Source organism: Streptomyces sp. NPDC056128, assembly GCF_042263835.1.
In the GTDB taxonomy this organism is placed as follows: Bacteria; Actinomycetota; Actinomycetes; order Streptomycetales; family Streptomycetaceae; genus Streptomyces.
Genome location: NZ_JBHJVQ010000005.1, coordinates 168,830 through 281,053, shown reverse-complemented (window position 1 = coordinate 281,053; position 112,224 = coordinate 168,830). Strand labels below are relative to the sequence as shown.

The following is a 112,224-nucleotide window of genomic DNA, read 5'->3' as shown; positions in this document are numbered from 1 at the left end:
TTCCTGGCGTACGCCGCGCTGGTCACCGGTGCCGCGGGCGCCGGCTCCACCTTCCTGTTCTCCAAGACGGACGAGGCGCTGATGGCGCCGCCCGCCTACGGGGCGATCCTGCTGTCGGTCGGTCTGGCGCTGCTGTCGCCCGGGCTGCTGCGGGGCGTGCTGAACCGGCTGCCGCTGAGCGGCCCGAGCGGCTGGCTGGCCGTGCGCAACCTGCGCGAGCGGTCCGAGCACCTCGCCGGGATCCTGGTGTCGCTGATCCTGTTCACGGCGGTGTCGACGGCGACGCTCACCATGCAGGCGGTGGAGAGCGACGCGGTGGCGGCCTCGGGGCTGGTCAAGTCGGTCGACGCGAAGAACCTGGAGACGCTGAACCTGACGGTGGTCGGCATCATCGCGGTGTTCGTCTGCGTGATGCTGGTGAACTCGCTGTACGCGGCGACGACGTACCGCTCCCGTGAGTTCGGGCAGCAGCGGCTGGCGGGCGCGACTCCCGGGCAGGTGCTGCGCGTGGTGGCCACCGAGGGCGTGATCCTGACGCTCACCGGGGTGTTCTTCGGCACGGTGGCCGCGCTGGCCGGCGTGGTGCCGTTCACGGTGGTCCGCACCGACGCGGTGCTGCCGGACCAGTTCGTCGGCGTCTGGCTGGCGATGGTGTCGGTGTCCGCGGCGGTGACGCTGGGGACGAGCGTGGGGACGGCCCGGCGGGTGCTGCGTACTCCGGCGGTGGGGGCGGTGACGCTCGCCGCGTGAGCCGAAGCGGGACGGGAGGGACGACCTGCGGTCGCCCCTCCCTTCGGCCTTCCCGTGACAGCGGCGGTGAACAAGCGCTTAGATAGGGGCTTGTACGCACCGCACCCGAGCTGGAGGCCCCCGGTGTTCACTTCCGTCGACGACGTCTCCGCACGCCTTGCCGAGACCGGCTATCTGGCGTCGCCCGCGGTCGCCACGACCGTCTTCCTCGCCGCCCGGCTCGGCAAGCCGCTGCTGGTGGAGGGCCCCGCGGGGGTCGGCAAGACCGAACTGGCCAAGGCTGTGGCCCAGGTGACCGACGCCCGGCTGGTACGGCTCCAGTGCTACGAGGGTGTCGACGAGTCCCGGGCCCTGTACGAGTGGAACCACGCCAAGCAGTTGCTGCGCATCAGCGCGGGGCGCGACGAGAGTTGGGACGAGGCGCGGACCGACATCTTCGGCGAGGAGTTCCTGCTCACCCGGCCGCTGCTGACCGCGATCCGCGGGGACGACGCCAAGGTGCTGCTGATCGACGAGACCGACAAGGCGGACGTCGAGGTCGAGGGCCTGCTCCTGGAGGTGCTGAGCGACTTCCAGGTGACCGTGCCGGAGCTGGGCACCATCACCGCGACCCGCCGCCCCTTCGTCGTCCTCACCTCGAACGCGAGCCGCGAGCTGTCCGAGGCGCTGCGCCGGCGCTGCCTGTTCCTGCACATCGGCTTCCCGGAGGAGGAGCTGGAGCGGCGGATCGTGCGGCTGAAGGTGCCGGGGCTGGACGAGGCACTGGCCGGCTCACTGGTGCGGGTCGTGGGTGCGCTGCGCGCCATGGACCTGCGCAAGGTGCCGTCGGTCGCCGAGACCATCGACTGGGCCCGCACCCTGCTCGCGCTCGGCGCGGACACCCTGGACGAGACCGTCGTACGGGACACCCTCGGCGTCGTCCTCAAGCACCAGGACGACGTCCTGCGGGCAGCCGCCAAGCTCGACCTGGACGCGCTGTGACCACGGGCGTGGCCGAGCGGCTGACGTCGCTGGTGGCGGCGTTGCGGGCGCACGGTGTGCGGGTGGGCACCGGGGAGAGCGTGGACGCGGCGCGGGCGGTGGAGTCACTCGGCCTGGCGGACCGGGAGCTGCTGCGCGAGGGTCTGGCGGCGACGCTGCTGCACACCGCGGACCAGCGGCGGGTGTTCGACCCGGTCTTCGACGTGTACTTCCCGCGCGGCGTCGGCGGTCCGGGGACCGGCCCCGCCGACCGGGACGCACTGCGCGACCGGCTCGCCGCCGCGCTCGCCGACGACGACCGGGCGCTGCTGGCCCGGTTGGCCGGGGAGGCGGTGGACGGCTTCGGCGCCTACGGTTCCTCCGGTGCGGGCGGCGGCCCGGGCACCCCGGGCTCCTCCCCCGGTTCGGACGGCTGGTCCTCGCACCAGACGCTCGACCGGCTCCGCCCGCAGACGCTGCTCGCTCGAGTGAGGGACGAGGTGCGGGCGCGGGGCGGTGCCTCGGGGTTCACCGACCGGCTGCTTGAGGACGAGATCCGGCGCCGTATCGAGGCCTTCCGGCGGCTGGTGGCCGCGGAGGCGCGGCGCCGGGTCGCGGAGCGGCGCGGACGCGACGAGATCGCCCGGCGGGCGGTGGCCCCCACGCCGGACCGCGTCGACTTCCTGCTCGCCGGGCAGGCCCAACTGGCCGACCTGCGGCGGACGGTGCGGCCGCTGGCCCGCAAGCTCGCCACCCGGCTGACGGCCCGTCGGCGCCGCGCCTCCCGCGGCAGCATCGACCTGCGGCGCACGCTGCGCGGGTCGCTGTCCACGGGCGGCGTGCCGATGAAGCCGGTGCTGCGCCGACGCCGTCCGGTGCGGCCCGAACTGGTCCTGCTCTGCGACGTGTCGGGGTCGGTGGCGGGGTTCTCGGACTTCACCATGCTGCTGGTGCAGGCGCTGCACGACCAGTTCGCCAAGGTGCGGGTGTTCGCCTTCGTCAACCGGATCGACGAGGTGACCGGGCTGCTCGCGCACGGCACCGCCGACCCGGAGGGGCTGGGCGCCCGGATCGGTGCGGAGGCGCGGCTCACCGGCTGGCACGGCAGCAGCGACTACGGCGTGGCGCTGGGCGAGTTCGCGGAGCGGTACGCGGACGCGGTCGGCCCGCGCACGACCGTCTTCGTCCTCGGCGACGCCCGCACGAACATGAGCGACCCGAACCTGCCCGCCCTGCGGCGGATCACCGAGGGCTCGCGGCGCAGCTACTGGCTCAACCCCGAACAGCGCTCCCGCTGGGGCACCGGCGACTCGGCGGCCCCGGCGTACGCCGAGCTGATCGAGATGCACGAGTGCCGCAACGTCCGTCAACTCGGCGCGCTGGTGACCCGGTTGCTGCCGGTGTGAGGCCCAGGAGCTGTCGGGCGATCACGCCGGGACGAAGCGGACCTTGAACATCCGCGGCCAGAGCTTGCCGGTGATCAGGAACTGGTCGGTGCCGGGTACGGCGGCGATGCCGTTGAGTACCTGGGCAGTGCGCCGTTCGGCCGGCGTCAGCAGGCCGCCCGCGTCGATCCGGGCGGTGACGGCACCGGTGCGCGGGTCGATCCGCACGATCGTGTCCGTCGGGTGGACGTTGGCGTAGACGGAGCCGTCGGGGCCGCACTCCAATTCGTTGAGCCCCGTCACCGGCCGGCCGCCCCGGCGCACGGGGATGCTGCCCGTCGCCTCGAACGTGCCGGGGTCGCGGAAGGTGAGCCGGTCGGTGCCGTCGCTCATCACCAGCTGTCCTTGGCCGCCGCCGTCCAGGTGGCACAGCCCCCACCCCTCGCCCCGGTAGGTGACACGGCGGAGCTCCACCAGGGTGGCCGGGTCGCGTTCAACGGCGATACCGGCGCGCCAGGTCAGCTGCCAGAGCCTGGCGCCCGCCAGGGTGATGCCCTCGCCGAAGAGGGGCGGCGCCAGTTCGGCGCGGACGACGGGCGGTCCGCCCGGCGGTCCGGCACGCACCGAGGACTTGCCGACCAGGCCAGTGCTCTCGTAGAGGGTGCCGCCCCGGAACTCGAGACCTTGGGTGAATGCGCCCGGATCGTGCGGAAGGACCTCCCGCACCTCGACTCGCAGCAGCCGCACGCCGTCGGCCCGGCCCTGGTCCGGCCGGTCCTGACCTGCGGGAAGCAGCGCTCCCGCCAGGAGCGCCACCAGGATGGTCTTCACGCGGCCGCGGGTGGCCCGGGCGGAGTGTGATGTCAGTTGATGCTCGCCGTGCCACCGGCCGCGAACGGCAGCTCATACCTGGTCAGGACCACGCCGCCGGGAAACGTCCGGGTCTCCACCAGGTTCAGGTCCGCCCAGCTGTCCAGCGCGGTGAAGAACGGTGTGCCGCTGCCCACCAGGACCGGATGGGTGACGATCGTGTACTCGTCGATCAGCCCGGCCCGCATCGCCGCCCCGGCGAGCGTGGCGCCACCGACCCTCATCGGCCCACCGTCCTCGGCCTTGAGCCGGGCGATCTCCGCGACCGCGTCGCCGGTGACCACGCGAGTGTTCCAGTCGACCTTGCCGACCGTCGACGAGAACACCACCTTCGGTGTGTCCCGCCAGTTCCGCGCGAACTCGATCTGCGCCGGGGTGGCGCCCGGCTGCTGGTCGCCGGTCGGCCAGTAGGCGCTCATGGTCTCCCACAGCTTGCGCCCGTACAGCAACAGGCTGATCGCCCGCTCCTCGTCGAGCCACCACTGGAACAGCTCGTCGCTCGGCTCGCTCCAGCTGATGTCGTCGCCGGGCGCGGCGACATAGCCGTCCAGGGACAGGTTCATGCCGTAGTGCAGTCTCCGCACAGCGCCGGCCTTCCGTCAGTCGGTCCCGGAAGTCTAGACGGGCCTCGACCCCGGCGGGTGTTCTCGAAGGCGAACGGTGATCGTTGTCCGGACGAGTCCTAGTCCGCCTTGGCGTACTCCTTCGCCATGGCGCCGGCGAAGTCGTACACGACGCACTGTCCGTCGCCGACGACCCAGGCGTCGTGGCCCGGTGAGCAGACGAACACGTCGCCCGGGCCCACCTCGCTGTCGGTGCCGTCGTCCATGTGGATGTGCATGCGTCCCTCCACCACGTAGCAGTTGTGATGGATCATGCAGCTGTCGGTGCCCGCGATCGGCGCCACCGACTCCGACCAGCGCCACCCCGGCTCGAAGGTGGCGACGGCGAAGTCGAGTCCCTCCATGTGCACGGCCTCGATGTGGCCGCGCGGGAAATCGCGGCGCTCGTCGGGCTTGTCGAGCGTCTTTGCCTGCAACATGACGCTCCTCCTTTTCCTGGCCTTCCCTGGGCCCACCACTCCATCGTCCGCCTGTCAAGTCGACGGCGCCATCCGGGGGACGGGTGTGGTCAGCGGGGTGCGCCGCAGAGTTCGGCGAAGCGGGCTGCGTCCACGTTGCCGCCGGAGAGGATCACGCCGACCCGGCGGGGCAGGCCGTCGACCCGGCCGCTCAGGAGGGCGGCCAGCGGGGTGGCGCCGCTCGGTTCGAGGACGGTCTTCAGCCGCTCGAAGGCGAACCGCATCGCGTCCCGGATCTCGTCGTCGGAGACCAGCACGACCCCGTCGAGCAGCCGACGGTTGACGGAGAACGTCAGTTCGCCCGGGGTGGGCAGGGCCTGGCCGTCGGCGATGGTGCGCGGGACCGGCACGGTGACCCGTCGGCCGGCCGCCAGGGAGCGCCGGGTGTCGTCGCCGGCCTCCGGCTCGACGCCGATCACCCGGGTGGCGGGGTGCAGGCCCTTGACGGCGGTGGCGCTCCCGGCGATGAGTCCGCCGCCGCCGACGGGTGCGATCAGGGCGTCCAGGTCGCCGGTCTCCTCGACGAGTTCGAGGGCGGCGGTGCCCTGTCCGGCGATGACGTCCGGGTGTTCGTAGGGCGGGATCAGGGTGAGGCCCCGGTCGGCGGCCAGGGCCTCGGCGATGGCCACGCGGTCTCCGGTGTAGCGGTCGTAGGTGACGATCTCCGCGCCGTAGCCCGCGGTGGCCGCGCGCTTGGAGGGCGGCGCGTCCTCGGGCATGACGATCACCGCGGTGGTGCCCAGCTCGCGGGCGGCGAGGGCGACGGCCTGGGCGTGGTTCCCGGAGGAGTAGGCGGCGATGCCCCGGGACAGCTGCTCCGGCGTGAGGCGGGAGGCCGCGTGATAGGCGCCGCGGAACTTGAAGGCGCCGACCCGCTGATGGTTCTCGCACTTGAGGAAGACCTCGGCGCCGACGAGGGCGTCCAGGGTGCGGGAGCGCAGCACCGGGGTGCGGTGCGCGACGCCCTCGATGCGGGCGGCGGCGGCCCGTACGTCGTCGAGGGTGACCGGCGGGGTGGTGGTCGTCACGGGTGTCCTCCGGCGGGGTCGGCGGCCGGGCCGGTGACGGCGCGGGCCTGGGAGAGGTAGTGGTAGGCGGAGGCCCGGGAGATGCCGAGCCGGGCGGCGACGTGCTCGACCGAGCGGCGTACGGCGAACACGCCGCGCCCGTCCAGGTCGCGGAAGAGCTCGAGGCGCTGGGCGCGGTCCAGCGCCGCCCAGCTGGTGCCCCGGCGCAGCGGGTGGGCGTCCACAATGGCCTCGACCACCGCGTCGATGTCGTCGCCGAAGGTGGTGGCCGGCGGATCGGCGGGGATGCCGGCGGTCCCGGCCAGGGCACCGAGCAGGGCGTGTGCCCGGTCGACGGCGGTGACGTCCAGGTTGACGCACAGGGCGCCGAACACGGCGCCCGTGGAGTCGCGCAGCACCATCGTGGAGGACTTCAGCAGGGTGCCGCCGTCGGTGCGCGTGACGTAGTTCAGCTCGTCCCGGGCCTCGTCGCCGCGGGCCAGGACGCGCATGCCGATCTCGCTCATCGCGCCGCCGACCGTCCGTCCGGTCACCGAGCCGGCGACCGCGACCACCGACCGCTCGGGGTCCCGGTAGTCGTGCAGGACCGCCTCGCAGACCGGCCCGAACGTGGCGGCGATCCCGGCGACGACCGGGCGCAGGGTGGCGAGGACCGCGTCGCGCTCGGCGTCCAGCGCCGTTTCGCTCATCAGGGGCTCCTTGCTCGGACTCCAACGAGTTCAGACTACACGTCCAACCTCTGGACTGACAGTCCAACCTCGACCCGCGTCACGGCGGTCCTGTCATTGCGCCGCCGGCTCTGGCACCCTTCCCGGCACCTCGCACTGTCCGAGTCCCTCGTACGGAGGTCGTATCCGCCATGCCCAAGGACGCCAGGTCCCCGAAGAAACTGCGCAGCAACCGCGCGGCGCTCACGCACAAAGTCGGGTACGCGCTGCGCCACCCCGAGCGGGTCGGCCCCTACGTCCGCCGGGCCGGGCGGGACGCGTGGCTGCGGCTCCGGCACCCCGACCACGTCGGCTACTACCGGGCCGTGATGGCCTCCGACACCCGCCGCGACCCCGAGGCCGCGGTCGGCAGCCGGACCCACGACCGCTGGCTGGCGCTCGGGCAGATGCAGTTCGACTACCTCGTCGAGCACGGACTCCGCCCGGAGCACCGCATGCTCGACATCGGCTGCGGCAACCTGCGCGGCGGCTGGCGCTTCATCGACCACCTCGACGCCGGCCACTACTACGGCATCGACATCTCGCCGGACATCCTGATCGCCGCCAAGAAGACGCTGACCGAGCGCGGGCTCCAGGCCAAGCTGCCGCACCTGACCCTCACCGGGGACCTCCGGCTGGAGTTCCTGCCCGACGGCCACTTCGACGTCGTCCACGCGCACAGCGTCTTCTCGCACTCCCCGCCGGGCGTCATCGACGAGTGCCTGCGCAACGTGGGCCGCGTCCTGACCGACACCGGGTTCTTCGACTTCACCTTCGACCGCACGGAGGGCACCGAGCACCAGGTGCTGCGCGAGGACTTCTACTACCGCACGGACACCCTGCTCACGCTGGCCGCCCAGCACAACCTGCACGCACGGTTCATGGAGGACTGGGAGAAGCGGCCGCACGGCCAGTCGAAGATCAGGGTGAGCCGCTCACCGCTGCCGTTCTAGGGCCTGTCTGACCATTCCCGTCGTCGCCCGGAGGGCGGCCTCGCGGCGTCAGGTGCGTGCTCTCGCCGTGCCGGGCGCAGAGCCTCGTACTGGACGTACTTGGCTCTGTGCCCGGTGCGGCGAGAGTGCGTGCATGGCGTCGCGAGGCAGACGGGAATGGTCAGACAGGCCCAGGCCCGCCGCGTCGCCGCCGGAGCCGGACACCGTGGGTCCGGCTCCGGCGTCCGCGCGTACCTCCTCCTGTGTGATCACTCCGCAAGCCCTGCCAGTTTCAGGTGTTTTGTCTGCTTAGCATGCGGGGTCCGTCACGCCCCGTACGAGAGGACACCAGATGGCGCCCACGGGCCGTCACAGCGCACTGGCCGAGCACGCGTTCTCCCCGCACGACGCGGTGCTGCGTGCCGCCGCCCGGCACCTCGGCCGCAGGCGCTTCCTCACCGTGACCGCGGCCGCCGCGGCACTCGCGTTCGCCACCAACCGGCCGGCCCGCGGCGCGGTCGCCGCCCCCGAGCGCGAGGCCGCCCGGATCACCAAGGACCCCTTCACCCTCGGTGTCGCCTCCGGCGACCCGACGCCGGACTCGGTGCTGCTGTGGACCCGGCTGGCGCCCGAGCCGTTCCTGGAGGACGGCGGGATGGGCACGGAACGGGTCACGGTCGAGTGGGAGGTGGCCTTCGACGAGTACTTCGCGGCGGTCCTGCTGCGGGGCACCGCCGAGGCGCACGCCGAGTACGCCCACAGCGTGCACGTCGACGTCAAGGGCCTGACCCCCGGCACCGTCTACTACTACCGCTTCCGCGCCGGCGCCTGGCTCAGCCCGGCCGGCCGCACCCGCACGGCGCCGCCGGCGAGCAGCGCCACGTCGGGTCTGAGGATCGCGACCGTCGCCTGTCAGGCGTACCAGGACGGCTACTACACGGTGCACCGGCACGTCGCCCAGGACGACGTCGACGTGGTCTTCCACCTCGGCGACTACCTGTACGAGTACGCGGTGAACTCGGCGGGCGGGGAGCGCAACTACACCGACGTCACGCTGCCCGACGTGTTCAACCGCGAGACGATGACCCTCGCGGACTACCGGATGCGGTACGCGCTCTACAAGAGCGACGAAGACCTCCAGGCCGCGCACGCCGCGCACCCGTTCGTCGTGACCTGGGACGACCACGAGACCGAGAACAACTACGCCGGAAGCGTTCCCGAGAACGACATCCCGCCGGAGGAGTTCCTGCTGCGGCGGGCCGCCGCCTACCGCGCGTACTGGGAGAACCAGCCGCTGCGCGCCGAGCAGCTGCCGCAGGGGCCCGACGCCCGGCTGTACCGCCGGCTGCACTGGGGCACGCTCGCCCAGTTCGACTTCCTCGACACCCGCCAGTACCGCTCCGACCAGGCCTACGACGACCGGCCGCACGCCCCCGGGCCCGAGTCCGACGACCCGGCGCGCACCATGACGGGCGCCGCGCAGGAGCAGTGGCTGCTGGACGGCTGGCAGGGCTCGACCGCGCTGTGGAACGTGATGCCCCAGCAGGTCTGCTTCTCCCAGCGCAAGTTCGACGACACCGCCGACGCCGCGCTCTCGATGGACGCCTGGGACGGCTACCGCGCCTCGCGCGACCGGGTCGTCGCCGGGGCGAAGGCCGCCGGGGTCGACAACTGGCTGATCCTCACCGGCGACGTGCACGTGGGCTACGCCCTGGACGTCAAGGAGGACTTCGACGACCCGGCGTCCGCCACCGTCGGCACCGAGATCACCTGCACCTCGGTGGCCAGCGGCCGGGACGGCGTGGAGCAGCCCGCCAACTGGGACCTGTACCTGCGGGCCAACCCGCACATGAAGTTCTACAACGGCAAGCGCGGCTACGTCCGGGTGGAACTGGACCGTCAGGCCGCCCACCTGGACTTCCGGACCGTGTCCGCCGTCACCACACCCGGCGCCGCGATCACCACGGCCGCGTCCTTCGTCACGGAGGCGGGCGCACCGGGTCTGAAACCCGCCTGAGCCCCGGGACCGGCGGACGGGCGGGTGCCGCGCGTACTGCACTTGGCACCCACCGCGTCCCCCATAGCGCGAAAGACGGCCGGGGCCGGTATCGCCGCCGGTCTTTCCGGCAAGACCTGTGACTTCGTCGCAGTCGCACCGTGACCCACGGTCGCGCACCGAACACCGCTGTCTCGCACAGCCCTCGAAGGAGGCACATCGCATGGTCGGCAGACACGCCGCGCGCAGCCGCCGCGCAGCCCTGACCGCGCTCGGCGCCCTGGTCCTGACCGCACTCCCCTCGGCCGCGTCGGCCGCGCCGCCGCCCGCTCCCGATGCGCAGCCCGCCGCCGTCCGGACGCCCGCCCCGGCGGCACCGTCGGCGCGGATGCTCCGCGCGATGGAACGCGACCTCAGGCTGTCGCCCGGACAGGCGGCGGCACGGCTGGCCAACGAGCAGGAGGCGGGTACGCGGGCGGGCATGCTGCGCAACACGCTGGGCGACCGCTTCGCGGGGGCCTGGGTGAGCGGCGCGACCTCCGCCGAGCTGACCGTCGCCACCACGGACGCGGCGGACACCTCCGCCATCGAGGCGGGCGGCGCCAAGGCGGCGGTCGTCGAGCGGGGCCTGGCCGAACTCCGCTCGGTCAAGGAGAAGCTGGACGCCTCCGCCGTCCGGGTGCGGACCCGGCAGACGCCGGTCTGGTACGTCGACGTGAGGACCAACCGGGTCGTGGTCCAGGCCACCAGCCGGTCCGCGGCGGACACCTTCGTCGAGAACGCCGGTCTGGCGGGCCAGGACGTGGGCGTCCGGATCTCCCCGAACCAGCCGCGGCTGCTGACGGACCTGGTCGGCGGCGACGCCTACTACATCAACGACCAGGCCCGCTGCTCCATCGGGTTCGGCGTCACCAAGGACGACCAGCAGGGCTTCGCGACGGCCGGGCACTGCGGCGACCCGGGCGCCACCACCACCGGGTTCAACGAGGCCGCCCAGGGCACCTTCCAGGCCTCGACCTTCCCCGGCAAGGACATGGCCTGGGTCGGCGTCAACTCGGACTGGACGGCGACCCCGGACGTGAAGGGCCAGGACGGCGAGAAGGTGCAGATCGCCGGCTCGGTGGAGGCGCTCGTGGGCGCCTCGGTGTGCCGCTCGGGCTCCACCACGGGGTGGCACTGCGGCACCGTCCAGCAGCACGACACGAGCGTCACGTACCCGGAGGGCACCGTGAACGGGCTCACCGAGACGACGGTGTGCGCCGAACCCGGCGACTCGGGCGGCCCCTTCGTCTCGGGCACCCAGGGCCAGGGCACCACGTCCGGCGGCTCCGGTGACTGCACGAACGGCGGGACCACCTTCTACCAGCCGATCAACCCGCTGCTGAGCGACTTCGGCCTCACCCTGAAGACCACCTCGGCCGCGGCCGGGACCCCCGCGCCGCCGCAGGACAACGCGGCGGCGGACGCGTGGACCGCGGGCCGCGTCTACGAGGCGGGCGCCACGGTGTCCTACGCGGGCGCGCGCTACCGGTGCCTGCAGGGCCACCAGGCGCAGGGCGTGGGCTCGCCGGAGAGCACCCCGGCCCTGTGGCAGCGGGTCTGACGAACGGACGGCCGCCGCGAGGCGGCCCTGGGCGCGGGGCCGCCGCTGAACGCGGCCCCGCGCCTACCGCTGCGTCTGCTGTGTCTGCTATGCCTGCTGTGTCTGCGCGAGGAAGGCGTAGGCGCCCGCGATGAAGGGGTCCGCGGCGCGGAAGCGTCTGCCGCACACCGCGGCCAGGGCCGTGCCCGTGTCGGGGCGGAAGCCCAGGAACGCCTGCTGGCCCAGGGTGGCCCCGCTGTGGAAGTACATCGGCCCGCCGTCGGTGGGGTGCCGGAACCACCCCACCGTGTGCACGTGCCGGTGCCCCAGGCCCCGCCGCAGCACGGGTACGCGCACGGCGCCCAGCGCGCCGGCGGCCGGTGAGCCGGCCGGGTCGAGATGGGCTTCGAGGAAGGTGAGCAGGTCGTGCGGGGTGGACCGGACGGCCCCGGCCGCCTGGAAGCCGCCCGCGTCGAACGGCGGGACGGGGGTGCGGCCGTCCTTGCGGTGTCCCACGGCGTCGGTGCCGGGGCCCTCGGCGCGCAGGGCGGTGCCGCCGAGGCCCAGCGGGTCCAGGACCTGACGGGTGAGCAGGTCTTCCCAGGGCGTCCCCAGGACCGCGGCGACCGCGTGTCCGAGCACGGAGACGCCGTAGTTGGAGTAGTGCCAGCGGGTTCCGGGGCGGTGCCTGGGCCGGTGCCGCAGGAATGTGTCCGTCAGCCGCTCGGCCGGGTAGCGCGCGTAGGGGTTGGTGCGCCAGGCGGGCAGTCCGGAGCGCAGGAAGCCGGCCGGGAGGGCGGGCAGTCCCGCCGTGTGGGTGAGCAGGTGGGCCAGCGTCACGGGGTGCGGGCCGGCCGGGCGGCCGGGGTCCAGGCAGGTGACGGCCGCCTCGCCGCCGGTGAGCGCGCCGCGCCGCACGAGCCGGGTCAGCAGCAGTCCGGTGAACGTCTTGGAGGCCGACCCGATCTCGTAGCGCAGGTCCTCGCGGGGAACGTCGGGGGGCGGGGCGGTGCCGCCGCTGTGCAGGGTGCGCCGGCCGTGCCGGGAGACCGCGAAGACGACGTCGGGCGCGTCGCAGGCGGCGACGGCCTCGGCCAGCCGCTCACGCAGGGCGGCGTCGTCGACGGGTGCGGGGGGTGCCTGCGGGCCCGTCGGGAAGTCGCCCGCGTCGTCGGGGCCGCCCGGCCAGGGCGTGGGACGGCCCGTCACGACGCCGTGTGCGCCAGCTCGCTGAGCGCGCGGGAGGTGGCGAGCAGGGAGGCGAAGGCGGCGACCAGGGTCGGGTGGTAGACCAGGTCGAACAGCGAGTCGGGGTCGCCCTCGGGCATGGTGCGTACGGCGGGCATGGCGCCGTCGGGCTGCTGCGCGGCGGCGAAGCCCCGCCAGGCCGCCTCGTCGAGGGTGGGCCGGGGCAGGCAGGCGTCGACCACGAGGAGTTCGCCGAGCAGGTCCCAGCGTTCGAGGTCCAGCCAGTCGTCGATCCACACCGGCAGCCAGGTGGCGAGGTACTCGGCGACGGAGGGCGGCAGCCCGCCGGGGTTCTCGCCCCAGTCGGTCAGGTGGAAGACGGTGTGCGTGATGTCGTACGCGGTGTGGCCCTCGACCGTCCACGGCTCGGGGGTCCCGGCCAGCCAGGTGGTGGCGACCAGGTCGGCCTCGGGCGGCCGGGCGGCCAGGCCGAAGCGGCGCTGGAACCCGGACAGGCCCAGGCGCCGGGTCGGCGTCACCGGGAACCGCGCCCAGCTGTCCAGCCGGTGGTTGAGGACCGTGGCCTCCTCCACCTCGGGCTGGCTGTAGCCCAGCTCCTTGAACGGCAGGTACACCTCGAAGGGGACGGGCGAGAAGGGCTCGACGCGCTGGCCGCGCACCAGCATCCGGCCGCCGTCCAGGGTCTCGCGCCAGGTGTGGTCGAGCAGTTGGCGCGCGAGCTGGGCCTGCCGGGAGCCGGCGACGCCCTCGCGGAAGAGCACCTTGCAGATCAGGGCGAGTTCGCCGATCGGCTTGAAGCGCTCCAGGAAGCCGGTCTCGGGGTCCACGTCCTGCTCCAGGCGGAAGCCGTCGCGGTGGGCCCAGAGCCACTCCAGCGCGCCGGCGCCGACGCCGTGGATCAGGCGGGTGTCCGTCATCCCGGCACTCCTTGTCCGGCGTGGTCCGTGTCCCGCAGCCGTGCGGTGGTGAGGGCGGCCGCGAACACGGCCATCAGGGTGGAGTGGTAACAGTCCGTGAAGTCATAGGGGTCGGTTCCCGCGTGCTCCCCGGCGGCGTCCTGCAGGGCGCCCTCCTCGGGGATCGCGCCGGACGTGTCCTGGGCGGCCGCGACGCGCGGCCAGGCGTCCTCCAGGACGGCGGGCTCCGGCGGGTGCGGCAGGCTGGCGGCGACCGCCAGCAGTTCGCAGCTCAGGTCCCACATCCGGGCCTCCAGGCAGGTGTCGAGCCAGGGCGGCAGCCAGTGCGCCAGGTAGTCCGCGAGATCGGGTGGCACGCCCTGGGCGCCGCGTCCCCAGTCGGTGAGGTGGAAGACGACGTGGGTGAGCGCGTATCCGGCCGCGCGTTCGAAGGTCCACGGCTCGGGCAGGCCGCCCAGCCAGGTGCGGCCCAGCGCCTGCGGGAGCCGCCCGTGCGGGTGGATGCCGCTGTGCCGCTCGGCCTCCAGCACGCCGAGCCGCCGGGTGGGGTACTGCTCGGTCAGCCGCCAGCCGCGGGTACGGGCCACCACCGCGGCGGACGCCTCGTAGCCCGGGTGGCGGAATCCGGCCGAGGCGAAGGCGGCGTACACCTCCAACGGGTAGGTGGCGAACGGCTCCAGCGACTGCATCAGCGGGAACAGCTCGCCCCGGTGGGTCTGCTGCCAGGCGAAGTCCAGCAGGTCGGACACCCGGCCGTGCAGCGGGTCCGGCGGTGGGGTGCACAGGGACACGGAGGCGCAGACCCGGGTCAGCTCGCCCAGCGGTTTCCAGGTCCGGTTGACCTGGCCCTCCGCCGTGAGCGCGTCCTCGCCGAGCGCGAAGCGGTCGCGGTGGTCCCACACCCAGTCCAGGGCCGCCTCCTCGACGCCCCGGACGCTCACAGGAGGACTCCGGCGGGCATCAGCCGCGCCGCCTCCAGTTGGAGCGCCACCCTGGGGTCCGAGCCGCCCATCAGGCGTACGAAGTCGAGTCCCGCTTCGAGGCCCAGGCTCTCCGGCACCCCGTCCAGGAGGGTGAGCCAGCGTCCGGCTCCCGCCGCCTGCTGCCAGTCCCGGCGGCGCACCGCCCGGACGAAACCGCGGGCCACGTCCACCGGGCGGCGCCGGGCGGCGCTGGTCACCGCGCACTCCTCGCCGGGCAGCGCGAGCGGCGCGAGGACCGCGAGCTGATGGGTCAGCACCTGCCAGCCGGCCTCGTCGAGCCAGCCGGTGCCGGGTTCGGCGTCCGGCTCGCCGGCGGGCGGACCGGCCGGCGGCTGGTCGAGCCGGCGCAGGGCACGGGCCATGGCCCAGTGGCTCCATACGACGGTGGGGGCCGCGTCGGGGCGCGGCGGGTGGGCCGTGACGGCGTCCTTGAACATCGCGAGTTGCCCGGGGTCGGGCGGAACGCGCAGGAGGACGGCGGGCAACAGCGTGTCGGCGCCCAGAACGCGTACCGCCGCACGCGCGACGCCCTCACCGGCGCCGCCGGTCGTCAGGGTGCTGCCCGCTCGCACGTGGTCTCCGCTCCGAAGAGCGGAGACCACGTCGGAAGCGAGATCCAGCACCGCGCCCTGCAGGAGGGCCGACGTGCTCGACTGCTCCATTTCACTGCTCCCGTCGGTCCGTCAACCCTTCTTCGGGCGCGGGGTCGGCGGCGAAAGCAGCAGGTTGCCGCCTCCGGACTGGAGGGCGAGCGCGGCGCACTCGCGGCTGTCACGGAAGACTCCGTCAGGCTCGGCGGGGTCGAGTACCGCGTCGATCTCGATGTTCTCGGTGCGGGTGACTTCCTCGAGCACCTTGTCCTTGGAAGGCATTTCACCATCTCCCTCTGGTAGCCAAATGGCCTTCACACCCCAGGGTGTCCGGTGAGTCCCAAAACATGCCTCTCTTCTCAAAATTCTCAGAAGATAACTTCTTCAACAAATGCGACATACGGGGCGCCGTGGGGTTCTCACGCCCGTCGCAGGCGCCACACGTTGTCCTCGCGGAAGCCCTCGGCACCCTCCGGCGAGACGCTCGGACGGCGGACGGTCTCCGCGGTCTCGACGGTCCACTCGCCGTCCGGCAGGGCGAGTTCGGCGAGGACCCCGTCCAGGGTGGGGAAGACGGCGTCGAAGGGCGGCTCGGTCTGCCAGGAGGGCCAGCCCGCGTGCATCACGACCAGCAGCGTGCCGCCGCGTGCCACGGCCCGCGCCGCGGCGTCCAGTACCGCCCGCTGATCGAAGGCGACCGGGGACTGCAGGTACTGCGCGTTGACCAGGTCGAAGGCGCCCTCGGGGAAGGAGAGTCCCAGCTCGTGGCGTTCCCAGGCGACCCGGTCGCCCACCCCGGCGTCGGCCGCGTGCCCGGCGGCGCGTTCGAGGGCGGTGCCGGAGATGTCCACGCCGGTGACCCGCCAGCCACGGGCGGCCAGCCACACGGCGTCCGCGCCTTCACCGCAGCCGAGGTCCAGCGCGGTCCCGGGCGTGAGGTCGCTCGCCTCGCGGACCAGCAGGCCGTTGGGGCGGCCGCTCCAGACGCGGTCGGTGTCGCGGTAGCGGGCCTCCCAGAACTCCGCGGCGGGGGCGGGGAGGGGCAGGTCGGTCATGGTGTCTCCTGGGCGGCGGTCGAACACGTCTGCGGTACGGGACGCGCGCCATGTGCACGCGCCCGTACGCAGGCTGCACCGGCCGCACCGGCGACGCCAAAGGCGTTTGCCGGACCGGCAAATCCCGCCCCTCGCGTGTCAGCGGGTGAGCGCGTCCGCCTCGGCGTCCGCCGGGTCGGTGCGCAGCCAGACGGTCCGCCGCGGGAAGGGAATCTCGATGCCCGCATCGTCCAGCGCGTCCTTGACCCGGCGGCGCAGCTCGCGGGTGACGCCCCACTGCTGGAGCGGCACGGTCTTGACCGCGAGGCGCACCAGCACGCCCTCGGCGTCCAGGGACTGCACGCCCCACACGGCGGGGTCCTCCAGCAGGACGTCCGCGAACTCCGGTTCGTCGCGCAGCGCGCGGCCGGTGTCCTCCAGCACGCGGTAGACCGTGTCGAGGTTCGCGTCGTGAGCGACGGCGACGTCCAGGACGGCCCGCGCCCACTCCTGGCTGTCGTTGCGGACCCGCAGGATCTCGCCGTTGCGGATGTGCCACAGGCCGCCGTTGAGGTCGCGTACGTGGGTCAGCCGCAGGCCGACGTGCTCCACCTCGCCGATGGCCTCCCCGAGGTCGACGGAGTCGCCGACGCCGTACTGGTCCTCGACCATGATGAGCAGGCCGGACAGGTAGTCGGCGACGAGGCTCTGCGCGCCGAAACCGATGGCCAGGCCGACCACTCCGGCGCTGGCGAGCAGCGGACCGAGCGCGATGCCGACCTGGTCGAGCACCATGGCCACGCCGACCATGAACAGCACGATGGTCACGACGCTGCTGAGCACCGAGCCGATGGTGCGGGCCCGCTGTTCGCGGCGCTGCCGCGCCCGGGACCGGTCGCGGTGCAGGACGGCGGCACCTCGGCCGGACCTGCGGGGCCTGCTCCGCTCGGCCTCGCCCGCCGGCGGTTCCAGGACCCGCTGGACGACCCGGGTGATGGCCCGCTTGGCCACCGCGCGCAGCACCAGCAGGATCACGACGATGAGCGCGATGCGCAGGGGTATCCCGATGAGCGCCTCGGTGTGGTCGCCGAACCAGTCCGACCACGAGGCCGCCAACTGCGGGTTCGTGACCTGGTGGGTGGGTGGGAAGGGGTGCGACATCGGCTCGGCTGCTCCGTTCTTCGGGGATGACGTGTCTGCCGTCGGGGCCGCCTACCCACCCGCGGCGCGAACATGACGCCCGGTGAGCCGCGACACAGGCACCCTCCTTCCCCGTCCCGTTACTTGACCCTTATGTCCGACAGTTGCGTCATCTTCACTCCGTACCGGCCCATCACCGGCGTCCGCCGGGGCACCCGAATGGAGTCGTCCACAGCGGAGGGGGACCCGCGCCGTGGTTTACGTTGCCGTCCTGCTGCTGCCCGGAGTCGGGTTGCTGCTGTTCACCATGACGTATCTGGAGGACCGGCTGTTCGCCGATCCGGTACCGGCCCGGCACGCCCGGCGCCGCCATCTGAGACTCCTCCTGGGCGGCCGCGGCCAGGACTCCCCGGCCCGCCGCCCCGAGGCGGCCGCGCCGCCCTCCGCGGAACGGGACGCCGCCGCCTGATCCCGGTGCGCGCACCCCGCCGAGCGGCACCGCGGCGCCTCGGGCGATGCTGTTCCCGACGGGACACACGCGGCTCGGACGAGGAGATCGGATGGACACCGGGGAACGGCACGACGCGGACGAGGAGTTCGTCGGGTTCTGGCGGGAGCGCCGGGTGTGCTTCCTGTCGACGCCGCGCGCGGACGGGAGCCCGCACCTGGTCCCGGTCGGAGTGACGTACGACCACACCACGCGCACGGCGCGGGTCATCACCGGCCGGGGCACCGCCAAGGCCCGCAACGTGCTGCGGGCCGGGTCCGCCGTCGTCGCCGTGGGGCAGGTGGACGGCAGACGCTGGTCCACGCTGGAGGGCGTCGCGACCGTGCGGGAGGACGCCGGGTCGGTCCGCGACGCGGAGGTCCGGTACGCGGCCCGCTACCGGCAGCCCCGGGAGAACCCGGAGCGGGTCGTCATCGAGATCGAGGTGCGGCGCTTCCTCGGCACGGTGCGGCCCGCCGCGGGGACTCCCGGCGCGTGACGTCCCGCCCGGGTCACTCCGTCCCGGGCGGTGTGCGGTGGCCGAGCCGGCTCGGCCACCAGGCGATGCGGCCGATGTCGCGGGCGAGCGCGGGCACCAGCAGGGAGCGCACCACGAGGGTGTCCAGCAGGACGCCGAAGGCGACGATGAAGGCGATCTGCACCAGGAAGGCCAGCGGGATCACCCCGAGCGCGGCGAAGGTGGCGGCGAGGACGACACCGGCCGAGGTGATCACGCCGCCGGTGGCGGTCAGGCCCCGCAGGATGCCCTCCCGCACCCCGTGCTGCAGCGACTCCTGGCGCACCCGGGACATCAGGAAGATGTTGTAGTCCACGCCCAGGGCGACCAGGAACACGAACCCGTACAGCGGGACGGAGGCGTCCGTGCCGCTGAAACCGAACACGTGGGTGAAGACGAGGGCCGAGATGCCCAGGGTGGCCAGGAAGTTCAGCGCCACCGTCGCCACCAGCAGCACCGGCATCAGCAGGGAGCGCAGCAGGGCGATCAGGATGACCAGGATGATGGCGAGGACCACGGGCACGATGAGCGTGCGGTCGTGTTCGGCGGTGCGCTGGGTGTCGTACTGCTGGGCGGTGTAGCCGCCGACCAGGGCGTCCGCCCCGGGCACCTCGTGGACGGCGGACCTGAGCCGGGACACCGCGCTCTTGGCGGCGTCGCTGTCGGCCGGCGCCTGGAGCGTCGCGTCGATCCGCACCCGCCCGTCGACGACTCTCGGCTCCCCGCCGCCCGGGCGGCCGGACTCGGTGACCGGGGCGGCGGAGGCGACGCCGCGGGTGTCGCGGGCGGCCGTGAGGACCGGATCCAGCCGGTCGGCGTCGGCGATGATCACGGCGGGGTTGCCGGAGCCGCCCGGGAAGTGCCGGGCCAGCGTCTGCTGGGCGGAGACCGAGGGCGCGTCGTTGACGAAGATCTCGTCCAGCGGGACGCCCCGGGAGATCAGGGTCGGCGCGAAGGCGGCGCAGGCGATCAGCGCGGCGAGCGAGATCGCCCAGATGCGGCGCGGTGCCCGGTCCACCAGTTCGGCGATGCGGTGCCACAGGCGGTGCCCGGCCTCGGGGTCGCCGGTCCGGACGGGCTTGGCCGGCCAGTAGGCGGCGCGGCCGAGCAGCACCAGCACGGCGGGCAGGAAGGTGAGGGTGCTCAGCACCGCGCAGACGATGCCGATGGCGCCGACGGGTCCGAGCGCGCGGTTGTTGGTCAGGTCGCTGAGCAGCAGCGCCAGCAGGCCCAGGGCGACGGTCGCCGCACTGGCGACGACGGCGCCCCAGGAGGCCCGCAGCGCGGCGAGCACGGCGCCGAACCGGTCGGGGTGGCGGGCGAGTTCCTCGCGGAAGCGGGCGGTGAGCAGCAGCGCGTAGTCGGTGGCGGCGCCGATGACCAGGATGGAGAGGATGCCCTGGACCTGCCCGTCCACGCGTACGACGCCGCGGTCGGCGAGGGCGTACACGATCGCGCAGGCCAGGCCGAGGGCGAAGACCGCGCCGAGGATGATGACCAGGGGCAGCAGGACGCTGCGGTAGACGAGCAGCAGGATCACCAGCACGGTGATCAGGGCGACGCCGAGCAGCAGTCCGTCGATGCCGGAGAAGGCGTCGGAGAGGTCGGCCTGGGAGGCGGCCGGTCCCGCGAGCTGCGCCTCGGTGCCGGGCACCTTCCCGACGGCGTCCTGGACGCGTTCCAGGGCGTCGGGCAGTGCCTCGCCGAGGTCGGGCCTCAGCTGGACGACGGCCTGGAGCGCCTCGCCGTCCTCGGAGGGCAGGGCGGGTGACGGGGACCCCACGACGCCGGGCCCGCCCTCGACGGAGGCGACCGACCGGGTGGCCGCCGCGCGGTGCTCGGTGACGGAGCCGCCGTCGTCCGCGGTCCACACGACGATCACCGGGAGCGTCTCGTCCTGCTGGAACGCCTTCTGGGCGTCGACGACCTGGGTGGACTCCGCGCTGCGCGGCAGGAAGGCTGCCTGGTCGTTGGTGGCGACCTCGCCAAGCTTCCCGGCGTACGGGCCGAGCACTCCGCCGATGCCGAGCCAGGCCAGGAGCAGGACGACGGGGACGAGCCAGCGGGCGCGTCGGGTGGGGATGGACATCGGTCTTCAGGTCTCCTGGTCTCCGGCGGCGAGGAAAGTAGCTCGATCATAAACAATCTCAATGATTGAACTACTGGGGGCCCTCGTGACACACCGACTTCTGCCCCGCCGGGTCCTCCGGATGCGGCGGACGGCGGTGAATCAGCCGTCCTCGGAGCGCACCAGGCCCAGTTCCTGGTTCATCGCCGCCAGGAAGCGCACCACGACCGCCAGTTCGTCCTCGTCGAAGCGCGCGCGTGCGGACGCGGCGGCCTCGGCCAGCGGGCGGAAGTACGTCCGGGCCGCCGCCCGCGCGTCGGGCACGTAGTGCAGGTGGACGACCCTGCGGTCGGCGCTCTCCCGGACCCGGCGCACGTGCCCCGCGCGCTCCAGCCGGTCCACGCACGCGGTGACCGCGCCCGAGGTGAGCCCCAGGTGCTCGCGCAGCCGGCCCGGTGTCATGGGGTCGGGCGAGTCCAGGATCGCGGCGAGCGCCTGCACGTCGGTGGCGTGCAGGCCGTGGGTTCCGGCGAAACCGTGCACGAGGCGGTTGATCTCGCCGTTCATCCGCCTCAGGTGCGAGGCGAGGACGTGCAGGTCACTCGCCTCGGGACCGGCCCCGGTCCCCCGTTCGTGCGCGTGCTGCCCGCGCTGGTTCGCTGTCGCCACGCGATCAGCGTATAGAAGGGTCAACCTGGGCCACCGCGCATCCATCGCCGTACACGCGCGGGAAGTGATCACGTGACGACTGTCCCGTGAGAGACGGAGCCCCATGAGCCCAGAACACGACCGCGCGAACGGCGCAGGCCCGAGCGAGGGCGGCGGGACCGGGCTGCGCTGCCTCGTCACCGGCGCCACCGGGTACGTCGGCGGCCGCCTCGTGCCGGAACTGCTCGGCGCCGGGCACCGGGTGCGGTGCCTGGCCCGCTCCCCGCACAAGCTGCGCGACCATCCGTGGGCCGGGGAGGCCGAGGTGGTGCGCGGAGACGTCCTGGACGCCGACTCGGTGGCGCGGGCGATGGAGGGCGTCGACGTCGCCTACTACCTGGTGCACGCGCTGGGCAGCGGCGAGGACTTCGAGGAGACGGACCGGCGGGCGGCGCGCACCTTCGCCGACCGGGCCGAGGCGGCCGGCGTGCGGCGCATCGTCTACCTCGGCGGCCTGACCCCGTCGGACGTGCCGGAACGGGAACTCTCCCCGCACCTGCGCTCCCGCGCCGAGGTCGGCCGCATCCTGCTGGCCTCCGGGGTGCCCACGACCGTGCTGCGCGCCGCGATCGTCATCGGTTCCGGGTCGGCCTCCTTCGAGATGCTGCGCTACCTCACCGAACGGCTGCCGGTGATGGTCACGCCCAGCTGGGTCCACACCCGCATCCAGCCGATCGCCGTCCGCGACGTGCTGCGCGCGCTAGTCGGCAGCGCAGGCATGCCGGCCGAGGTGTCGCGCGCCTTCGACGTCGGCGGGCCGGACATCCTCACCTACCGCGAGATGATGGTCCGTTACGCCGAGGTCGCACAGCTGCCCCGGCGGCTGATCGTCTCCGTGCCGATGCTCTCGCCGGGCCTGTCCAGCCACTGGGTCGGCCTGATCACGCCGGTCCCCGCCTCGATCGCGCGCCCGCTCACCGAGTCGCTGCGGCACGAGGTGGTGTGCCGGGAGCACGACATCCTGCGGTACGTGCCCGCCCCGCCGGGCTACCCGCTCGGCTTCGACGGCGCGCTGCGGCTGGCCCTGCAACGCGTGCGGGACGCCCAGGTCACCACCCGCTGGTCGTCCGCGTCGGTGCCCGGGGCGCCCAGCGATCCGCTGCCCACCGACCCCGACTGGGCGGGCGGCAGCCTCTACACCGACCACCGCACGCTCACCGTCGACGCGCCGCCCGCCGCGCTGTGGCGGGTCATCGAGGGGATCGGCGGCGACAACGGCTGGTACTCCTTCCCGCTGGCCTGGGCGGTACGGGGCTGGCTCGACCGGCTGGTCGGTGGGGTCGGCCTGCGCCGCGGCCGCCGGGACGCCGCGCGGCTGCGGGCCGGCGACTCGCTCGACTTCTGGCGGGTGGAGGAGATCGTCCCCGGCCGGCTGCTGCGGCTGCGCGCCGAGATGCGGCTGCCGGGCCTGGCCTGGCTGGAGATGCACGCCGACACCGACGGCGCCGGCCGGACGCGGTACCGCCAGCGGGCGCTGTTCCATCCGCACGGGCTGGCCGGGCACGCCTACTGGTGGAGCGTGTGGCCCTTCCACGCCGCGGTGTTCGGCGGCCCGGGCGCCCGATCCCCCTCCGAGGAGCGTCATGACCACGTCGGTCGTCCTGTTCACCCGCGACCTGCGGCTGCACGACCATCCGCCGCTGCGCGCCGCTCTCGACGGGTCCGCGACCGTCGTGCCGCTGTTCGTCCGCGACCGGGCCGTCGACGCCGCCGGCTTCGCCGCGCCCAACCGGCTCGCCTTCCTCGCCGACTGCCTGCGCGACCTGGACGCGGGGCTGCGGGAGCGGGGCGGCCGGCTGATCGTCCGCTCCGGCGACCTGGTCGAGGAGGTGTGCACGGTGGTCGGCGAGGCGGGGGCCGACGAGGTGCACATGGCGGCCGACGTCAGCGGGCACGCCCACCGGCGCGAGGAACTGCTCCGGGACGCCCTCGATGCGCGGGGCTGCCGACTGCACGTCCACGACGCCGTGACGACCGTACTGGCGCCGGGGGCGGTCACCCCGGCTTCCTCCGACCACTTCGCCGTCTTCACGCCGTACTTCCGGCGCTGGAGCGAGTGCTCCGTCCGCGACGCGCTGGCCGCGCCCCGCAAGGTCGGCGTCCCGGACGGCCTCGGCACGGAGCCGCTGCCGCGCCGCCAGGACGTGCCGGGGCTGTCCCCGGGGCTGCCGGCCGGCGGCGAGCGGGAGGCCAGGAAGCGGCTGACGGCCTGGCTGCGCGACGGCATCACCGGCTACGCGGACGGCCACGACGACCTGGCCGGCGACGCCACCTCCCGGCTCTCCCCCCATCTGCACTTCGGTGCCCTCTCCCCCGTCGAGCTGGTCCACCGCGCCCGCGGCAAGGGCGGAGCCGGCGCGGAGGCGTTCGTGCGGCAGGTCGCCTGGCGGGACTTCCACCACCAGGTGCTGTCCGCGCGGCCGCGCTCCTCGGCGCACGACTACCGCACCCGGCACGACCACTGGCGCACCGGTGCCGAGGCCGACGAGGACATCGCCGCGTGGAAGGACGGGCGCACGGGCTATCCGGTCGTCGACGCGGCCATGCGCCAGTTGCGGCACGAGGGCTGGATGCACAACCGGGCCCGGCTGCTGACCGCCAGCTTCCTCACCAAGACGCTCTACATCGACTGGCGGGTGGGCGCCCGGCACTTCCTGGACCTGCTCGTGGACGGCGACGTGGCCAACAACCAGCTCAACTGGCAGTGGGCCGCCGGCACCGGCACGGACACCCGCCCGCACCGCGTCCTCAACCCCACGACCCAGGCACGGCGCTTCGACCCGGACGGGACGTACGTCCGGCGCTGGGTGCCCGAACTGGCGGGCCTGGAGGGGCGGTCCGTGCACGAGCCGTGGCGGCTGACGGGCCGGGAGCGCGCGCGGTACGACGCCTACCCGGACCCGATCGTCGACCTCGCCGAGGGCCTGGACCGCTTCAAGCGGGCCCGCGGACGCGACTGAACGGCCGCGCCGGGCACGCCGCCGGCGGACGTCAGGTGGCAGGGCCGTCGGGGCCGGCCGTGTGGTCCGGGTGGTTCCGGGTGCGGCGCGCCTCCTTCAGCTCCGCCTCGTACAGGTGGTCGCGGCCCTCGGCGAGCCGGTCCACGGCCTCGCGCTCCAGGTCCCTGAACGGCTCGTAATAGGTCCGGTCGTACGCCTCGACGACCTGGAACGTCCAGTGGCCGGGGATGACGTTGCGGCCCAGGATCTCCGTGCGGACCCGTTCCGCCCACTCCGGATGGCCGGCGGCGCGCAGCAGTTCGACGGCGCGGTCCAGCTCGAAGTCCGCCGAGCCGGTCAGCTGGTGGAAGGCGAACAGGTGCCCGCGGGCGCACTCGGTCGTCTCCAGGGCCTTGGACAGGGAGCCCAGGGCCGCCACGGTCTCGTCGCTGACGCCCTCGGGGCGCCGGTGCGGGTCTCCCATCAGGTGCGTCTCCTTCCGGCGGGCGCGGTGGCGGTGTCACGCGAGCGGGTCGTGGCCCCAGTTCATGAGCGAGTAACGCCACCTGGAGTCCTCGACGTCGCCCGACGGGCGCTGGGCCAGGTGCCGGCGGACGTAGCCGACGACCTTGCGCATGTGCTCGTAGTCGTCGTCCGAGAGGTCTTCCCTGTTCGTCCGCTGGATCCGCACGATCCGGCGGCCGGACGCGTGTCCGGTGGACTCGCCCCCGTCCTGGTGGTGACCGGCGTCCAGGGACTCCTCGGTCTCCAGCCACGCCTCCAGGTCGGCCGGTGCCATGTTCACCAGCTCGCGGAAGCCGTCCCAGATCTCCTGCAACTCGTCGCCGTTCATGTCGCCTCACTCCTCGTCGCGCCGCTCCTCCGCGTGCGGGCCCACGCCGCTGGCCCACTGGGTTCCCAGCCGGGGACGGGCCACTCGGGAGATGACCCGTTCGGCGGCGGAACTATCCTGGTCGCGGCCCGGGCACCGCCGCCCGGGGCCCCTCTCGTCGCCGCCGTCGTCCCAGGAGCAGCCCGTTGAACACCAGCACCGCGACCCCGGACAGCTACTACGAGCGGATCGACGAGCACCGCTACAAGCCCACCCGGCACGCCGGCGGGGCGTGGAGCGCGGACGAGCAGCACTTCAGTCCGCTCGGCGGCCTGATCGTGCACGCCGTCGACCGCCACCTGGCCGGGCGGGAGGGTGCGGCCATGTCGGTGAGCCGGATCAGCTTCGACATCCTCGGCCGCCCGGCGCTGGACGAGTGCGAGATCCGGGTGGAGACCGTGCGCCCCGGCCGCACGATAGAACTGGTCGAGGCGACCGTGCTCATCGCCGGCCGGTCCGTGACCCGGGCCAGGGCCTGGCTGCTGGCCGACGTGGACACCGGCGCCGTGGCGGGCGGCGGCGCGGACCGGCTCGCCGCGCCGGAGACCCTCGCCCCCTGGCCCATGGACACCGCGTGGCCCGGCGGATACATCGCCTCCCTGGACGTGCGCCCGGTCGCACCGCCCCTCCCCGGCCGCACCACCGCCTGGGTCTCCACCGGCCTCGACCTGGTCGCCGGGGAGACCGCGAGCCCGCTGGCCTCCTACGTCACCCTGGTGGACACCGCCAACGGCATCGCCGTACGGCAGTCGCCGACGGAGTGGATGTTCCCGAACGTCGACCTGACCCTGCACCTGCACCGCGCGCCCCGCGGGCCCTGGACCGGCCTGGACACCACCGTCGTCTTCGGCCCCACCGGCCAGGGCGTCACCAGCACCGTGCTGCACGACGTCGACGGCCCCGTGGGCCACGCGCAGCAGATGCTGACCGTCCGCCCACTGGGGTGATCCGCGGGGCGGCGGAGCGCGCCGGGGACGGTCACGAGGGTGTGAGGACCAGCCGCCCCCGCACCTCCCCGGCCTCCAGCCGGCGGTGGGCCTCCGCCGTCATCGACAACGGCAGCCGGTCGGCGATATGCGGCCGCCACGGCGTCTCGGTGAGTACGCCCACGACGCCCTCGGCCGCCTCGGCGAGGTCGGCGGTCGTGGCGTTGCTGATGGCGAAGCCCACGATGCTCGCGTCCCTGGTGTAGAGCCGGCTCACCGGCAGCGGGGAGGGCCCGCCGCCCAGCCCCACCATCGCGATCAGCCGTCCGCCCATGGCCAGTGACTCCACGGCGTCGGCGAGCACTCCGTGCCCCGACGTGTCGAGGTGGACGTCGTAACCGTCGGGCGCGGCCCGGCGCACGCGCTCGGCGAGGTCGGGCGACCGGTGGTCGAGGACCTCGGCGGCGCCCAGCTCGCGGACCGCCGCCGCGTCCTCGGACCGCGCCGTGCCCACCACCCGGGCCCCGGCGCGGGCGGCCAGCGCCACCGCCGCGCCGCCGACGTTCCCGGCGCCGCCGCCGACGTACACGGTCTCGCCCGCCCGCAGCCGTCCGTGCCGGAACAGCGCCAGCCAGGCGGAGGCCGCCGGGTGGGCGGCGGCCACGAGGTGTTCGGCGGCGATGCCGGGCGGCGTCTCGTAGAGGCGTTCGGCGGCGACCGCCGCGTACTCGGCGAAGGAGCCCTGCCGGCCCGCGTGGCCCAGGCTGTTGCACCACACCCGCTGCCCGGGGGTGAAGCCCGCCGCGCCGGACCCGGTCAGGGCGACCTCGCCCACCAGGTCGCGGCCGACGACGAAGGGCAGCGGCAGCGGTGTGGCGTAGGCGCCGGACCGTACGAAGGTGTCGACGGGGTCGACCGCCACGGCCGACACCCGCACGAGCACGTCGGTGGGTCCCACCGGCGGCACCGGGAGGGGGCCGTGGCGGATGGCGTCGGCCGGACCGACGGCGTCGATGTACGCCGCCCGCATCACGTCGGGGACTGTGCCGTTCATGACGTCATGCTACGAACCGTCCGCTCTCGTCGCAGCCCGCCGGGGGCTACAGCGGCACGTCCCCGCACAGGTGCACGTCGAGGCCGAGTTCGGCGAAGAGCGCCGCCTTGGCGCGCAGCGCCTTGTCGGCCGTCGCCGCGTCGGGCGCGTAGGCGACGTTGAGGTGGTTGGCGCGGTGGCGGGCCATGAACTGGTCGCGGGTGACGCCGTGCAGCACCGCGTGCATGATCGGCCACTGGGGGTTGGTGGCGTCCAGGCGGCGCCGGGTCTCCTCCTCGGGCAGCTCGACGGCGCTCGCCCGGCCGAGGTCGACGTGGAGGCGGCCGTCCATGAGGAAGACGCGCGACCAGACGATCTCGCCCGGCTTGGAGACCCCGCTGAGGGTGCCGCCGCCGAGCGGGAAGAACATCGGCGGCTGGCGCATGCTGTACGACTTGTCGTAGCCGCCGTGGTGGGAGGCGGGGACGGAGCCGGAGATCTCGAAGACCCAGACGAACCGGCCGTCGTACTCCTCGCCCCAGCGGATGTCGTGCAGCGTGGTGGCCGGGTCGAGGCCCATCGCGGTCCAGATGCGGTTGGTGACCAGGGAGTCGACGGCGACGCCCTCGTCTACCTCGTTGAAGTGCGGCAGCGGCGCCCCCGCGTACAGCTCACGGGCGCCGTCCCGGCTGAGTACGGGCGGGCGCTGGACGTTGTTGAGCAGCCCCTCGGCGAGGTCGCTGGCCGGGACGGTGTCCTTCAGGCCCTGCTGGTACTGGATGCCGACCGCGTCGAGTCCGAAGTCGTCGGAGATCCGCAGCGCGGCTATGTACATCTTGAACTGGCTCAGCAGCTGGGCGTCGGTGAGTTCGGTGGCCTCGTCGGTGCCGGTGTGGAAGGTCATGCCGGCGTCGTCGAGCCAGGTGCGCACGGCCTGCGCCTCCGCGTCGGAGACCTTGTTCATCTCGGCGACCAGGGCGCTCTGCGAGAGGCGTTCCTTGTAGATGCCGAGGGCGTTGAGGAACTCGTCGTCGATGATGGCGTTGTACATGCCCATGCAGCCCTCGTCGAAGACGCCGATGACGGCCTTCTCCTGACGCAGCTGCCGGGCGAGGGCGGTACCGAGTTCGGTCTCGGCGTCCCGGGGCAGCGGGGGCAGCGGCCGGACATGGCCGGTGTCGTGGGTGAGCGCGCCGGTCTCCAGCCAGGTGCGCAGGCCCTCGCGGGCCCAGTCGTCGGTGAAGTCGGGGCTCCACAGGACGGAGTAGTCGATCCCGGCCTTGGTGAGGCTGCCGGCCAGACCCAGCAGGCCGACCAGGCCCGGGAACTCGCCGCTCCAGTTGGCCACGACCAGGATCGGCCCCCGGTGGTCGCGCAGGCCGGCCAGGACGTGGTGGCTGTACTGCCACACGGCCTCCACGACGATCAGCGGGGCGTCCACGGGCAGGTTCCTGAAGACCTCGATACCGGCCCGCTGGCTGTCGATGAACCCGTGGCCCTTGGCCTCGTCGACCGGGTGGCCGCGGCGCACCTTCCGGCCGAGGGCGGTGACGGCCGCCGCGAGGTCGCTCTCCAGCTTCTCCTGGGTGGGCCAGCAGGTGGTGTTGGCGGCGGGTCGCAGGTCGCCGCTGGTGACGGTGTAGACGGTGTCCGGCTCGGCGGCCGGCGGCTGGTGGGGGGTCGGCAGGGCGTACGCGGTCATGCGGTCTCCGTAGGTTGTGCGTGCGGCTCGTGGGGGCCGGCGGGTCGAGCGGGGTGGGACGGCGGGTCCGCGAGGGACCGGGTGGGGCGGGGCCGGGCGGGCGCGCGGGTCAGCGGTCCTGGAGGGTCGCCAGGGTGTGCACGACGTCCGAGGTGGCCGGGTAGAGCCGCCGGTAGAGGGCGTACAGCTCCTCGTAGCGCCCGGTGTCGGCGGGTTGCGGGGTCACCGTGGTGCGCACCGGGTTCCAGGCGTCGACGGAGACGTCCTCGACGAGTCCGGCGGCGAGCAGCGCGCCGCCGTAGCTCGCGCCGATGGTGATGGTGCGCACCTCCTGCGGGCGGCCGGTGATGTCGGAGACGATCTGCGTCCACAGGGCGCCCTGGGTGCCGCCGCCGACGGCGACCACGCGGCGGATGTCGCCGCCGGCCGCCTCGATGACCTCGATGTTGTGGCGGACGCCGAAGCCGGTGGCCTCCAGGGCGGCCCGGTAGAGGTCGCCGCGGGTGTGGGACAGGGTCAGTCCGGCGATGACGCCGCGCGCGTCCGGGTCCATCACCGGGGTGCGCTCGCCGGAGAAGTAGGGCAGCATCAGCAGGCCGTTGGCGCCGGGGCCCGACTCGGCGGCCCGGCGGGTGAGCCCGGCGTGGTCCGCGTCGGCGAACAGGTCGCGCAGCCAGTTGGTGACCGCGCCGGACGTCGCCATGCCGCCGGCCAGGTTGCGGGTGCCGGGCAGCGCGCCGACCGTGCCCCACAGGGACGGGCTGGTCAGCGGCTCGGGCACGGTGTGGACGAGGAACATGGTGGTGCCGTACATCAGCATCAGGTCGCCGGTGTTCTGGGCGCCCACGCTCAGCGCCTCGGCCCAGGCGTCGACGGTGCCGGTGGTGACGGGAACGCCGGAGGGCAGACCGGTCTCGCGGGCGGCCTCGGCGGTGAGGGTGCCGGCCGGCTCCGTGGACCAGCGCAGGGGCGGGAGTTCGATGCCGGGGGCGACCTCGGCGGCCCAGGGGGCGTACCACTCGCGGGCGTGTGTGTCGTACAGGGGTGTGCACTGGCTGGCCGAGTGGTGGTCCAGGACGTAGGCACCGGTGAGCTTGCGGACCAGCCAGGAACTCGGCATGTAGAGGCGGCGGGCGCGGGCGTAGTGGTCGGGCTCCTCGTCCGCGATCCAGGCGATCTTGGGTCCGGCGGCCTGGGTGGTGAGGGCGGACCCGCCACGCCGGATGATCTCCTCGGCGCCGAGCCGGCCCTCGATCCGCTCGATCTGGCGGACCGAACGGGTGTCCACGCCGTAGAGGATCGCGGGGCGCACGGGCGTGTCGTGCTCGTCGGTGAGCAGCACGCACGGGCCCATGCCGCTGACCCCGACGGCGGTCACGGTGGTGTCACCGGCGGCGGTCAACTCCCGGGCCAGCTCGGTGAACTCGCGCCACCACACCTGCGCGTCCATTTCGAAGCGTCCGGGGCCCGGCCTGGCGGGGGTGTGCTCCCGTACGGCCGAGCGGATCAGGGTGCCGTCGAGTCCGACGAGTACGCCCTTGCTGCTGGACGTGCCGATGTCCACACCGATGACTGCGTTGCGAGGCATGGCGAGCACGGTTGCAGAAATCGATTTCAGCGTCAAGGGAGCGCGCACTGCGGCACGGTTTCCCAGAGAATGCCCGGTCAGACAGGGGGCGCACGGCATGAAAACACACCTCCATCTCACCTCTTGACACCCCTTGGAGGCCGCTCTACGTTTCGGTGAAATGGATTTCAGAGATGTTGAGGGCAAGACACGATGACGAACTTTGGACTCGACGGCATCTCCCGCAGGACGCGCGCCGTGAGCCGTTCCATCAGCGCCGAGAACGTCACCGGCGCCAAGTCCGGCGGCGGCCGGGCCACTCAGGGCACCGGAGCGGTCGCGGCGAGCAGGCTGGGACCGGGCTGGAAGATCTCCCCCAGCATCGACATCCCCGCCGGCGAGACCGCGGTGCTCGCCGACATCGAGGGCCCCGGCACCATCCGTCACCTGTGGTGCACCACCGACCCGCACCGGGCCTGGCGCGGCACGCTGCTGCGGATGTACTGGGAGGGCGAGGAGACCCCGGCCGTCGAGGTGCCGCTCGGCGACTTCTTCTGCAACGGCTGGAACGTGTTCAGCCAGGTCTCCTCGGTGCCCGTCGCAGCCAACCCCAACGGCGGCTTCAACGCCTACTGGCCGATGCCGTTCCGCCGCGCGGCGCGCATCACCCTGGAGAACCTGACCGCCGAGAAGATGACGCTCTACTACCAGGTGGACTACGAGCTGGACGAGGTCGGCGACGACGCTTCGTACTTCCACGCCCAGTGGCGGCGCAGCCACCCCGTTCCGCTCGGCGAGGTGCACACCCTGCTCGACGGCGTCACCGGCGCCGGCAGCTATGTCGGCACCTACCTGGCGTGGGGCGTCAACAGCCCCGGCTGGTGGGGCGAGGGCGAGCTGAAGTTCTACCTCGACGGCGACGACGAGTACCCCACGATCTGCGGCACCGGCACCGAGGACTACTTCGGCGGCGCCTGGAACTTCGACGTCCCCGGCCAGGGTTACACCGCGTACACCACCCCGTACCTCGGCCTGAACCAGATCCTGCGCCCCGACGGGCTCTACCTCAGCCAGCAGCGGTTCGGGATGTACCGCTGGCACGTCCTGGACCCCGTCCGGTTCGCCGAAGACCTCCGCGTCACCGTGCAGAGCCTCGGCATCGGGCCGGGCCAGGGCAACGGCCTGCCGCACCGCTACCGGCACACCGGCGACGACATCGCCAGTACGTCGCTCTTCTACCTGGACGCCCCGAGTTCCGCGTCCCGTCCGGCCACCCCGGACCTCCTCACGCTCGAAGTCGACTGACTCCCACCGCTCCCAGGCCCCATCCCACTCCGACAGGAGCGCACGCATGCTCCAGCACGGCAACGAAGCCGGGCACCCGGCCCTCTCCCCGGCCGGCACCTCGCGCCGCCGCTTCCTCACCGCCATGGCGGGCACCGGCGCGGCGGTCGCGGCCCCGGCCCTGCTCACCGGCTGCGGCACGGCCCGGGCGAAGGGGGGCAACCTCCAGTTCTGGAACTTCTACGGGCCCCAGCGCTCGCCCGATCCGGCGATCAACGCGCAGTCCAAGTGGTTCACCGACATGGTCGGGAAGTGGAACGCCACCCACAAGCCGCAGATCGACCTGGTCTACCTGCCGCAGCCCACCTACCTCAACGGATTCAAACTGCCGTCCGCCTTCGCCACCGGCGAGGGCCCGGACATCTTCATGCTCTCCCCCGGTGACTTCCTCCGGTACTACAACGGCGGTGTCCTGGAGGACCTGACGCCGCACATGGAGCAGGCGGCCGTGGACGACTTCGGCGCCACCCTGGACAGCCGCAAGGTCGACGGCAAGGTCTACGCCCTGCCGATGGAGGTCGAGCCGCTGGCCATGTTCTACTCCCAGGGCCTGTGGGAGAAGGCCGGCCTGTCCGAGGCCGACATCCCCACCACCTGGGACCAGATGCTCGACGTCGGCGACAAGTTGCGCGGCCGCACCACGGCCGGCCTCGTCCTCGAGACCAAGCCGGGCTACTACCAGAACTTCACCTGGTACCCGTGGATGTGGCAGGGCGGCGGCGACGTCCTCGACGAGCGGGGCGAGGTCGCCTTCGACTCCAAGGCGTCCCGTCAGGCCCTCGGGCTGTGGCAGGACGCGGTACGCCATGGCATCGCCCCGCGCACCCTGCCGGCCGCCGGCGACGTCATCGGCGGTTTCAAGGGCGGCAACGTCGCCATGTGGCAGCAGGGCATCTGGAACGTCTCCAGCTTCAAGGCGTTCGCGCCCGGCTATCCGTACGGTGTCTTCAAGCTCCCCACTCCCCCGGGCGGCGACTACGTCACGGCGCTGGGCGGCTGGTCGTTCTGCGCCAACGCGCAGGGCCGCGACCCCGGGGCGGCGGCCGAGTTCTGCGTGTGGGCGCTGGGCTCCATGGCGGACGAGTGCGTCGACCGGATGGTCGACTGGTGCGTCGGCGCCAAGTCCGACGTGGCGCCCCGGGCCAGTGCCCTGGAGCGCGGCGCCGCCAAGGGCGGTTACGACTCCGAGGTGATGCGCCGGTTCAAGGACGAGATATACCCCGGCGGCCGCGCCGAACCGCGCTACCCGCCGGTGGTCTACAAGGCGATCTCCGACGCCATCCAGGGCAGCATGCTCGCCGGGCGCGGCGTGGACGGCGAGATCGAGCGGGCCACCCGGTCCATCGACGCGTACACCAAGAGCTACAAGGGGGCGAGCCTGATATGAGCAGCGTCGCCGCGAAGGAGCACCGGGCGGGCGTGGCCGAGGCGCGGCCGGTCTCGTCCCGGGGGCCCGGCCTCAGCCGCAAGCACCGCGAGTGGCTGGCCGCCGCGCTCTTCCTCGCCCCGGACGTCCTGGGGCTGCTGGTCTTCGTCGCCGTCCCGATGGTGCTGTCCATCGCCCTGAGCTTCTTCCAGGTCAGCGGCTTCGGCAGCTACGAGTGGATCGGGCTCGGCAACTACGAGCGGATGATGGACGACCCGCTCTTCTGGGACTCCATGAAGATCACGGGCCTGTACGTCGTGGTCCTGGTCCCCGTGCTGTTCTGCGTGAGCCTCGGCCTCGGCCTGCTGGTCAAGCAGAGGCTGCCCGGCATGGGCGCCTACCGCACCGCGCTCTTCCTGCCGTACGTCATCAGCCTCGTGGTGGTCGGCGTGCTGTGGAAGTTCCTGCTCGACGAGCAGACCGGCGCGGTCAACCGGGCCATGCGGGCGGCCGGGCTCGACGGCGAGTCCTGGCTGGGCAGTCCGTCCCTGGCGCTCGGCTGCGTCATCGCCGTCATGGTGTGGGTGATGATGGGCTACTACATGATCATCTTCCTGTCTGGCCTCCAGGAGATCCCGAAGGAGTACTACGAGGCCGCGCGGCTCGACGGCGCGGGCCCCTGGACCACCTTCCGCCGCATCACCTGGCCGCTGCTGCGCCCGACCAGCTTCTTCGTGCTGATGATGTCCACGGTCGCCGCCATCACCGGCGGCCTCGACCTGATCTTCGTCCTGACCAACGGCGGGCCCGCCAACGGCACGTCCCTGGCGATCTTCTACATCTACCAACAGGCCTTCGGCTTCGGTGAGTACGGCTACGCGTCGGCCATGGGCTCGTTCCTGGTCCTGATCATGGTCGCCGTCTCCGCGGTGATCTTCAAGTTCACGAGAGGCGGGAGGTTCGACGATGGCGAGTGACGCCATGGCGGCCCAGGCCGACACCCGGAGGGGCCGACGCCGGCCGCTCTCCCCGCGCGCCGGACTGACCGTCCTGGCGGTGGCCCTGTCGGTGATCAGCGTCCTGCCGGTGCTGTGGATGGTGACGTCGTCCTTCAAGACCCGCGCCACAGTCACCGACGGCAGGCTGGTGCCCACGGACTTCACCTTCGACAACTTCGTGTACGTCTTCACGGAGGTGCCGTTCGCGCGCTACCTGTGGAACAGCTTCTTCATCTCCGCGGTGATCACCGTCGCCGCCCTGTTCTTCCACTCGATGGCCGCCTACGCGCTGGCCCGGCTGCGCTTCCCGGGCCGCGAGAAGCTCTTCGGCGCCATCTTCGCGACGCTCCTGGTCACCGCGCCCGTGGTGCTGATCCCGCTGTTCCTGGTGGCCCGCGAGCTGAACCTGCTGGACAGCTACGCGGGACTGATCATCCCGGCGATCTTCAACGCCTTCGGCATCTTCCTGCTGCGCCAGTTCTACCTGGGGCTGCCCAAGGAGCTGGAGGAGGCGGCGGTGATCGACGGCTGCGGGCACTGGCGGGTCTACTGGAACATCGTGCTGCCGATGTCCCGGCCGATCCTCTCCGCGCTGGCGATCTTCTTCTTCCTCGCCAACTGGAACGCCTTCGTCTGGCCGTTGGTCGCCACCAACGACCAGGACCTGACAGTGGTTCAGCTGGGCATCGCCTCGTTCCAGACGCAGTACACCTCGAACTGGAACTACATCCTGGCCGCGGCGACGGTGGCCGCGCTGCCCATGCTGATCCTCTTCTTCGTCTTCCAGAGGCAGATCGTGGAGTCCATCAAGACGTCCGGCATCAAGTAGCCGGGCCGCCGGTGCTCTCCCGGACCTGGAGCTTCGTGCGCAGCACCACGGTCTGCAACGGGGAGTCCCCGCCCTCGATGCGCTGGAGCAGCAGGTCGGCGGCTGTGCGCCCGAGTTCGTACGAGGGCAGCTCCACCGCCGACAGGGACGGCCGCACCAGGGACGCCCAGGGGACGTCGCCGAAGGAGAGCACCCCGGTGCCGGGCGGGGTGCGGCCGGCCTCGCGCAGGGCATCGAGCACGCCGATGGTCATGAGGTTGTTGGCGACGAACACGGCGTCGGGCGGCTCGGGCAGGGCGAGGAGTTCCCGCATCGCCGCCCTGCCGCCCTCGACCCGGAAGTCGGCGTGCCGTACGTAGGTGTCGTCCTCGGCTTCCGCGCCGCGCGCGGCCCGCAGTGCCTCGCGGTGGCCGGCGAGGCGTTCCTCGGAGGTCGAGGCGCCCTGCGGTCCGGTGACGCAGGCGATCCTGCGGTAGCCGGCCCGCAGCAGGTGCCGGGTGGCCGCCGCACCGCCGTGCCGGTCGTCGAGCCCGACCGCGTCCACCTCGGCGTCCCGGGGCCGGCGGTCCACGGCGACGACCGGGACGCCGCGGGCGATCAGCGGCCCGAGGTCGGTCTCGTCCTGGGAGGCCGCCGCCACGATCACGCCGGCCATCTGCTCGCCGAGGGCCACCTCCAGGTAGCGGCGCTCCTTCTCGGTGTCCTCGTCGGAGTTGCACAGCACCACCGAGAGGCTGGTGCGCTGCGCGGCGTCCTCGACACCGCGGGCGAGCGAGGTGAAGAACGGGTTCTCGATGTCCGGGATGATCAGGGCGATCACGCTGGAGCGCTGTTTGCGCAGCGACCGCGCCAGCCTGTTGGGCGCGAAGCCCAGGGCCGCCGCGGCCTGTTGGACGGACTGGGCCCGGGCCGGGGTGACATTGCCGCCGTTGAAGACCCGTGAGACGGTCGCCGGGGATACTCCGGCGGCTCGCGCCACGTCCTGGATCGTCACCACCTGCGTCCGCGTCCTCTCACCCTGCGTCATGCCCACCCGGTCACCCTACCTGCGTCTGAAAAGGATTTCACCCTTGGCCCGAGCGGGAGAGGGCCCGGGCGGACCCGGACGGCCGGGCCCGCAGCCTGCGGCCGCGACGCGTGGGTCCCCACGGCTTGAGGACCGAGATCACCGTCATGAAGACGTAGGCGGACAGCGAGACGACCGGCCCGAACAGCACGTCCCCGGCGTCCGGCAGCGACTCGCCCCCGGCGACGGCGGTGAACGCCGCGTTCACGCCGGGACGCAGCGCGAAGACCGTGGCGGTCGTGGTGGCCAGGGTCAGCCAGAACTTGGTGAACACCCACCGATGCCGGGCCAGCCCCCACGCCGTGCCCAGGGCCAGCAGCACTCCGCTGACCAGGGTGAGGACGGCGAGCGGCAGCAGCAGCCAGTCGGCGAACAGCTTCATACCGCGGACACTGGCCTCCACCGCGGCGGGGGACGCGGTGGAGGCCGCGGTCAGTCCGAGGGCCAGCAGCCCGAGGGTGAGCCCGAGCCAGCCGGCGGAGGCGACGACGTGGACGACGAGGAGGGCCCGGCGTGCGGGTCGGCTGAGTTTCACGCCACCCACGCTGCCGGGACTCGGGCGGGAAGACGTCCGGCGGCGGGAGTAACCCCGGGTACTGAGCCGGGCGTACACGGCGGGGTCCGCGGTGCCTCGGCCGGAGCAGCCGGAAACGCGGGGTTGCCCTCGAATTAACGGCAGACCGCGGAATCCGTAATGCCGCGATATCTCCATCGAATTCGCCGAATTGCCATCTGATCCGGACCTGACCGCACCACGGAATCCCTATGCTGCTCAAGCCTCACTCGTGTGATGAAAGCCGAGGAATTCCTGTGAGACGTACGAGCTCCGTTCTGCTGTCCCTGAGCGCCCTGGTGGCGGCCTCCGCCCTGGCCGCTCCCGCGGCGGCGGCCGCACCGGTGGCCGACCGGCCGGCCGCCGCGCCCGCCGGCTGGGAGGCGGTGGACGCGTCCGCGCTGTCGCGCCTCACGGACGACGCGGACGCCCGGCGGGCCCCGCTCGCGGCCGCGGAGCCCGAGCTGCTGGCCGTGCAGTCGGTCCGCAACAACCGCTTCGTGGCCACCGAGGCGAACTACCCCGCCCCGAACACCGGTGTGCAGCGGGCCCGTTCCGCCGAGTTCGGCGGTTCGTGGGAGAGCTTCGCCTTCGAGTGGGACGAGGCCACCCAGACCTACGCGCTGCGTTCCCTCGCGAACAACCGCTATGTGGCGGTGGAGAAGAACTACACCGGCAGCGCGCGGAACGTCCTGCGCGCCCGCTCCACGAGTGTGGGCGGCTGGGAGCGGTTCGTCCTCTTCTACAACGAGGACCTGGAGCGCTACGCGCTGCAGTCCACGCTGAACGGGCTCTTCGTCACCATGGAGAACGGCTACACCGGTTCGCTCCAGTACGCGCTGCGCGCCCGCTCCGCCGAGATCACGGGTTCGTGGGAGGAGTTCGTCCTGTACGACATCGGCGCCTGAGGCGCGTAGCCGTCCCGCCGGGTCAGGGCCGGGCGGCCGCCTTCCAGTCCTCGTCGGTGAGGTCCAGCAGCGCCCCGATCGTGGCCGCGTCGGGCAGGATCCCGTGGTCCCCGACCACCCGCAGCGCGGACGCCGCCGTGATGTGGCCGAGGCGCAGGGCCCGGGTGAGGTCGGTGCCTCGCCACAGTCCGGCGAGGAATCCGGCGGCGAACGCGTCGCCCGCGCCGACCGGTTCGACGACGTCCGTCTTCAGGGCGGGCACCGTGCACGCGCCGTCCTCGGTGAACGCGGTCGCGCCCCGCCCGCCGTCCTTGACGACGAGGATGCGGGGGCCGCTCAGCAGCCCGCGGACGTCGGCGGCGGTCAGCCCGGCGCCCCACAGGTCCTGTGCCTCGTCGAGGCCGACGAAGGTGATGTCGGCGCGGTCGGCCAGGTCGCGGAGTACCGAGGGGGCGGTGTCCGGCGGCCACAGCGCGGCGCGGTGGTTGACGTCGAAACTGACCGCGTGGGGACGCTCCGCACGCGGCACGTCCAGCGCCCGTTCCACCAGGGCGCGGCAGGACCGGGACAGCGCCGGGGTGACGCCGGTCAGGTGCAGGAGGGCGGCCCCGCCGAGCCGGTCGTCGTCCAGGACGCCGGGGCCCAGGGCGGAGGCCGCCGAACCCTGCCGGTAGTAGTGGACGCGGGTGCCCTCGGCGCCCGGGTCCTTCAGCAGCAGGCCGGTCGGCCGGGCCGGGTCGGTCCGTACGCCCGAGACGTCCACGCCCGCCTTCCCCACGGCCGACCGCACCCGCCGGCCGAGCGCGTCGTCACCGACGGCCGACAGCCAGGAGACGGGCAGCCCGTGGTCGGCGAGGTACATGGCGACGTTCGACTCGGCACCCGCCACCGAGAGGCGCACGGACTCGGCACTGTCCAGGGCGTCGGGCGGGGCGGGCGACATGGCCGCCATGGTCTCCCCCACGCAGACCACGGGACCCGGTGCGGGACGCCAGGGGCTCGCGGCGCTCATGCCCGCGCCTCCGACGCCGTGAGCAGGGGTTCGGGACGGTCGGCGGCCGGTGCCACCGCGCCAGGGGCGCAAGGCGACTGGGCCGGTGTCCGCGTCTTCGCGCCGTCCTGTTCGGGTGCGCCGGTCACGGCCGCGCCTCCCGGACGGCGGCGCGGAAGGCGCGGGCGCGGGTGCGGAGGCCGTCGAGGCTGCCGCCGTCCGCGGCGTCGCCGATCAGCGGGGAGCCGACGCCGACGGCGGTGGCGCCGGCCGCCAGATGAGCGCGGGCCGCCGCCTCGTCGACACCGCCGACGGGCACGAGCAGGTCGTGCGGGAATGGTCCGCGCAGCGCCTTGACGTAGTCGGGACCGCCGGCCTGGGCGGCCGGGAAGATCTTCAGCGCGGTCGCGCCGAGGATGCGTGCCGTGAGGATGTCGGTGGGCGTCATGACGCCGGCCAGCACGGGCATGCCCAGCTCGCGGGCGGCCGGGACGCCCTCGCCCAGGGCGGGGGTGACGGCGAAGTCGGCGCCGGCCCGGTGGGCGGCCCGCGCGTCGTCGGCGGTGAGGACCGTGCCGGCGCCCAGTGGCCGGTCGGGTCCGAGGGCCTCCCTGGCGCGCTCGATGACCCGGAGGGCGTCCTCGCCGGTCAGTGACACCTCGATGAGGTCCACGCCCTCCTCGGCCAGGGTCAGTACGGTGCGCAGCGCGGCGTCGGCGTCGGCTCCGCGCACGATGGCGACGAGTCGGTGGGCGGCCAGGGCCGCTCGCAGATCCACAGGAGGTCTCCTTCTCAGAGTGTTACAGGTCGGGCGTCGCGCAGCGGCGGCCGTCGGCCAGGGTAGGACGCCACCGGCCCGCGCCGCGGGCCGGGACCCCGGTCGCGTGATCGGGCCTCACCACTCGGCGAACGATCCGTCGGCGTGCCGCCACACCGGGTTGCGCCAGGCGTGCCCGTCGCGGTCGGCGGCGCGTACGGCCTTCTCGTCGATGTCGATGCCCAGGCCGGGCGCGTCGCTGCGGGGCGCGTGTCCGTCCACGAAGCGGAAGGGCTCGGTGTCCACGAGGTAGGTCAGCAGGTCGGCGCTCTTGTTGTAGTGGATGCCCCGGCTCTGTTCCTGGATGAGGAAGTTCGGCGTCGCGAAGGCGACCTGGAGGCTGGCGGCGAGCGCGATCGGGCCGAGCGGGCAGTGCGGGGCGAGCAGGGCGCCGTAGGTGTCGGCGAGCGAGGCGATGCGGTGCACCTCGGAGATGCCGCCGGCGTGGGAGAGGTCGGGCTGGGCGACGGCGACGCCCGCGGCGAGCACGGGCAGGAACTCGCTCCGGCCGTAAAGCCGTTCGCCGGTGGCGAGCGGGATGTCGGTGGCCGCGGCGAGCCGGGCCAGCAGGTGGCTCTGCTCGGGGACGACCGGTTCCTCGACGAACAGCGGGTGCAGCGGCGCGAGTTCGGCCAGGACCCGGCGGGAGCTGGGGGCCGTGAAGCGGCCGTGGAAGTCGACGGCGACGTCGCGGTCCGGGCCGAGGGCCTCGCGGGCGGCGGCCACCCGGTCGACGACGGCCGCGGTCTCGGCGGGGGTCGTCAGGGGTGAGACCGCCCCGGCGCCGTTCATCTTCACCGCGGTGAAACCGGCCTCCACCTGGGCGGCGATCTGCTCGGCGAGCGCGGCGGGCTCGTCGCCGCCGACCCAGGCGTAGACCCGGACGCGCTCGCGCACGGGGCCGCCCAGCAGGGCGTGCACGGGTGCCCCGTAGGTCTTGCCTGCGATGTCCCACAGGGCCTGGTCGAGGCCGGCGACGGCGCTCGACAGGACGGGGCCGCCGCGGTAGAAGCCGCCCTTGGTGAGGATCTGCCAGTGGTCCTGGATGCGCAGGGGGTCCTTGCCGATCAGCTGCTCGGCGAGGACGTCGACGGCGGCGCGGACGACCTCGGCGCGGCCCTCGACGACGGGTTCGCCCCAGCCGACCACGCCGTCGTCGGTTTCGACGCGGCAGAACAGCCAGCGCGGCGGGACCAGGAACGTTTCGATGCGGGTGATCTTCACTTAGTGGGGCTGCCTTTCCGTGTGGTCGGCGTTGCCGGTCATGCCTGTGCTGTCGGTCATGCCTGTGCTGTCGGGGCCGCGCATGTCGTCGGGGTTGCCGATGCGCTCCTGGTCGCGGCCAGCCTGATCGAGCAGGGCTCGCATGGCGGCCTCCGCCGCCCGCGGGTCGCGATCGCGGACGGCGTCCAGGACCGCCCGGTGGGCCGGTACCGGGTCACCGCTGTGCGGGGAGCTGTGCACGATGCGGTCGCGGTGGGCGAGCCCGGACGAGATCACCATCTCCATGCGTTCGAGGAGTTCGTTGTGGGTGGCGGCGAGCAGGGCGCGGTGGAAGGCGAGGTCGGCCGCCACGGCGCGGGCCGGGTCGGGGTCCTCCTCCCCCATCGCGGCCAGCGCGGCGTCCAGCGCGGCGAGGTCGTCGTCGGTGCGGCGGGCGGCGGCGAGGCGGACGGCGGCCGGTTCGACGATGGCCCGCACCTCGGCGAGGTCGCGCAGCAGTGCGAGGTCGGAGCCGGCGGTGCCGCCGCCCTCGAACTGCCAGCGCAGGACGTCGGCGTCGAGCAGGTTCCAGTCGGCGCGGGAGCGGACGAAGGTGCCGCGCTTCTGCCGGGCGTCGACCATGCCCTTGGCGGCCAGCACCTTCAGCGACTCGCGCAGTGCGGTCAGGCTCACGTCCAGCTCGCTCTGGAGCGCGACCAGATCGAGCGTGGCTCCCTCGGGAATCCGTCCGCCCAGGATGCGGCGGGCGAGGGCTTCCACGGTCTGGCCGTGTACGCCGCGGCGGGCGTAGGGCGTCATGTCGTACGGCCTTTCCGGTACGGGTCGGGGTCAGGCGGAGGCTTTGACGACGCTCCAGCCGCCGTCCACGAGCAGGTGTGATCCGGTGATGAAGGAGGACTCGTCGGCGCTCAGGAAGGCGATGGCCGCGGCCACCTCCTCGGGGGTGCCGAAGCGCCGGGCGGCGGTCTCGGCGACGCTGCGTTCCCGGTCCGCCTCCGGCACCCTGTCCCAGGCGGCCGTGAGGATCGGGCCGGGCAGGACGGCGTTCACGCGGACCTCGGGTCCGTACTCGACGGCGAGCTGGCCGCACAGGGAGAGCAGGGCGCCCTTGGAGGCGGCGTAGGCCGGGTGCCCGGGGATGCCTTTGTGGGCGTGGACGGACGAGGTCAGCACCACGGCGCCGCGCCGCTCGCGCAGGTCGGGCAGGGCGGCCCGGAAGCCGAGGAAGCCGCCGGTGAGGTTGACGTCGAGCTGCCGCTGCCAGGAGGCGAGGGTCAGGTCGTGGGCGGGGGTGACGTCGACGGTGCAGGCGTTGCTCACGAGTACGTCCACCGGACCGAAGGCGTGCGCGGCGGTGACGATCCGGGCCCAGTCGTCCTCGGAGGCGACGTCGGCGGGCACGAACCGGGCCCGGCCCCCTGCCGCGGCGATCCGCTCGGCGACGGCTGTCCCGCGCGCCTCGTCGACGTCGGCGAGGATCACGGCGGCACCTTCCCGGGCGAGGCGTCCGGCCGTGGCGGCCCCGATGCCGGAGGCGGCTCCGGTGACCACGGCCGTGCGGCCGGTGAAGCGGGCGGCGGGCGCTGGTGCGGGCTGGTTCATCGTCGGTGTCCCTCTCTCCTTCCCCGGGCCTCGATTATTACTAATTTAGTCAGAGAGCGGTAGTGGCTCCATCCCGTTGACAGGCGTCACTTTTGCCACTGGGAGGCGGGGGTGACAAGCCATACGTTCGGGGCATCCCCGGCACGGCCCGGACGACCTCTCCCCCGCCCCCTCCTCCTTCCGAAGGACCCCTTCATGCACGCCCAGATCGTCCTGTTCGACGGCTTCGATCCGCTCGATGTCGTCGCCCCCTTCGAGGTGCTGTCCGCCGGCGGCAGCGCCGCACCCGGCGCGGTGACCGTGGAACTGGTCTCCGCCGAGGGACCGCGCGAGGTGGTCGGCGGAACCGGAGGGCTGGCGCTGCGCGCCACGGCCGCCCTCGACCCGGACCGCCCAGGACTGGTCCTCCTCCCGGGCGCGGCAGGCCGCATAGGTGACCCCGCCGAGACCCCCGATCACGAGGCGGGAGCGACAGAGGCGGAACAGCGGGAGGAGTCCATCCCCGTCCTGCTGGGCCGCACCCTCACCACCGAACTGCCCGCACTGCTGAAGGCGGCGATGGAGAACCCGGAGGTGACGGTGAGCGCCGTCTGCGGCGGCTCCCTCGTACTGGCCATGGCGGGCCTGCTGGAGGGACGCCACGCCACCACCCACCACATGGGCCTGGACATGCTCGACGCCACGGGCGTCCACGCGGTGAGCGCCCGTGTCGTGGACGACGGCGACTTGGTCACCGGCGCCGGGGTCACCTCGGGACTCGACCTGGGCCTGTACCTGCTGGAACGCGAGGTCGGCCCGCGCGTCGCGCACGCCGTGGAGGTGCTGTTCGCTCATGAGCGGCGTGGCACCGTCTGGCGCGCCGAGGGCCCCGAGCCGACCCCGTTCTGACGCACCCCCACGTCCCCCGACCCACCCACACCATGAGGAAGCACAGCGACATGTCACCCGAAGGCACCTGGGACCTCGCCATCTCCACCCCCATCGGGCGGATCGGCGCCGTGGCCGAGTTCCGACGCCAGGACGGCGTACTGACCGGAACCGCCCGTGGATCAGGAGAGGAAGTAATTCTCGGCGACGTCGCCCTCGACGGCGGCCGGCTCACGTGGAAGCAGGCCATCACCAAGCCCATGCGGCTGAACCTGGCGTTCGACGTGACGATCGACGGCGACACCCTGAGCGGCACCTCGAAGGCCGGACGCCTCCCGTCCTCGAAGGTCACCGGCGAACGCCGCGCCCCGGGGGCGCCACCGCGCCCCTGACCCGGTTCCGCCGGCCACCCCGCGCCACGTTTTGCCCCATTCCTCCCGGTAACCCGTCTGGAGGACATCCAGATGCGACGAGGTGAGAACCATGCTGGTGCTGGGTCTCCTGCTGATGGCGGGCGCCGCCGCCTTCACAGGCCTGCTGATCGCGGACAACCTGTCCGGCGGTCCGGACTACACGGTGACCCTGATGGGGAACGAGCCCTTCACGATCAGCACGCTGGGGGCGTTCCTCGGGGGTATCGCGCTGACCCTGATCTTCGGCCTGGGCATGTGGATGCTGCTGGCCGGGACGGTGCTGGCCCGCCACCGCAGCAAGAAGCGCCGCACGGACCGGCTGGCCGCCCGGCAGGCCTACGCGGAGCGCGACGAACTCGCCGGCCGCGTGGAGGGCCAGAACGCACCCGCCGACCCCACGGCCGAGCCTGCGGGGCATCGCAGGCCGTCCCTGCACCGGCCGGGGTGGCTCCGGCCGCACGGTCACTGACCTCGGTGCGCGGGAGCGACCGATTCACGCGTGCGGGGTCGGCCGGTAGACCAGTTCCTGGATGTGGCCGTCGAGTGTCCGCCGGTCGATCAGTTCGAGATCGAAGTCGTCCGCGCCCTGGAAGACCGGGTCGAGCCCGCTCTTCCCCGTGATCACCGGGAAGAGCGTCACCTGGACGCGGTCGACCAGGCCGGCGGCCATCAGGGCGCGGTTCATCGACAGGCTGCCGTGGGAGCGCAACGGCACCGCCGACTCCTCCTTGAGCCGGGCGACGACGTCGACGGCGTCACCGCTCGCGATGGTCGCGTCCGGCCAGTCGAGGGGTCCTTCCAGGGTGGTCGACACCACGGTCGTCGGCAGGTTGCGCATCCGGGTGACCCAAGGGTCGCGCACGTCGGATCCCTCGGTGCTCTCGGCCAGCATCTGGGCGAACGCCCGGTACGTGTTGGCTCCGAAGACCATCCGCTGCTCCTCGTCGTACAGGGCGAGGCGGTGGTCGAGGAGTTCGGGGCCCTGCTTGCCCCAGTAGCCGGTCCAGTCGCCTCCGGCGGCGCCGAAGCCGTCGAGGCTGGAGAAGACGTCGAACGTATAGGTCGTGGTCATGATCGGCTCCTGGACTGCGGTGGCGGTTGACGGCGTCCTGGAGATAAAGACCGGCGATCGGGGCGTAAGTCATCGGCCGGGAGCACACCGGATGACGGCCGGTCTTGAGGCGGGCCGGTTCTGGAGCCGGTTGCCGCGCAATGTATGCGGGGGGTTAGCCCCACCCCGCATCCTGCCGGTCACCCCATCGCACCGGCTCGCTCCTCGTGGACATCCTGGTACGGCGCCGGCACCGGTGCCTCGACGACCAAGGAGTCCACGTGATCAAACGCAGGCGAGCGCGAGGCGGCTTACTCACCCTGGCCCTGGTCATGGCCATCGGGGTCGTGGGGAGCGCGTCGACAGGCAGCGCCCTCTCGGCCTCCCCCACGTCGGACCATGCGCGGACCTCGGACCATGCCCGGCTGCGCGCCGTCCTGCAGCGCATCACCACGGTCGACGGTGCGCCCGGAGCGCTCGCCGAAGTACGCACCAGGCGCGGCGGCACTACGGTGCTCACCAGCGGAGTCGCCGATGTGCGGAGCCGCACGCCGGTGCGTGGTGACAGCAGGTTCCGGCTCGGCAGCATGACCAAGCCGTTCGTGGCAACGGTCCTGCTGCAGTTGGCGGGTGAGCGGCGCGTGCGCCTCGACGCGCCGGTGGAGCGCTATCTGCCCGGCGTCGTCCGCGGGCACGGCAACGACGGACGGGCGATCACCGTCCGGCAACTGCTCCAGCACACCAGCGGCGTACCCGACTTCCTGCAGCACCTCCGCCCGCAGGAGATCGTCGCGGACCCGCTGGCCCACCGCGACACCCGCGAACTCCTCGACATCGCGCTCGCCCACCCCCCGACCTTCGAACCGGGGACCGGCTGGCGCTACTCCAACACCGGCTACCTCCTCATAGGCATGATCATCGAGAAGGTCACCGGCCGTTCCTACGCCGATGAGATCCGGCGACGCGTCATCAGGCCGCTGCACCTGCACGACACCTTCGCGCCGGGCGACGCCTCCGGCATCCCCGGACCGCACCCGCGCGGGTATGCCCGGCCGGGCCCGGACGCGCCACTCGTGGACGTCACCGCGGTCAGCCCCACCATCGGCGGCGCGGCCGGTGAGCTGATCTCCAGCGCCTCCGACGTCAACCGGTTCATGTCGGCGCTCCTGCACGGCGCGCTGCTGCGCCCGGCCCAGCAGCGGGAGATGATGCGGACCCGTCCGACGGGCGGCTCGGACGGCCGGGCCTACGGCCTCGGTCTGGAGAGCTCGCCGCTCCCCTGCGGCGGTCTCTACTGGGGACACACCGGTGACTTCCTCGGCTTCGAGACCGCCACCGGCATCGCGGCCGGCGGCCGGCAGGTGACGGTCATGGCGAACCTCGGCCCGGGCGCTTCGGACGCACAGAGCGACGACATCGAAGCGGCCGTCGAGACGGCCCTGTGCGAAGGCCGCCGCGCCTCACGCTAGTCGTTCCGCTTTCTGCCCGGCGCGATCCGGTCGGGCAGATTCCGGTGACCTGTTCGCCTCCCATGACTGCCCTTTAGAACCTCCGCCCGCACGGCCGGTCATCCCGCAACGCCGCAGCCAGCAGCGCTACGCACGGGTAACCGCTGCTCCGCCCGGGCCGCCCCGAACTCTCCATCATCCGCTCACAACCCCTCTACCCGGTCGACACGCGGAGGTGCGTAGCCTCTGAGCGCGTCGTCCGCTTGCGAGAGATGACGCCACTGAGTTAAGTCTTGCCCAAAGATAGATGTTCAGTTGTGAGGTACCCGGGCACTCTGGGGCACGTGAAAGAAGACAGCAGCGTGGAAGGCCGGCCCAAGGACATGACGTTCAGAACACCGTCAGCCCCCGCGCGAGGCGCCGCGTGACGCTCGGTACCCACCGTGCCCACCTCGACGGGTATGACAGTCCCCCCACGCCGCAGGCCGCGAACGACCCGTTCCACCAGCCGCAGCAGGGCGCTCTCCCCCTCCCCCAGCCGCTGGGCCCGCACGAGTGCGACCTCGTCCGCCGCAGCGTCGCGGTGGTCGAGCCGCAGGCCGGGGAACTGGCCGTGTACTTCTACGCCATCCTCTTCGTGCGTTACCCCGAGGTCCGTTCGCTCTTCCCGGAGAACATGGACGTCCAGCGGGACCGCCTGCTGCGCGCCCTCCTGCGGATCGTGGACCTGGTCGACTCGCCCGAGCACCTGGCCCAGTTCTGCGCCCGCCTGGGGCGCGACCACCGCAAGTTCGGGGCCGTGACGGCGCACTACGCCGCGGTGGGCGAATGCCTGTTGGAGACGCTCGCCCGGTTCGCCGGCCCCGCGTGGACCCCGGAGATCGCACTGGCCTGGCAGCGGGCCTACGGGATCGCCTCCGAGACGATGATCCTGGCCGCGGACAACGACACCCGGCTCCGGCCCGCCGTGTGGAACGCCCAGATCGTCGGCCACCGGCACCTGGGCAACGCGCTGGCCGAGGTCACGGTGGCCACCGACCCCGCGTATCCGTACCAGGCCGGCCAGTTCGTCAGCATGGAGACACCGTGGCGGCCCCGGGTGTGGCGGCACTACTCACCGGCCAACGCGCCCCGGCCCGACTCGACCCTGACCTTCCATGTCCGGCACGTCGCCGGCGGCCATGTGAGTCACGCCCTGGTGTACCGGGCGCGGATCGGCGACATGGTGCGTCTGGGCCCGCCCGAGGGTGACATGGTCCTCTCGACGTCCTCCGCACGCGATCTGCTGTTCGCCGCGGGGGGCACCGGCCTCGCGCCGATCAGGGCCCTGATCGAGCAGATCGCGAACGACCCCCGGTGGCTCCAGGACCGCCGCGTGACCCTGTTCGTGGGCGCGCGCACCGGCAACGAACTGTACGGTCTCGACGAGCTGCTGCGCCTGTCGCAGCGGCATCACTGGCTGACGGTGCGCGCGGCCGTGTCCCACGAGCACATCCCCGGCGCCGAGGGCTCCCTGCCGGACGTCATCGCCGCGTCGGGTCCGGGCAGTCACACGGAGGCGTACATCAGCGGGCCGCCCGGCATGATCGCTGCCGCTCGGCAGGTACTCCTGCGGTGCGGAGTGCCGGCCGCCCAGATCCACCACGACCCGCTGGGCGTCCCGGTGCTGGATGCCCCTCTGGATCCAGGTCATCCGGCGAAGGAAGAGGACAACCGCATATGAACGACCGGCCCGCAGGCCGCCCCGGCTCCGCCGGCGAACGCCTCCTGCAGAGCCACCTGGGTACGGCCGACCGGGCCGCCACCTTCTACGACCGGCAGGTCCAGCCCCATCTCACCGATCAGATGCGCGACTTCGTCCGGCGTCAGACCATGGTCTTCCTGTCGACCGCCGACGCCGGCGGCAACTGCGACACCGGGTTCCGGGCCGGGCCGCCCGGGTTCGTCACCGTGCTCGACGAACACACCCTGACCTACCCCGAGTACCGGGGCAACGGGGTCCATGCCGGCAACGGGAACATCCTGGAAAACCCGCACATGGGCATGCTCTTCATCGACTTCACCCACCATCACATAGGGCTGCACGTCAATGGGGCGGCCCAGTTGGTGGGGGACGCCGAGCAGCGTCGCGTGTACCCGCATCTCCCCATCGACTCGGCGCACGGCCGGCAGCCTGCCGTATGGGTGCACCTGAGGGTGGACGAAGCCTACGTGCAGTGCTCGAAGTACATCCCCCACCTCGAACCGGCGCCCCGGCCCCGCGGACTGGCGGCGGACCGTCCCAAGGACAGCGACTACTTCGTCCCACCGGTGGCCGGTCGCGGAGAGTCCCGGAACTTCCGTCCGGCGCCCACTCTGCCGATGGGACACTAGGCCGGGCCTTGCTGAGTGTTCCTGACCGTCCCGACCCGCCTCATCCGGACAGCTCCTGCTCGACCCAGATGGTCTTGCCGGTCTGTCCGTACCTGCTCCCCCAGCGGCGGCTGAGCTGTGCCACCAGGAACAGCCCGCGGCCTCCCTCGTCGGTGGTGCGGGCGCGGCGCATGCGGGGCTGTGTGTTGCTGGGGTCGGAGACCTCGCAGATGAGGACGTCGTCGCGGATCAGCCGCAGCCCCACGGGCCCGCCCGCGTACCGGACGGCGTTGGTGACGAGTTCGCTGACGATCAACTCGGTCACGAAGGCACTCTCCTCCAGGCCCCACTCGGCGAGCTTGCCGGTGGCCGCCTCCCGCGCGCGGGCCACGGCCTTCGGGTCGGCCGGGAACTCCCAGCGGGCCACGGCGTCCGTCTCCAACGCGGAGGTGCGCGCGAGCAGGAGGGCCGAGTCGTCCGGCATGGGTTGCCTTCCGGCGCCGCTCGCCAGGGTCTGCGCGAGTGAGGGAAGGTCGTGCCCGTCACGTTGCAACTTGCCCAGCCGGTCCGCGAGTTCGCGGGTGGAGCCGTCGATGTCGCTGCCGTAGCGCCGGAGCAGTCCGTCGGTGTACAGGGCGATGACGGCGCCGGGCGGCACCTCGACGCTGCTGATCTCGAACGGCAGGCCGCCGACGCCGAGGGGCGGCCCGGGCCGCACGGGAACCGGACCGACCCCGCCGTTCGGCAGGGCCAGCAGGGGCGGTGGGTGGCCCGCCGCGGCCATCGTGCACTGACCGGCGACGGGATCGTGCACGGCCACGAGACAGGTGGCGCCGACCACGTCCCGGAACGCCGGATCCTCCTCGCCGGCCAGCCGGGTCACCAGGTCGTCGAGATGGGTGAGCAGTTCGTCCGGGGGCAGTTCCAGGTCGGCCAGCGTCTGCACGGCCGTGCGGAGCCGGCCCATGGTGGCGGTGGCGTGCAGACCGTGGCCGATCACGTCCCCGACGACGAGGGCGGTGCGCAGCGAGGGGAGTTCGATCGTGTCGAACCAGTCGCCGCCGATCTCCGCGCCGCCTGCCGCGGGCAGGTACACGCCCGCCGTCTCCATGACCCGGGTCGAGGTGTGCGTCTGGGGCAGGAGACGCCTCTGGAGGGTGACGGCGGCGCGGTGCTCACGGGTGTAGCGGCGGGCGTTGTCCACCCCGAGGGCGGCGTGGGCCGCGATCTCGGTGAGCAGGGCGACGTCCTCCTCGTCGAACGGCTCGACGCGGTCGGTGCGCCAGCCGACCACCACCCCCAGCAGCAGGCCGCGCGCGAAGAGTGGGGCCACGGCCATCGAGTGGCCACGATCGGGTGCCGCGAGCCGCACGTGAGCGGGGTCGGCGAGACCCCGCTCCAGCGCGGCCCGGTCCACCGTGATCGTGTGGCCTTCCTGGAGTTCCCGGACGAGAGGCGTGTCCGGGAAGGCCGGCACCACCGCGCCGAGCGGGAGCATGCCGGGTGGCCACGGGCCGTGGGCGATGCGGTTCGCGGCCCTGCGCAGGTGGAGATCGCCCCCGCCGAAGGTCTTGGGCGGTTCCTCTCCGGTGAGAACGGCGTCGGCCAGATCGACCCAGGCGACATCGGCGAAGTCGGGCACCAGCGTGTCGACGATCTCCTGAGCCGTCCTGTTGATGTCGAGGGTGCCCCCGATCTCGGCCGACGCCCGATGGCGCAGCTCGCGTCGGCGTTCGGCATGCCAGTGCCGCGTCGCGTCTGTGATCAGCACCGCGACGCCCGTGGGCCGCCCGTCGTCGTCCTCCGTCCGCACGGCGGAGACGGACAGCGACCAGTCACCGAACGGCGGCTGGGCCGACCTCACCCGCTGCTCGCGCGCCGCGGAGGGCACTCCGGTCTCCAGCACGCCCCGCAGCGCGGCTTCCGCCTCGGCCGCGTCGTCCGCGTGCATCACGTCGGCCAGTCGGCTTCCCACGGTGAGTGAGGGTCCGGCGGCGCCGTGTACGAGGTTGGTCCGCACCACGGCGAGATCCGTGTCCCGGAGGACGAAGCCGATGAGGTCCTGGCCGAGCAGCGCCCGTGCCAGCGGCTCGTCGCACGCGGGGCCGGGGGCGCGGTCGGCCGCGACGGCCAGGATCAGGGTGGGGCCGGCGCCGTGCAGCCGCTCGGCGCGGTAGCTCACCGTGATCACCTCACCGGAGCCGCACAGCAGCCTGGTGTCGCCGCTGTCCGGCGGCCGGCCCGCGGTGGCGGCACGAGGCTCGGCCAGCAGGCGGAGAACGGAGCGGCCGAGGACGTCCGCGGCGGGTCGCACCAGGAGCTCCTCCGCGGCCCGGGACCAGCCGATCAGGACACCTCGACGATCGATCAGCGCGGCCGCCACCCCGGCGGGCGGCGCGCGGTCGTCTGCCCTGCTCACACCCATGGTGTCGTCACCGCCTCCTGTCGGGCCGGTGAACCCATCATGGCGCGATGCCAGAACCTTCGCCTTTCCGCAGGTCAGTCGATGGTCCGCGTCGTCGCGAGCCTGTCCTTGATCCTCGTGAGGTCCGCCGCCGAGCAGTACCTGCCCGCCCGGACCACACCGACGACGCGGTGGAGGTTGGCCGCGTCGTCCAGCGGGTTGGCGTCGAGGAGGACGAGATCGGCGTTCCGGCCCGGTTCCACGGTGCCCATCCGGTCCGTGGCCTCCAGGAACTCCGCGGCGTACAGCGTGAGCATCCGCAGCAGCCGCAGCGGCGGGATGCCGGCCTCGGCGAGCAGGTCGATCTCGTCGTGGAGTGCGGCGCCCGGGACGACCCAGACGGCGCCCGAGGAGTCGGTGCCGACGAGCATCCGGACGCCGCTCTCGTCGAAGATCCGCGCCATGTCGTATTCGTGGCGGTGGGAGGCGGCGAGGGTGGCTCGTTGTCCGGCCGTGAACCGCTTGCGGAATCTCGCGACCACGCGGTGCCAGGTCTTCAGGGTGGCGGGGGCCATGTAGCGCAGGTCGGGGTCGGTGGCGAAGGCGGGGTCGTCGCAGAGTTTGCTGGTCTTCTGCCGGATCATGGTGGGCACGTGCCAGGTCCCGTCGGCGGCGAAGTGTGCCGCGAGGGCGCGGGTGCGCCCTTCGTCGTACGTCCGGACGGCGTGGTCCAGGATGGCGATGTCGTCGGGTTTGTTGAGGTTGACGGGGTTGAGTACCACCCGTCGCACCGCCCGTCGCACGACCGCGTCCATGGCCTTGTCCATGGCCCTGTCCATGAACGGCAGCTTCACGGTGGGCAGGCCGAGTCGCTGCCGTGCTCCGGCGGCCCGCTGGACGGCTTCCTCCTCGCTGGAGCAGCACGCCAGGACGCCGAGCCCGGAACCGAAATGCTCGATCGACCTCATGCCCAGGCGTGAGACCTTCAGTACGTCGATACCGCCGGGCAGGTGGCCGACGATGGGTCTGCCGAGGCGCAGGGCTTCGGCTTGGGCGTCGAAGAAGCGCTCCTTGGTCATCGCGGCGGACTTGACGAAGTCGGCACCGGCCGCCACCTGCTCGCGCACCGTCGCGGCGGCCTGTTCGGGTGTGGCGGTGTTCAGCATGGTCAGGAGGGGGCCGGGCATGGCGAGAAGCGCGGGTGACGCCTGGGGGAAGGTGAGTCGCCCCTCGGTTCGGGCCTGGAGCAGGTCGAGGCTTCCGGACATCTGCCGGTAGCCGGTGATGCCGTGGGCGAGCATGAGTTCGAGGGTGGCCGCCACGTCACCGCCACGGCCGAGCGGATGGGCGTGCATGTCGTTGTACCCCGGCACGAGGTAGCGACCGCGGGCGTCGACCGTCGTGGTGCCGTCCGGCGGGGTGAGTCCGGGTCCGACGGAGGTGATCACACCGCGCTGGACGAGCACGTCGGTCCCGGGGTGGAGCGAGCCGTCGCGGGTGCCGACGACGGTCGCGCCGCGCAGGAGGAGGTCAGCGGGATGGGCCTGCATGCTCGTTCGTTCCTTCGTTCTCGGCCGTCTGTCGCACGTCCTCGGCGAACAGGCGGCGTGCGTGGCGGGTGGTGAGGTCGCGCCAGGTGTCGGCCGTGGAGGGTGGTGGCGCGGAGTCGACCGAGGCGATCTGGGCGAGCACGGCGTCGGCGGGTGTCCAGCAGTAGTCGCTGCCGTAGAGGAGCCGTTCGGTGCCGAAGGCCGCCTCCAGGGCCGGGATCTGGCGAGGGAAGGGCGTACCCGCCATGTCGTACCAGACGCGTCCGAGCTGTTCCCGCACGCTCCGCTCGTCCGCGGGCCCGCCGCCGAAGTGGGCGCGGAACAGTTCCATCCGGTCGGCCAGCAGCGGCAGCACTCCCCCGCCGTGGGTGAGGACCCAGCGGATCCCGGAATGGCGGCCGATGACCCCGTGGAAGAGCAGGTCGGCGGCGGTGCGAGCGGTGTCGAAGAGGAACTCGAGCACGGGCCGCGGCCGGCCCTGGGCGAGGGCGTCGGCGTGCGGTGGTGACGTGGGGTGGACGAAGACGACGGCGCCGCGCCGGTCGAGGTCCTGCCACAGCGGTTGGAACCGGGGATCGCCCAGGTAGCGGCCGTGGTGGTTGCTCTCCACCGTCACGCCGTCCGCGCCGAGCACGTCGAGTGCGTGGGCGGTCTCGGCCAGTGCGCCCTCGACGTCGGGCAGCGGGAGGGAGGCGAAGAGGCCGAACCGTCGCGGGTGCGCGGCGCGGATCCGGGCGCCGTACTCGTTGACCTCGCGGGCGAGGGCGCGGGCCACGGCGTCGTCGCCGAAGTGCACGCCCGGGGAGGAGATCGACAGGTAGGACTTCGCGATGCCCGCGCGCTGCATCATGTCGAGGTGTTCGCCGACGCTCCAGGTGGGCCAGCCGGGCATCCCGTCGGGATGCTCCACACCGGCGGCTCTGGCGGTGGCGACGTAGTCGTCGGTGACGAAGTGGGCGTGGACGTCGACGAGTCCGGTCCGGGTCATGCGTGCCTCCGTGGCGGGTCGATGAAGGGATCGGCGACGGCCGACGGCGAACGCGGTCAGGTGCCCTGTCGGAGCCAGGTGCGGTTGGCCTCGTAGAGGGCGTCGATCGTCTCGGGCCGGTCGACTCCCGGCAGATCGTGGCGTACGGCGGCGGCGCCGCGTGTCTCCTCCACCCAGTAGGACAGTGCCGCGTACGACGGCCGGTAGCGGGCCAGCCGGCCGGGGTCCAGGCCGGCGGTGCCGTCGGGGTTCTCGGGCGTCAGGTAGTCGAACTGATAGACGCACTTCAGTTCGCTGATGCGCCAGTCCCGCCCGCGCTGCTCCAGGCGTTCCACGATGCGGCTGTAGGCCGTGAGGAACAGGTTGACGCCGCCCAGCGCGACCCGCCCGGCGATGATCACCCCGGTGTCCGCGGTCGCGCGGTCGCCCTCGACGTGGATCAGTACGGGGCTGAGGACATGGCAACTGCGTCCTCCGGCGTCGAAGCTCTGGCGGGACAGGCGGACGAACTCGGGGCCGTCCGTCCGGATCCAGGAGATGTCGACGAGCGAGTCCGGGTGGAACTGCTCGGCCATGACGTCCCATTGGGCCATGTCGCGAGCCCACCGTTCGGTGAGCACCACGGTCTCGATCTCCTTCCGGACCGCCAGGTCCTTCGGACGGGACGTGCGGCCGGGAGCGGGTGCCGAGGCGGCGGGGTGCGCCACCATCCCCGCCCCGGCCATCACGGCGCCGCCGGCGAGGAGTGCCCGGCGCATGAGTGCGGGAGTGGTCCTGTCGTGGTCCGACACATCGGTCTCCTTGGTCGGTGAAGGGGTTCGTGACTCGGTGAAGGGGTTCGTGACGGCCTCGGTCAGATGTCCCACCAGCCGAAGGAGTGGGTGGGTACGTGCACGCCGCGGACCCGGTCCAGGCGGACCAGCCGGCCGCGGTGGAAGAGCAGGGGGTCACGGCGCCCGTCGGCCGCGGCGAGGCGCCGCACCCGGCCCAGCACGGCGATGTGGTCGCCCGCGGGAAAGCTGTCCTCGACCTCGCACTCGATCCAGGCGGTGGCGCCGTCGAGACGCGGTGCCGCGTGGTCCGTCAGCTCCCAGTCACCGGTGGCGAAGCGGTCCGCCGTACGGCCGGCGAAGGCGGCGCACACCTGTTGCTGGTCGTCGGCCAGCACGTTGACGCAGAAGTGACCGGAGTCGACGATCGCCCGCGCGCTGGCCGACTGGCGGCCGCAGTAGAAGACCACCAGGGGCGGGTCGAGCGAGACGGAGGTGAAGCTGCCCACGGTGACTCCCACCGGCCCCTCGGGTGCGGTGGTGGTCACCACGCACACGGAGGTCGGTACGTGGCCGAGTACGCGACGGAGTACCGCCGGGTCGGCCGTCGGTGCGAGCGGTTCTGTCAGGGCAGGGGCGGATGCGGACACAGCGACCTCCAGGAGGGCGGAGCCGGGGCAGTGCGCCGCCGGCGGTCGCGCACGGCGTCGATGGCGCGGTTTCCACCCCAGTAGTTCCACGGTTGCCGCTCCCTGGCATTGGGCCGGGAGGCCAAGCCGGGCGGGCGGTGCTGGGCGCCGGGCGCAAACCGCCGCCGAACTGGTCCGGGGGCCCAAACGACGCGCGGAACTCTGCGGTCCGGGACACAGGACACGGGCGCGGACCCGGCGTGGAATGCCGGTAGCGGCGCCCCGGCGAGGTGCGCCACCCGAGCCGCGACACCAGGAGGACCCCATGACCACGACAGCGGCCGCTGCGCCGACGACGGCGGCGCCCCTCACCGCACTGATGGAGAGTGCGTCAGCCCTGGTGCCCCTGCTGCGCGAGAACGCCGCCCGCACGGAGGCCGACCGGAGGGTGGTGGAGGAGAACATCGCGGCGCTGTCCGAGGCCGGGCTGTTCCGGCTGACCGTGCCGCGGCGCCTCGGCGGTCACGAGGTGAACATCCGGACCTTCCTGGAGGTCACCTCCGAACTGGCCCGCGGATGCGGGTCCACGGCCTGGGTGACGACGCTGGTCAACGTGTGCAACTGGATGGTCGGCCTGTACCCCGAGCAGGCCCAGCGGGAGGTCTGGGGCGACAACCCCGACGCACGGGTGTGCGGTGTGCTGGCGCCGAGCGCGACCAGCCGCGCGGTCGACGGCGGGCTGGTCGTCACCGGCCGCTGGGGCTTCGCCTCGGGCAGCCTGCACTCCCAGTGGGCCTGCCTCGGTGTCCCCGTCACGGACGCCTCCGGGCAGCAGACCGACCAGGGCTCGGCGCTCATCCCGATGCACGAGCTGACGATCGAGGACACCTGGCACGTGGCCGGCATGCGGGGCACCGGCAGCAACACCCTGGTCGCCGACGAGGTCTTCGTCCCCGCCCACCGCGTCCTGTCGGTCACCCAGGGGGTGCGGGGCGTCTATCCGACCGAGCACAAGGCCGAGCCGCTGTACCGGTCGGCGCTGGTCCCCGTGCTCGCGCTGGTGCTGGCCGGCCCCCAGGTGGGTCTGGCACAGGCCGCCATGGACGTCGTCACCGCCTCCCTGGCCAAGGGCAGGGGCATCTCCTACACCTTCTACGAGCGCGCCGACGAAGCCCCGTCGACCCAGATCCAGCTGGCCGAGGCGGCCCAGCTGACCGACACCGCCCGCCTGCACCTGATGCGGGCCGCCGACGACATCGACACCTGGGCCGCCCGCGACGCGTACATGCCGTTCGAGACACGGGCGCGGGTGCGCATGGACACCGGGTACGTCACCCGGCGGTCCCGGGAGGCGATCGACGTGCTGCTGAGTGTCCAGGGCGCCGGCAGCTTCGCCGAGGCCAACCCCCTGCAGCGCATCTGGCGCGACCAGGAGACCGGCAGCCGGCACGCGGTGATCAACCCGGCCATCGCCGGCGAACTGTACGGGCGTGCCCTCCTGGGGATCGAGGAGCAGGTCACTCCCCTGATCTGACCCACCCCTCCCTGCTCTCCGACCGCGATGTCACCCGCGCCGGGAAGGACCGTCATGCGAGCCATCCTCCTGAGGCCGGAGCACGGCGATACCCAGTGTCTCCGCGGCTTCGAGGGCCGCCATCACCTCCGGCAACCGGGCCGTCAGGTCGTGCCCGATCAGTTCCTGTGCGCGCTTGACCCGGTAGGTGACGGTGTTGCGCGCCACGTGCAACTGCGTGGCGGTGACCGTCAGACCGCGTTCATTGCGCAGGTACAGGCGCAGCGTCCGGCGCAGTTGTCCGGCGGGACGGCTGTCCGCCGTCAGGTCCCCCAGTTCGTCGCTCACGAAGCGACGCAGGGCCGGCAGGTCGCTCGACATCAGGGCGGCCAGTTCGACCTCCGGGTAGTCCACGACGGGGCCGGTGCCGTGCGGGTTGAGCTGTGCGACCCGTACGGCGTGCCGGGCGTCCTCGTGCGACTGGCGGAACCCGAGCAGACCGTCGCGTGGCGTGCCGCAGGCGAAGCGGACGTTCTCGGCGTGCCGGAGTTCACCGGTGCCCCGCCCGGCGGGGGGAGCGGCGTGCGGTTCTCCCCACGCCCACACGGTGGTGCGGCCGGTGGGCAGGACCAGGGTCGAGGTACAGCCGCGCAGGTGCAGCAGTTCCGTCGCCGCCCGCTGCAGGTCGCCGGGGCCGTCGGCGGTCGGGCTGTCGCACCAGGCGATGACGGCCAGGTGGCGTCCGTCGAGGCGGTAGGCGAGGAGGTCGCCCGCGGTCTCCTGCCGCACCGGCTGCCCGTCGAGGATCGCTCGGACGGTCTCCTCGCGGGCCGCGGCTCCGCTGGTGAGCCAGCGGTCGTGCTCGGCCAGGTACTCGGCGGTCATCCGGGAGGAGAAGGTGTCGACGAAGTCGAAGAGCAGCTCGGAGACGCGACGGAACTGCTCGGCGCGCTCGGACGGGGCCGCCAGTTCCTGGCACGCGCCCATCAGGGCGTTCGTCAGGGCCGCGTGGGCGACCCGGATGCCGCGCAGCACCTTGTCCAGTCCGAGCCGCCGCCGGGCGAACTCCCTGTCCCCCCACAGGGATTCCTCGGGGACGGGCCGCTCGGTGTCGGAGTCGGCGAGCAGCAGCAGCGCGTACAGCGTCGCGGCTTCGGTGCCCATCCGGAGGGTCTCGAAGGGCGCGGGACCACCGCCCAGTTCGGGCACCTCGCGGATGATGACCCGCGCCAGTTCGTCGCCGACGGTGACGGCCCAGGCCACGGGCTGGGTGCCGAGGGTGTCGCCGGCCTCGCGCAGCCCGCGTGCCGAACTGGCGGGCTCCGGCGACGCGTCCGGCCGCGCGGGTGCGAGCCGGTAGATCCACTCGGAGGGGCTGGATGTGGAGTGAGCCGTCATGACGCCGTCCTTGCCGCAAACCCGAACTCTGACAAATCATCGTAAATCCTGCCTTGGAGAATCTCATGCGCCTTGCGAATATCGACGGACGACTGGTCATCAGGGGCCCGCACGGCTACCTCGACGCCGCGGCGGCGAGCCGGGGCCGGTTCGGGCCGGACGCGCAGAGCGCGGTCGCCGACTGGGAGGCGTTCTCCTCCTGGGCGCGGGAGTTCCTGGCGTCGCCGGAGGCGGCGGCCGCCCCGTGGGTCTCGACGGACACCGGGAGCGGGTGGGGGCCGCCCGTCCCCCGGCCCGCGCAGATCTTCGCGGTCGGTCTCAACTACCGGGACCACATCGCGGAGTCGAAACTCGACGTACCCGCGGAACCCGCCGTGTTCACCAAGTTCGTCACCTCACTGACCGGCCACGACTCGGCTGTCGGCCTCCCCGACGGGCTGGTCGACTGGGAGACCGAGCTGGTCGTCGTCATCGGCCGACGCTGCCACCGGGCCACCCGCGAGACCGCCTGGTCCCACGTCGCCGGACTGACCGTGGGACAGGACCTCTCCGAACGACGACTGCAACTCACCGGCCCGGCACCGCAGTTCTCCCTCGGCAAGTCCTACCCGGGCTTCGCGCCTCTCGGCCCCGAGCTGGTCAGCACCGACGAGTTCGCCGACCCCGACGACCTGGAGCTGGGCTGCCGGCTCGAAGGCGGGGAGGTGCTGCAGAAGAGCCGCACGTCCGAGATGGTCTTCGACGTACCCGAACTCGTCGCCCGCCTGTCCTCCGTGTGCCCCCTGCTGCCGGGTGACCTGATCTTCACCGGGACCCCGGCCGGTGTGGGCGGTGCCCGCACCCCGCAGCGGTTCCTCGCTCCGGGGGACGTCCTGCTCACCTGGATCGAAGGCATCGGAACCCTGCGCACCCCCCTGCGCGCCTCCTGACTCCCGCCCCGCCTGCGAAAGAGCCGCAACCATGTCACTGCACCGACTGACCCAGATCGTCATGGGCGTGCCGAACGTCGAGCGGACGGCCGCCTACTACGCCGACTTCGGCCTCACCACCGGCGCCCCCTCCCCCGGCGACGCACCGGCACCGGGACCCTCCCACGTGCTGTCGACCGTCGACGGCGGAGAGCAGCTGCGCATCGTGCACTCCGCGCGGCGCCGCCTGGTCGAACTCGGCGTGGGCGCCGACGACCGCGACGACCTCGACCGGGTCGCCGCGTCACTGGCCCGGATGGACATACCCGTGCACCGCACGGCCGAAGCCGTGACGGCCGTGGACCCGGGCACCGAAGTCCTGGTGCGCGTGGAACTGGCTCCGCGGCTGCGGCAGGAGCCCGCCCCGGCGGCCCCGTACAACACCCCGGGCAGCACCGCCCGGCCGCACGAGCGCGCCCCGGGCATCCTGCGCGAGGGGCCGGTCCGGCCCCGCAAGCTCGGTCATGTCGTCCTCGGCTCCACCGACCAGGAGGGCTCCCAGCGCTTCTTCCAGCGGGGTATCGGCTTCAAGGTCAGCGACACCGTCAAGGACCTGGCCGCGTTCATGCGCTGCTCAACCGACCACCACAACGTCCTGGTGCAGCAGTCGCCCGTGGCCTTCCTGCACCACACGTCCTGGCAGGTCGACGACGTCGACGAGATCGGCCGTGGCGCCACCGGCATGCTGGAGGCGGACCCCGACCGCCACACGTGGGGCCTGGGCCGCCACTACATCGGCTCGAACTTCTTCTGGTACCTCAAGGACCCCGCGGGCACCTTCAGCGAGTACTACTCCGACCTCGACTGCATCGTCGACGACGCCCTGTGGAAGCCCGGCGCATTCGAGGGCGTCAAGTCCCTGTACGCCTGGGGCCCGCCGCCTCCCCCGTCGTTCCTCGCCCCGGAGGACCTGGCGGCCCTGATGACCGGCGCGCACGCGCCGGCAAAGTGAGGGAGGCCGCCGTGTCCCGGCAGTCGTCCGGGGCCGTCCAGCCGATCTGGCGGCCCGACCCGTCCCGGGTGGCGGACTCACGCATCGCGCGCTTCACCGACTTCGTCACCCGGCGCACCGGCGTCGTCCTCGCCGACTATCCGTCCCTGTGGGCGTGGTCGGTGCGGGACCTGGCGGGATTCTGGGCGGCCGTCGTGGAGTTCTTCGACCTCGACATCGGCGACCGGTGGGAGTGTGTCCTCGACGACGCCCCGATGCCGGCCACCCGCTGGTTCCCCGGTGCCCGGGTGAACTACGCCGAGCACGCCCTGCGCACCGGTGACCCCACGGCCACCGCCGTGATCTCGGTCGGAGAGGACGGCACCACGACGTACACGACCTGGTCCGAACTACGCCGTCAGGTCGCCGCGTTGGCGGCCTGGCTGCGCGGGCAGGGGGTCAGGGCGGGTGACCGGGTGGTCGGGTACCTGCCCAACACCCCGCACGCCGTGGTCGCGTTCCTGGCGTCGGCCGCCGTTGGCGCCGTGTGGTCGGCCTGCGGTCAGGACTACGGTGCCGAGGGCGCCGCGCACCGTTTCGCCCAACGGGCGGCGGCACGACCGCCGCGCGGAGAGCGACGCGCTGCGCGCCGCGCTGCCCTCCGTCCGTGTCGCCGTGCGGGTCCCGAACCTCGGGCTGCCCGCCTCCTCGGACACGGTGCGGGAGGACCCGGTGCGTGAGGACACGGTTCGGAAGGCCACGGTTCAGGAGGCCACGGTCGCCTGGGAGGACACGCTCGCCGAGCCCGGGGAGCAGCGCTTCGAGCAGGTGCCCTTCGACGCACCGCTGTGGGTGCTGTTCTCGTCCGGGACCACGGGCACTCCCAAGGGCATCGTCCACGGACACGGCGGCGTCCTGCTCGACCATCACAGGCTCCTCGGCCTGCATCTCGACCTCGGCGTCGAGGACCGCCTGCTCTGGTACACCACCACCAACTGGATGATGTGGAACATGGTCGTCTCCGGCCTGCTGGTCGGAGCCACGGTCGTGCTCTACGACGGCAGTCCGGCCCACCCCGGCCCCGGCCGGCTGTGGGAGCTGGCCGCCGAGCACCGCACCTCCGTCCTCGGCGTGAGCCCCGGCTATCTGCGGGGTTCCGCCAAGGCCGGCCTCTCCCCAGGACGCGACCTGGACCTCTCCGCGCTGCGCGTCCTCGGCGCCACCGGAGCTCCGCTGCCCGCCCAGTCGTACTACTGGGTCCGCGACCACGTCGGGCCGCGCGTGCAGGTCGCCTCCACCAGTGGCGGCACGGACATCGTCAGCGGCTTCGCCGGCAGCGCGCCCACCACACCGGTGTGGCCCGGGGAGATCTCCGCGCCCCTCCTCGGCGTCGCCCTGGAGGCCTTCGACGCGGACGGCCGTCCCGTCACCGACGCGGTCGGCGAGCTGGTGGTCACCCGGCCCATGCCCTCCATGCCGCTCCGCTTCTGGAACGACGCCGACGGCTCCCGCTACCGGCAGGCGTACTTCACCGCCTATCCCGGCGTGTGGCGCCACGGCGACTGGATGACCCGCACCGCGCACGGGAGTGTGATCGTCTCCGGCCGCTCCGACTCCACGCTCAACCGGCACGGGGTGCGGCTCGGCAGTGCCGACATCTACGCCGTCGTGGACGAACTGCCGGGTGTCCGCGAAAGCCTCGTCATCGGCGCCGAACTGGCCGACGGCGACTACTGGATGCCCCTGTTCGTCGTCCTGGAGCCCGGTCACGCACTCGACGACGGCCTGCGCGACACCATCACGGCGGCCGTCCGCACCCATGCCTCACCACGGCACGTCCCCGACGAGATCATCGAGGTGCCCGCCCTGCCGCACACCCGCACCGGCAAGAAACTCGAAGTACCGGTCAAGCGACTGCTGCAGGGCGACCGCCTAGACCGGGTCGCCGCCCGCGAGGCCGTCGACGACGTCTCGGCCCTCGAGTACTTCACCCGCTTCGCACGAGGAGCGACGCGACCGCGGTGATCCGCTCCGTGGGCGGGGTGGCACCGGCCGTGTGGGGCGCCCTACGGCCGGTGCTGGTCCACGGAGTGGCCGAGCACCTCGGACATCGCGCGGGTCGCGTCCAGCAGCTCCGCCGAGAAGCGGGCAAGGTCCTGCTCCGTGACGCCCCGCGCGGGCATCACCAGGGTGACGACGAGCGGGAAGGACTCGCCCGCGGTGAACACGGGGGCCGCCACCGAGGTGACGCCGGGGATGACTCCGCCGACGGTGGTGGCGACGCCCTCGCGCAGCACTCCGGCCCTGATCCGGTCGACGCGTTCCCGGGTGGCGGCGTCGAGCGCGTCCAGTTCCAACTGCCCGCACAGCACCGGCTCGGTGAGCCGTTCGGGCAGGTGCGCGAGGAACGCGCCGCCCATCGCCGAGGTCAGCAGGGGCATGGTGGCACCGACCCGCACGGTGATGGGCAGCGCGTGGGCGCCGTACTCCCAGCGCACGACGACGGGGCCGTGGTCGCCCCACACCGACAGGTTGACCGCGTGCGAGGTGGTGTCCCGCAGCCCCGGCAGGTGCTCGCTGACCAGTGCCACCTCGTCCATCCTGCGCAGCGACTCGACGCCGAGCCGCCGCATCGCGGGCCCCATGTCGTACCGCCCGGAGCTGGGCGACTGGGCGACGAGACCGACTCGGGCGAGGCTGACGAGATAGCGGTGGACCTTGCTCGGCTGCATGTCGCTGGCCGCGGCGATCTGCGTCAGGCTCATCGGCCCCCGCCCTTCCTCAAGGGCCTGCAGGACCGTCATCGCCAGTTCGACGGACTGGATGCCCTGCCGTGCCGGTGCCGTCTCACTGGCCTCGGGGTCGGAGGGACGCTGTGTTCTCACGGGGGCGATCATAGTGACCGGCCGGGTACTGCCCGCCGTGGGTCGCGTTCAGCAGTTCGGTGGCGAGGCCGGCCACCGCGTCCGGACCGTCCGCCGTGCCGAACACGTAGAAGTCGGGGCGGACCACGACGGCCGAGCAGCCCAGTTCGGTGAACCAGTCGCGGTAGGTACCGTCCACGTCGTGGACGACGGCCGCCCGTGGGTGTGCGGCGCTCCGCCCACCGGGGACGACGACGCGGACGCCCGCCCGGGCCAGGTCGTCGAGCAGGTGATCGCGCTCCAGGGTGTCCAGCAGCCCCTCCTCCATGAGCAGGTGGAAGCCGCCGCCCACGATCTGGTCCAGGCGGTCGCGGCGGGTGCCGTCGTCCACCACGCCCTGGACCGACAGCTGCCCCCGTCCGGCGGACGCGACCCGTGCGAGCAGGCCGTCGCCGAGGCTCGGGAAGCGCATGGCATCGGGCGCGCCCGACATCGCGCGGCGGGCGAGCAGGGTCCGGTCGCGCTCCGCCGCCCGGACCGGGTCCCGCAGGGTCTGGAGGTGGCCCAGCTCGATGCCCTTCTCGGTCACCGCGCGCACATGCGGCTCGCGCTCCGTCTGATAGGTGTCGAGGAGGTCGTCCGGCGCGGTGCCGCGCAGGACGAGGTCCAGCTTGAACGCGAGGTTCTGCGCGTCGCGGAAGCCCGAGCACATCCCCTGGCCGAGAAACGGCGGCATCTGGTGCGCCGCGTCGCCCGCGAGCAGCACACGGCCGCGGCGCCAGCGGTCCGCGACGAGGGACCGGAAGGTGTACGTGGCGACCCGGATGAGGTCGGCGTCGTCGGGGGTGAGGTAGGAGGCGACCCGTTTCCAGACGCGCCGCGGATCGCGCTCGGTGTCGAAGTCGTCGGCCGAGTCGAGCATGAAGCTGAACCGGTGGTGCGCGGGACCAAGCGAGATGACCGAGGTCGGGCCCAGCGGGTCGCCCAGTTGCAACGCGAGCGGGACCGGCGTCGGGCGGCGGAAGCGGAAGTCGCACACCATCCACGGCTCGGAGAAGCCGTAGTCGTGCAGTCCCACGCCGAGCGCGGACCGCACGAAGCTGTTGCCTCCGTCGCAGCCCAGGACGTAGCGCGCGCCGACGGTCGACCGCCCCTCGGGTCCGTCGACGGTGAGGGTCACGTGCTCCGGGGTCTGCTCCAGGGCGACGACGGCGCTGGAGTGGCGCACTTCCACCCGGGGCGTCGACCGGCACGCGGTGTCCAGCGCCTCTTCGAGGTCCGGCTGGTACATCATGTGCCATTCCGCCCAGCCGCTGCGTCCCGTCGCGGCGAAGTGCTGCTCCATCAGCAGGTCTCCGCGGCCGTTGCGCCACTCGTAGGTGGGCTGCACCCGCACCTTGGGCAGCAGCGCCTCCGCCACGCCAAGGCGGGCGAGCGTGCGCATGGTCTCGTCGTCGAAGCTGGCGGCGCGCGGCAGGTTGTACAGGCCCGGGTACCGCTCGAGTACCAGGACCCGGTGGCCCGCCTGCGCCAGCAGGCCGGCCGCCACCATGCCCACCGGTCCGTAACCCACCACGGCCACGTCCACCCCGGTCACGTTCGGGACCGGGCCGACCACGGCGTCATCCGTACCCGTCATGGGGCACCTCCACTTCCTGGGACCTGCCAAAGGCTTGACACCGACGGAACGTACGTTTCACCATCGATGAAGTCAATGCATATAAGTGAAACGCGGAGGGTCGCGATGCGCACCATCGGCCTTGAGGAACACTTCGTCACGCCCGAGCTGGCGGAATACGGCGCCTCGTCGGCCTCGATCATCCAGCCGGCGAAGTGGCGGGAGGCGTCCCGGCGACTGCTCGACGTCACCGGAGAGCGGCTGGCCGAGATGGACGCGGCGGGGCTGGACATGCAGGTGCTGTCCCTCAACTCCCCCGGCATCCAGGCCGAGACGGACACCGCGACCGCGGTCGCCCGGGCGGCGGCGGTCAACGACCTGCTCGCCGGCGTGGTGGCGGACCACCCCGACCGCTTCGCCGGATTCGCCGCCCTGCCGTTGCAGGACCCGCGGGCAGCGGGCAAGGAGCTGGAGCGCGCGGTGTCCGAACTGGGCCTGCGTGGAGCCCTGGTGAACGCGCACACCCAGGGCCGCTACCTCGACGACCCCCTGCTGCGTGTGGTGTGGGAGCGCGCCGAGGGACTGGACGTACCGCTCTACCTGCACCCGGCCAACGGCGTCGGAACCCCTCATGTCATCGAGGGGCACCCCGAACTCGTCGGACCGATGTGGAGCTGGGGATCGGAGACCGCGACCCACTTCCTGCGTCTCGTGTTCGGCGGTGTCTTCGACGACTTCCCGGCGGCCAAGGTGCTCCTCGGGCACATGGGCGAGGGCCTGCCCTATGTGCTGTGGCGGCTGGACTCCCGCTGGGCCTACCACAACCACCACGGGGTCGAACTCGCCCGGGGCAACCCGTCGGAGTACGTCCGCCGCAACCTGTACATCACGACCAGCGGTGTCTGCTCGGCCCCTCCGCTGCTGTGCGCGCTGTCGGCTCTCGGCTCGGACCACGTCCTCTTCGGCACCGACCATCCCTTCGAGGACATGGCGACCGCCACCGCGTTCCTGGAGACGGCTCCGGTCGGCGAGGCCGACCGGGCGAAGATCGCCCACCTCAACGCGGAACGGCTGCTCGGCCTCCCGAAGTAGGCAGTCCCCCCGCTTCCCCTTCCCTTCAAGTCCCTCTCGAGCAAGGAGTCGCCGACATGACCCGAGGGAACACCGCACGACACTGGATCGACGGCGAGTGGGTCGGCTCCGCCCGGACCTCCGAGAGCGTCGACCCGGCCACGGGCGACGTGATCGGTACATACGCGGAGGCCGACACCGAGCTGGGCCACAGGGCCGTCGACGCGGCCGCCCGCGCCTTCACCGAGGGCACCTGGCGCCTGGACCCGATGGTGCGGGCCACCGCCCTGAGCCATCTCGCCGACGCGTACGACGCGCGCATGGACGAGGTGGTCGCCACCCTGTGCCTGGAGAACGGCAAGCTCCGGCGCGAAGCGGGCTTCGAGGCGCACTTCATCCCGCGCGCGCTGCGTTTCGCGGCGGGGCTGGCCGTGCGGCCGCACGGCAGGGTCACCGACACCCACCCGGGCCGTCAGGCCATGTCGATCCGGCAGCCCGTCGGTGTCGCCGGGATCGTGGTGCCGTGGAACTCTCCCGCCTACCTCTGCGTCCGCGCGCTCGCCCCGGCGCTCGCGGCGGGCTGCACGGCGGTGGTGAAGATGCCGGGGCAGGCGGCCCGGACCGCGGCCCTCATGAGCGAGATCCTGGCCTCCGTCCCCGAGTTGCCGAGGGGCGCGGTGAACGTAGTCGTCGAGTCCGGCTCCGACGTCGCGCGCCTGCTGGTCGAGTCCCCCCGGGTGCCCGTGATCAGCTTCACCGGCAGTACCGCCACCGGGCGCCTGGTCGCCCAGGCGGCGGCCCACTTCAAGCGGGTGGGGCTGGAGCTGGGCGGCAAGACCCCTCACCTGGTCTTCGCCGACGCCGACCTGGAGGCCGCGCTGGCCACCGCCGTCCAGTCGTGCACCGTCTTCGCGGGGCAGTTCTGCATGACGGGCAGCAGGGTCCTCGTCCAGCGGGAGATCGCCGACGCGTTCACGGCCGCACTGGGCGAGCGTCTGGAGGCTGTGCGCCCCGGTCCGGCCGCCGACCCGGCCAGCCAGATCGGCCCCCTGATCGACAAGGTGTCGGTCGCTCGCGTGGACGCCGCCGTGGAGGCGGCGATCGCGGCCGGCGCCAAGCCGATCGTCCGCGGCGGGCCGAGCACGCGCCCCGAACTGGCGGGCGGCGCCTTCTACCACCCCACGCTTCTCTCGGTCCCCGACTCCACGCTCCCGATCGTCCGGGAGGAGACCTTCGGCCCGGTGCAGACGGTGCAGGTCTTCGACACCGAGGAGGAGGCCGTCGCCCTCGCCAACGACACCGAGTACGGCCTGAGCGCGTGCGTCTGGACCCGGGACGCGGACCGGCCGGTGCGGGTGGCGCGGCAGCTCGACGCGGGGCTCGTCTCCGTCAACAGCTGGGCCAACCTCACCGTCGAGTTCGAGGAGGGCGGCTTCAAGTCCAGCGGTGTGGGCCGGCTGGGGGGTCCGGCCTCCGTGGAGGACTTCCTGGAGTACAAGCAGATCACCCAGGACTACGCGCCGCTGGGCGGCTGACGGCCGACACGCGCCTGCGGCAAGGCACCGCACACCGCACCCCTTGCTGTTATTACATATAGCACCTACGCTCACAGAATCCCCCTGCGCGCGCACGCTGGAAGACACCCCTGGCAGGAGGCCACAGATGGCCAAGCAGCGCGACCTTCCGACCTTCGAGGTCGACGGACACAAGATCACGGCGCTCACCGCCGGACCCGCCGAACCGACGGGCAAACCCCTGATCGCCGCCCTCCACGGCGGCACGTACACGGCGCGGTACTTCGATGTCGCGGGCGGCCCCGACGGGTCGTTCCTCGATGTCGCGGCCGCGCACGGCCATCCGGTGGTGGCCTTCGACCGCCCCGGCTACGGCGGCAGCACACCCCTCGAACCGGAGGCCAACACGTTCGCCCGACACGCGGAACTGCTCAGCGGTGCCCTGGCGCAGGCGGTCACGCGTCTCGCGGCCGACAGCGTGTTCCTCGTCGGCCATTCGATCGGCGGCATGATCGCCCTGACCATGGCCGCCACCGCTCCCGGCCTCCCGCTGATCGGCGTCTCGGCGACCGGGATGGGGGCCGTCATCCCGAGCGGCGGAGCGGCCGAGGCCCTCGGCTCGCTGCCCCCGGACGAGACCGTGGACCTGCCGTACGAGGAGCGGGACAAGGTGATGTTCGGGCCGGCGCACACCTACGGAGCCGAGGGGGTGAGGCAGGCGCACGACTCCTACGCACCCGTTCCCGTAAGGGAGTTGGTCCAGGCACCCGTGTGGCCGAAGCAGCAGCTGCCCACCCTCGCCCCCCGGGTCCGCGTCCCGGTGCACAACGCGCTCGCCGAGTTCGACGCCCTGTGGAGCAGCGGCCCGCACAACGTCGCCCGGTTCGCCGCGATGTTCACCGCGGCCCCCTTCGTCGACGCGAGCGTCGCACGCGGCACGGGCCACTGCATCGACCACCACACCCTCGGCCACGCACTGCACCTGCGGCAGCTCGCGTTCGCCGAGGAGTGCGCGCACTGGGCCGCGACGCGGCGGAGAGCCGAGACCGAGAACTGATGCCCTCCGTCGACAACGAGCAACTCCCGCTCCACGTGCAGGTCCTGGTCGCCGGCGGCGGGCCGGTCGGTCTGGCGGCCGCCGTCGAGCTGGGCAGGCGCGGTGTCCGCTGCCTGGTCGTCGAGCCGCGTCCCACCGTCTCCAGGGCTCGCCCCCGCTGCAAGACGCTCAACGTGCGCACCATGGAGCATCTCCGCCGCTGGGGCCTGGCCGACCGGCTCCGGGCGCGCGCCCCACTGCCCACGTCCTGGTCTCAGGACGTGGTGTTCTGCACCTCCCTGACCGGCAGGGAACTGTCCCGCTTCAGCGGTGTCCTGGGGCTCGCGCCGGAGGGCGACCGCTTCCCGGAGACCGGCCAGCAGGCACCGCAGTACGTCCTGGAGGAGGTTCTCCGCGAGGCGGTCGGGGAGCTGGACACGTGCCGGCTCGTCCTCGGTTCCAAGGTCGTCGGCGTGAGCCAGGACGACGACCTGGTGTCCGTGGTCGTGGACGACGGCCGTGGGGACCGGAGCGTCGTCACCGCCGAGTACGTCATCGGCTGCGACGGCCCGCGCAGCGTCGTGCGGGAGCAGATCGGCTCGCGCTACCTGGGCGGAGAGGCGCCGCGTCCGAACTTCGGCATGGTCTTCGAGAGCCCCGGCCTCTGGGAACACGTGCGGCACGGCCCCGCCGTCCAGTACTGGGTCGTCAACCCGGCCGCCCCGGCGCTGGTCGGGCCGCTGGACCGGACGCACACCTGGTGGGCGATCGCCTTCGGCGTCGACCGGGCGACCGGCGAACGCGAGGCGCGGCACATCGTCGACGCCGTGGCGGGCAGGCCGGTGCGGGCCGAGGTGCTGTCCACCGATCCGTGGACGGCACGTATGCAGATCGTCGACCGCATGCGGCACGGCAGGGTCTTCCTCGCCGGGGACGCCGCGCACCTCAACCCGCCGTTCGGCGGCCACGGACTCAACACCGGCATCGGGGACGCGGTCGACCTGGGCTGGAAACTCGCGGCCGTGCTCGGCGGCTGGGGCGGGGCGGCCGCCCTCGACAGCTACGAGAGCGAGCGGCGGCCCGTCCAGGAACGGGTCATTCGCGAGGCGACCGCCAACATGCGGGTGCTCTCCACCGAGTTGCTCGCCGACAACCTCGACGTGGACGACGAGGCCGGTGCCGAGGCGCGCCGGGCCGCGGGGGCGCGGATCCAGGAGACCAAGAAGGCGGAGTTCCACTCCCTCGACCTGGTCCTCGGACTGCGCATCACCGCCTCACCGATCGTCCCTCCGGGCCGAGAGGGACGAGAGGGCCGAGAGGCACACGGAGGACGCCAGGGCGCCGCTCGGACGGGCGCCAGGCTGCCCCATGTCTTCCTGGAGGACGGCCGTTCCCTGTACGACCTGCTCGGTGACCAGTTGACGCTGCTCGCCCTCGGACGCGGTACGTCGGCGGCGGCCGTCGAGGATGCCGCGCGCCTGCGGGCCGTGCCGCTCACCGTCGTACGCCTTCCGGAGGCGGTGTCCGCCCCATACGCCGAACTGCTGGGCGCCCGCCTCGTCCTGGTCCGCCCGGACCAGGTGATCGGCTGGCTGGGAGACGAGGCCCCCGAGGACGCCCTCGCCCTCATCGACACGCTGACCGGCCGCGCACCCCGGGACCGAGACACGTCATCCCGTTGACCGGCGCGCGACGCCGGTCCCCCAGTCCCCGCCCCGGCCGCACCCTGTCCGAGGTACCTGCCTCGCGGCCGGGGCGGTCCGCCTGCCCGACAACACCACTCCCGAAAGGAAACACGGCACACATGAGCGCTCACCGATGGACGAGACGACAGGTCCTCAACACGGCCGCGGGTACGGGGGCCGCGCTCACCGGCGCCTCCACGCTGATGTCCTCCGGCGTCGCCCGGGCGCATGGCGGAAGGCCCGGTCCGAGCGGCCGCCTGAAGATCATCGCCATTGAGGAGGCCGTCCTGCTGCCGGGTCTCATCACGCGGGGCACGGCACTGAACGGCGCGATCCCCTTCAAGCCCGAGGTCACCGCGGAGTGGATGAAGCGGCTCCCGGACATCACCGAGTACCGGCTCGCCGACATGGACGAGCACGGCGTCACCATGCAGGTGCTGTCCCTCACCCCGCCCGGGGTGCAGATGCAGCCCGACGCGGCCATCGCCGTACGGGACGCGCAGGTCGCCAATGACGCGCTGGCCGGCATCATCGCCGCGCACCCCACCCGCTTCGGCGGCCTCGCGGCACTGCCGCTCCAGGACCCCGGTGCGGCCGTGCGGGAGGCCCGGCGCGCCATACGCGACCTCGGGATGGCCGGGTTCCTGGTCAACGGCCACACCAACGGCCACTACCTGGACGAGCCGCAGTTCCGGCAGGTGTGGGCCGCGCTGGAGGAACTGGGCGCCGCCCTCTACCTCCACCCCACACCGGCCCCGGCCGGCGACTGGGGCCTCACCAAGGACCGGCCCGAACTCGTCGGCCCCCTCTACAGCTGGGCGGCCGAGACCGGCGGACACGCCCTGCGGGTCATCCTCGGCGGCGTCTTCGACGACTTCCCCGGCGCCAGGCTCATCGTGGGCCACATGGGCGAGTTCCTGCCCTTCCAGATGTCCCGCCTCGATGTGCAGATCCAGAACATCAACACGCGCGTGGCACTGAAGAAGAAGCCCTCCGAGTACCTCGTCGACAACATCGCCATCACCACCTCGGGGGTGATGGACGACACCATGCTCCGGGCCGCGATCGAGGCGGTGGGCATCGACAACGTCCTCTTCGCCGTCGACTACCCCTTCGAGAAGACCGCGCAGGCCGTCGGATTCCTGCGCGACGCGAACCTGTCGAACGGTCACCGCAGGAAGATCGCCCACCGCAACGCCGAACGCATCCTCAAGCTCTAGGGGCTGCCTGACCCTGCCATCCTTGTCATGCACGCAGCTCCTCGGTCAGGCATCGCTATAGTTGATATCGACCAGCGGCCGGCCGAAGCGAGGGATACACCGTGGCGACACCCCGAGGGGCTGTCCAGCCCATCACGTCACGGTCCGTGGTGGACCAGGCCACCGAGGAGCTGCGGCGCGCGATCCTCGCCGGCGGCCTGGCCCCCGGCGCGGAGTACTCGCTGCGCGAGCTGGCGGGCATGCTCGACATCAGCTTCATCCCGATCCGCGAGGCGCTGCGCAGTCTGGAGAGCGAGGGCCTGGTCATCATGCGGCCCGGCCGCAGCGCCGTCATCGCCCCGCTCGACCTCGACGACCTGACCGGCATCTACCGTCTCCGGCGTGCCCTGGAGCCGGAGATCGCCCGGCGTTCGTGCGCCCTGCTGACGGACGAACAGCTGGACCTGCTGGAGAGCCGGGCCGCCGACTTCGGCGATCGGGAGCACGGCATGGCCGACATCTACGACGACCATCACGCCTTCCACCTCGCCCTCCTGGCACCGGCCGCGACGGCCTGGGACATCCGCGTCCTCACCACCCTGTGGCGGGCCGCGGAACGCTACATCCGCATCGGATTCGGCCGGCTCGACCCGGATCCCGGCGAGCACGAGCGACGGGGCAAGGCCCACATGGACCTCGTCACGGCCTTCCGCACCCGCGACCCCGACAAGGTCGCGGGCGCCGTCGAGCAGCACCTCGCCCGCAACGAGAAGATCGCCTTCTCCGCCCTCTCCTGAAGTGGCGGCCCCGTTCGGCGAGGGCTCCCCGCTCACCGCGTCAGCGGCGCCTCGGAGGCCGCCTCGGCCCGCGCGCTCCCTGACGGGCGCCCGGTCGGCCTCAACAGCCCGATCAGGGCCGCGCCGAGGAGTGCCGGGACGACGAAGGCGTAGAAGCCGGCCTTGGGCGAGCTGATCAGCACGGTGACGGCGGCCAGGTAGCTCGGGCCGACGATGGCGCCGACGCGCCCCACCCCCAAGCTGAAGCCCAGCGCGGTGCCGCGCAGTCGCGCCGGGTGGGCGTGCGCGACGTAGATGTTGACGAGCGCCTGGGTCCCCAGGGCGCCGAATCCGGCCACGGCGGACGCGACGAGGAGCAGCGGACGGGGCTGAGGCGTACTCAGGGTGATCATGGCGACGGCGGCGAGCAGGAAGCTGACGATCGTGGAGACCTTCAGGAGCCCGCGGTCGGCGACCAGGGCGGCACCGATGGTGCCCACGACGGCGCCGGCGTTGAAGGCGATGGAGAACTCGAGCGAGGAACCGAGGTCGTAGCCGGAGTCGACCATCAGCGTGGGCAGCCAGGTGCTGGCACCGTAGACGATGACGAGGCCGGTGAAGGTGGCCGCCCAGAAGAGCAGGGTCGCGCGGCGGTTTCGCGGGGCGAGCAGTTCGCGCAGCCGGTTGGCCGACCGCTCCCGCCCGGCCCCTGCCGGGTCGGCGGCTGCGCCCGGGGACGCCTGGGCGGCCGGTGCGGGGTGATCCCGCACCACGGCGGGAACCAGGCGCCACACCACAGGGATCAGCACCAGGGGGATGACGCCGAAGAGGAAGAGCGTACGGAAGTCCCATTCCGGCAGCAGGGTCCGGCCGACGACGCCGGTGAGGATTCCTCCGAGGGCCAGTCCGGTCGTGGCGGTGCCCACCTGGAGGGCGTGGCGGGCGGGCGTGGCCGCTTCGCTGACGTACGCGGTGACGAGCGGGATCAGGGCGCCGATGCCCATGCCGGTGAGGAACCGGGTCGCCGCGAACAGGGTGAGGTCGCCCGCCACCGCGCTCAGCAGCATGCTCAGCGACAGCCAGGCCAGGCTGATGGTCATGGGGAGCCGGCGGCCGTAGAGGTCACCGGCCCAGCCGGCGGCGATGGAGCCCAGGGGCATGCCGAGCGCGGTGAGGCTGCCCAGCAGCCCCAGCGTCGACTTGGAGACGTCCCAGTCGGGATGGGCGAGCAGGGAGGGGCCGACCGCACCGAGGATGAAGAGGTCGTACCCCTCGATGCACAGGATGACGAGCCCGAGGGCCACCGCGGGGCCGGGGCGGGTCCCGGTTCTGGATACGCCAGGGGTGGGGTTCATGTCCGTACTCCTCATGAGGGACTGCGCGGGCGGGAAGGCCACGGCGGCGCCGGGAGAAAGAAGGCGTGGGCAGGCGAGGGCAGGGGGATCCGACCGATCGCGGGGTGCCCGCCGTGGGCATGGGGTGCCGGGGTGGGGATGACCGCCTGAGGGGGTGCGCCCGGTAAGGCCGCAGTGCGGCACACGGGGCGGCGGCGCGTTGCCGGGACGCGTCGCTGGGCGTCACGGACGTGCCTGGTGAACTGGCAGTGATGCTGGGGCCCGTCGCGGCGGCGTGTCAATGCCTGTGCCTGCCGAATTCGGCCCGGGCGCTGCCGCGGCCCTTGATGGGGCGGGATGCGATACCGATGGGTTGCTGTTATCACATATAGCGGCTACGGTCTGTGGTCCCGCCCGAGGCACGAACGTCGCACTTTCCGCACCCGTCCGGCAGAAGGGCACAACGATGTGCGTCAACCACTCGAACCGGCGTGACTTCTTCAAGACGGCCGCGGTGGCCGGGATCGCCGTCGCGGGCGTTCCGGCGCTGGCCGCGCCGGCCACCGCCCGGTCGCCCGAGCCCACCGGCGGCTTCGGCCGCAAGGTCGCACTGACCAACGTCCGGGTCTTCGACGGCGACGAACTGACCGCACCGCGCACCGTGGTCATCGACAACGGGCGGATCGGTGTCGTCGCCCTCGGCGCGCGCACGATCGACTGCGAGGGCGCGACCCTGCTCCCCGGCCTGATCGACGCGCACCTCCACCTCCAGGACGTCAACACCCTTCAGCAGCTGGCCGGCTGGGGTGTGACGACCGGTCTGGACATGGCCTGCTTCCCGCCCTCCGTCGTCGAATCGCTGCGCGGGCGGCCCGGCCTGACCGACATCCGCAGTGCGGGCGCTCCCGCCGTGGCGCCCGGCAGCCCGCAGAGCCGGCTGCCGGACTTCCCCGCGGACGCGGTCCTGACCTCTCCGGAGCAGGCTCCTCGGTTCGTGCGGGACCGGATCGGGGAGGGTTCGGACTACATCAAGATCATCATTGATGAACCGGGACTGGCCCCGGAGACCGTCAGGGCCGTGACGGCGGCGGCGCACTCCTCCGGCAAGCTGGTCATGGCCCACGCGACCACCGCGGTCACGGTGGCGCGGGCGCTCGACGCGGGCGTGGACATGATCCACCACGTACCGCTCGACAGCCCCCTGTCCGCCGAGCTGGCGGCCCGGTACGCCGCCACCGGCACCGTCGCCGTACCGACCCTGACCATGATGGAAGGCTTCGCCGGCCTCGGCGTACCCGGCTGGGACTACGCGGCCGCCGAAGGCAGCGTCGCCGCGCTGCGCCGGGCCGGTGCGCGGATCCTGGCGGGCACGGACGCCAACCAGGCTCCCGGCATCCCGGTGCACCCGCCGTTCGGCACCAGCCTGCACCACGAACTGGAGCTGCTGGTCCGGGCGGGGCTCACGAACCGAGCGGCACTGCGGGCCGCGACTTCGGGGCCCGCCCAGGCTTTCGGGCTGCGGGACCGCGGCGCCGTCCGACCCGGACACCGGGCCGACCTCGTGCTGATCGACGGCGACCCGCTCGCCGACATCACCGTGACCCGCGCCGTCCGCCGCGTCTGGGTCGGCGGCGTCGAGTACTCCCCCGCCACCTGACCGGCGCGACGGCCGGCCAGTCGTCCCCGAGCGCCTGCGGGCGCTCTCCCCTTCATCGATTCACCGACAAACAGACTCACCGACTCACCGACTCACCGACCGAGGAAACGGCGCCATGACTTCCCCAGCGACGACCGACTCCGTACTCCGGCCGCGAGGGCTCACCGCCCTGCTCGCGGCCCTCGGGCTGACGATGACCGCGGCGGTCGGCTGTTCGGCGGCCGCCGAGGAGGAGGTGGCCGACGACAGCACCGTACGGGTGGCGGTGGTCGACGCGGCGGCGCCGAGCCTGCCGCTGCTCGCCGAACGGAACGGCGACTTCACGGATCAGGGTCTCGACGTGACGATCTCCTCGCATCCGAGCACGCGCATCACGTCCTTCGCCTCCTCCCTCGGCTGGGAGTACGACATCGCCTGGGGCACACCCGCCGATGTCATCGCCGCGGCCGCGCAGGGTCACGACATCACGGTGATCGCCGGTGCCTACGTCGACAGCGGCCGGCGCCCGCAGGCCCAGATGTACGCCGCCGAGGCCGGCCCGGTCGGCTCGCCGACCGACCTGCGCGACCGGCGGATGGCGGTGCCGTCCCTGTCGGGCACGCTGTTCCTGGCGGTGCTGACGTCCCTGAACAGGGCGGGCGTGGACGTCGACGACGTCCGTCTCGTCGAGGTGCCCTTCTCCGGCATGCTCCGCGAACTCGACGCCGGGCGGGTCGACGCCGTCGCGACCGTCCAGCCGTACATGGGCGTGGTCGAGGCCGCAGGGCACCGTCCGCTCGGCGACCCCTTCCTGTCGATCGACTCCCCGGCCGTCGTCGGCATGTGGATCGCGGACCGCGCCTGGGCGGAGAGCAACCCCACCACCGTCTCCGCCTTCGTCGCCGGTCTGGACTCCGCCGACCGGTGGGCCTCGTCCCACCAGCCGGAGACGCGCGCCTTCCTGGCGTCCGCGCTGGAGATTCCGCCCGCAACGGCGGCGACGGTTCCGCTGCCCGACTGGCACACCTCGATCTCACCCGACGCGCTGCGGCCCTGGATAGCGGCGGTCGCCTCGTCGGGGCAGGTCCACGGCACCCTGCCGGAGGCCGGCGATCTCGTGCCGGCGCCCGGGAAGAACTGATCACGTGTCGTACGGGGCGGACGGCGAACCGGCGTCGGCCCCGTACGCCGGTTCACTGCGTGAGGTCGAGTGCGGCCGCGACGATGCCGTCGGTGTCGATTCCGTGGTGGCGGTACACCTCGTCCAAGGAGCCCGACTGGCCGAAGCGGGTGACGCCCAGCCTGCGGCTCGGCACGCGCTGGACGGTGGCCAGGAAGGCCAGGGTGTGCGGATGGCCGTCCAGGACGGTGACCAGCGGGGTGGCGCGCTCCGCGGGGAAGACCTGGTCCAGGATCCAGTCGGCCGCGTCACCGTGCCCGGCCCGGGCGTCGAGGGCCCGGTAGAGGAGTCCCGGGCTGGTCACGCACACCACGTCGGCCGTGATGCCGAGGTGCTGGAGGCGGTCCGCCGCGGCCAGGGCCTCGGTCACCACGGCCCCCATGGCGGCGATGGTGACCTGGACACCGGCCCGTCGGCGCAGCGGGTAGGCGCCGGCCACGACCTGACGGCGGCGGCGTTCCCGGGCCGCCGGGTCGGCGGGGACCTGGGCGAGGGACTGGTCGACGGGGCGGGTGGACAGCCTCAGGTAGGCGGAGCCGCCGTCGGGCCTGCCGAGGCGGGACAGGGCGGCCAGCAGCGTCCACTCGGTGTCCAGCGCGAAGGCGGGCTCCCAGGTCGTGCAGCCCGGCTGCTCGATGCCGAGGGAGGGCGTGGTGATGGACTGGTGGGCGCCGCCCTCGGGGGCGAGGGTGACGCCGGACGGGGTCCCGACCAGGATCGACTGGCCGCCTGCGTAGATGCCGAAGGACCAGGGTTCGAGGGCGCGTTGGACGAACGGGTCGTACAGCACCCCGATGGGCAGCAGGGGCTCGCCCCAGCGGCTCCAGGTCGCGCCGAGTTCTCCGAGGAGGCCGACCAGGTTGGTCTCGGCGATGCCCAGTTCGATGTGCTGGCCGGTCGGCCGTTCCCGCCAGTGCAGGATGGTCTCCGCGTCGTCGGCGAACCAGTCGACGCGCTCGGTGGGCGACCAGACCCCGACCTTGTTGACCCAGCCGCCCAGGTTGGTGGACGAGCTGACGTCCGGGCTGACCGTGACCACCCGTCGCGCCGCCTCGGGTGCGCTGCGGGTCAGGTCGAGCAGCACCCGGCCCAGCGCGGCCTGGGTCGTCGCCACACCCGTCGGAGTCCGGCCGATGTCCGTGGGGATCTCCGCGGGCCGCGCCGCGGGAACGGCGTCCCGGCGCAGCCGCGCGGCCGTCTCCTCGCACAGGCGTGCCGCCGCCGAGTCCGGGGCGAAGCCCGCCCAGGGCTGGTCGGGATCAGCGCCCACCTCGTCCGCCAGCTGCCGGATCTGCTCCTCCGTCAGCAGGGACGAGTGGTTCTGCGGGTGCCCCTGGGTGGGCAGACCGTGGCCTTTGACGGTGTACGCGAAAATGACGGTGGGCCGGTGGTCGTCCACCTCGGACAGCGCGGTGTCGAGGGCGGACAGGTCGTGGCCGCCCAGGTTCCGGACCGCCTCCATCAGGGTCGCGTCGTCCGTCTGGGCGAGCAGCCCGGCGATGACCTGGGCGTCGGGACCGGTGCCGGGCAGCCGTTCGCGCAGTTCCCCGGCCGAGCAGCGCAGCAGGCGCTGGTACTCGGGGTTGGGCATGTCGTCCAGGCGGGTCCGCAGGGCGTTCCCGCCGGGGCGTGCGAACAACTGCTCCAGGAGGGTGCCGTACTTGAGGGTGAGCACCTGCCATCCGGCCGCGGCGAACATGCCGTGCAGCCGGCCCGCGGCGATGTTCGGCACGACGCGGTCCAGGGACTGGCGGTTGAGGTCGACGATCCAGACCAGTTCGCCGAGTTCGGCGACCTGGGGGTCCAGGACCGCCTCCCACACCGCTCCCTCGTCCAGCTCCGCGTCCCCCACCAGCGCGTACTGCCGGCCGGCGAAGCCTCCGTCGGCGCGCTCGCGTGCGTAGCGGCGGGCCAGGGCGCCCCAGATCGTCGCCGTGGCCCCGATGCCCACCGACCCGGTGGAGTAGTCGACCGGGTCGGGGTCCTTGGACCGGCTGGGGTAGCTCTGCAGCCCGCCGAAGGCGCGCAGTGTCGGCAGGTGGGACGCGTCCAGTTCGCCGAGCAGGTGGTTGACGGCGTGCAGGACGGGCGAGGCGTGCGGTTTGACGGAGACCCGGTCCTCGGGGCGCAGATGCCGGAACCACAAGGTCGTCATGATCGACACCATCGAGGCGCACGAGGCCTGGTGACCGCCGACCTTGAGCCCCGACGGATTGGGGCGCACCCGGTTGGCGTGGTGCACGATCGCGCTGGACAGCCACAGCACACGGTCCTCGATGTCGTGCAACGCGTCGAGGTCGGCGGCCGTGGTCCGCCGGGGGGCGGCTGGTGCGGTGGTCATGGCGGAACGGTCTCCTCGCGCTCGGCACACCCGGCGCGCTGACGTGCGGCGGGCTGTGACTTGGGACGTACCACGGCGGCGTGAAGAGCGCACCGGGTGGTGCCCCGGCGCACGTGGGGCCGGCTCAGGACCGGATCACGGTCGGCGGCGTGCTGCCAGGGGCGGGATCGCTGCGCACGAGCAGACCACCCGGTCCGGACGCCGCACAAGAACGAGCGGAGAAATTACGCAGAATGCCCAGTCAGCCGAGCCCCCAGCCCAGGAAGGTGCGCACCGTGCCCAGCTCCGACCGGATCGACCCCACCGACGCGCGTCTGCTCCTGGCGCTCGCCGCTCACCCCCGGGCCACCACGGTGGCGCTAGCCGAGGCGAGCGGGCTGAGCCGCAACACCGTCCAGGCACGTCTGGCCGGACTGGACCGCGGCGGCGCCGTCGAGTCCTTCGAGCGGCGCATCGACCCCGCGGCGCTCGGATATCCGCTCACCGCGTTCGTGACCACGCAGGTCTCCCAGCGCAGGCTGGACGAGGTCGCGCAGGCGCTCGCGGCGATTCCGGAGGTCCTCCAGGTGGACGGGCTGACCGGCGACACCGACCTGCTGGTGCACGTGGTCGCCACCGACGCCGAGGACCTGTATCGCGTGGCCGGCCACATCCTCGGCGTCCCCGGCGTGGAGCGCACCAGCACGGCACTCGTCATGCGCCGGCTGGTGCCCCATCGGCTCGCCCCGCTGCTGCGCCGGGCCGCAACGCGCTGACCTGCGATTTTCACCCGATCCGGCGCGCCTGGCGAAGTGCGACGGTGCGAGCCCCACCGATCACCCGACGGGAGATCGACGACCCTCCCCTTGCTGTTATCACATATAGCGACTTACTCTGAGCGTGGCGCCTGCCCGGCGGTCGCGCCGTCCGACGCCGGAGCCCGGGTACGGCCGAGCGTCACCCCCAGCCGGGGGAGCATCCACCCAGTCGAGGAACACAGGAGCAGCCCGTGCGTATCGCCAACCTCTCCGGTCGCCTGGTCCTCGTCGTCGACGGTCTCGCCGTCGACGTCGAGAAGGCGAGCGACGGACGCTTCACCGCGGACCCGCAGGCCGTCTACGAGCGGTGGGAGGAGTTCCGCCGATGGGCGGCGGGGACCCGGCTGCCCGAAGGGGAGCCCTTCGATCCCGACCGTCTGGAGGCCCCGGTGCCGGCCCCGCGGCAGATCGTCGCCGCCGGCCTGAACTACCGCGACCACGCGGCCGAGTCCGGGTTCGCCCTGCCCGACACCATGCCGCCGGTCTTCACCAAGTTCGTCACCAGCATCAGCGGCCCCCGCACCGAGGTCGCGCTGCCGCCCGGCGGCCACACCGACTGGGAGATCGAACTCGTCGCCGTCATCGGCACCCGCGCCCACCACGTCTCCCCGGAGTCCGCCTGGGACCACGTCGCCGGGCTGACCGTGGGCCAGGACCTCTCCGAGCGCATCACCCAACTCGAAGGCCCCGCACCGCAGTTCAGCCTGGGCAAGTCCTTCCCGGGCTTCGCGCCCATCGGACCCTGGCTGGTCACCCCCGACGCGTTCGACGACCGCGACGACCTGGAACTGCGCTGCACCGTGAACGGCGAGGAGGTCCAGAAGGGCCGCACGAGCGACCTGATCTTCTCCGTACCCGAGCTGGTCGCCCGCCTCTCCTCGGTGATCCCCCTGCTGCCCGGCGACATCGTCTTCACCGGAACCCCGGCCGGCGTCGGCCTGGGCCGAGACCCTCAGCGTTGGCTCGCCCCCGGTGACGAGCTGGTCAGCACCATCGAGGGCATCGGCGAACTGCGCCAGCGCTTCGTCGCGCGGCCCTGACCTCCCCGGCGACCGCGCCGCCCCGAGACCGCACGCGCACACCAGCAAGGCCCGGCAGATACTGAGAGTGCGGACACGTCACCGGATCCGGCCCGTAGGCAGGCCGGTGGAGGCCCACCACGGTGGGCGCGCCCGCAGGTTCGATCGAGGAGGATCGGATGACCGCCACACCGAAGTTCGCCCACGTCGTGTTCCAGACCAGCAATCCCACCGCCATGCGGGACTGGTACTGCGCCGTCCTCGACGGGCACGTGGTCTTCCAGAACGACAGCCTGTGCTTCATCACCTACGACGAGGAACACCACCGCGTCGCCCTGCTCACCCCGCCGGTTCCCCTGGAGCGCAAGACGCCCACGACGGCCGCGGCCCACCACGTCGCCTACACCTTCGACCACCTCGACGACCTGCTCGCCCGCTACGAACTGCTGCGCGGCAAGGGCGTGCTGCCCGCGGTGTGCATCGCCCACGGCGTCACGACCTCCATGTACTACCAGGACCCCGACGGCAGTTTCGTGGAGATGCAGATCGACAACTTCGCCGACCCGGACGAGGCCACCGGCTACATGAGGGGACCGGAGTACAGCGCGGACGCCGTCGGACCCGCCTTCGACCCGGAGGCCATGCTCGCCGCCCGCCGCTCCGGAGCGGCCGTCGAGGACCTGATCCACCGGTCCTGGGCCCTGAAGAGCCCCCTGCCCGACCCGATGCTGGTCCTCACCGGGGCCGTCTGAGGACCGTCCCGTCGGCGGGCCGCCACCCGGCGGCCCGCCCGTCTCCACCGTCGAGGGGAACCCTTGAGCACATCCAGCCTCCACGCCGACTGTGTCATGTGCGGCCTGGAACAGAGCGACGGCACCGGCGTCGTCTTCCGTGACCCCCTCTGGTCGGGGGACGTGGTGCCCGGCTACGACGTGCCCGGCTGGTTCGTCCTGCGGGTCCGTCGGCACGCCGAGCGCATCACCGGGCTCGACGAGGCCGAACTGGGGTCGTTCGCCCGCCGTGCCCGGGACTTGGTCGCCGCCGTGACCGAGGTGACCGGTGCGCCCGCGACGTATCTGCTGGTCTTCGGCGAGAACCATCCGCACTTCCACGCGCTCGTCACGGCGCGGGGCGCAGACGTGCCCGCGGACCGGCGCGGCGGGGACATACTCCGGCTCCGGACCGAGCACGCCGACCCGGAGGCCGCCGCCCACCTGGTACCGGCGGTGCGCCGCGCCTACGAGCGCCTGGCCCGGCCGGTCACGCCCCGGACGGGGCGGGGCGCCCTATGACGATCATGGCGGCGTCGTCGTCCAGGTGTCCGTCGACGTGGTGCAGCAGGTCGCGCCGGAAGCGGCCGAGGAAGGCGTCGGGATCGTTCTCGGTCCAGCCGCTGATGCGCTCGGCCAGCGGATAGAAGGTGCCGGTGGAGTCGCGTGCCTCGGTGACGCCGTCCGTGTACAGCAGCAGCAGGTCTCCCGGCTCGAACGGGAAGCTTTCGACGTGGTAGCGAGGATGCACCAGGTGGCCCAGGCCCAGCGGAGGCGCGGGGTGCAGGACGCTCATCGTCACCGGCCGCCCGTCGCGGACGACGACCGGCGGAGGATGGCCGCAGGAGACCATCCGGACCCGCCCGTCCCGATCGGGGATGTCCACCACGGTGGCGGTGATGAACGCCTCTCCGTGGCGGCCCGGCTCCGCGAGGTCCCGGCACACGCTCCGGTCGAGGTGGCTCACCAACTCCCCCAGGCCCGCCCGGCGGCCGGCCATGACGCGGAACGCCCCCAGCAGCAGGGCGGCGTCGTTGACGGCGGTCAGTCCCTTGCCCCGTACGTCTCCGACGATCAGCCGGGTACCCGAGGTGGTGCGGACCGCCGCGTACAGATCCCCGCCGATCTGGGCCTCGGCCTCCGCGGCGAGGTAGAGCGAGGCGGTGCGCAAGGGGCCGAGCTGCCTGGGCAGCGGCGGCAGGACGACGCGCTGGGCGGCCTCGGACACGTACCGGACCTGTCTCAGCTCCTTCGCCCGGCGTTCCCGCACGACACAGAAGACGACGAGGCTGGTGCCGACCAGGATCAGGGCGAGGATCTGTGCCTCGTGGTTGGCCGAGAGCAACTCGTCGGGGTCGCGCAGCACCCCGATGGCCGTCTGCGCGATCACCGCGAGCCCGGCCACCAGGCCCACCGTCCGGGGCCCGCCGAACAACGGCGTGATCGCCGGGGCCGCGACGAGCAAGGGCCCCAGATGGATGTGGGGCGGCGCGAGCACGTCGATCACGGACACCGCGACGATCCACGCGATCGGGACGGCGACCAGCGTCCGCCCCGCTCGCACCGGCCGGCGAGGCTCTCCGAGGCGCTGCGACATGACTCCTCTCTACACCGTCCCCGGTCCTCCCGCACCGGCAGAGAGGGCCGGGGCGACCACCCGTACGGGCGCACTTCGGCGCGGGTACGGCAAGCCTCTCCCCGCCGTGTCAACCGGATTGGATGATCGATGCCGCCCGTCCGTCGCCGCGTGCGGCACGCGCCCGCCCGATCACATCGCCGCTGGAGGATGCTCGCATGTTCGGTTCGATGCGCGCGGCGCCGGACTCCGCGGACGACCTCGCGGACCGGGACGACGACATCTCCCTCCGTACGCCCCCCACGCGCGCCGTCGTCCTGGTGACGGTCGCGGCGACGGTGGTGACGATCGTCCTCGGCGTACTGACCGGGACCGCCGTCCTCCTGCTCGGCCTGCTGGTGTTCCTGCCGGCGTTCGCCGCCGCGCTGTGCACCCCACGGCAGACGGCACTGGTCTCCATCTGGGTGAGCGTCATCGTGGTCGTGCCCGTGGCCCTGTCCGGGGAACGTATCGCCGACCGGGTGGTCCTGGCGCTGTTCGCCGTCGGCTTCGGCGTGCTGGCCGTCTACGCGTCCCGGCTGCGTGTCTCGCGCGAGGGGGCGCTGGTGCGGCTGCGGTCGACCGCCGCCGCGATGCAGCGGCAGATCCTGCGGCCCCTCCCCCTGCTCACCGACGAGGTGCTCGTGGACGGCGTGTACGAGCCGGTGCAGCAGGACAAACTCGTCGGGGGCGACATCTACGACGTGGCGGCCACCCCGTGGGGCACCCGGGTGCTCATCGGCGACGTCCAGGGCAAGGGACTCGCCGCCGTCGGCATGGCGATCGACGTGGTCGGCGCCTTCCGCGAAGCCGCGCACCGCGAACCGACGGTGACCGCGCTCGTCGACTCGCTCGAGGCGGCGGTGGTCCGCCACAACGACTACGCGGAACAGCGCGGCGAGCCGCAGCGATTCGTCACCGCCGTGGTCCTGGGCGTGGACTCCGGCACGGACACCCAGCTCGTCACCTGCGGCCACATCCCGCCGTACCTGCTGCACGACGGCATCGTCACCGCCGTCGGCGCGGGGACGGAGCACGCGCCGCTCGGCCTGGCGGACCTGGTCGAGGAGGCGCGCACGGTGTCCTGGTTCCCGTTCCCGGCCGGAGCGACCCTGCTGCTGTGCACCGACGGCCTGACCGAGGCCCGCTCGGCCGGGGGCGCCTTCTATCCGCTGGAGTCGCGCCTCGCCGACCGTGCCGACATCACCGCGGGCCGGCTCACCGAGTCACTCGTCGACGATGTGCACGCCTTCACCGCGGGCACCCAGCAGGACGACCTGGCGGTCCTCGCCGTCCGCCGCTCCCCGCGCCAGGTGTAGCCCGGTCTCCGGAGCCGTCCCCGCACGAGGTCTACTCGTCGATCGCCGCCCCGAACCGCGCGTTCGCCGTCGGTGCCCCGAGGCGTGCCCCGTCGTAGGTCCAGGTGCCCTTGGCGACCAGGCCCGACGACGACGCGGGTACGACCCAGATGAAGCCGTCGTCGGTGTTCTCGCCCGGTGCCGCCGCCAGGAGCCCGAAGAGGCGGTCCTTGTTGGCGTCGATGAGCCGGACCTGGCCGCCCCAGCGGTCCGACTTCTCGGCCGCGCCGGGGATGGCGGCGAGCTGCTGGTCGAAGCTCTTCACCCCTACGCCGCTGAAGCCGGTCGGGTCGCCGCGCAGCACCCACACGGCACCCGCGTCGGCCACGCTGCCGATGTCCTCGCCGGGCGCACCGACGGCGAGGTCCGGGTGGCCGTCCCCATCGGTGTCCCCGGCCGACAGATCGGCACCCCACTGATCGCCCGCCTCCGCGGTACCGGGCACGCCGGGCGAGTCCTGGGTCCAGTACTGCGCCGGCTCCGGCTCGAGCCCCGACAGGTCGCCGCGGCCCAGATAGAGGGTGATCCCGCCGCCCGTCGGTGCGCCGGCCCCCGTGTCACCGATGACCAGGTCGTCCTGTCCCGTGCCGTCCCAGTCGCCGGAGACGACGGCCGGACCGCCCGGGAACGTGCCCCCGTCGCCGAGAGCGCCGATGTCCGGCGCGCCGTGCAGCACGTGCACCGTGCCGGCGCCCGGCTGCTGCCCGGTGGTGACGCCGGAGACGGCCAGGTCGGCCCAGGAGTCCTCGTTGTAGTTGCCGTGGCTGAGGCCGCGGAACTCGAAGCCGGTGCCCCGCGGTGCGAAGTCCGCCGCCCGCACGCTGCGGTCCGACATCGTCGGCCGCTGCGCCGCCTGGCCGGGTGCGAGGGTGAAGAACAGCAGGGCGTCGTCCTCCAGGACGGCGATCGAGTCTCGCGGGTCGGCGTCCGGGTCCGCCGGGTCGGGTGCGGAGTACCGGGCCGCTTCGAGGGCCCGCCCGAAGTGGGCGCCCGCCCGCGGGTCGTCGTTCTCCAGCCAGGTGCTGTCGGACCCGTGCAGTCCGGTCGGCGATCCCCAGAAGATGACGGCGCCGCCCGCGTCGGACGAGCCGGTGAGATCTTCACCCGGGACACCGACGACGGCGTCGTCGTACCCGTCGTTGTCCAGGTCGCCGGAGGCGACGGCCCCGCCGAAGGCGTCGCCGGCCTCGGCACCGCCGGGAACGCCGGACACGTTCTGGTGGAGCACGCTCTTCTTCGTCGTGCTGAGACCGCCCGACGAGCTGTACTGCACGGTGACGTAGCCGGCGCCCGAGGCGCCGCTGACCGTCGCACCGGGGGCGCCGGTCAGCACGTCGTCGAAACCGTTGCCGTCGTAGTCGCAGTTGCGCTGCTGCCACCCGATGGACGGGAAGGGCACGGGAGCCGGGGCGGCCTGGGCCGCGGGGGCGGCGGTGACCAGGCCGCCGCCGAGGGTGAGGAGTGCGGTGGCCGTGACGGCCGCTTGTCTGAGGTGACGCACAGGAAATCTCCCTGGTCTCCGAAACAGAAGGGGGGTGCGACCATGTGCGTCTCCCGCCGTCGGGCAGTGCGGAGAGGCACGGACCTTGCTGCGTACACCAAGAAGACATCCGCGCTTCGTCAAAGGTTGTGCACAGGAAAGGTTGTGCACAGGACGAGAGTTCGTGACGGGCCATTGACAGGAGCGGTGGCCAGGGGCACCCTCATGTGCACAGCGATGGCTAAACGTTTAGCCAACCCGGTTTCCACTACTTTGGGCAGGGGTTCATGGCGCGCCGGATCGGGATCAAGGACGTGGCAGCGGCGGCGGGTGTATCGACCGCGACCGTGTCGCACATCCTGAACGGCGTGGAGGGCAAGCGTGCGAGCGTCGAGACCCGGCAGCGTGTCCTGCGGGCCGCCGAGGAGCTCGGCTACGCGCCCAACGGCCTGGCCCGGGGGCTGAGGCTGCGGCGTTCGCAGACGATCGGCTTCGTCAGCGACGAGATCGCCACCACGCCCCACGCGGGCCGGATGATCCTGGGCGCCCAAGAGGCCGCCGCCGCCGAGGGCATGGTGCTGCTGCTGGTCAACACCGGCGGCGATGCCGGCCTGGAGCGCACGAGCATCGAGATGCTTCTGCAGCGGCAGGTGGACGGTGTCGTCTACGCGGCGATGTATCACCAGAACGTGCGCGTGCCGGCGAGCCTGGGCTCGACGCCCACGGTGCTGCTGGACGCGCGTGCGGAGGATCCCGTCATCCCGTTCGTGGTGCCGGACGAGGTCCAGGGCGGATACGCGGCGGTGCGCGAGCTGACCGATCACGGGCACCGCAGGATCGGTGTGACCGTGCAGACGGTCGACACCCCCGCTCGCCAGGGCCGCCTGGAGGGCTACCGCAGGGCGCTGGCCGAGGCCGGTATCCCCTTCGACCCGATGCTGATCGCCGCCGAAACGGCGGTGCCCTTCGGTACGACCCCCGGTGATGTGGCCGCGGGCTATCGGGCCGCACGGGGACTGCTGACGGCGCGGGAGCGCCCGACGGCGTTGTTCTGCTTCAACGACCGTATGGCAGCGGGCGCTTACCGGGCCGCCACCGAGTTGGGGCTCTCGGTTCCCGGCGATGTGTCGGTCGTGGGCTTCGACAATCAGGAGCTGGTCTGCGAGGCCCTCTACCCGGCGCTGAGCACGGTCCAGCTTCCGCACTACGAGATGGGGGCACGGGCCGTCGCCCAGTTGCTCGCTCTCACCAAGACTCCGGGCCGGCCACCGGGCCCGGACACTCGCGAACTGCTGCCTTGCCCGCTGGTGGCGCGGGCATCGGTCACTTCGCCGCCCCGACTCTGACCTCGGGACGGCGAAGCGTTGCACTACGACAGGCGACCGTTGCGACCGGTCGTCGGTCCTGTCGATCCTTGGAACACAGTGAGGCTACACGTATGTCCCCCAGCATTCTCAGTGAGCCAGCGGGCAGCCCAGACCCTCTGATGTCCGGCGCCGTCTGCCGCTCCACCGCCCCCTCGGCGCCCCTGGCCGTCCCGGCCCGCGTGGGCGGGACGACGCGCTAGCGCGTCCTCTACGGCTCGCCCGGGCTCGTCGGTGAAGTGTTCCGCGGCCCGATTTCGAGCGACGTCCCCTCACGCCACAGCGGCGAAGCACGGTCTCGCCGGTTCCGTGACCCCGTCACTTCGCTGACGGCCGCCTGCGTCCGCAGGCCGCCCTCGCGCGCCTTCCCGCACTACCGAAAGGACGTGTGTGTCCACCGCGCCCCATGATCCGTACCGGCCCGTCGCGCATCTGCGCCCGCCCAGGAACTGGATCAACGATCCCAACGGGCTTGTCTTCCACGACGGCCACTACCACGTCTTCCACCAGTACAACCCGTACGGTGCCACGCACGCGAACGTGCACTGGGGCCACTTCCGCAGCCCCGACCTGCTGACCTGGGAGCCGCTGCCGATCGCCCTGACCCCGACCCCTGGGGGCGAGGACGCCGACGGCTGCTTTTCCGGAAACGCCGTCCGCGACGGAGACCGGCTCGTCGCCTTCTACTCCGCGAATCGCTGGGACCGCTCGCCGCAGCACCAGCCGGTCACCACCGCCGTCTCCCTCGACGGCGGCCGGACCTTCACCCCGCGGGGCCGACTGCTCATCCCCGAATGGCCCGAGGGATGCACCATGTACCGCGACCCGTACGTCTGGCGGGACGGTCAGGGGTGGCGGATGCTGCTGGGCGCCGCTCTCGCGGACGGCCGCGGCGCGGCCCTGCTGTACACGTCGCCCGACCTGGAGAACTGGACCTACCAGGGGCCCTTCGCTGCCCGCGCGCAGGAGCCGGTCGGCGGCACGGACTTGCGGACCGGCGAGGGCTGGGAGTGTCCCCAGTACCTCCCCGCGCACGCCGGACGGCCCGGTGCTCTCCTCTTCAGCGCGTGGTACGAGGACGACACGACCCCGCGTTGCCTCGTGGCCCTGATCGGGGAAGAACGCGGCGGCGTGTTCGAGGCCGGCTCACCCGTCCTGGCCGACCACGGTCCCGACTGCTACGCCGCCGCGCTGTTGCGCGCGCCGGGCGGCCGATGGCTGCTGTGGGGCTGGTCCTGGGAGGCCCGGGATGAGACCTGGTCCGTCGCCGACGGGTGGGCCGGTGTCCTCACCCTGCCCCGCGAGGTCTCGGTCGGCGGCGACGGCTCCCTGCGGCAGCAGCCGGCGGCCGAACTGCTCGCTCTGCGCGGCGAGCACACCGTCCACGCCTCCGGCGAGATGCGCGGCCCGCAGCCGGTGGACCTCGGCCCGGTCGGCCGTGCCTTCGACCTGACGGCCCGCCTGGAGCCGACAGAGGGCGCCGGTCTGCGGCTTCTCACCACCACCGACGGCTCCGAGTATCTCGACATCCGCTTCCACGCGGCCACCGGCGAACTGGTCGTCGACCGCGGCCACGCCTCGCGCGACGACCGCGCGCAGGCCGGTTCCTACCGCATGCCCTGCCCCGCCGATCAGCCGGTCGACCTGCGCGTGGTCGTCGACCACTCCATCGCCGAGGTCTTCCTGACCTCCACCGGCCAGGTCCTCACCCTGCGCTTCTACCCCACGGGCGACGCCCCGTGGCGTCTGCAGGCCCACAGCGCGCCGGACACCCGTCTCGGTTACGCCTTCGACGCCTGGGACCTGCGTCCCCTCGCCATCAAGGAACCGAGCACGAAGGCCGCCGAGCCGGAAGGGCGCCTCGCGTGACGCCCTCGCGCACGCCCGCCCCGGAGTCCCCGCACCCCCGCGACACATCCGCACCCCACACCCTCGTCCCGTCCGGGCACCACATGGAGGCACCCACGATGAACGCCGCGAGCAGCAGATCCCGCCGGACGGCCCGTGCGGTCCTGGCCCTCGTACTTCCCCTGTCCGCGCTGGCCGCCTGCGGTGGCGGCAACGGCGGTGGCGACACCTCCGCGGAGGAGGGCAGCGGCACGGGCACCATCACCGTCTGGGCGCACCAGGGCCAGAAGAGTGAGGCCGACGCGGTACAGAAGGCGGTGAAGTCCTTCAACTCCTCCCAGGACAAGGTCAAGGTCGAACTGACCCTGATCCCCGACACCGACTACACCAAGACCATCACCGCCACCGACGCCGCCAAGCTGCCGGACGTGATGGAGTTCGACGGCCCGACCATGGCCAACTTCGTCTACAACAAGAAGCTCGCCCCGATCGACGACTACGTCTCCATCAAGACCCTGGCCAACGCCACGGACGCCATCAAGGCGCAGGGCGAGATCGACGGCAAGCACTACGGGCTGGGCATGTACGACTCCGGCCTGGGGATCTACGGCAACAAGAAGCTGCTCGACGAGGCCGGCGTCAAGTACCCCACCGGCGTGGACGACGCCTGGACGGCCGACGAGTTCACCGCGGCCGCCAGGAAGCTGGCCGCCGAGGACTCCGACGGCAAGAGCCTGGACCTGCAGGAAGCCGCCGGCTACGCCACCGAGTGGGGCACCTACGGCTTCGCACCCGTCGTCTGGTCGGCCGGCGGCTCACTGCTGGACAACGGCGAGGCCGAAGGCGCCCTGAACACTCCGGAAGTGGTCAAGGCGCTGAAGACCTTCCAGGGCTGGAAGACCTACACCGACCCCAACACCGACGGCAACGCCTTCGCCAAGGGCCGGGTCGCGCTGAGCTGGGTCGGGCACTGGATGTATCCCAGCTACAGCAAGGCCCTCGGTGACGATCTCGTCGTGCTGCCGCTGCCCGACTTCGGCAACGGCCCCAAGACCGGCCAGGGTTCCTGGCAGTGGGGCATCGGCGCCAACAGCGAGAACGGCAAGGCCGCCGGAGCGTTCCTCGACGCCCTGCTCAACGACGCCAACGTCACCGCGATGACCACGGCCAACGGCGCCCCTCCCGGCACCCTGTCCGTGCTGGAGAAGAGCGAACTGTACAAGCAGGACGGCCCGCTGCACCTGTTCGCCGAGCAGCTCGCCAAGCCCTGCGGCGACTCGCGGATCGACCAGTCCTGCATCGCCGTGACCCGCCCGATCACCGCCGGATATCCCACGGTCACTGCCAAGTTCAGCCAGGCCCTGAGCGACATCTACGGCGGCGGCGACCCGAAGACCGCCCTGGCCAAGGCCGGCCGCGCCATCGACCAGGACTTCTCCGACAACGCCGGCTACCGGATCCCGTAACCGGCACGAGCAGCCGGGACGCGGCGGACACACCCTGACCGCGTCCGCCGCGTCCCGGCCAGGAAGAGGAGCCCAGCGTGACCACAGTGAACCCCGCACCCACCACGCCCCCAGGCAGGAAGCCGACCCCTCCACCGACCTCCGCAAGGCCCAAGCGCTCGCGGCGCGGGAACCGCGACTGGTTGCACGGGCTCCTGATGTCCGCACCCGCCCTCGGTGGCCTCATCGCCTTCGTCGGCGTGCCGTTCGTCTACGCGGTCGTGCTCTCGTTCTACAACGTGCGCCTCGGCTCACCTCTGGAGCCCACGTTCTTCGGCGTCGAGCAGTACCGGCGCCTGTTCACCGACCCCGACCTGTCCGGCCCGTTCCTGCGGGCGCTGGCGAACAACCTGACCTTCGCCGCGGTCGTGGTCCCGGTGCAGACCGGCCTCGCGCTCGGCCTGGCGATCCTGCTCAACCGCAAGCTGAGGGCCATCGGCCTGTTCCGGTCGCTGTTCTTCATGCCGGTCGTCTTCCCCATGGCCCTGGTCGCCGTGATCTGGCGCCTCATCCTCGCCCGCAGTGGGGACGGCCTGCTCAACTCCGCCCTCGACACGCTGAGTTTCGGGAACTGGGGTGCCTTCGACTGGCTCGGCAACGGGCTGACCGCCATGGCCTCGATCATCGCGCTGTCCATCTGGCAGGGCGTGGGATTCCAGATGGTCATCCTGCTGGCCGGCCTCCAGCAGATCCCCGGCGAACTCTACGAAGCCGCCCGACTCGACCGGGCCTCCCACTGGCAGCAGTTCCGGCACGTCACCCTGCCCGGCATCCGCGGCACTCTCGTCTTCGTCGCCCTGCTCACCTCGGTGCTGTCCTTCCGCGTGTTCGACCAGGTCTACGTCCTCGTCAAGGGCGGCGGACTCGACGAGGACGCCACCCGCACCGTCATGTACCAGGCGGTCACCACCGCGTTCGACCAGAACAACATCGGCCAGGCGTCCGCGATCACCGTCGTCTTCTTCTTGATCGTCGTCGCCCTGACCCTCATCCAGCGCCGCGCCGTCGGCACCGGCAACGAGGACTGACCATGACCCGCGCCCCCCTGCGCCGCCTGCTGGACTACGCCGTTCTGAGCGTGCCGGCCTTCATCTTCGTGCTGCCCGCGCTGTATCTCGTGGTGGGCAGCTTCAAGCCCTCCGAGCAGGTGCTCGACGGCCTGAGCGGCTTCCTCCCCACCCACCTGTCCTTCGACAACTACACGGCCGTCCTGGACAGCTTCGACTCCGATGCCACCGGCTACTTCTGGCGCTTCCTGGGCATCTCCGTGCTCCTGTCCACGGTCGTGGTACTCGGCGGCCTGATCATCAACTCCATGGCCGCCTACGGTCTCACCCGCCTGCGCTGGAAGGGCCAGAAGGCCGTTTTCGGCATCGTCCTGCTGTTGATGCTCGTCCCGTTCGAAGCCGTCGCGGTCCCGCTCTTCTACCTGTTCAACGACGAGCGGAACACCATCTCCATCCAAGCGATCCCCTTCATCGCCAACGCCTTCTCCATCTACCAGTTCGCCACCTTCTTCCGCGCGATACCGCCCAGCATCGAGGAAGCCGCCCGGATGGACGGCGCCGGCCCCTGGCGCACCTTCTTCGCCATCATCGTCCCCATGAGCAAGCCGGTCTTCGCCTCGGTCGCCATCCTGACCTTCCTCATCCAGTGGAGCTCCTTCCTCTGGCCCGTCCTGATGGTCTCCGACCCCGCCGTAAGGCCGCTGCCGCTCCAGATGAGCGTCTTTCAGGGCCAGATGCCCGTGGACTGGGGCCAAGTCCTCGCCTTCGGCGTCCTGCTGGTCCTGCCCGTCCTCGTCGTCTTCGCCTTCTTCCAGCGCTGGTTCGTCCAGGGCATCGCCAGCTCCGCCGTCAAGGGTTGAGCGTCACGGGCATCACCGTTGCCGCGCCTGATCCCGCTGCCGGTCAGGACTGCCGCGGCGATGATCGCCGTGGTGGCGGCGAGGGCGGGGGCGCCCAGGGTGACGGCGTGCTGGAGGGAGGTGGCGGCGCTGTAGCCGACCCCGGCTTCGGCGCCGGCCCACAGGAGTGCGGCGAGTGCGCTGTACGGAGCGATGTGCCGGTAGGGCAGTCGGCTCGCGCCCGCCAGGTGCGGGGTGATGGTGCGCAGGACGGGGATGAACCGGGACAGGAAGACGGCCTGTCCACCGCGTGCGGCCATGAGCGCTTCGGCTCGCTGCCAGGCGGCAGCGGGGATGCGACGCCCGAGCCGTCCGGTCCGCAGACGGCCGCCCAGCACATACCCGGTGCGGTGGCCCAGAGCGTCCCCGGCCACGACGGCGCTCGCGGCGGTGACGATGACGACGACGAGGTTCAGCTCACCTGCGCGGGCCAGGGCACCGGTGGCCATCAGCAGCGTCAGTGTCGGGACGAACGCGCCGATCAACAGCACGGACTCGGCGAGCACCGCGGCGCCGAGGATCGCGTAGGTGGCCGTGGCGGGAACATGTCCGATCAGACCGGTCAGCGTATTCACCGCGCCGCTCCGGCCGTGACGTGCGACTTCGCCGCCGGGACGGCCGCGGGTGCGGGGCTGCGCAGATGCCAGACCTTCGCCGGGGGCAGGTTGCCCCATACGCTCCAGCAGCCGACGGCGAGCCGGCGCTGATGGCCCGCGAGAACCTCCTCGACGCCGCGGTGACGACGGGCTTCGGCGCGGCCGGCGGTCAGGGCGCGGGCGTGGCGGGTGCCCCGGTAGGCGAAGTAGGTGAGGGTGCCGCCGGGCTCCAGCAGCTCCATGTAGCGGTCCAGGATCGTCTCGACCTGCGCGGGAGTGAAGTTGGTGAAGGGCAGACCGGAAACGATCACGTCGTAGCGACGGTCGGTGTCGAGGTGCTCGACGAAGGCGTGATGGACGCGGACGCACCTGTCGGCGTCCGGCAGCCGGGGGTGCGCCCGGACCAGGCCGCGCAGCCGGGCGACGAAGCGGGGGTTGGCCTCGACGATGTCCAGGCGGCTGCCGGGCGAGAGGCGCGGGATGAGGGCACGGGTGACCGATCCGGTGCCGGCACCCACCTCCAGGACGTTCAATGGCCCTGCACCGTGCTCCGCCACCGGATCGGTGAGCAGGCGGCCCAGACCTTTGCTGCTGGGCGTGAGGGCTCCGGTGGTGCGCATGTCACGTAGGGCTTCGACGAGGAACATCCAGCCCTCGGCGCTGCGCTGCGGGAGGGCACGGTCATGTGAACAGGTCCAGTTGTCCATGCCCAGGACGCTAGGAAGACCCGCGGCTTCCGGAATCCGCCCTTGTGCGGCCGGCGCACCCTACGAAAGTAGGGGGTCCAGGCGGCTGAACGTCGGACGAGCGGCGGCACACCAGGTGCCTACGATTTGCGGGTGAAGCGGGAACGGAGTCGGAGCTGGGCAGCGTACGGCCGCGGTGGCTTGGTGGCGTTGCTGACTCTGGCAGCGGTGCAGAACGGCGCGTCGAGCGCCGGCGGCCAATACCTCACGCTGCGCACCGCGGTCGCCGTGGTGTGCGGCGTGCTTCTGCTGCTGCGTCGGGGGCACTGGCTGCTCGCTCCTGCCGCGGCGACGGCAGCGGCGGGAGTGTGGGGGTGGCCCATGCTCCCTCTGCTGCTCCTCGCCCTGTTCGACCTGGCCGCCCATCGGCACACCCCGGCCGCCGTGGCCTGCGCCGCAGCCGCGCTGACCGGCAACGCGCTGCTGCACCCGGCGGTCTCCTTGTGGCGGCCGCAGCAGTACGGCTCCAGCCTGTTCCTGCTGCTGGCCGTCGTAGCGGGACTGTGGATGGGCAACCGCCGTCGCCTGGTCCAGGCGCTGAACACACAGGTCGAACACCTGAGGATCGAACGGGAACTGCGCGAGCAGGCCGCACGCGACGCCGAACGGTCCGCGATCGCCGCCGAAATGCACGACGTGCTCGCCCACCGGCTCAGTCTGATCGCCCTGCACACCGGCGTCCTGGCCACCAAGGGGGACACCCTGCCCGACCCCGTCGTCGAGCGCCTCGGACTGCTGCGTACCGCCTCCACCGATGCCCTGAACGACCTCCGTGACGTCCTGGGCGCGCTGCGCACCACCGGCACCCGCCCCGCCACCGACCGGCCGGCGCCGGTCCTGCAGAACGTCATGGAGGTGATCGAACAGGCCAGGGCCGCCGGGCAGCGCATCGACACGGGCATCGTGGGCACACCCGAGCATGCCCCCGCAGCTCACCGGCTCGCCGTCTTCCGCCTGGTTCAGGAGGCCCTGTCCAACGCCCGCAAGCACGCTCCAGACGCGTCCGTCCGCGTCCGCGTCGACTACGGGCCGCCCGCCACGCTGATCGAGGTCACCAACACCGCCGGGACCCGCACCGGGCAAGCCGTGCCCTCGGGATTCGGCCTGGTGGGCCTGCGTGAGCGCGTCGAAGCACTCGGCGGACACCTGAACGCGGGTCCCGGCGGCGCCGGGTCCTGGCGTCTGTCCGCCCGCATCCCGCACCCCGCCATCGAGCAGAACGGTCCCCGCACGTGATCCGCGCCATGATCGTCGACGACGACGCCCTCGTCCGCCTGGGCCTGACCGACCTCCTCAACGGCGACGAGCACATCGAAGTCGTCGCTCAGGCCACCGACGGGCTGCACGCCGTCGAACAGGCCACCGCCCACCACGTCGACGTGGCCCTCGTCGACGTCCGCATGCCCCGCATGGACGGCATCACCGCCACCGAACGCCTGCGCGCCCTGCCCCACCCGCCGAAGGTCATCACCCTGACCACCTTCGACCTCGACGAATACGTCTACAACGCACTGGCCGCCGGCGCCGACGGCTTCCTCCTCAAGGACACCGACCCCGCCGAGATCCTTCGCGCCGTCCACCTCGTCGCCGCCGGCTCCGCCATGCTCCACCCCACCGCCGCCCGCCGCGTCATCGACCACTACCACCACACCAACCGCCCCCGGGCCGCCCAGGCCCGGACCCGTATCGGACCTCTCACACCACGCGAGACAGACGTCTTGGCGCTGCTCGCCCAAGGGGCCACCAACGCCGACATCGCGCACACGCTCGGCATGCGGGAAAGCACGGTGAAATCCCACGTCAGCCGCATCTTCATGACCTTGGACGTCACGAACCGGGTCCAAGCCGCACTCCTGGCCCGCGACGCCGGTCTCGCCCCGTGAACCGGCCGGGAACGGCGGACGGGCCGTTCTACGTTGCCGGTGCCGCGCCGTCGTCGAGGGTGCGGAGCGTGGCGAGGCATGCGGCGATCGAGGGCTCGTGCGCTGTTCCGTGGCGAACCGCGGTCTCGATCGTGCGGGTGAGTCCCTTGTCGGCCACTGGTCGTGCGATCAGTGGCGGAGGGAGCTGAGCCGCGGCCATCCGCGGGATGAGGACCGCGTGGTCTCCGGTCGCGGCGAGGGCGATCATGGTCGTGAAGTCGGTGCTGGTGTGGCGCACCCGCGGGGTGAAACCGGCTGACCTGCAGGCTTGAAGGACGGCGCTCCCGCACGCCGTTTCCGGCGGAGCGGTGATCCACGCGCTGCCCGCGAGTTCTCGTAGGTCGATCGGGGGGCGCCCGGTACGAGCTGCGGAGTGATCGTTTCTCAGGACGGCGACCAGTGGATCCGTCCGCAGCGTGCAGGTTTCGACACTGGGGTGCGCGGGTGTGGCGAGGTTGGTGTAGCGGTAGAGCAGCGCGATGTCGACCCGCCGCTGCAGCAGCAGCCGTACGGCAGCCTCGGGCTCCGCTTCGGTGACTGTGCAGCCGCAGCTCCGCGTAGGCACTCTCCAGAGCCTCGCCGAGCGGGACGGCCATGGTGGTGACGGCACTGGGAAAAGAGGCGAGATGGAGGGGGCCGGCCGGTTGCCCGGCAGCGGTGTGCAGGCCCCGATGCGCGTGTTCGAGAGCGGCGAGCACGTTCTCGGTGTCCGCTACCAGTTGGTGCCCGGCGGTCGTCAGATGGATGGAACGGCCGGTGCGCTCCAGAAGGCGGACGCGGGTTTCCTCCTCCAGCAGTCGCAGCTGTTGAGAGACGGCTGAGGGCGTGACTCCGTGGAGCTCGGCCACGGCGGTCACCGTGCCGTGCTCGGCGAGATCACGCAGGAGGACGAGCCGGCGGACATCGAGCATCAGTTCATCTTAAGTGGATGCTGTAGAGAATGTAGCTGGACATGGGAACGTGCGTACGGCGACCCTGGCTCTCCCCGTCCAGCTTTGAACAGTGCCAGGAGTACTCTCGTGCGCGCCACCGTGATCCAAGGCCCCCATGACATCCGGATCGAGGAGGTGCCGGATCCGGTCGTGCGGCGGCCGTCCGACGCCGTGGTACGGGTGGTGAACGCCTGCATCTGCGGCAGCGATCTGTGGGCGTACCGGGGTATCGCGTCCAGGGAGGCCGGACAGCGGATCGGCCACGAGTTTCTGGGCGTCGTCGAGGAGACCGGATCCGAGGTACGCGGATTCACGCGCGGCGACTTCGTGGTCGCCCCGTTCGTCTGGTCCGACGGCACGTGCGACTTCTGCCGGGACGGTCTGCACACCTCCTGTCCCGGGGGTGGTTTCTGGGGCGAGGTCGGTTCCGACGGCGGTCAGGGGGAGGCCGTGCGTGTCCCGTTCGCCGACGGAACCCTCGTCAAGCTGCCCGAGGAGACAAGGGCGGAGCAGGATCTGCTGCCCAGCCTGCTCGCCCTGTCCGACGTGATGAGCACCGGCCACCACGCCGCCACCGCGGCGGGCGTGCGACCGGGCGCCACGGTCGCCGTGGTCGGAGACGGCGCGGTCGGCCTGTGCGGTGTGCTCGCCGCGCGGCGGCTCGGCGCGGACCGGATCATCGCGCTGGGCCGGCACGAGCAGCGCACCAAGCTCGCGCGCACCTTCGGAGCCACCGACGTGATCGCCGAACGGGGTGAGGCCGCGATCGAGGCGATCAAGGAACTGACCGCCGGTCAGGGCGCCCACGCCGTGCTGGAGGCCGTCGGGACCGAGGAGTCGATGCGCACCGCGATCTCCATCGCCCGAGACGGCGGCGCGGTCGGCTACGTCGGTGTGCCGCACGGAGGCAGCACCGGCGTCGACATCGCCCAGATGTTCGACCGGAACATCGCGCTGGCCGGCGGTGTCGCGCCCGCCCGCGCGTACATCCCCGAGCTGCTGCCGGACGTGCTGTCCGGCGCGATCAACCCCGGCCTCGTCTTCGACCGCACCGTCTCCCTCGACGACGTCCCCGACGGCTACCGCGCCATGCATGACCGCACGGCCCTCAAGGTCCGCATCGCCCTCTAGGACCGGCGCCTTGGTGGGACCAACCTCTCAGGGGCCTGGGACCGGCATGGCCGACGGCCGCCACTCTCGCCTGATCAATCCGAACACCCATGTGTCGGACACTTCGCCGTTCACGACGCATTGTTCCCGCAAGGTCCCTTCCCGCATGAATCCCATCTTCTCCAGAACCCGGGCGGACGCCACGTTGCGCGTATCGGTCTCGGCCTGAACTCGGTTCAGGTCCAGGGTGTCGAACGCCCACCGCAGCAAGGCGTGCGCGGCCTCCGTCGCGTAGCCGTGGCCCCACATGGCTTCGTCGAGGCAGTAGCCCAACGACGCGCTGCGCCAGTCCGGGTCCCATTCGGTCAGACCGCACCAGCCGACGAAGGCCCCGTCGGAAGCACGGTCGATGGCCACCCGCGCCCCACTGCCTTCGTCCGCCGCCTTGGCGCACATCGCGATGAAGCGCTCGGCGCGAGCCCGTTCGTTCCACGGCGCGGAGTCCCAGTAGCGCATCACATGGGTGCTGCTGTGCAGCGCGAAGAGGGAGTCCGCGTCGGCGTCGGAGAACGGCCGCAGACGCAGGCGTGCGGTGTGCAGTACGGGAATGGCCAGAGTCATGCGCACCATCTTGTGCCCTCAGGGTGCGGGCAGCGCACTGAATATCCGGCCCCGGTCCCGTCCTCACGGCCACTCGACCACCCCTGGCTATGAGCCGAAGCGCAGCGACAGCAGCCCGTACGGGGGCAGTTCGGTGGCGCGATCGACCGGGGTGCCGCGTCCGTCGTCGCTCTCGTCGAGCCCGATCACCTCGGCGGTCGCCGTCTTGAGATCGATGGTGGCCGACACGGTGTGGGCCGTGGGGTTGGACAACCGTGCGACCGCGCCGGCACCGTTCTCCGCCGGCTTCAGCGCGGTGAGCAGTGCGCCGGAGACGGCGGGTCCCGAGCGTTCCGCCGGGGCCGTGGTCCCGGGCCGGAGCTGCCAGGCGCGCAGGGGTGCCCGCGTCGCGGCGCCGAACGCGGCCAGCCGCATGTCGTCGGCGACCGGCGTGCCGAAGGCGGTGGCGAAGGCGAACCGCTGTCGCCCGTGGCACTGGGCCTCCGGGGTGGCGAGCATCGGGCCCGCGCCGGTGGTGCGGGTGGTGAGGTCGAACCGGGACAGCCAGCCCACCGACCGCAGGAGGGTGACGACGAGTTCGTTGCCCTCACCGTGCTGCGCGGGCATGGCTCGGAACTCGGGGAGACCCGGTGCCGCGACCGCGGTGCGGGCACTGCCCTCGCCCAGCGCGGCGACGCTCTGCACGGGTGCGGATCCGCACACCGCCTCGTGGCCCGGCGCGTCGGGGAGTGGTCCCAGGTCGGCGGTGACAGGGCGTTCGATGAGGGAGAAGTGGGCGTCGGCCAGCCAGGTTCCGGCGGCCCCGGCCGCGGGGAAGTGGGCGCGCAGCCGGTGGTCGTCGGCGGTGTTGTCGAGCTGTATCTCCCAGCGCAGAGCTTGCGACGGGTCGTCCGACCACGAGGTGATCTCGGTCGTCAACGGCATCGTGGTCGTCTCGGCGGCGCGGGCTCGGCGGTCCTCGGTGAGTCCGCGGGGAACGGTCAGCTCCGACGTCAGACGAAGCGTGGTGCGTACCGGCGAGACGATCAGCTCGGCTCCGCGCAGCCGCGGAGTGACGAGGCGGTCCTGGGCGGGTGGATCGTAGTTGTACGTGTCGCCCCGGTCTCCGCCGTCCATGAGGCGTCCTACGCCGCCCAGTTCACTGCCGTCGGGCAGGGTGATGCTGAGCGAGGCGTCGTCCTCGGCGGTCACCGTGTGGCCGTACGGGGTGCGGAAGTGGCGTACTCCGGGCTGTGTGTGCGCGAGAGTGTCAGCGGCTTGCCGGTCGGCGAGTGTGACGGTGTACACGGCGTGGCCGAGTGGCGGCACGTCCCGCGCCAGGAGCCGCAGCCGGTGGCGGAGCGAGGGCCGTGAGTCCGGGAGCAGATCGAGGTCGGCCTCGAATGCCGTTTCGACGCCCTGGGCCTCGCTCTCGAACGGCACCCTCTCCCCCGCGGCGTCGTGCACGGCGACGGGGTACCTGTCCGGTGCGGTGAGGATGTCGACGACGACCGGTCCGGTGTGTGGTGCGGCGTGTGGGTTGACGACGGCGATTTCGGCACGGTCGTGGGGGCGTTCGCCGTAGAGGCGGGTGTCCAGGCCGGCGGCGGCGAGGGCGCGCGCGACGACGTGTTCGCCGACCTCGTTGACCCGGTCGAACCGGACGGCGTTCTCCCGGTGCACCTCGTCCACGCTGCAGCCGCAGATGGAGTCGTGCGGTGCGTTGCGCAGCAGCAGCTCCCACGCGTGGCGCAACTCGGCGACCAGGGTGGCGTCCTGGGCGGCGTGGAGGGCCACGAGCGGCTCCGCCCAGCGTTCCAGCAGGGTCTGGGCGGTGGCGTTGGCCTGCTTGAGGTAGGTACGGGCGGAGAGGGTGCCGGGGAGCAGGAAGGTGAGCCGGTCACCGGGAGCACGCAACTCGCCTCGCACAAGGGGTAGTTCGTCGCCCGCCGTTTCGCGGGCCGCGGTGAAGAAATCCTCCAGGCTGCTCTCCAGGAGCCGTGTCCCGGCTTCCTCCGCCTGGGTGCGGGCGGCGGCGACGCGCGCGGAAGCGCCGGTGGGGGCGAGGTGGTCACCGCCGTTCATGAGCAGCCAGGGGCCGCCGGGCAGCCGCTCCCGCTCGGCGGAGAGGAACCGCGCCATCCGGTCGTCGCGCGCCGGTTCCTCGGACTCCGCCGACGGCCAGAGCACCTCGGCTGCGTGGTAGCTCTGGTTCACCGCGAAGACCTCGGAGCCGTCGGGCGAACGCCAGCGGAACCTCGCGTGCTCGGGAGGGGCCCCGCGCCAGACGAGGGCGGTGTCCATGCCGAATCCACGCAGGATGCGGGGCAGGTCCGCCGGGTGGCCGAAGGCGTCCGGCGAGTAGCCCACGGTCGCCAGGGCGGCGTCGGCGCCCACGCGCCGGGCGGTGAGGAGGTTGCGGATCAGGTTCTCGCCGGAGACCAGTTGGTTGTCGGCCAGGACGTGCCAGGGTCCGACGGTGAGCCGGCCGGCGCGTGCGTGAGCCGTCAGCCGCTCGGCCAGGTCGGGCCGGACGGCGGCGATGTCGGCGAGGACGATGGTCTGGCCGTCCAGGTGGAAGGATGCCATCCGCTTGTCGTCGAGTTCGTCGCAGACCTGCTCGGCGAGTTCGGCGAGCCGCGCGCGGAAGGCCTCGAAGGGCCGGTACCACTCCCGGTCCCAGTGGACGTGGGTGACGACGTGACAGGTGGCCGCGTGGGCGGCCGTGGCCGGGTCGGGCGAGAGGGGGCGGTGCGTCATGGGGTCTCCGGTGTTCTGCGCTGAGGCGGTCTCGCCTGTCACGGCGTGCGGGGGACGGCCGGTGTGGCCTGCTCCTCGGCCAGGGCGTCGGCGAAGCGAGCGGTGATGTCGGTGGGTCGGGTGATGGCTCCGCCGACGACGACGGCGTGGGCGCCCAGGCGCAGTGCGTCGGCAGCCGCCGCCGGCGTCGCGTACCTGCCCTCGGCGAACACCGGGGCGACACCGGCGGCGGCGAGTTCGCGGACGAGATGGAGGTCGGGTCCCGGCCCGGAGGGGCTGTACGGGGTGTAGCCGGACAGCGTGGTGGAGAGCATGTCCGCGCCCGCGGCCGCGGCGGCGAGTCCTTCGGCGAGGGTGGAGACATCGGCCATCACCAGCGCCCCGGCGTCATGGACGGCCGCCGTCGTCTCGGCGAGGGTGCGGCCGTCCCCTCGTGGCCGTTCGGTGGCGTCGAGCGCGACGACGTCCGCTCCGGCCTCGGCGACGCGCAGGGCGTGGGTGAGGGTGGGGGTGATGTAGACGCCGTCGTCGCCGTCCTTCCAGAGCCCGATGACCGGCACGCCGACGACGTCCTTGACGGCGCGGACGTCCTCGGGTCCGTTGACGCGAACGGCCCTGGCGCCGCCCAGCTCGGCACTGAGCGCCATGGCGGCCATGTGCCGCGGGCCGTGCAGGGGTTCTCCCGGACGGGCCTGGCAGGAGACGACCAGACCCCCCGCGAGGGAGGAGAGCAGAGGGACGGTGCCGGCCTGCGAGGTGGCCGGCGACGGGTGGCTCACGGGTTCACTCCTTGTCGGCCGGGGTGGTCGCCCCGGCCGCCGTTGCGGCCTGTGCGGTGGATGTCGCCCGTGGTGGGCCCGGGTCGAGGCCGGCCAGGACGAGGTCGCCGAAGCGGGCGGCCGCGTGCCCCCAGGAGGCACCCGCGTCGGGCAGTGCGGCCTCGGGCAGGCGGCGCGCGCCCAGGAGTCGGGCGGCCGCGGCGGCCATGGACCGCAGCTCCACCTCCGACGCCTCGTCCTCGGGGCGTACGGCCAGTTCGGCACCGCGCGGCCCGGCGAGGGCACCGGCCGCCGCGAGCAGGTGCGCCTGCGGGCCGTACGGGTGCTCAGGGGCGACGTCGAGAAGCCAGGCGAGCGGGACACCGCTGCGGACGAGGCGCAGTTGCAGCCGGGTCAGCTCGCGCCGGTCGCGCAGGAGGGCGCCGGGGAGACGGGACCGTTCCACACTCGCGGCGGCCAGCGTGCCGGCCGCCTCGCCCACCGCCCACTCACCGTGGTGCACGCGGTAGGCGGAGGCGGCGACCTGGGTGGCGGCCAGGTTCTTCGCGGCGGCCAGCAGATTCACCGTGTCCTCGCCCACGAGGGCGGAGAGCGGGATCTGGAAGGGTGCGGTGGGGGCGTAGGCACTCGTCGGGTGACCGACTCGGGCGTGCAGGTCCATGTGATAGCTGGCGAGGCCGCCGGAATCGGGGGCGTTGACCGCCCGGGCGGCACCCGGCACGGGCTCCAGGTCCTGCTGGCACACCGGGGCCGCCGACCGCAGCCGCCGCGACTCACGCAGGTACGCCTCCTGCGCGTAGCCGTCCGGAGTACCGGCGATGTCGGGACGCAGGCGCAGACCCGGGTAGCCGGTGCCGGTGCCGCCGTCGCGCGGGCACTCGGTGCGGAGCCAGTGCAGGAACGCCGCCGAGAGCCGTTTGGCACCCCGGTAGGCGGCCGCCGGGTCGGCGAGGCAGGAGCGGTCGGCGTAGTCGTTGCCCGCCCAGTTGATCAGCGCGATGTCGTCGCCGCCCAGCACCGCGCCCTCACGCAGGCGCCGGTAGCTCCAGAACGGCGGATGGCCGTCGGGGCCCTCGGTGAACATGCGGTACCGGTGCGCGCGGTCGTCCCAGCCGGCTATCTCCAGCGTGAAGGGCTGGGCCTTCTTCCACCCTGCGTAGCCCTGCGGGGCCGGACCCGGGCGGTCACCGGCGTCCGGGCGGTGGTCGACGACGAACCCGACCGTGCAGGACTGGACGGCTTCCGGCTGCGGCGCGCCGGGCAGGGCGAGGGACTCGCCGAACGCGTCGCTCCCCTCGGACCCGGCGATCCAGGAGGTGCCGGTGAGGGGCAGCAGTGCGCCGTCGTCGGTCGCGTCGAGGAAGACGTCGGCGCCGATCTCGACGGAGCCGTGCGGCCCGGCGAGCGTCAGTGTCTCGACGCGTTGCCCGATGCGGCGGGCGGCGCGAGGGGTCAGGGAACGCAGCACCGTCAGGCGGCCGGTGGCGATGTGCGGGGCGAGCAGCTCGTCAATGGCCCGCTCGGCGGCCACGGGTTCGAAGCACAGGCGGCTGACCCAGCCGCCGCCCGGATTGGCGCGTCCGTCGTACTGGGCGCGGATCGCGTCGCGGAACGCCCGGTAGGTGGCGGAGATCCCGCCGCTCTCGACCTGGGGGTACTCGTCCAGGGCGGGCACGAGCTGGGTGGTCGCCTGGCCGCCGAGCCGGCTGAGCGGAGCGGCCAGGACGACGCCGCGACCGGCGCGGGCGGCGGCGAGCGCGGCGGCCACCGCGCCGAGGCCGCCTCCGATCACGGCGATGTCCGCGCTCAGCGACGCGTCCGGCGCCCGTGGCCCGCTGCTCCGGTCGGTGTGTCGCTCGGCTCGGGTGTCCATCAGTCCTCCTCGGCGGTGCGGTCGGCGGGGCCGTACGAGAGCGCGAAGTCGACCTCGAAGGTCCGCTGCCAGGGCAGGCGAACCGACCCGGGGGTGATGTCGAGGCCGCCGAAAGCGGGCAGTTCGGCCCGGCAGTCCCGCAGCAGCCCCTCCGCGAAGGCGATGAGGGCGTCACCGTCCGGCACGTGGTCGTGCCGGGCCGGATCGCTGCCGCACCGGATGCGCAGGGCGGCGCGGACGCGGCTCATGTACGCCCAGTCCTCCAGCAGACGGTGCAGGAGCAGCCGCTGGTGGGCTTGTTCGTCGAAGGTGCCCGCGCGCCGGGCGGTGACCGCGGTGACGGCGTGGGCGACCGCCGTGCCCAGCGTGTTGCCGGCCGTGTTCCAGGCCGCGTAGCCGGTCAGCTGCTCCAGTACGCCGCGCGAGGCCAGCGAGTGGACGAGCAGTGGGTCGGCACCGTTGGGCTGGGCGCAGTCGGCCACGGCCACCGTCCGGCCGTCCGCCAGGAGACACGCGACGCGGTCGGCGAGCGCTTCGGCGCGATCCCGGGCCGCATGGTCCTCCTCGCGGGCGACCGGCGGGGCGATCGCCCAGTCACCGGCGTCGTCCGGGGTGTGGACGAGCAGGTGGATGTCGGCCGTCTCGTCGGGGGCGGCAAGGCGTGCGCCACAGGTGCTGATCTGGCCGTGGGCGGTCTCGGCGACGCTGACGTTCTCGTAGGGCGCGGTGCGGGCCAGGCCCTCCGCGGTGAGGGCCTCGAGCGCCACGCGGGGCGGCGGGCCTCCGAGGTGCCGTGTCACGCAGCGTGCGACCAGTGTGGTGCACGCTTCGTCCGCCCCGGGACGTATGGCGGTGCGGTGCCCGCCGTCGAGCCATCCGGTCCACTGGCCGAGCCAGGTCAGTTCGGCGGTGGCCAGGGCGTGAGGGGCGGTGTCGTCGGCACCGATGACCAGGGATTCGAGGGTGCCGTCGGTCAGCAGCTCCAGGGCGGCGAGGTTGAGCGCGTGGTTCCGCAGGCGGCGTCGGAGGAAGTCGGCCCGGACGGCCTCGGGGACGCTGTCGGGGGCCCGGACCTCCTGTCCGGCGCCCTGGTGCAGTCGGGCGGACCATCGGTGCAGCGCGGGACCGTGCGGATCCCAGTAGTCCGGTTCCTCGGTCGCGTCGGCGGAGTCGGGGGTGCGGGTCACGAGGGTGACGGCGTGGACGGGCACACCCGCCCGCGCGATGCCGCGCAGTCCGTTCCAGCGGGCGGTCACTTCGGCGACGGTGGTGCCGCGCGTCCGCGAGGCGATCAGTCCTCCGTGGCCGAGGGTTTCCAGGGAGACGACGGCGGCGAACGACGTCCGGGCCGACTCGGCCAGCCAGCGGCTCGTCTCGTCCGCGTCTCCCGGCGTACGGCCCTGGGGAAGGATCGCGGCCGGGGGCAGGACGGCGCGCACGCCGGCGACCCGTGCGACGGCCGCGGGCAGCGCGGCGCAGGCCGGGCGTTCGTCCAGGGGGATCAGCGCGATGGTGGGGAGGGTGTCGTCGTCCGTCATCGGAGTCTTTCGGGTCTTTCGGTGCGGTGGGATCTGCCGGGGGTGGCCGGGTCTGCCGGGGTGGCCGGGTCTGCCAGGGTTGGCCGGGTCTGCCGGGGTGGCCGGGAGCGGTCGTCGCGGCGGGTACGGGTATGCGGGTGGGGCGGGTCCGCGATCACCTCGCGGTGGCCGGGGCGCGTGCGGTCTCGGCCGCTCCGACGAGCACCGCGTCCGCGCCGAGCAAGGAGGTGCGGACCGGGACGTCCGCCAACGCGGGCAGGGTCTGCCCGGCCAGAGCGCCGCGCAGGGCGTCCAGGTACCAGGGGCCGGAGGACAGGACTCCGCCGGAGATCACGACGCAGTACGGGTCGGTCGTGGCGACGACACCGGCGAGCGCGGTGCCGAGCGCCGCGCCGCCCAGGGACAGGACGCGTCTGGCCGCGGGTTCTCCGTCATGGGCCAGTCGGGACACGTCGCGCAGGCTCTCGATGCGGGCCCCGGGCAGTTCGGTGGCGAGGTGGGCCGTCATCGCCGGTCCGGAGGCCAGTGCTTCCACGTGTCCCTCGGCGCCGCACGGACAGGTGAGGCCGGCCGCCTGCGGTACGGGCACGTGTCCCAGGTGCCCGGCGGCTCCCCGCTCTCCGCGGACGAGCGCGCCGTTGACGCGGAGGGCGCCGCCGATGCCGGTGCCGGCCATGACGCCGAGCGCCGAGGAGGCGTGCGCGGCGGCGCCGACGGATGTCGTCTCGCCGACCAGGAACGCCTGGACGTCGCCGAGGAGAGCGACCGGCAGGCCGAGCCGGTCCTCGGCGAGCCTGGAGACCGGCGTGCCGGCCCAGCCCGGGAGGGCGCTGGTGGCGTGGGTCACCGTGCGTCCCGCGCCGTCGACGACGCCGGCCGTGCCGATGCCCAGGGCGGTCGGCGCCGGCAGACCGGTCCGCGTGGCCTCGTCCCGTATCTCCCGCACGAGGCGCAGCGCCCGGTCGAGGACCTGCTGGGCCCCGTCCTCGGCGGACGTGGGGATGCGACGCCGGGCTCGGACCCGTTGCCCGGGATCCACCACTCCCGCGCTGATACTGGTGCCGCCTATGTCGACCGCCAGCGTCCACTGGGTCACGTCGGCTCCCTGCTGATGGCTAGCTTGAAGTCGTAACGGTCTGCCCGGTAGAGGCTGACGGCCCGTTCGACGGCCCTGCCGCGCACGTCCCTGGTCACCCGCTCGACCTCCAGAGCGGGGAAGTGCGGCGGTACGGCGAGCAGTTCCGCCTGCGCCTGGGTGAGGACCGTGGCCCTGATGGTCTGTTTGGCGGTCTGCGGCGCGGCGCCGGCCTTCTCCAGCCGCCAGTACAACGACTCCGGGTCACCCTCCTCGACCAGGCCGGGGACGAGGTTCGGCGGGAGCCAGACGTTCTCCAGGCACATCGGTTCCCCGTCGGCCGTCCGCAGCCGCTCGAGATGTACGACGTCCGAGCCCGGCGCCACGTGCAGGTCGCGGGCGCACGGCAGATCGGCCGGTACCACGGCGAGTCCGATCAGTCTGCTGTCGGGGACCATGCCACGTGCCCGGATGTCCTCGGAGAACGACGTCAGCGTGAGCGACTTGGAGATGGTCGGCCTTTCGGCGACGTACGTCCCCGCGCCCTGCACCCGGTAGACACGGCCCTCCTGTGCCAGGCGCTCGACCGCCCGGCGCACGGTCATCCGGCTCACGTCGAAGCGGAGCATCAACTCCCTCTCGCTGGGCAGGAGCTGATGCGCCGTGAGACCGCCGTCGATCATCTCGCCGAGCGCCGCGTGCAACGTCTCGTGCTTGGCGGTCCGCCGCGTCGAGGGCGCGGTGGCCCCGTGCGTCGTCGTCTCGCTGTCGTTCATCCCTTGATCCCGCCTTCGCCGACTCCACGGAAGAAGTACCGCTGCAGCGCGAAGAAGAGCGCAAGAAGCGGCACCACGGCCATCATCGTTCCGGCGGCGATCACCCGCTGGTCGTTCGTGAAGGTGCCGGAGAGGTACTGGATGCCGACGGTGAGGGTGTAGTTGGACGGATCGGACAGGACGATCAGGGGCCACAGGAAGTCGTCCCAGGCGAAGACGAAGCTGAAGATGGCGACCACGGCCAGCGTGCCCCGCACGGAAGGCAGGGCCACGCGCCAGAAGCGCTGCCACTCCCCCGCGCCGTCCAGGATCGCCGCCTCCTCGATCTCGTGCGGCAGGGCCCGGAAGGCGTTGCGCAGCAGCAGGACGGAGAGTCCGCTGACGGCAAGGGGGATCATGACGCCGATGAGCGTGTCGTTGAGCCTGAGCGAGCGGACGATCAGGAACTCGGAGACCATGATCGCCTCGAAGGGGATGATCATGGTGGCCAGGAAGATGCCGAAGGCGATCCGCCGGCCGCCGAAGCGCATGCGGGCGAGGGCGAATCCGGCCATCGAGCCGAAGAGGCAGTTGGTGGCGGCGCAGCTCACGGCGACGACGAGGGAGTTGGTGGCGTACCTGAGCACCGGGACGGTGTCGAGCACCCCGGCGTAGTGGTCGACGGTCGGGTTCTTGGGCAGCAGTTGGGGCGGGTAGCCGTAGACGTTCTCGCCCGCGCCCTTGAGCGAGGTGGACAGCTGCCACAGGAAGGGGCCGACGGTGATGACGGTGACGAGCAGGAGCAGCAGGTAGCGAAGCGCGAGTCCGGCGGTGGAACGCAGCCGCCTGCGGCGGGCGGGACCGGGTGGGCTCACCGCGGGCCGCTCGCGCGAGGTACGGGGTCGGTCGAGCAGGCTGCTGGTCATGCCCGGTCCTCCCGGGTGTTCAGGCGGGTGACGAAGACGGAGAGGCCGAGGGTGGCCAGGAAGAGGAAGACGCTCATGGCGGAGGCGTAGCCGGCCTCGCCGCCGAGTCCGAGGCCCGTCTCGCGAATGGTGAAGACCAGGGTGCGGGCCTCGCCGCCGGGGCCGCCGCTGCCGTCGCTCAGTGTGTAGATCTCGGCGAAGACCTTGCCCGCCGCGATGGCGGCGAGTGTCCCCACCAGCACCATCGTGGGGCGGATGACGGGGACGGTGACGCTGAGGAAGCGCCGTACCGGCCCCGCCCCGTCGACCTCGGCCGCTTCCAGCAGCGAGCGGGGCACGTTGGCCAGGGCCGCGAGGTAGACGACCATGTAGTAGCCGAGGCCCTTCCAGACGGTCATCACCATGGCGCTGACGAGCAGCAGATCCGCGTCCGTGAGGAACGGCAGCGGCGCGTCGAGGACGCCGGTGCCGCGCAGTACGGCGTTCACGAGTCCGTCGCTCGACAGCAGCCAGGACCACAGCAGTCCGGCGACGACCATGGAGGCGACGACCGGGGAGTAGAACAGGGCCCGGAAGAAGCCGATGCCGGCGATCCTCCGCTGCACCAGCACGGCCAGGAGCAGGGGCAGGACCACGAGCGCGGGGACGACACCCACGATGTACAGCGCGGTGTTGCGCAGGGAGAGCCAGAAGGCGTCGTCGCCCAGGAGGCGCTCGTAGTTGGCGAAGCCCGTGAACGTGCCGCCGCCGAGGGTGCTGGCGTCGGTGAACGACAGCACGAGGGTGTTGCCGAAGGGGGCGAGGAAGAACACCACGGCGAACAGCAGCGCCGGAGCGAGGAAGAGCCAGGGGACGTACCAGCGGCGGCCGGTCACGGGATCACTCCATACGTTCGGTTCGAGCGGGGTGGGGACCCGCCGCAGGGGGGCGGATCCGCACGGTGTGCCGGCTACTTCGCGGTGATGGCGTTCGCGGCCTCGACGGCCTGGTCCAAGGCCTCACGGGCGGTCAGGTCGCCCTTGAGGGCGAGTTCGACCTTGCCCACGACCGCCTTGGTGACCCGCTCGTCGTACTGGACCGGGACCAGGTTCTCGGCCTTGGCTATCTGCCGGGCGGAGATGGCACGGGCCTTGGCCTCGACGCTGCCGTCCGAGGTGTCGGTGAAGTAGGGGTCCTTCAGCGAGGCGGTGGTGCTCGGCAGGACGGTGACGAGCTTGCTGAAGCCGAGCTGGTTCTCCGCGTTGGTCATGAACTTCGCGAACGCCAGGGCGGTCGCGCTGTTGTCGCTCGCCTTGGGGACGAGCAGTCCCATGACCGACATGTTGGTGACGCCGTCCGCGCCGGTGATCTGCGGGCCCACCCCGGTCTGGTCGGCGATCTTCTTCGCGTTGTCCTGGATGATCTTCAGGAAGTTGGGGCCCGAGGGGAAGAGCCCGATGCGGCCGGCCTGGTAGGCCTCGGTCTCCTTGGTGTGGTCCTGGGTGAGGGAGTCCTTGGGGTAGACGCCGCCCTGGTAGGCGTCGATCAGCTTCTGGAGGTACGCCTCGGCCTCGGGGGTGTTGAAGGTCCAGGTGCTGCCGTCCTTGTCGATGACGGGGACGCCCTGCTTGGCCAGGTCCGTGATGAACCGGTTCTCCAGCGCCGGGTGGATGCCGTAGAAGTCGCCGTCGCCCGCGGCGGAGATCTTCTTCCCCGCGGCGAGCAGGTCGTCGAAGGTGGCCGGCGGCTTCGCCGGGTCCAGCCCGGCCTTCTCGAACAGCCCCTTGTTGTACATGGTGACCTCGGAGGTGAGGTACCACGGCAGGCCGTACGCACCGCTCTCGCCCGCCACGGTGAAGGAGTTCCACGCCCCCGGGACGTAGTCGCCCTTGACGTCCCCCGCCGCCTGGTCCATGTCCAGGAACACGCCCTTGGTCTGGAGCGCCTGGGCGAACTGCGGATTGAGGTTGACCACGTCGGGCAGCGCACCGGCGGCCGCGTCCGCGGTGATCTTCTCCTGGGCCCCCTGGAAGGGGATGTCCACCCACTTCACGTCGGTGCCGGGGTGCTTCTTCTCGAAGTCGGCGATGACGCCTTCGATGTAGTCCGTGAAGACGGGCTTCAACTGGAGCGTCTGGAACGTGATCTTCCCCTTCACCTCTCCGTTCGCGGCGTCCTGGCCGGTGCCAGAGGTCTCACCGCCGCCGAGGCCGCAGGCGGTGGTGAAGGTGAGGGTGACGAGCGCGAGGGAGGCAAGGCGCAGACCTCTGCTGGCGGACATGGTGCTCCTAAGCACTGACGGATGAGCGGACGGGGTCCGGCGAAGTGGGAAGTGGTTCGTACCACTTGACGACCAGAGTGTTCGTCGGAGCGCTTGAGCTTGTCAATGCCCGGGAAAGAACTGGCTCAACTTTCCGACTTGTCCATTGACTTGTACGGACCTCTTCTCGATAGTTCCAGCGTCCGCCCCTCCCTCGAAGGGCTCTCGATGAACCGAAGTCGTCCTTTTGCCCGTTCCCTTCTGCCTGCCGCGGCGTTGTCGGCCGTGCTGGCCCTGTCACCCGCCGCCCTGCCCGCTCAAGCCACCGCGGCGGTCCCCGCGGCCCCGTCGTCCGGCCTCGCCGAAGGCGAACCGGTGCCTGCGACCAGGCAGGTCGACGCCGTCGACCCCACCCCCGCCACCAACCCGGGCGGCCTCGACTCCAACGGCGACTGTTTTCCCGGCTGTCGGGGCGCGGACCAGCTCCTCGCCTACACGCCCGCCTACGGCAGACCGACCACCGGCACGAACCAGTACGGCAGCGAAGTGGTGGTCGTCCAGGGCCGCGTCACCTCGGTGGGCGGCAACAACAGCGCGATTCCCTCGGACGGCCTGGTCCTCTCGGGACACGGCACCGCGGCCCAATGGCTGGGCGACAACGCTGTCGTCGGGGCGCGCGTCACCCTGGAGGGCAAGAGGCTGACGACAGAGGTGGACGCGCTCACCCACGTGATCGCCGCCGAGGTCACGGCCGACGACGCGCGGGCCCGCCTGGTGGCGGCTCGCGCCGCGTGCACCGACTTCCCCGAACCGGCCGTGACCAGCGCACTCGGCCGGGCCGACGCGCTGGCGGACGAGGCGCGCCAACATGCCGATGCCGGACGGGAGGACGAGGCCGTCGAGGCTGCGCGAACCGCCCTCACCCTCGCCCGCGAGGCCGCCGACCAGACCCGGGAGTCCCGGCCGGTCGAGGGCCGCGGGGTGTGGGTCCGCCCCACGGAGACATCCCCCGAAGCCATCCGCGCCACGCTCGATCGGATGCGGGACAGCGGCTTCAACATCGTCTTCCTGGAAACCGTGTGGCAGGGATACACCATCTACCCGTCCAAGGCCGCCCGGGCCGCGGGCATCGCGGACCAGCGCCCCGGCATGAAGGGCTTCGACCCGCTGAAGGTGTGGGTGGCGGAAGCACACCGCCGCGGCATGGAGCTGCACGCATGGACCCACACCTTCTTCGTCGGCGCCGAGTCGGCGGCCGAGCCCGGCCCCGGGCCGGTGCTGGCGGCGCACCCGGACTGGGCCGCGGTGGAACGCGAGGACGTCGGCGCGGACGGCCCGCGGCCCTCTTCGCAGGAGAAGGGCTACTACTTCGTCGATCCCGCGATCCCGGCGGCGCGTGACTACGTCGCGTCGGTCTTCGAGGAACTGATGACGGACTACGCCGTCGACGGCCTCCACCTCGACTACATCCGCTACCCGGTCTCCCTCCCCTACGACGCCGGCTTCTCCTACAGCGACGCCAGCCGCACGGCGTTCGAGGCAGAGCACGGCGCGGACCCGTACGACCTGACCCGGCAGGACGAGCTGTGGCCGGTGTGGAACGCGTGGCGGGAGCGGAACGTGACGACGTTCGTCGAGCGGATCCGCGGCCTTCAGCAGCGGACGAAGCCGGACATCGCGCTGTCGGCGGCCGTGTTCGCCGATCCGGTCGACGGCCTGGCGAAGAAGTTCCAGAACTGGGGAGCGTGGGTCGACGCCGGCTACATGGACTTCCTCACCGGCATGTCGTTCGGCACCTCCACCGACTCGGTCGCCCACGACACCGCCGTCATGCGCGACCGCGTGGGCGAGGTCCCGCTGTACACGGCCACCTACGGCCCCTTCCACGGCTCGTCGGCCGCGCTCATGGGCGACCAGCTCCGGGCGGTGAACGACGCTGACTCGGACGGCACCGCGCTGTTCGCCTACAACCAGCTGACCGACGTCCAGGCCGCGGCGCTCAGCGACGGCGCCCACCGTGTGCCGGCCAAGGTGCCGCACTCTGACCCGCGGGGCGCGAGCCGTGTACTGGCCGAGTACCTGGCAGGTCACATCAAGGACGCGACCGGCCGCTGCGTCAGCACCCGTGAGGCCGCGCCGGTGCGGGCCCGCGTCGCCGCGGCCGCGGCCCTGCTGCGCAGCCCGTCGGAGCAGGCCGGAACGGCAGCGGTGCGGCAGCTGACGGCGGCGCTACGAGGAGCGGACGCCTGGCCCGACGGCGCCCACGCGGGCTTTCGCGACACGGTGACCCGTGACCTGCGGATGGCCCTGCGCCGGCTGCACGGCATCGACAGCTGACACACGCGCCCGAAGAGCTCCCCCTCCGGAAGGAAGAAGGTACGCACACATGGCCGCTGAACTCCCCCGCCGCGCGGCGATCGGTTTCGCCGCCGCGTCCGTGACCGGCATGCTGCTGCCCGCCACCCGGGCCGCCGCCGCTCGCCGACAGGTCACCGCGTCGGAGACCGTGATCGGCGCCGGTCAGTGGCGTCCGGGCACGCCCGCGGCACCCGGACCGACCGTCCCGCGTGAGGCGCTGCTTCCGCTCCCCGGTGCCATGACCGGGCCGGAAATGGTCGTGTCCAACAACCCCGAGACGGTGACCGGCGCGGGCTGGCTCACCCAGCACTCGCGCGCCGGCGCGGCTCGCGGCGGTCGGGCACGCCCCTTGTCCGGCACCTTCCCGCTGTACCTCTACCACCAGAACGACACAGGTGGTCAGGCTTATCTGCACGTCCTGATATCAAACCCGCAGGCATCTCCCGTGACCGTCTCCATGCGCGGTGCCGCCTGGACCAACGCGGACAAGCCACTGGTCCAGGATCCCGCCTCCCGAGCCGGCACCGGCCCCTGCCACGCGACCTCGCTGGACTGGCTGACCGGTGCGACGCGCACCTACCTCGGCACCACGTCGGTGGCCGCAGGGCGCGCGGTGCAGGCGGCGCGCATCCCCATGACGGGCACCATCCTGGACGGACGCTTCGAGATCACCGCGAGCGGCGGAGTGTACGTGTACACGGTGGTCACCACGGACGGCAGCGCGACGACCGCGATCAACCTGTCCCAGACCGACTCCGCCTGGGCCCGGGGCAACATCGCCTCGCAGACCGCGACGACGTACGGCCGGGAATCCGGCGTCTACGCGGGCTCGCAGTGGCGGACGGGCCGCGTGACGATCGAGGCGGGGCCGCCCGGTTCCCATCTCGGGCTGGCGGTCAACACCACCCAGCGGCAGGTGGCCACGCTCGACCAGACAGCACCGGCGACAGCGGCCCTGACCGACTCGTCCCAGCGCAGCTGGGGCAATTACGGGGCCCGCTACGACATCGACCTCGCGCTGCGCAACACCGGCTCGACGGCGCGCACCGTGGACCTCACCTTCGGGTCCAACGTGACCGGAACCCAGGACGTCCCGGGGAACACCTGGAACGGCGC

99 protein-coding genes and 4 pseudogenes (2 of these 103 only partly in view) are annotated in these 112,224 nt (G+C 72.4%); 50 read left to right on the top strand and 53 right to left on the bottom strand.

Annotation, left to right across the window (positions count from 1 at the left end):
- From ACFC1X_RS14335 to ACFC1X_RS14325, 3 genes are all read left to right on the top strand, one after another.
- Positions 1 to 750, top strand: partial view of an FtsX-like permease family protein gene (locus tag ACFC1X_RS14335; RefSeq protein WP_376352828.1) — the 3' portion only. 561 nt of this gene lie to the left of the window's left edge; only the last 750 of its 1,311 coding nucleotides appear in the window; the start codon falls outside the window, past its left edge; it ends in the stop codon at positions 748 to 750.
- A gap of 123 nt (positions 751 to 873) precedes the next feature.
- Positions 874 to 1,731, top strand: a complete 858-nt coding sequence (locus ACFC1X_RS14330; protein WP_376352825.1) for an AAA family ATPase — start codon at positions 874 to 876, stop codon at positions 1,729 to 1,731.
- Positions 1,728 to 3,116: a VWA domain-containing protein gene (locus ACFC1X_RS14325; protein ID WP_376352822.1), complete on the top strand. Its 1,389-nt coding sequence runs from the start codon at positions 1,728 to 1,730 to the stop codon at positions 3,114 to 3,116. The genes ACFC1X_RS14330 and ACFC1X_RS14325 overlap by 4 nt, the downstream gene beginning before the upstream one ends.
- A 21-nt stretch (positions 3,117 to 3,137) precedes the next feature.
- Here the strand turns inward: ACFC1X_RS14325 and ACFC1X_RS14320 are convergent, their stop codons facing one another.
- The 5 genes from ACFC1X_RS14320 to ACFC1X_RS14300 form a co-directional block, all read right to left on the bottom strand.
- Positions 3,138 to 3,926, bottom strand: coding sequence for a glutaminyl-peptide cyclotransferase (locus ACFC1X_RS14320; protein WP_376352820.1), 789 nt, complete (start codon positions 3,924 to 3,926; stop codon positions 3,138 to 3,140).
- Between the two features lie 32 nt (positions 3,927 to 3,958).
- A complete protein-coding gene (locus ACFC1X_RS14315; protein ID WP_376352817.1) occupies positions 3,959 to 4,549 on the bottom strand; it encodes a dihydrofolate reductase family protein in 591 nt (196 codons plus the stop codon).
- A gap of 98 nt (positions 4,550 to 4,647) precedes the next feature.
- Positions 4,648 to 5,007 (bottom strand): cupin domain-containing protein, encoded by a 360-nt coding sequence (locus tag ACFC1X_RS14310; RefSeq protein ID WP_376352814.1) that lies wholly within the window; start codon positions 5,005 to 5,007, stop codon positions 4,648 to 4,650.
- An 89-nt stretch (positions 5,008 to 5,096) separates the two neighbouring features.
- A complete protein-coding gene (locus ACFC1X_RS14305) occupies positions 5,097 to 6,074 on the bottom strand; it encodes a pyridoxal-phosphate dependent enzyme (protein WP_376352811.1) in 978 nt (325 codons plus the stop codon).
- Entirely contained in the window at positions 6,071 to 6,763 is a 693-nt protein-coding gene (locus tag ACFC1X_RS14300) for a transcriptional regulator (protein ID WP_376352809.1), read from the bottom strand. Before ACFC1X_RS14300 ends, ACFC1X_RS14305 begins: the two co-directional genes overlap by 4 nt.
- A 170-nt stretch (positions 6,764 to 6,933) precedes the next feature.
- Here ACFC1X_RS14300 and ACFC1X_RS14295 point away from each other — a divergent pair, with 170 nt between their 5' ends.
- The 3 genes from ACFC1X_RS14295 (at position 6,934) to ACFC1X_RS14285 (ending at position 11,312) form a co-directional block, all read left to right on the top strand.
- Complete coding sequence (locus ACFC1X_RS14295) at positions 6,934 to 7,734, top strand: class I SAM-dependent methyltransferase (RefSeq protein ID WP_376352806.1); 801 nt, start codon at positions 6,934 to 6,936, stop codon at positions 7,732 to 7,734.
- Between the two features lie 331 nt (positions 7,735 to 8,065).
- The gene (locus ACFC1X_RS14290; RefSeq protein WP_376352803.1) at positions 8,066 to 9,730 is read left to right on the top strand and encodes an alkaline phosphatase D family protein; all 1,665 of its coding nucleotides are present in this window, start codon (positions 8,066 to 8,068) and stop codon (positions 9,728 to 9,730) included.
- Between the two features lie 202 nt (positions 9,731 to 9,932).
- Positions 9,933 to 11,312 carry an alpha-lytic protease prodomain-containing protein gene (locus ACFC1X_RS14285; RefSeq protein WP_376352801.1) on the top strand — a complete coding sequence of 460 codons (1,380 nt, stop codon included), beginning with the start codon at positions 9,933 to 9,935 and terminating at the stop codon, positions 11,310 to 11,312.
- Between the two features lie 87 nt (positions 11,313 to 11,399).
- Here the strand turns inward: ACFC1X_RS14285 and ACFC1X_RS14280 are convergent, their stop codons facing one another.
- The 7 genes from ACFC1X_RS14280 to ACFC1X_RS14250 form a co-directional block, all read right to left on the bottom strand.
- Positions 11,400 to 12,500, bottom strand: a complete 1,101-nt coding sequence (locus ACFC1X_RS14280) for a serine hydrolase domain-containing protein (protein WP_376352798.1) — start codon at positions 12,498 to 12,500, stop codon at positions 11,400 to 11,402.
- Positions 12,497 to 13,417 (bottom strand): DUF6895 family protein, encoded by a 921-nt coding sequence (locus tag ACFC1X_RS14275; protein ID WP_376352795.1) that lies wholly within the window; start codon positions 13,415 to 13,417, stop codon positions 12,497 to 12,499. Before ACFC1X_RS14275 ends, ACFC1X_RS14280 begins: the two co-directional genes overlap by 4 nt.
- On the bottom strand, positions 13,414 to 14,358 hold the full coding sequence (locus ACFC1X_RS14270) for a DUF6895 family protein (RefSeq protein ID WP_376352793.1): 945 nt from the start codon (positions 14,356 to 14,358) through the stop codon (positions 13,414 to 13,416). Before ACFC1X_RS14270 ends, ACFC1X_RS14275 begins: the two co-directional genes overlap by 4 nt.
- Positions 14,355 to 15,062 carry a hypothetical protein gene (locus ACFC1X_RS14265; RefSeq protein WP_376352790.1) on the bottom strand — a complete coding sequence of 236 codons (708 nt, stop codon included), beginning with the start codon at positions 15,060 to 15,062 and terminating at the stop codon, positions 14,355 to 14,357. The genes ACFC1X_RS14270 and ACFC1X_RS14265 overlap by 4 nt, the downstream gene beginning before the upstream one ends.
- A gap of 21 nt (positions 15,063 to 15,083) precedes the next feature.
- The gene (locus ACFC1X_RS14260; protein ID WP_376352788.1) at positions 15,084 to 15,272 is read right to left on the bottom strand and encodes a hypothetical protein; all 189 of its coding nucleotides are present in this window, start codon (positions 15,270 to 15,272) and stop codon (positions 15,084 to 15,086) included.
- A 137-nt stretch (positions 15,273 to 15,409) separates the two neighbouring features.
- Positions 15,410 to 16,045, bottom strand: a complete 636-nt coding sequence (locus ACFC1X_RS14255; protein WP_376352786.1) for a class I SAM-dependent methyltransferase — start codon at positions 16,043 to 16,045, stop codon at positions 15,410 to 15,412.
- Between the two features lie 138 nt (positions 16,046 to 16,183).
- Positions 16,184 to 17,185, bottom strand: a complete 1,002-nt coding sequence (locus ACFC1X_RS14250) for a mechanosensitive ion channel family protein (protein WP_376352784.1) — start codon at positions 17,183 to 17,185, stop codon at positions 16,184 to 16,186.
- A 232-nt stretch (positions 17,186 to 17,417) separates the two neighbouring features.
- Here ACFC1X_RS14250 and ACFC1X_RS14245 point away from each other — a divergent pair, with 232 nt between their 5' ends.
- Entirely contained in the window at positions 17,418 to 17,633 is a 216-nt protein-coding gene (locus ACFC1X_RS14245; RefSeq protein WP_376352782.1) for a hypothetical protein, read from the top strand.
- Positions 17,634 to 17,724: 91 nt separating this feature from the next.
- Complete coding sequence (locus ACFC1X_RS14240; RefSeq protein WP_376352779.1) at positions 17,725 to 18,150, top strand: PPOX class F420-dependent oxidoreductase; 426 nt, start codon at positions 17,725 to 17,727, stop codon at positions 18,148 to 18,150.
- Between the two features lie 13 nt (positions 18,151 to 18,163).
- Here ACFC1X_RS14240 and ACFC1X_RS14235 read toward each other — a convergent pair whose 3' ends face one another.
- The gene (locus tag ACFC1X_RS14235) at positions 18,164 to 20,257 is read right to left on the bottom strand and encodes an MMPL family transporter (protein WP_376352777.1); all 2,094 of its coding nucleotides are present in this window, start codon (positions 20,255 to 20,257) and stop codon (positions 18,164 to 18,166) included.
- A 141-nt stretch (positions 20,258 to 20,398) separates the two neighbouring features.
- Positions 20,399 to 20,905, bottom strand: a complete 507-nt coding sequence (locus tag ACFC1X_RS14230; RefSeq protein ID WP_376352774.1) for a MarR family winged helix-turn-helix transcriptional regulator — start codon at positions 20,903 to 20,905, stop codon at positions 20,399 to 20,401.
- A 103-nt stretch (positions 20,906 to 21,008) separates the two neighbouring features.
- On the opposite strand from ACFC1X_RS14230, the pseudogene ACFC1X_RS14225 reads away from it, so the two are divergent.
- Positions 21,009 to 22,496, top strand: a pseudogene (locus ACFC1X_RS14225) (SDR family oxidoreductase); the annotation flags it as partial.
- Between the two features lie 31 nt (positions 22,497 to 22,527).
- Positions 22,528 to 23,904, top strand: coding sequence for a cryptochrome/photolyase family protein (locus ACFC1X_RS14220; RefSeq protein ID WP_376352771.1), 1,377 nt, complete (start codon positions 22,528 to 22,530; stop codon positions 23,902 to 23,904).
- A 31-nt stretch (positions 23,905 to 23,935) separates the two neighbouring features.
- Here ACFC1X_RS14220 and ACFC1X_RS14215 read toward each other — a convergent pair whose 3' ends face one another.
- Positions 23,936 to 24,367 carry a hypothetical protein gene (locus ACFC1X_RS14215; RefSeq protein ID WP_376352768.1) on the bottom strand — a complete coding sequence of 144 codons (432 nt, stop codon included), beginning with the start codon at positions 24,365 to 24,367 and terminating at the stop codon, positions 23,936 to 23,938.
- Between the two features lie 36 nt (positions 24,368 to 24,403).
- Positions 24,404 to 24,736, bottom strand: coding sequence for a DUF3140 domain-containing protein (locus tag ACFC1X_RS14210; protein ID WP_376352765.1), 333 nt, complete (start codon positions 24,734 to 24,736; stop codon positions 24,404 to 24,406).
- A gap of 185 nt (positions 24,737 to 24,921) precedes the next feature.
- Here ACFC1X_RS14210 and ACFC1X_RS14205 point away from each other — a divergent pair, with 185 nt between their 5' ends.
- Positions 24,922 to 25,722: a thioesterase family protein gene (locus ACFC1X_RS14205; RefSeq protein ID WP_376352762.1), complete on the top strand. Its 801-nt coding sequence runs from the start codon at positions 24,922 to 24,924 to the stop codon at positions 25,720 to 25,722.
- A gap of 31 nt (positions 25,723 to 25,753) precedes the next feature.
- Here ACFC1X_RS14205 and ACFC1X_RS14200 read toward each other — a convergent pair whose 3' ends face one another.
- The 3 genes from ACFC1X_RS14200 to ACFC1X_RS14190 all read right to left on the bottom strand — a co-directional run bounded on the left by ACFC1X_RS14200 (position 25,754) and on the right by ACFC1X_RS14190 (position 30,024).
- Positions 25,754 to 26,755, bottom strand: coding sequence for an NADPH:quinone reductase (locus tag ACFC1X_RS14200; RefSeq protein WP_376352760.1), 1,002 nt, complete (start codon positions 26,753 to 26,755; stop codon positions 25,754 to 25,756).
- Positions 26,756 to 26,801: 46 nt separating this feature from the next.
- Complete coding sequence (locus tag ACFC1X_RS14195) at positions 26,802 to 28,436, bottom strand: fucose isomerase (protein ID WP_376352757.1); 1,635 nt, start codon at positions 28,434 to 28,436, stop codon at positions 26,802 to 26,804.
- 109 nt (positions 28,437 to 28,545) lie between these two features.
- Positions 28,546 to 30,024, bottom strand: a complete 1,479-nt coding sequence (locus ACFC1X_RS14190; protein ID WP_376352754.1) for an FGGY-family carbohydrate kinase — start codon at positions 30,022 to 30,024, stop codon at positions 28,546 to 28,548.
- 192 nt (positions 30,025 to 30,216) lie between these two features.
- On the opposite strand from ACFC1X_RS14190, the gene ACFC1X_RS14185 reads away from it, so the two are divergent.
- From ACFC1X_RS14185 to ACFC1X_RS14170, 4 genes are read left to right on the top strand one after another with little or no spacing between them, the layout of a single operon-like run.
- Positions 30,217 to 31,308, top strand: coding sequence for a glycoside hydrolase family 172 protein (locus ACFC1X_RS14185; RefSeq protein ID WP_376352751.1), 1,092 nt, complete (start codon positions 30,217 to 30,219; stop codon positions 31,306 to 31,308).
- A gap of 46 nt (positions 31,309 to 31,354) precedes the next feature.
- Positions 31,355 to 32,734, top strand: coding sequence for an extracellular solute-binding protein (locus ACFC1X_RS14180; RefSeq protein ID WP_376352748.1), 1,380 nt, complete (start codon positions 31,355 to 31,357; stop codon positions 32,732 to 32,734).
- A complete protein-coding gene (locus tag ACFC1X_RS14175) occupies positions 32,731 to 33,690 on the top strand; it encodes a carbohydrate ABC transporter permease (protein ID WP_376352746.1) in 960 nt (319 codons plus the stop codon). Before ACFC1X_RS14180 ends, ACFC1X_RS14175 begins: the two co-directional genes overlap by 4 nt.
- Entirely contained in the window at positions 33,680 to 34,540 is an 861-nt protein-coding gene (locus ACFC1X_RS14170; protein WP_376352743.1) for a carbohydrate ABC transporter permease, read from the top strand. The genes ACFC1X_RS14175 and ACFC1X_RS14170 overlap by 11 nt, the downstream gene beginning before the upstream one ends.
- Here ACFC1X_RS14170 and ACFC1X_RS14165 read toward each other — a convergent pair.
- Positions 34,533 to 35,567, bottom strand: a complete 1,035-nt coding sequence (locus ACFC1X_RS14165; RefSeq protein WP_376352741.1) for a LacI family DNA-binding transcriptional regulator — start codon at positions 35,565 to 35,567, stop codon at positions 34,533 to 34,535. The two genes, ACFC1X_RS14170 and ACFC1X_RS14165, sit on opposite strands and share 8 nt — an antisense overlap.
- Before the next feature lie 37 nt (positions 35,568 to 35,604).
- A complete protein-coding gene (locus ACFC1X_RS14160; RefSeq protein WP_376352739.1) occupies positions 35,605 to 36,141 on the bottom strand; it encodes a DUF2269 domain-containing protein in 537 nt (178 codons plus the stop codon).
- A gap of 275 nt (positions 36,142 to 36,416) precedes the next feature.
- On the opposite strand from ACFC1X_RS14160, the gene ACFC1X_RS14155 reads away from it, so the two are divergent.
- Positions 36,417 to 37,067 (top strand): hypothetical protein, encoded by a 651-nt coding sequence (locus ACFC1X_RS14155; protein ID WP_376352736.1) that lies wholly within the window; start codon positions 36,417 to 36,419, stop codon positions 37,065 to 37,067.
- A gap of 22 nt (positions 37,068 to 37,089) precedes the next feature.
- Here ACFC1X_RS14155 and ACFC1X_RS14150 read toward each other — a convergent pair whose 3' ends face one another.
- From ACFC1X_RS14150 to ACFC1X_RS14130, 5 genes are all read right to left on the bottom strand, one after another.
- Positions 37,090 to 38,079 carry a sugar kinase gene (locus ACFC1X_RS14150; protein WP_376352733.1) on the bottom strand — a complete coding sequence of 330 codons (990 nt, stop codon included), beginning with the start codon at positions 38,077 to 38,079 and terminating at the stop codon, positions 37,090 to 37,092.
- A 124-nt stretch (positions 38,080 to 38,203) separates the two neighbouring features.
- The gene (locus ACFC1X_RS14145) at positions 38,204 to 38,836 is read right to left on the bottom strand and encodes a bifunctional 4-hydroxy-2-oxoglutarate aldolase/2-dehydro-3-deoxy-phosphogluconate aldolase (RefSeq protein ID WP_376352730.1); all 633 of its coding nucleotides are present in this window, start codon (positions 38,834 to 38,836) and stop codon (positions 38,204 to 38,206) included.
- A 117-nt stretch (positions 38,837 to 38,953) separates the two neighbouring features.
- Complete coding sequence (dgoD, locus tag ACFC1X_RS14140) at positions 38,954 to 40,099, bottom strand: galactonate dehydratase (RefSeq protein ID WP_376352728.1); 1,146 nt, start codon at positions 40,097 to 40,099, stop codon at positions 38,954 to 38,956.
- Entirely contained in the window at positions 40,100 to 40,897 is a 798-nt protein-coding gene (locus tag ACFC1X_RS14135) for a FadR/GntR family transcriptional regulator (RefSeq protein WP_376352726.1), read from the bottom strand.
- Positions 40,898 to 40,927: 30 nt separating this feature from the next.
- Positions 40,928 to 41,701, bottom strand: coding sequence for an SDR family NAD(P)-dependent oxidoreductase (locus ACFC1X_RS14130; protein ID WP_376352723.1), 774 nt, complete (start codon positions 41,699 to 41,701; stop codon positions 40,928 to 40,930).
- A 195-nt stretch (positions 41,702 to 41,896) separates the two neighbouring features.
- Here ACFC1X_RS14130 and ACFC1X_RS14125 point away from each other — a divergent pair, with 195 nt between their 5' ends.
- From ACFC1X_RS14125 to ACFC1X_RS14115, 3 genes are all read left to right on the top strand, one after another.
- Entirely contained in the window at positions 41,897 to 42,589 is a 693-nt protein-coding gene (locus tag ACFC1X_RS14125; RefSeq protein WP_376352720.1) for a DJ-1/PfpI family protein, read from the top strand.
- Between the two features lie 50 nt (positions 42,590 to 42,639).
- Entirely contained in the window at positions 42,640 to 42,960 is a 321-nt protein-coding gene (locus ACFC1X_RS14120; protein ID WP_376352717.1) for a hypothetical protein, read from the top strand.
- A gap of 91 nt (positions 42,961 to 43,051) precedes the next feature.
- Entirely contained in the window at positions 43,052 to 43,450 is a 399-nt protein-coding gene (locus ACFC1X_RS14115; protein WP_376352714.1) for a hypothetical protein, read from the top strand.
- Positions 43,451 to 43,474: 24 nt separating this feature from the next.
- Here the strand turns inward: ACFC1X_RS14115 and ACFC1X_RS14110 are convergent, their stop codons facing one another.
- Positions 43,475 to 44,053, bottom strand: coding sequence for a dihydrofolate reductase family protein (locus ACFC1X_RS14110; RefSeq protein ID WP_376352712.1), 579 nt, complete (start codon positions 44,051 to 44,053; stop codon positions 43,475 to 43,477).
- Positions 44,054 to 44,313: 260 nt separating this feature from the next.
- Here ACFC1X_RS14110 and ACFC1X_RS14105 point away from each other — a divergent pair, with 260 nt between their 5' ends.
- From ACFC1X_RS14105 to ACFC1X_RS14095, 3 genes are all read left to right on the top strand, one after another.
- Positions 44,314 to 45,501 (top strand): serine hydrolase domain-containing protein, encoded by a 1,188-nt coding sequence (locus tag ACFC1X_RS14105; RefSeq protein ID WP_376352709.1) that lies wholly within the window; start codon positions 44,314 to 44,316, stop codon positions 45,499 to 45,501.
- Positions 45,502 to 45,904: 403 nt separating this feature from the next.
- The gene (locus ACFC1X_RS14100; RefSeq protein ID WP_376352706.1) at positions 45,905 to 47,203 is read left to right on the top strand and encodes a globin domain-containing protein; all 1,299 of its coding nucleotides are present in this window, start codon (positions 45,905 to 45,907) and stop codon (positions 47,201 to 47,203) included.
- Positions 47,200 to 47,853, top strand: coding sequence for a pyridoxamine 5'-phosphate oxidase family protein (locus ACFC1X_RS14095; RefSeq protein WP_376352703.1), 654 nt, complete (start codon positions 47,200 to 47,202; stop codon positions 47,851 to 47,853). The genes ACFC1X_RS14100 and ACFC1X_RS14095 overlap by 4 nt, the downstream gene beginning before the upstream one ends.
- 40 nt (positions 47,854 to 47,893) lie before the next feature.
- Here ACFC1X_RS14095 and ACFC1X_RS14090 read toward each other — a convergent pair whose 3' ends face one another.
- The 5 genes from ACFC1X_RS14090 to ACFC1X_RS14070 form a co-directional block, all read right to left on the bottom strand.
- Positions 47,894 to 50,257, bottom strand: coding sequence for a SpoIIE family protein phosphatase (locus tag ACFC1X_RS14090; protein WP_376352700.1), 2,364 nt, complete (start codon positions 50,255 to 50,257; stop codon positions 47,894 to 47,896).
- Between the two features lie 74 nt (positions 50,258 to 50,331).
- On the bottom strand, positions 50,332 to 51,786 hold the full coding sequence (locus ACFC1X_RS14085) for an amidohydrolase family protein (RefSeq protein WP_376352697.1): 1,455 nt from the start codon (positions 51,784 to 51,786) through the stop codon (positions 50,332 to 50,334).
- Complete coding sequence (locus tag ACFC1X_RS14080) at positions 51,767 to 52,774, bottom strand: amidohydrolase family protein (RefSeq protein WP_376352695.1); 1,008 nt, start codon at positions 52,772 to 52,774, stop codon at positions 51,767 to 51,769. The genes ACFC1X_RS14085 and ACFC1X_RS14080 overlap by 20 nt, the downstream gene beginning before the upstream one ends.
- A gap of 56 nt (positions 52,775 to 52,830) precedes the next feature.
- Positions 52,831 to 53,565, bottom strand: a complete 735-nt coding sequence (locus ACFC1X_RS14075) for a nuclear transport factor 2 family protein (protein ID WP_376352693.1) — start codon at positions 53,563 to 53,565, stop codon at positions 52,831 to 52,833.
- Between the two features lie 62 nt (positions 53,566 to 53,627).
- The gene (locus ACFC1X_RS14070) at positions 53,628 to 54,194 is read right to left on the bottom strand and encodes a flavin reductase family protein (protein ID WP_376352690.1); all 567 of its coding nucleotides are present in this window, start codon (positions 54,192 to 54,194) and stop codon (positions 53,628 to 53,630) included.
- A gap of 304 nt (positions 54,195 to 54,498) precedes the next feature.
- On the opposite strand from ACFC1X_RS14070, the gene ACFC1X_RS14065 reads away from it, so the two are divergent.
- Positions 54,499 to 55,707: an acyl-CoA dehydrogenase family protein gene (locus tag ACFC1X_RS14065; protein ID WP_376352687.1), complete on the top strand. Its 1,209-nt coding sequence runs from the start codon at positions 54,499 to 54,501 to the stop codon at positions 55,705 to 55,707.
- A 30-nt stretch (positions 55,708 to 55,737) separates the two neighbouring features.
- Here ACFC1X_RS14065 and ACFC1X_RS14060 read toward each other — a convergent pair whose 3' ends face one another.
- Entirely contained in the window at positions 55,738 to 57,084 is a 1,347-nt protein-coding gene (locus ACFC1X_RS14060) for a PucR family transcriptional regulator (protein ID WP_376352684.1), read from the bottom strand.
- Between the two features lie 65 nt (positions 57,085 to 57,149).
- Here ACFC1X_RS14060 and ACFC1X_RS14055 point away from each other — a divergent pair, with 65 nt between their 5' ends.
- From ACFC1X_RS14055 to ACFC1X_RS14045, 3 genes and pseudogenes are all read left to right on the top strand, one after another.
- Positions 57,150 to 58,013 carry a fumarylacetoacetate hydrolase family protein gene (locus ACFC1X_RS14055; RefSeq protein ID WP_376352681.1) on the top strand — a complete coding sequence of 288 codons (864 nt, stop codon included), beginning with the start codon at positions 57,150 to 57,152 and terminating at the stop codon, positions 58,011 to 58,013.
- Between the two features lie 31 nt (positions 58,014 to 58,044).
- Positions 58,045 to 59,004 (top strand): VOC family protein, encoded by a 960-nt coding sequence (locus ACFC1X_RS14050; RefSeq protein WP_376352679.1) that lies wholly within the window; start codon positions 58,045 to 58,047, stop codon positions 59,002 to 59,004.
- A gap of 11 nt (positions 59,005 to 59,015) precedes the next feature.
- Positions 59,016 to 61,008, top strand: a pseudogene (locus ACFC1X_RS14045) (acetoacetate--CoA ligase).
- 41 nt (positions 61,009 to 61,049) lie between these two features.
- Here ACFC1X_RS14045 and ACFC1X_RS14040 read toward each other — a convergent pair.
- The gene (locus ACFC1X_RS14040; RefSeq protein WP_376352676.1) at positions 61,050 to 61,868 is read right to left on the bottom strand and encodes an IclR family transcriptional regulator; all 819 of its coding nucleotides are present in this window, start codon (positions 61,866 to 61,868) and stop codon (positions 61,050 to 61,052) included.
- Positions 61,831 to 63,486: a bifunctional 3-(3-hydroxy-phenyl)propionate/3-hydroxycinnamic acid hydroxylase gene (locus ACFC1X_RS14035; protein ID WP_376352673.1), complete on the bottom strand. Its 1,656-nt coding sequence runs from the start codon at positions 63,484 to 63,486 to the stop codon at positions 61,831 to 61,833. Before ACFC1X_RS14035 ends, ACFC1X_RS14040 begins: the two co-directional genes overlap by 38 nt.
- 105 nt (positions 63,487 to 63,591) lie before the next feature.
- Between ACFC1X_RS14035 and ACFC1X_RS14030 the strand changes: the two genes are divergently transcribed.
- From ACFC1X_RS14030 to ACFC1X_RS14005, 6 genes are all read left to right on the top strand, one after another.
- Positions 63,592 to 64,557 (top strand): amidohydrolase family protein, encoded by a 966-nt coding sequence (locus tag ACFC1X_RS14030; protein ID WP_376352670.1) that lies wholly within the window; start codon positions 63,592 to 63,594, stop codon positions 64,555 to 64,557.
- A gap of 56 nt (positions 64,558 to 64,613) precedes the next feature.
- A complete protein-coding gene (locus ACFC1X_RS14025) occupies positions 64,614 to 66,071 on the top strand; it encodes an aldehyde dehydrogenase family protein (RefSeq protein WP_376352667.1) in 1,458 nt (485 codons plus the stop codon).
- 127 nt (positions 66,072 to 66,198) lie between these two features.
- On the top strand, positions 66,199 to 67,107 hold the full coding sequence (locus ACFC1X_RS14020) for an alpha/beta fold hydrolase (protein WP_376352664.1): 909 nt from the start codon (positions 66,199 to 66,201) through the stop codon (positions 67,105 to 67,107).
- A complete protein-coding gene (locus tag ACFC1X_RS14015) occupies positions 67,107 to 68,768 on the top strand; it encodes an FAD-dependent monooxygenase (protein ID WP_376352662.1) in 1,662 nt (553 codons plus the stop codon). Before ACFC1X_RS14020 ends, ACFC1X_RS14015 begins: the two co-directional genes overlap by 1 nt.
- 122 nt (positions 68,769 to 68,890) lie before the next feature.
- Positions 68,891 to 69,991, top strand: a complete 1,101-nt coding sequence (locus ACFC1X_RS14010) for an amidohydrolase family protein (protein WP_376352659.1) — start codon at positions 68,891 to 68,893, stop codon at positions 69,989 to 69,991.
- A gap of 101 nt (positions 69,992 to 70,092) precedes the next feature.
- On the top strand, positions 70,093 to 70,767 hold the full coding sequence (locus ACFC1X_RS14005) for a GntR family transcriptional regulator (RefSeq protein ID WP_376352656.1): 675 nt from the start codon (positions 70,093 to 70,095) through the stop codon (positions 70,765 to 70,767).
- A 32-nt stretch (positions 70,768 to 70,799) separates the two neighbouring features.
- Here the strand turns inward: ACFC1X_RS14005 and ACFC1X_RS14000 are convergent, their stop codons facing one another.
- Positions 70,800 to 72,101: an MFS transporter gene (locus ACFC1X_RS14000; RefSeq protein ID WP_376352654.1), complete on the bottom strand. Its 1,302-nt coding sequence runs from the start codon at positions 72,099 to 72,101 to the stop codon at positions 70,800 to 70,802.
- A gap of 445 nt (positions 72,102 to 72,546) precedes the next feature.
- Between ACFC1X_RS14000 and ACFC1X_RS13995 the strand changes: the two genes are divergently transcribed.
- Positions 72,547 to 73,737: an amidohydrolase family protein gene (locus tag ACFC1X_RS13995; RefSeq protein WP_376352651.1), complete on the top strand. Its 1,191-nt coding sequence runs from the start codon at positions 72,547 to 72,549 to the stop codon at positions 73,735 to 73,737.
- Between the two features lie 115 nt (positions 73,738 to 73,852).
- Positions 73,853 to 74,857 (top strand): ABC transporter substrate-binding protein, encoded by a 1,005-nt coding sequence (locus tag ACFC1X_RS13990; RefSeq protein WP_376352648.1) that lies wholly within the window; start codon positions 73,853 to 73,855, stop codon positions 74,855 to 74,857.
- Positions 74,858 to 74,909: 52 nt separating this feature from the next.
- Here the strand turns inward: ACFC1X_RS13990 and ACFC1X_RS13985 are convergent, their stop codons facing one another.
- Positions 74,910 to 77,237 carry a pyruvate dehydrogenase gene (locus ACFC1X_RS13985; RefSeq protein ID WP_376352645.1) on the bottom strand — a complete coding sequence of 776 codons (2,328 nt, stop codon included), beginning with the start codon at positions 77,235 to 77,237 and terminating at the stop codon, positions 74,910 to 74,912.
- A gap of 233 nt (positions 77,238 to 77,470) precedes the next feature.
- On the opposite strand from ACFC1X_RS13985, the gene ACFC1X_RS13980 reads away from it, so the two are divergent.
- From ACFC1X_RS13980 to ACFC1X_RS13965, 4 genes are all read left to right on the top strand, one after another.
- Complete coding sequence (locus ACFC1X_RS13980; RefSeq protein WP_376352642.1) at positions 77,471 to 77,992, top strand: Lrp/AsnC family transcriptional regulator; 522 nt, start codon at positions 77,471 to 77,473, stop codon at positions 77,990 to 77,992.
- Positions 77,993 to 78,225: 233 nt separating this feature from the next.
- Positions 78,226 to 79,074, top strand: a complete 849-nt coding sequence (locus ACFC1X_RS13975; protein WP_376352639.1) for a fumarylacetoacetate hydrolase family protein — start codon at positions 78,226 to 78,228, stop codon at positions 79,072 to 79,074.
- 158 nt (positions 79,075 to 79,232) lie between these two features.
- The gene (locus ACFC1X_RS13970; protein ID WP_376352637.1) at positions 79,233 to 79,805 is read left to right on the top strand and encodes a VOC family protein; all 573 of its coding nucleotides are present in this window, start codon (positions 79,233 to 79,235) and stop codon (positions 79,803 to 79,805) included.
- A 63-nt stretch (positions 79,806 to 79,868) separates the two neighbouring features.
- Entirely contained in the window at positions 79,869 to 80,345 is a 477-nt protein-coding gene (locus ACFC1X_RS13965; protein ID WP_376352634.1) for a hypothetical protein, read from the top strand.
- Here the strand turns inward: ACFC1X_RS13965 and ACFC1X_RS13960 are convergent.
- Positions 80,314 to 81,420, bottom strand: coding sequence for a PP2C family protein-serine/threonine phosphatase (locus ACFC1X_RS13960; protein WP_376352631.1), 1,107 nt, complete (start codon positions 81,418 to 81,420; stop codon positions 80,314 to 80,316). The two genes, ACFC1X_RS13965 and ACFC1X_RS13960, sit on opposite strands and share 32 nt — an antisense overlap.
- Positions 81,421 to 81,617: 197 nt before the next feature.
- On the opposite strand from ACFC1X_RS13960, the gene ACFC1X_RS13955 reads away from it, so the two are divergent.
- Positions 81,618 to 82,757, top strand: coding sequence for a PP2C family protein-serine/threonine phosphatase (locus tag ACFC1X_RS13955; RefSeq protein WP_376352628.1), 1,140 nt, complete (start codon positions 81,618 to 81,620; stop codon positions 82,755 to 82,757).
- 31 nt (positions 82,758 to 82,788) lie between these two features.
- On the opposite strand, the gene ACFC1X_RS13950 is transcribed toward ACFC1X_RS13955, so the two are convergent.
- Positions 82,789 to 84,297, bottom strand: a complete 1,509-nt coding sequence (locus ACFC1X_RS13950) for an FG-GAP repeat protein (RefSeq protein WP_376352625.1) — start codon at positions 84,295 to 84,297, stop codon at positions 82,789 to 82,791.
- Positions 84,298 to 84,563: 266 nt separating this feature from the next.
- On the opposite strand from ACFC1X_RS13950, the gene ACFC1X_RS13945 reads away from it, so the two are divergent.
- The 5 genes from ACFC1X_RS13945 to ACFC1X_RS13925 all read left to right on the top strand — a co-directional run bounded on the left by ACFC1X_RS13945 (position 84,564) and on the right by ACFC1X_RS13925 (position 90,860).
- The gene (locus tag ACFC1X_RS13945) at positions 84,564 to 85,622 is read left to right on the top strand and encodes a LacI family DNA-binding transcriptional regulator (RefSeq protein WP_376352623.1); all 1,059 of its coding nucleotides are present in this window, start codon (positions 84,564 to 84,566) and stop codon (positions 85,620 to 85,622) included.
- A 408-nt stretch (positions 85,623 to 86,030) separates the two neighbouring features.
- Positions 86,031 to 87,509: a glycoside hydrolase family 32 protein gene (locus tag ACFC1X_RS13940; protein ID WP_376352620.1), complete on the top strand. Its 1,479-nt coding sequence runs from the start codon at positions 86,031 to 86,033 to the stop codon at positions 87,507 to 87,509.
- A gap of 98 nt (positions 87,510 to 87,607) precedes the next feature.
- Positions 87,608 to 88,954: an ABC transporter substrate-binding protein gene (locus ACFC1X_RS13935; RefSeq protein WP_376353066.1), complete on the top strand. Its 1,347-nt coding sequence runs from the start codon at positions 87,608 to 87,610 to the stop codon at positions 88,952 to 88,954.
- A 77-nt stretch (positions 88,955 to 89,031) separates the two neighbouring features.
- On the top strand, positions 89,032 to 90,021 hold the full coding sequence (locus tag ACFC1X_RS13930; RefSeq protein ID WP_376352617.1) for a carbohydrate ABC transporter permease: 990 nt from the start codon (positions 89,032 to 89,034) through the stop codon (positions 90,019 to 90,021).
- A 2-nt stretch (positions 90,022 to 90,023) separates the two neighbouring features.
- Positions 90,024 to 90,860, top strand: coding sequence for a carbohydrate ABC transporter permease (locus tag ACFC1X_RS13925; RefSeq protein WP_376352615.1), 837 nt, complete (start codon positions 90,024 to 90,026; stop codon positions 90,858 to 90,860).
- 143 nt (positions 90,861 to 91,003) lie between these two features.
- Here the strand turns inward: ACFC1X_RS13925 and ACFC1X_RS13920 are convergent.
- Together ACFC1X_RS13920 and ACFC1X_RS13915 are read right to left on the bottom strand one after the other, a co-directional pair.
- Positions 91,004 to 91,573: pseudogene (locus ACFC1X_RS13920) on the bottom strand (DedA family protein); the annotation flags it as partial.
- Positions 91,471 to 92,202: a class I SAM-dependent methyltransferase gene (locus tag ACFC1X_RS13915; RefSeq protein WP_376352612.1), complete on the bottom strand. Its 732-nt coding sequence runs from the start codon at positions 92,200 to 92,202 to the stop codon at positions 91,471 to 91,473. The gene ACFC1X_RS13915 and the pseudogene ACFC1X_RS13920, both read right to left, overlap by 103 nt.
- A 183-nt stretch (positions 92,203 to 92,385) precedes the next feature.
- On the opposite strand from ACFC1X_RS13915, the gene ACFC1X_RS13910 reads away from it, so the two are divergent.
- Together ACFC1X_RS13910 and ACFC1X_RS13905 are read left to right on the top strand one after the other, a co-directional pair.
- A complete protein-coding gene (locus ACFC1X_RS13910; RefSeq protein WP_376352610.1) occupies positions 92,386 to 93,477 on the top strand; it encodes a sensor histidine kinase in 1,092 nt (363 codons plus the stop codon).
- A complete protein-coding gene (locus ACFC1X_RS13905) occupies positions 93,474 to 94,124 on the top strand; it encodes a response regulator (protein WP_376352607.1) in 651 nt (216 codons plus the stop codon). Before ACFC1X_RS13910 ends, ACFC1X_RS13905 begins: the two co-directional genes overlap by 4 nt.
- A gap of 28 nt (positions 94,125 to 94,152) precedes the next feature.
- Here ACFC1X_RS13905 and ACFC1X_RS13900 read toward each other — a convergent pair whose 3' ends face one another.
- Complete coding sequence (locus ACFC1X_RS13900; RefSeq protein ID WP_376352604.1) at positions 94,153 to 94,728, bottom strand: LysR substrate-binding domain-containing protein; 576 nt, start codon at positions 94,726 to 94,728, stop codon at positions 94,153 to 94,155.
- 106 nt (positions 94,729 to 94,834) lie between these two features.
- Here ACFC1X_RS13900 and ACFC1X_RS13895 point away from each other — a divergent pair, with 106 nt between their 5' ends.
- Positions 94,835 to 94,984, top strand: coding sequence for a hypothetical protein (locus ACFC1X_RS13895; RefSeq protein WP_376352601.1), 150 nt, complete (start codon positions 94,835 to 94,837; stop codon positions 94,982 to 94,984).
- Here the strand turns inward: ACFC1X_RS13895 and ACFC1X_RS13890 are convergent.
- A pseudogene (locus ACFC1X_RS13890) lies at positions 94,946 to 95,074 on the bottom strand (LysR family transcriptional regulator); the annotation flags it as partial. The gene ACFC1X_RS13895 and the pseudogene ACFC1X_RS13890 overlap by 39 nt on opposite strands.
- Positions 95,075 to 95,182: 108 nt before the next feature.
- On the opposite strand from ACFC1X_RS13890, the gene ACFC1X_RS13885 reads away from it, so the two are divergent.
- The gene (locus ACFC1X_RS13885; protein ID WP_376352599.1) at positions 95,183 to 96,226 is read left to right on the top strand and encodes a zinc-dependent alcohol dehydrogenase family protein; all 1,044 of its coding nucleotides are present in this window, start codon (positions 95,183 to 95,185) and stop codon (positions 96,224 to 96,226) included.
- 27 nt (positions 96,227 to 96,253) lie between these two features.
- Here ACFC1X_RS13885 and ACFC1X_RS13880 read toward each other — a convergent pair whose 3' ends face one another.
- From ACFC1X_RS13880 to ACFC1X_RS13835, 10 genes are all read right to left on the bottom strand, one after another.
- On the bottom strand, positions 96,254 to 96,826 hold the full coding sequence (locus tag ACFC1X_RS13880) for a GNAT family N-acetyltransferase (RefSeq protein ID WP_376352597.1): 573 nt from the start codon (positions 96,824 to 96,826) through the stop codon (positions 96,254 to 96,256).
- Positions 96,827 to 96,913: 87 nt separating this feature from the next.
- Positions 96,914 to 99,565: a hypothetical protein gene (locus ACFC1X_RS13875; protein ID WP_376352594.1), complete on the bottom strand. Its 2,652-nt coding sequence runs from the start codon at positions 99,563 to 99,565 to the stop codon at positions 96,914 to 96,916.
- Positions 99,566 to 99,603: 38 nt separating this feature from the next.
- Positions 99,604 to 100,344 (bottom strand): N-acetylmannosamine-6-phosphate 2-epimerase, encoded by a 741-nt coding sequence (locus ACFC1X_RS13870; RefSeq protein ID WP_376352591.1) that lies wholly within the window; start codon positions 100,342 to 100,344, stop codon positions 99,604 to 99,606.
- A gap of 4 nt (positions 100,345 to 100,348) precedes the next feature.
- The gene (locus ACFC1X_RS13865) at positions 100,349 to 102,217 is read right to left on the bottom strand and encodes an FAD-dependent oxidoreductase (protein WP_376352588.1); all 1,869 of its coding nucleotides are present in this window, start codon (positions 102,215 to 102,217) and stop codon (positions 100,349 to 100,351) included.
- Positions 102,217 to 103,755: a DUF4127 family protein gene (locus tag ACFC1X_RS13860; RefSeq protein WP_376352585.1), complete on the bottom strand. Its 1,539-nt coding sequence runs from the start codon at positions 103,753 to 103,755 to the stop codon at positions 102,217 to 102,219. The genes ACFC1X_RS13865 and ACFC1X_RS13860 overlap by 1 nt, the downstream gene beginning before the upstream one ends.
- A gap of 154 nt (positions 103,756 to 103,909) precedes the next feature.
- A complete protein-coding gene (locus ACFC1X_RS13855) occupies positions 103,910 to 104,851 on the bottom strand; it encodes an ROK family protein (RefSeq protein WP_376352583.1) in 942 nt (313 codons plus the stop codon).
- On the bottom strand, positions 104,848 to 105,606 hold the full coding sequence (locus ACFC1X_RS13850) for a GntR family transcriptional regulator (RefSeq protein ID WP_376352582.1): 759 nt from the start codon (positions 105,604 to 105,606) through the stop codon (positions 104,848 to 104,850). Before ACFC1X_RS13850 ends, ACFC1X_RS13855 begins: the two co-directional genes overlap by 4 nt.
- Entirely contained in the window at positions 105,603 to 106,511 is a 909-nt protein-coding gene (locus ACFC1X_RS13845; protein WP_376352579.1) for a carbohydrate ABC transporter permease, read from the bottom strand. Before ACFC1X_RS13845 ends, ACFC1X_RS13850 begins: the two co-directional genes overlap by 4 nt.
- Positions 106,508 to 107,386: a carbohydrate ABC transporter permease gene (locus ACFC1X_RS13840; protein ID WP_376352577.1), complete on the bottom strand. Its 879-nt coding sequence runs from the start codon at positions 107,384 to 107,386 to the stop codon at positions 106,508 to 106,510. The genes ACFC1X_RS13845 and ACFC1X_RS13840 overlap by 4 nt, the downstream gene beginning before the upstream one ends.
- Before the next feature lie 74 nt (positions 107,387 to 107,460).
- Entirely contained in the window at positions 107,461 to 108,771 is a 1,311-nt protein-coding gene (locus ACFC1X_RS13835) for an ABC transporter substrate-binding protein (RefSeq protein ID WP_376352574.1), read from the bottom strand.
- A 354-nt stretch (positions 108,772 to 109,125) separates the two neighbouring features.
- On the opposite strand from ACFC1X_RS13835, the gene ACFC1X_RS13830 reads away from it, so the two are divergent.
- Complete coding sequence (locus ACFC1X_RS13830) at positions 109,126 to 111,087, top strand: glycoside hydrolase family 10 protein (RefSeq protein WP_376352571.1); 1,962 nt, start codon at positions 109,126 to 109,128, stop codon at positions 111,085 to 111,087.
- A gap of 49 nt (positions 111,088 to 111,136) precedes the next feature.
- Positions 111,137 to 112,224 carry the 5' portion of a DUF3370 family protein gene (locus ACFC1X_RS13825; protein ID WP_376352568.1) on the top strand. Its footprint extends 190 nt past the window's final position, so only the first 1,088 of its 1,278 coding nucleotides appear in the window; it begins with the start codon at positions 111,137 to 111,139; its stop codon lies off the right edge, out of view.

What these genes read in the sequence shown, in the direction of transcription:
- ACFC1X_RS14310 (WP_376352814.1), bottom strand. Translation starts at nt 5,007, where the DNA reads ATGTTGCAGGCAAAGACGCTCGACAAGCCCGACGAGCGCCGCGATTTC.
- ACFC1X_RS14300 (WP_376352809.1), bottom strand. Translation starts at nt 6,763, where the DNA reads ATGAGCGAAACGGCGCTGGACGCCGAGCGCGACGCGGTCCTCGCCACC.
- ACFC1X_RS14295 (WP_376352806.1), top strand. Translation starts at nt 6,934, where the DNA reads ATGCCCAAGGACGCCAGGTCCCCGAAGAAACTGCGCAGCAACCGCGCG.
- ACFC1X_RS14290 (WP_376352803.1), top strand. Translation starts at nt 8,066, where the DNA reads ATGGCGCCCACGGGCCGTCACAGCGCACTGGCCGAGCACGCGTTCTCC.
- ACFC1X_RS14285 (WP_376352801.1), top strand. Translation starts at nt 9,933, where the DNA reads ATGGTCGGCAGACACGCCGCGCGCAGCCGCCGCGCAGCCCTGACCGCG.
- ACFC1X_RS14275 (WP_376352795.1), bottom strand. Translation starts at nt 13,417, where the DNA reads ATGACGGACACCCGCCTGATCCACGGCGTCGGCGCCGGCGCGCTGGAG.
- ACFC1X_RS14265 (WP_376352790.1), bottom strand. Translation starts at nt 15,062, where the DNA reads ATGGAGCAGTCGAGCACGTCGGCCCTCCTGCAGGGCGCGGTGCTGGAT.
- ACFC1X_RS14260 (WP_376352788.1), bottom strand. Translation starts at nt 15,272, where the DNA reads ATGCCTTCCAAGGACAAGGTGCTCGAGGAAGTCACCCGCACCGAGAAC.
- ACFC1X_RS14255 (WP_376352786.1), bottom strand. Translation starts at nt 16,045, where the DNA reads ATGACCGACCTGCCCCTCCCCGCCCCCGCCGCGGAGTTCTGGGAGGCC.
- ACFC1X_RS14250 (WP_376352784.1), bottom strand. Translation starts at nt 17,185, where the DNA reads ATGTCGCACCCCTTCCCACCCACCCACCAGGTCACGAACCCGCAGTTG.
- ACFC1X_RS14240 (WP_376352779.1), top strand. Translation starts at nt 17,725, where the DNA reads ATGGACACCGGGGAACGGCACGACGCGGACGAGGAGTTCGTCGGGTTC.
- ACFC1X_RS14235 (WP_376352777.1), bottom strand. Translation starts at nt 20,257, where the DNA reads ATGTCCATCCCCACCCGACGCGCCCGCTGGCTCGTCCCCGTCGTCCTG.
- ACFC1X_RS14220 (WP_376352771.1), top strand. Translation starts at nt 22,528, where the DNA reads ATGACCACGTCGGTCGTCCTGTTCACCCGCGACCTGCGGCTGCACGAC.
- ACFC1X_RS14215 (WP_376352768.1), bottom strand. Translation starts at nt 24,367, where the DNA reads ATGGGAGACCCGCACCGGCGCCCCGAGGGCGTCAGCGACGAGACCGTG.
- ACFC1X_RS14210 (WP_376352765.1), bottom strand. Translation starts at nt 24,736, where the DNA reads ATGAACGGCGACGAGTTGCAGGAGATCTGGGACGGCTTCCGCGAGCTG.
- ACFC1X_RS14200 (WP_376352760.1), bottom strand. Translation starts at nt 26,755, where the DNA reads ATGAACGGCACAGTCCCCGACGTGATGCGGGCGGCGTACATCGACGCC.
- ACFC1X_RS14195 (WP_376352757.1), bottom strand. Translation starts at nt 28,436, where the DNA reads ATGACCGCGTACGCCCTGCCGACCCCCCACCAGCCGCCGGCCGCCGAG.
- ACFC1X_RS14190 (WP_376352754.1), bottom strand. Translation starts at nt 30,024, where the DNA reads ATGCCTCGCAACGCAGTCATCGGTGTGGACATCGGCACGTCCAGCAGC.
- ACFC1X_RS14185 (WP_376352751.1), top strand. Translation starts at nt 30,217, where the DNA reads ATGACGAACTTTGGACTCGACGGCATCTCCCGCAGGACGCGCGCCGTG.
- ACFC1X_RS14180 (WP_376352748.1), top strand. Translation starts at nt 31,355, where the DNA reads ATGCTCCAGCACGGCAACGAAGCCGGGCACCCGGCCCTCTCCCCGGCC.
- ACFC1X_RS14175 (WP_376352746.1), top strand. Translation starts at nt 32,731, where the DNA reads ATGAGCAGCGTCGCCGCGAAGGAGCACCGGGCGGGCGTGGCCGAGGCG.
- ACFC1X_RS14170 (WP_376352743.1), top strand. Translation starts at nt 33,680, where the DNA reads ATGGCGAGTGACGCCATGGCGGCCCAGGCCGACACCCGGAGGGGCCGA.
- ACFC1X_RS14165 (WP_376352741.1), bottom strand. Translation starts at nt 35,567, where the DNA reads ATGACGCAGGGTGAGAGGACGCGGACGCAGGTGGTGACGATCCAGGAC.
- ACFC1X_RS14150 (WP_376352733.1), bottom strand. Translation starts at nt 38,079, where the DNA reads ATGAGCGCCGCGAGCCCCTGGCGTCCCGCACCGGGTCCCGTGGTCTGC.
- ACFC1X_RS14135 (WP_376352726.1), bottom strand. Translation starts at nt 40,897, where the DNA reads ATGACGCCCTACGCCCGCCGCGGCGTACACGGCCAGACCGTGGAAGCC.
- ACFC1X_RS14130 (WP_376352723.1), bottom strand. Translation starts at nt 41,701, where the DNA reads ATGAACCAGCCCGCACCAGCGCCCGCCGCCCGCTTCACCGGCCGCACG.
- ACFC1X_RS14125 (WP_376352720.1), top strand. Translation starts at nt 41,897, where the DNA reads ATGCACGCCCAGATCGTCCTGTTCGACGGCTTCGATCCGCTCGATGTC.
- ACFC1X_RS14120 (WP_376352717.1), top strand. Translation starts at nt 42,640, where the DNA reads ATGTCACCCGAAGGCACCTGGGACCTCGCCATCTCCACCCCCATCGGG.
- ACFC1X_RS14115 (WP_376352714.1), top strand. Translation starts at nt 43,052, where the DNA reads ATGCTGGTGCTGGGTCTCCTGCTGATGGCGGGCGCCGCCGCCTTCACA.
- ACFC1X_RS14110 (WP_376352712.1), bottom strand. Translation starts at nt 44,053, where the DNA reads ATGACCACGACCTATACGTTCGACGTCTTCTCCAGCCTCGACGGCTTC.
- ACFC1X_RS14095 (WP_376352703.1), top strand. Translation starts at nt 47,200, where the DNA reads ATGAACGACCGGCCCGCAGGCCGCCCCGGCTCCGCCGGCGAACGCCTC.
- ACFC1X_RS14090 (WP_376352700.1), bottom strand. Translation starts at nt 50,257, where the DNA reads ATGGGTGTGAGCAGGGCAGACGACCGCGCGCCGCCCGCCGGGGTGGCG.
- ACFC1X_RS14085 (WP_376352697.1), bottom strand. Translation starts at nt 51,786, where the DNA reads ATGCAGGCCCATCCCGCTGACCTCCTCCTGCGCGGCGCGACCGTCGTC.
- ACFC1X_RS14080 (WP_376352695.1), bottom strand. Translation starts at nt 52,774, where the DNA reads ATGACCCGGACCGGACTCGTCGACGTCCACGCCCACTTCGTCACCGAC.
- ACFC1X_RS14065 (WP_376352687.1), top strand. Translation starts at nt 54,499, where the DNA reads ATGACCACGACAGCGGCCGCTGCGCCGACGACGGCGGCGCCCCTCACC.
- ACFC1X_RS14060 (WP_376352684.1), bottom strand. Translation starts at nt 57,084, where the DNA reads ATGACGGCTCACTCCACATCCAGCCCCTCCGAGTGGATCTACCGGCTC.
- ACFC1X_RS14055 (WP_376352681.1), top strand. Translation starts at nt 57,150, where the DNA reads ATGCGCCTTGCGAATATCGACGGACGACTGGTCATCAGGGGCCCGCAC.
- ACFC1X_RS14050 (WP_376352679.1), top strand. Translation starts at nt 58,045, where the DNA reads ATGTCACTGCACCGACTGACCCAGATCGTCATGGGCGTGCCGAACGTC.
- ACFC1X_RS14035 (WP_376352673.1), bottom strand. Translation starts at nt 63,486, where the DNA reads ATGACGGGTACGGATGACGCCGTGGTCGGCCCGGTCCCGAACGTGACC.
- ACFC1X_RS14030 (WP_376352670.1), top strand. Translation starts at nt 63,592, where the DNA reads ATGCGCACCATCGGCCTTGAGGAACACTTCGTCACGCCCGAGCTGGCG.
- ACFC1X_RS14025 (WP_376352667.1), top strand. Translation starts at nt 64,614, where the DNA reads ATGACCCGAGGGAACACCGCACGACACTGGATCGACGGCGAGTGGGTC.
- ACFC1X_RS14020 (WP_376352664.1), top strand. Translation starts at nt 66,199, where the DNA reads ATGGCCAAGCAGCGCGACCTTCCGACCTTCGAGGTCGACGGACACAAG.
- ACFC1X_RS14015 (WP_376352662.1), top strand. Translation starts at nt 67,107, where the DNA reads ATGCCCTCCGTCGACAACGAGCAACTCCCGCTCCACGTGCAGGTCCTG.
- ACFC1X_RS14010 (WP_376352659.1), top strand. Translation starts at nt 68,891, where the DNA reads ATGAGCGCTCACCGATGGACGAGACGACAGGTCCTCAACACGGCCGCG.
- ACFC1X_RS14000 (WP_376352654.1), bottom strand. Translation starts at nt 72,101, where the DNA reads ATGAACCCCACCCCTGGCGTATCCAGAACCGGGACCCGCCCCGGCCCC.
- ACFC1X_RS13995 (WP_376352651.1), top strand. Translation starts at nt 72,547, where the DNA reads ATGTGCGTCAACCACTCGAACCGGCGTGACTTCTTCAAGACGGCCGCG.
- ACFC1X_RS13990 (WP_376352648.1), top strand. Translation starts at nt 73,853, where the DNA reads ATGACTTCCCCAGCGACGACCGACTCCGTACTCCGGCCGCGAGGGCTC.
- ACFC1X_RS13985 (WP_376352645.1), bottom strand. Translation starts at nt 77,237, where the DNA reads ATGACCACCGCACCAGCCGCCCCCCGGCGGACCACGGCCGCCGACCTC.
- ACFC1X_RS13980 (WP_376352642.1), top strand. Translation starts at nt 77,471, where the DNA reads ATGCCCAGTCAGCCGAGCCCCCAGCCCAGGAAGGTGCGCACCGTGCCC.
- ACFC1X_RS13970 (WP_376352637.1), top strand. Translation starts at nt 79,233, where the DNA reads ATGACCGCCACACCGAAGTTCGCCCACGTCGTGTTCCAGACCAGCAAT.
- ACFC1X_RS13960 (WP_376352631.1), bottom strand. Translation starts at nt 81,420, where the DNA reads ATGTCGCAGCGCCTCGGAGAGCCTCGCCGGCCGGTGCGAGCGGGGCGG.
- ACFC1X_RS13955 (WP_376352628.1), top strand. Translation starts at nt 81,618, where the DNA reads ATGTTCGGTTCGATGCGCGCGGCGCCGGACTCCGCGGACGACCTCGCG.
- ACFC1X_RS13945 (WP_376352623.1), top strand. Translation starts at nt 84,564, where the DNA reads ATGGCGCGCCGGATCGGGATCAAGGACGTGGCAGCGGCGGCGGGTGTA.
- ACFC1X_RS13935 (WP_376353066.1), top strand. Translation starts at nt 87,608, where the DNA reads ATGAACGCCGCGAGCAGCAGATCCCGCCGGACGGCCCGTGCGGTCCTG.
- ACFC1X_RS13925 (WP_376352615.1), top strand. Translation starts at nt 90,024, where the DNA reads ATGACCCGCGCCCCCCTGCGCCGCCTGCTGGACTACGCCGTTCTGAGC.
- ACFC1X_RS13915 (WP_376352612.1), bottom strand. Translation starts at nt 92,202, where the DNA reads ATGGACAACTGGACCTGTTCACATGACCGTGCCCTCCCGCAGCGCAGC.
- ACFC1X_RS13895 (WP_376352601.1), top strand. Translation starts at nt 94,835, where the DNA reads ATGCGCGTGTTCGAGAGCGGCGAGCACGTTCTCGGTGTCCGCTACCAG.
- ACFC1X_RS13880 (WP_376352597.1), bottom strand. Translation starts at nt 96,826, where the DNA reads ATGACTCTGGCCATTCCCGTACTGCACACCGCACGCCTGCGTCTGCGG.
- ACFC1X_RS13875 (WP_376352594.1), bottom strand. Translation starts at nt 99,565, where the DNA reads ATGACGCACCGCCCCCTCTCGCCCGACCCGGCCACGGCCGCCCACGCG.
- ACFC1X_RS13865 (WP_376352588.1), bottom strand. Translation starts at nt 102,217, where the DNA reads ATGGACACCCGAGCCGAGCGACACACCGACCGGAGCAGCGGGCCACGG.
- ACFC1X_RS13860 (WP_376352585.1), bottom strand. Translation starts at nt 103,755, where the DNA reads ATGACGGACGACGACACCCTCCCCACCATCGCGCTGATCCCCCTGGAC.
- ACFC1X_RS13850 (WP_376352582.1), bottom strand. Translation starts at nt 105,606, where the DNA reads ATGAACGACAGCGAGACGACGACGCACGGGGCCACCGCGCCCTCGACG.
- ACFC1X_RS13845 (WP_376352579.1), bottom strand. Translation starts at nt 106,511, where the DNA reads ATGACCAGCAGCCTGCTCGACCGACCCCGTACCTCGCGCGAGCGGCCC.
- ACFC1X_RS13835 (WP_376352574.1), bottom strand. Translation starts at nt 108,771, where the DNA reads ATGTCCGCCAGCAGAGGTCTGCGCCTTGCCTCCCTCGCGCTCGTCACC.